Genomic DNA, 114,022 nt, shown 5'->3' with positions numbered 1-114,022 from the left:
GCCGATGGTCGCCGTGGCACTGCCGGAATTAGCGGGATTGAAGAGCGAATTGACCGTGGTGTCGTAATAGTCGCCGCGCCAGCCGATATTGGTGCGCAGCCAGTCAGTCCAGAACGTCGTGTTCTGCACGAACACGCCGACGCTGCCTTCCTTCACGCCATCGCTGCGCGTGGTGGAGAGATATTGCCGCTTGATGGTGTTGCCGAGGCTGACATTGATATCGTCGTAGCGGCTCTGGATGCCGACTTCGGTTTCGTTGCGGAAGCCCGCGATATTGTACTTGAATGTATGCGAGGCGTTGATGCCGCCGAGCACGCGGTCGTCATATTGGTGAAACTGATCGCCATTGACCGGATCGCTCAGGAAGAACGTGAAGTTGTTCCACAGATTGAGCTTGCTCTTGACGACGTAGAAATCGAGTTTGGTTGCGCTGTCGAGATCGGTTTGCCGGAGACGGCCGGACAGCGAGAAACGCTCCGAATTGCCGCCATCGCTGGGATCGAGCGCGCCATAGCGGCCGATCTCGCCGGAAGTGATCGCGCGCAGCGGCACCTGATCGGTGGAATTCCACTTGTTGCCATAGGCCATGCCGGTCAGCGACAAACCGTTGTCGGCCGTCCCCTGGCTGTAGCGGATCACGCCGTTGAGCTTCTGGAGCTTGTCGGGATTGTCCCACGGGCCGTTATAGATATTGGCCTCGGCGGCCACCAGTAGCGTGCCTTCGCCGACTTTGCCCGACGTCACGCCGAAGGCCCGGTTGTAACCGAAGCTTCCTGATGTGATCGACGCCATGGTGCGCGCGACGCTGTCGATCAGGCTGACATGGATGGCGCCGACCGAGGAGAAGTCGCCTTCGTCGGCGAAATACGGTCCCTTGCGGACGTTGACTGAATTGATCAGCTCGGGGATCAGAAAATTTGTATCGGCATAGCCCTGGCCGTGACCATGGGTGCGCATGTTCACCGGCATGCCGTCGATGGAGATGGCGAGATCCGTGCCGTGATCGAGATTCACGCCGCGGAGGAAATACTGGTTGGCTTTGCCCTCGCCCGAATGCTGGGTGACGATCAGGCCGGGCGCGACTTCGAGCGCTTCGGCCGGGCGCGACAGCGGCCGCGCATTGAGCTCGGCGCCGCTGATCGTCTTTTCGCTTGCGGAGGCGGGCGGTGCTGGCGCTGCGCTGGACCCGGGCGTGACGCCTACGCCGCCGGCCGCTGCCGTCGGCGTAGCGGCGCGGCGCGCGACCGGACGACTCGTCTCGGTCCCGCTGCGCGGCACGCGTGGCTTGGCTGTATGCCGCGGCGGGGCCTCGACTTCGACAGGGGACAGCGCTGTCGCCGGCTGCGCAGGTGACGGCGTGACGGCTGCGAGCGAAGCCAGGGCGATTCCGGCCGATGAAAAGAGAGAGCGATGCATCGGTCAGTCGGCCGGGCTATGCTGGGTTCAACCGGAACACACTGACATGCCAAGTATGACAAAGTCAAAGATTCGTCATACTTCTTGAGAGGACCGATGCAGCGCATTACGATCACGCTCGACGACGACTTGATGGAAGAGCTGGATGCGATGATCGCCGAACACGGCTATCAGAACCGCTCCGAAGCGATTCGCGATTTCGCCAGGGCCGGCATGCAGCAGGCGACACAAGAGAAGGGCAAGACCGGCGAATGCGTTGCCGCCCTGGTCTATGTCTATGATCACGCCCAGCGCGATCTCTCACGCCGGCTGGTCGACACCTATCATCATCACCACGACCTCTCGCTGGCGACGCTGCATGTGCATCTGGACGGCGACAACTGCATGGAAGTGACCGCGCTGCGCGGCTCCGGCAGCGAGGTACAGCATTTTGCCGATCACATCATTGCGGAGCGCGGCGTGAAATATGGGCGCGTGGTAATGATGCCGACGGGGAAGAAGGTGGATGGGAAGAAGCCCCATTCGCACAAGTAGCCCGTGCGCATCTTCCCCTCTCCCCCGCGAAGCGCAGCTTCGCGGGGGAGAGGGGAAGACAGATCAATCCCAATCCGGCGCAAAACCCGGATTCACCAGTCGCTGCGTCTTCGGCAGTGCTGCGATCGCCTTGCGGTCGTCGTCGTCCAGCGTCAGCTTCAGCGCATCAAGGTTGGCCTGCTGACTTTCCTTGCGCGACGCCTTGGGGATCGCCGCGACGCCATCCTGATCGAGCAGCCATTTCAATGCGACCTGCGCCGCTGACACGCCGTGCTTGGCGGCGATCTTTTTCATCACATCGTTGTCCGCAAGCCGGCCCTGACCGAGCGGGCAATAGGCCACCAGCGGGATCGACTTCGACCGCAGGTACGTCAGCAGCTTCGTCTGGTCGAGCACCGCGTGATATTCGACCTGGTTGCAGGCAACCGGGGCGCCGATCTCCTCCACGGCCTGCTTCATCAGCTTGACCGGAAAATTCGCCACGCCGATGGCGCGGACGCGGCCCTCGTCCTTCAGCTTCAGCAGCGTCTCGAAGATCGTCGGGAGATTCATGCCCTTCGAGGGCCAGTGCACCAGATAGAGATCGATGACATCGAGTCCGAGCTTCTTCAGGCTGGTGTCGAAGGCGCGCCTGATGGCATCCGGCGCGAGATTCTCATGCCAGACCTTGGTGGTGACATGCAGATCCCTCCGCGCGATACCCGAAGCCTTGATGCCGGCGCCGACTTCGGCCTCGTTGCCATACATTTCGGCGGTGTCGATGTGGCGATAACCGAGGCCGATGGCGCTTTCCACGCCGGCGACGCAGCCGTCGCCCATGAGCTTGAATGTGCCGAGGCCGAGTTTCGGCACTGAAATGCCCTGCGTGTTCAGATTGTCCATGTCACTTCCTCAAGCATGTCAATTCTTCAATATGGCGAAACCGTCCGAGACGACGGCGCCTGAAGTGTTTGATACGGTGCCAGCCTGCAACGATAAACTCAAATCACCGGGAGAGTTTCAGCACCATGGAAAAGGCATTACGCGGATGGCTCGACTCCCACGGCCTGCTGGCCATCACTGCGGCCGTGCTCGGGGTCATCAGCCTGCTGGCCATGATCCTGGTGGTGGGCGGCTTCTGGCTGGCGCGCTAAAACGGCATCATCTCACGATGTCGCTGATGGGCTTCTGAATGTCGTCCATGGACTGGTATCGCTTCCCGAAATACGCGACACTCCGGGCCTGATCGCCACCCGGATTTTCCATGCGCTATTCGCTGACGTCGCTGCTCAGGCAAACCCTCACCGGCCACAAAGGCTGGACGCCGCAATGGCGCGATGCTGCGCCGAAGCCCGAATACGACATCATCATCGTCGGCGGCGGCGGCCATGGGCTGGCGACCGCCTATTATCTGGCCAAGGAATACGGCCTCACGAACATCGCCGTCCTCGAGAAGAGCTGGATCGGGTCAGGCAATATCGGCCGCAACACCACCATCATCCGGTCCAACTATCTGCTCTCGGAAAACATCTCGCTCTATGAGCTGTCGCTGAAACTGTGGGAAGGCCTCGAGCAGGACTTCAACTACAACGCCATGGTCAGCCAGCGCGGCGTATTGAACCTCTATCACTCCGACGGCCAGCGCGACGCCTATGCCCGGCGCGGCAACATGATGCGGCTGAACGGCGCCGATTCCGAGCTGCTGGACCGTGAGGGCGTGCGCAAACTCTATCCGTTCCTGAATTTCGACGCCGCGCGGTTTCCGATCCAGGGCGGCCTCTTGCAGAAGCGCGGCGGCACCGTGCGCCATGATGCCGTCGCCTGGGGCTATGCCCGCGGCGCCAGCGATCGCGGCGTCGACGTGATCCAGAATTGCGAGGTCACGGGGATCGACATCGTCGACGGTCGCGTGGTGGGCGTGCAGACCTCGCGCGGCGCGATCAAGGCCAAGAAGATCGGCCTCGCCGTCGCCGGCTCGTCATCACGCGTCGCTGCGATGGCCGGGATGCGACTGCCGATCGAGAGCCATGTGCTGCAGGCCTTCGTCTCCGAAGGATTGAAGCCTGTCATTCCCGGGGTCATCACCTTCGGGGCCGGGCATTTTTATATCAGCCAGTCCGACAAGGGCGGACTCGTGTTCGGCGGCGATATCGACGGCTACAACTCCTATGCCCAGCGCGGCAATCTGCCTGTGGTCGAGGATGTCTGCGAAGGCGGCATGGCCCTGATGCCGGCGATCGGCCGCGCACGCATGCTGCGCAACTGGGGCGGCCTCGTCGACATGTCCATGGACGGTTCGCCGATCATCGACCGCACCCATATCAATGGGCTCTACCTCAATGCCGGCTGGTGCTATGGCGGCTTCAAAGCCACGCCGGGCTCCGGCTTCGTCTTCGCGCATCTGCTGGCGAAGGACGAACCGCACGCTGCCGCCAATCGCCTGCTGCTGGACCGGTTTCGCTCAGGCCGTGTCGTCGATGAAAAGGGCCAGGGCGCCCAACCGAACCTGCACTGAGGCCCCATGCGCATCCCCTGCCCCTATTGCGGATCTCGCGACGCTTCGGAATTTTCCTATTCCGGCGACGCGACGCTGACGCGGCCCGCGCCCGAGAACACGGACGCGATGTTCGACTATGTCTATCTGCGCGACAATCCAGTCGGCGTTCACAGGGAATATTGGTATCACGCCGCCGGCTGCCACGCCTGGCTGAAGGTGACGCGCAACGTCTCGACGCATGAGGTAATCGACGCCGTGCTGGCCCATGATGAGGCTGCGTCATGAGCATCTCGCGTCGTCTCGCATCCGGTGGTCTGATCGACCGGTCCAAGCCGGTCAGCTTCAGTTTCGATGGCAAATCCTATGGCGGCTATGCCGGCGATACGCTGGCTTCGGCGCTGCTCGCCAATGACATCATGCTGGTCGGCCGCTCGTTCAAATATCACCGGCCGCGCGGCATCTTCTCCGCCGGACCGGAAGAACCGAATGCGCTGGTGACGCTGCGCTCGGGCGCGCGCGCCGAACCAAACACCAAGGCAACCACAGTCGAGCTGTTTGATGGCCTCGCCGCATCGAGCCAGAATTGCTGGCCGTCGCCGAACTTCGACCTGCGCGCCGTGCATCAGCTCGCCGGGCCGCTGCTCAATGCAGGCTTCTACTACAAGACCTTCATGTGGCCGGCGGCGTTCTGGGAGAAATTCTACGAGCCCGCCATCCGTGCCTCGGCAGGTCTGGGCGCGCTCAGCGGTCTCGACGATCCCGACACTTATGAGAAGTCTCACGCTTTCTGCGATCTGCTGGTGATCGGCGCCGGCCCGGCAGGCCTCGCCGCTGCGCTTGCGGCCGGGCGCGCCGGTGCGCGCGTGATCCTCGCCGAAGAAGACTTCGTTCTGGGAGGTCGTCTGCTCAGCGACACCGCACAGATCGACGGCGTCTCAGCGGTCTCATGGGCGGCGCTGGCGGAGGCCGAACTCGGCACCCTGCCGAATGTCCGCATCCTCAAGCGCACCGCCGTGTTCGGTGCCTATGACGGCGAATATGGCGCCATCGAGCGCGTCAGCGATCACCTGCCGGTGCCCCCGCCGTTCATGCCGCGGCAGCGGCTGTGGAAGATCGTTGCGAAACAATGCGTGCTCGCCGCTGGCGCGCAGGAACGACCGCTTGTATTTCCCGGCAATGACAGGCCCGGCATCTTGCTGGCTTCGGCATTGCGCACTTATGCCAACCGCTTCGGCGTGGTGCCGGGCCAACGCGTTGCGATCTTCACGACATGGGACGATGGCTGGCGCAGTGCGTTCGACTTGCAAGCGGCCGGCGCCGAGATCGCTGTTGTGGTCGATGCACGGACGGAGGTTTCGCCTGAGGTGCGCAAACTCGCAGGCAATGCACCGCAGTTTCTCGGCGCGCATGTCTCCGACACGTCAGGCTATCGCAGGCTGACGACGATCGAGATCACCGACAGTACCGGCAAGACACGTAGCGTCACTGTGGACACGCTTGGCGTCTCCGGCGGCTGGTCGCCGAGCATCGGCATCGCCACGCATCTCGGCGGCAAGGGCAGTTGGTCGGAGGAGCGATCGGCATTTCTCTGCAGCGACACGCCACCGGGCATGCAGATCGCAGGCGCCGCAGCCGCGCAATGGTCGCTGGCGCAGGCATTGGAGAACGGCGCGCTGGCCGGCGCAAAAGCTGCTTCGCATGTCGGCGTCGGGTTGCAGACGCAGAAGCCCATCACCGCCAGCGACAAGGCTTCCGGCAACAATCCGGTCTGGCTGTTTAAGGGATCGCGCCGCAAGGCGTTCGTTGACCTGCAGAACGATGTCACCGCGACCGATGTTGCTCTCGCTGCGCAGGAGGGCTTCCGTTCGGTCGAGCAGCTCAAGCGCTACACGACTTTGGGCATGGCGACCGATCAAGGCAAGACATCCAATGTCAATGGGCTCGCGATCCTGGCCGGCGAAATCAAAAAGACCATCGCCGAGACCGGCGCGACGCGGGCACGCCCGCCGCATGTGCCGGTCGCCATCGGTGCCTTTGCGGGCCTGCACAGTGGCAAGCATTTCAAGCCGACGCGGCTGACGGCGAGCCACGCCGCTTCCGCCGCGGCGGGCGCCACCTTCGTCGAAGCCGGCCAATGGATGCGCGCGCAATGGTTCAACGCGCCCGGTGAGAGCGACTGGTTGCAGAGCGTCACCCGCGAGGTGAAGGCGGTGCGCTCCAGCGTCGGCATCTGCGATGTCTCGACGCTCGGCAAGATCGCGCTGTGCGGATCGGATGTCGGCACGTTCCTCGACCGCGTCTATATCAACACCTTCTCGACGCTGCCCATCGGCAAGGTGCGCTACGGCGTGATGCTGCGCGAGGACGGCTTCGTGATGGACGACGGCACCACCGCGCGGCTCTCCGCCGATCATTATGTAATGACGACCACCACCGTGAATGCCGGCAAGGTGATGCAGCATCTGGAATACTGCCATCAGGTGCTGTGGCCCGAATTCGACGTGCAGATGGTCTCGGTCACCGAACAATGGGCGCAGGTTGCCCTCGCCGGGCCGAAGTCGCGCGACCTGCTGCAGGCGCTGCTCGGCGACACCTTCGATGTCTCGAACGAGGCCTTTCCGTACATGGCCTGTGCTGAATTCCACGTCGGCAACATTCCGCTGCGACTGTTCCGCGTCTCGTTCTCCGGCGAACTCGCTTATGAGATTGCCGCGCCCGCGGGTTATGGCGAGGCGCTGTTCAACGCATTGATGCAAGCCGGCAAGCCCTTCGACGTCACGCCCTATGGCACCGAGGCGCTCAGCGTGATGCGGATCGAAAAGGGCCATGTCGCCGGCTCCGAACTCAACGGCCAGACCGTGGCGCGCGATCTCGGGCTCGGACGCATGATGTCGGTGAAGAAGGACTATATCGGCCGCACCATGGCGGCGCGCGAGGCGCTGATCGATTCCAACCGGCCGACGCTGGTCGGCCTGCGGCCGGTCGATCGCAGCCATCGCCTGCGCAACGGCGCGCTGCTGTTCGCGCGCGGCGTGACGCCTGCATCGGATAACAATGCCGGCTTCATCACCTCAACGGCGTTTAGCCCAAGTAGCAATCACTGGATCGGGCTGGGCCTGCTCGCGCGCGGGCCAGAACGGCATGGTGAGATCATCCGCGCCTGGGATCCGGTGCGGTCAGGCGACTATGAGCTCGAAGTCGTCGATCCCGTCTTTATCGATGCAGAAGGAGCGCGGCTGCGTGCTTGATCTCGCTCACATCTCCGCCTTCGCTGAGTTGCGATCCATCGGCGATGGCCGCGGGGTCATCGCACGCGAGCGTCGCGGCATCGCCATTGCCACCGTCATGGCGCGCAAGGGCCAGAGTGCCGCGCTCGCTGCTGCCGTGAAGGAACAGTTCGATATCAACCTGCCACTGGGACCGCACGGCTCCGGCAACGACTCGACCTCGTTTCTCGGCACCGGTCCCGGCCGCTGGCTGGTGACTCACGATGCGGGCACACCGCGTTTCGTGGACAGTCTCGCGCAGCAGCTCGATGGCCTCGCCTCGGTGGTCGATCAGTCCGACAGCATTGGCCTGCTCCGGCTGTCGGGTCCGGCCCTGCTCGACGTGCTGGCCAAGGGCGTCGCCATCGATCTCAGCGCCGCGGCGTTTCCAGCCGGCAGCGTTGCCGTCACGCAAATCGCGCATATGGGTGTGACGCTGTGGAAGGTGGATGAAGCGCCGACGATTCACATCGCGGTTGCGCGCAGCATGGCTGGGAGTTTCCTGCATTGGCTGGAAGCGTCGGCGGGCATGACGGGATTGGCGGCGGAGTAAGGGGCCTAGCGCCATTCTCTCGGTCGTCATGCCCGGCCTTGTGCCGGGCATCCACGCCTTTCTTGACTCGTCCAAAGACGTGGATGGCCGGGACAAGCCCGGCCATGACGGAGTGTTAGTAACCTCTCCCGCGATTTACCGAATCCTTCGGCTGCACGCCCAGCTTCACCGCCTCTGCCGTCGCCAAAATCGTATCGCCGATCGCGGTCATGGTGACCTCGCAGGCGTCATGCGGCGTCAGCACGATCTGCGGATGCGACCAGAACGGATGGTCCTTGGGCAGCGGTTCGGTGTGGAAGACATCGAGTGTCGCGCCGGAGAGCTGCCCACTGGCGAGCGCATCGAGGATATCCTGCTCAACCGAATGCTCGCCGCGGCCGACCTGGATGAGATAGCTACCACGCGGCAGCTTGGCGAACAGGCTTGCATTGAGAATGCCGCGGGTTTCCTCGGTCAGCGGTAGCAGGTTCACCAGCACCTCGGAGCCCGCGAGCATCGCGTCGAGTCCGTCGCTGCCGTGGAAGCCGGTCACACCCGGCGTCGTCGGCTTGGCCGAGCGGCTCCACACCCGGACGGGAAAGCCGAGCATCGCCAGATCGGACGCGACACGCGCACCGATGGCGCCGTAGCCGAGAATGCCGATCGCAACCTCGGACGGCCGGCGTCCGCCGCCGAGGCGCTTCCACACGCGATCACGCTGGTTCTGCAGATAGGTCCCGAACTGGCGCTGGTGATAGATCACGTTCCAGATCACGAAGCCGGACATCATCTGCGCCTGTGCCGGTTCGACCACGCGCACCACGTCGATGCCGTCGCGCAGGCTCGGACAGTTCAGGATGCTGTCGGCGCCGGCGCCGATGGAACACGCCGCCTTGAGGTTCGGATAGTGATCGAACGCATCCGCATGCGGATGCCAGCTCACCGCCATGTCAATTTTAGCGGGATCGGTGCCGTCGAGATGATCGACAAAACTCACCTTGCCGTCGAGCCGGGCGATTTCGTTGGTCAGGTATTTGCGCAGGTTGATGGTCCTGCTCAGGAAAACGCAAGTCACGGGAGACGTCGGCATAAGGTCAGGCGGCCTGGGATGGCGAACTCTGGCCGGGGACGGCGCCGAGCAATTCGCGGGTGTAGGGATGTTCCGGCGCCGCAAACAGTTGCGCCGTCGGCTTCAGCTCGACGATCACACCGCGCTGCATCACCGCGATGCGATCGCAGATCTGTGCGGCGACACGAAGGTCGTGGGTGATGAACAGCATCGAGAGACCAAGGCGGGCCTTGAGGTCTTCCAGCAGCTTCAGCACCTGCGCCTGCACGGAGACGTCGAGCGCGGAGACGGCTTCGTCGGCGACGATGATCTCGGGATCCATCGCAAGCGCGCGGGCGATGCCGAGACGCTGGCGCTGGCCGCCGGAGAACTCATGCGGATAACGATCGAGCGAGCCGGCATCGAGTCCGACCATCCCGAGCAGATCACGCGCACGCTGCATCGCGACTTTGGGATCGGTGCCGCGAGCGATCGGGCCATCGGTGATGATCTGGCCAACCCGGCGACGCGGATTGAGCGAGGCGAACGGGTCCTGAAAGATCATCTGGATGCGGTGGCGCTGCGCGCGCAGCGCCTTGCCTTCGAGGGCCGTGAGATCGATATCCCCGATGCGCACGGTGCCGCGGTCGGCCTCGATCAGACGCATCACCAGACGCGCCACTGACGATTTGCCCGAACCGGACTCGCCGACCAGGCCGACGGTCTCGCCCTGCATGATGGAGAACGTGACTTCGTTCGCCGCCTGCACGCGGCGATCCGGCTTGAACCAGCCGCCCGAGGTCACATAGGTCTTGTCGAGGCCGATGACCTCGACAGCCTTCGCATTTTCATCCAGCGACGCGCGCACCGGCGGATGCATCGACGGCACGGCAGCGAGAAGCGCCTTGGTGTAATCGTGCTGCGGATTCCTGAAGACGGCGTCGATCGAGCCTTCTTCCACGATCTTGCCATGGCGCAACACCACGACACGATCGGCGATATCGGCAACGACGCCGAAATCGTGGGTGATGAACATCACCGCCATGTTGCGGCTGCGCTGCAGATTGCGGATCAGCTTGAGGATCTGAGCCTGGGTAGTGACGTCGAGTGCCGTGGTCGGCTCGTCGGCGACGAGCACCGATGGTTCGAGCGCAAGTGCCATGGCGATCATCGCACGCTGGCGCTGACCACCGGAGAGCTGGTGCGGATAGGCGCGGATGATGCGCTCTGGATCGGGCAGACCGACTTCCTTGGCGAGGCTGAGGGCCTTGGCGCGGCGCTCCTTCGGCGTCAAAAGATTATGCGCCTCGAACATTTCCATCATCTGCTCGCCAATCCGCATCAGCGGATTGAGCGCGGTCATCGGCTCCTGGAACACCATGGCGATGCCGCGGCCGCGCACTTCGCGCCAGCCGCTTTCGTCCAGCTTCAAGAGATTCTGCCCCTCGAACAGAACTTCGCCGGTCTCGGTCTTCACCGTATCCGGCAACAGGCCCATCAGCGCGTGCGCGCACATGGATTTGCCGGAACCGGATTCGCCGACGACGCAGACGATCTCACCGGGAATGAGATCGATGGAGACGCCATCGACCGCATAAGGGCGTTCGGCGCTCTTCGGCAAAGCAATCTTCAGGTTCTTGATGGAAACGGCGGGGGTAGCGGTCATCAGCGGCTATCCTTCGCCAGGCGCGGATTGAGCGCATCGTTGAGGCCTTCGCCGATCAGGTTCATGCCGAGCACCGAAATCAGGATGGCGACGCCGGGGAAGACCGTGATCCACCAGGCTTGACGGATCACCGTCCGGCCCGCGCCGACCATGTAGCCCCAGGACATCAGGTTGGGATCGCCGAGGCCGAGGAACGACAGCGAGGATTCCAGCAGGATCGCATTGGCCACCATCAGCGACGCCAGCACGATCACCGGCGACAGCGCATTCGGCAAAATCTCGCGCGAGATGATCCAGGTATTGCTCTGGCCGGTCACGATGGCCGCCTGGACATATTCGCGCGTGCGCAGCGACAGCACCTCGCCGCGTACCAGACGCGCCACCGGCGGCCACGAGACGATGGCGATGGAACCAACGATGGAATAGATCGACGGCTGCAGGATCGCCACGAGCACAATGGCCAGCGGGAAGCTCGGAATGGTCTGGAAGAACTCGGTGAAGCGCATCAGGGCGTCGTCGACCTTGCCGCCGAAATAACCGGCGATGGCGCCGAGCGGCACGCCGATGGTCAGCGCCACCGTGGTCGAGACGAGACCGACGAGCAACGACACGCGTGCGCCGTAGATCAGGCCGGCGAACACGTCGCGGCCCAGCGCATCGGTGCCGAGGGTCACCATGGGATTGGTGAAGGGCGGCAGGAACGGCCGCTGCACCATGCGCCAGGGCGAGGTCGGGAAGATCATCTGCCCGAACAGCGCGACGAAAATCGCAAGCGTGATGATGACCAGACCGATAACGCCGCCGGGATTGCGCAGCATCAATTTCCAGAACTTCTTCATGATGCAAACTCGATGCGTGGATCGACCAGTCGATAAACGAGGTCGGTGACGAGGTTGAAGATCAGGACCATCGCCGAGCAGACCACGAAGACGCCGAGCAGAAGGTTATAATCGCGTTGCAAGAGTGCCTCATAGAGCAGCCGGCCGATGCCGGGCCATGCAAACACCGTCTCGGTGAGCACGGCGCCGCCGACCAGCGTACCGGAATGGACGCCGGCCAGTGTCACCACCGGCAGCAGCGCGTTGCGCAGTACGTGGCGGCGCTGGATGATGTTGTCGCGCAGGCCCTTGGCGCGGGCGGTCTTGACGAAATCCAGCCGCTTGACCTCAAGCATCGAGGCGCGCGTCATCCGCGTATAGGTCGCCATGAAGAACAGGCCGATGGTCATGGCCGGCATCACCAGATGCAGAGCCACGTCTTTCACATGTGCCCATCCGGTAAAGTTTCCACCGACGGTCTCGTAGCCGAAGCTCGGCAGCCAGCCGAGATAGACCGAAAACAGCAGGATCGACATCAGCGCGACCCAGAAGATCGGCGTGGCATAGAACAGCAGCGCCGAGACAGTGATGGCAGTGTCCGCCCATGTCCCCGCAAATCTCGCGGCCAGCGTACCGAATGTGATGCCCAGTAACAGCGATATGCCGAACGCCGTCAGCGTCAGCAGCAGCGTCGCCGGCAGACGCTCGGCGATCAGCTTCGCGACCGGCATCTGCTGGCGGAACGAGAAACCGAGGTCGAGGGTGACGACACCCTTCACGTAAATGAACAGCTGCTCCGGCAGCGGTTTGTCCAGTGAGAACTTTTCGCGCAGCTGCTGGACGAATTGCTCATCGCTGGCGCCGGCCTCACCGGCCATCACCGCTGCGGGATCGCCGGGCGCAAGGCGGATCAGGAAGAAGTTCATCACGATGATCGCAAGCAGGACGAACACGCCCTTCACGATCCTCTGGGCAACGAATGACAGCATCAGAGGTCCATCGCATTCAGGTCAGAGTACACAAAGAAAACCCGTGACGATCACAGAGATCGTCACGGGCATCAGGCTGAAAGCTTACTTGTCGATCCAGGCGTCGCGGAAGCCGTCATTGACGCCGATACCGGTCGTGATCAGGTTCTTGATCTTGCAGTTGGTGATGGTCGGGAACTGCAGTTCAAGCTGCCAGGCAACAGGCACATCCTCGACGAGAATCTTCTGGACCTTCTCGTAGATTTCCTTGCGCTTCGAATCCGGCGTGGCGACGGCGCCCTCTTCGAACAGCTTGTCGACCTCAGGATTGGAATAGCCCTCGAGGTTGTTGAAGAGCTGGCCCTTGGCGATTGCGCTCGTCACGTAGTTGCGGCCAACGCCGAGCGCCGGATCGCCGTACTGATAGAGATAGGTGAAGGAGATATCGTAATCCCACTCCATGTTCTTCTGGTTCGAACCAGGCACGTCGGTGGCGATGGTCTCGATATTCATGCCGACGTCGACGAGGTTCTGCTTCACAGCTTCACCCCAACGAGACCAGGTTTCGCCGTAAGGCAGCGGCATCAGGCGGACCTTCTCGCCCTTGTAGCCGGCTTCCTTCAGCAGCGCCTTGGCCTTGGCCGGATCGTACGGGTACTTGTGCACGTTGTCGGTGTAGAACTTGATCGCCGACGAGGACGGGCCGGTAGCCACCTTGCCGAGGCCGTTCCAGATCACGTCCCTGGCGAATTCGCGGTCCACCGCATACATGATCGCCTGACGAACCTTCTTGTTGGCGAGCACTGGGGTGCGGTTGTTGAGCCACATCCAGGCCATCGGCGAGAAGAACTCCCAGCCGTCGCCGGTGACGCAGGTGTTCGGCAGCTTGCTGACGCGCGGTACGTCAAAGTTCTCGATCGAACCGCCGGGCAGCACATCAACCTTGCCGGTCTCGTAGGCCACCGAACGCGCAGCGGCGTCCGGAATGATCTGCCAGTAGATGCCGTCGATATAGGGCTTGCCCTTGACGTGGTAGTTCGGGTTCTTCACCAGCTGGATGAATGAGCCCTTCTTCCATTCCTTGAACATGAACGGGCCAGTACCGATCGGCGTATTGTTCGCCGGATTGGTCTTGACGTCGGAGCCTTCATAGATGTGCTTCGGGATGATCGGCATCGAGCCGACTTCGAAGATGCCGATGAAGGGGCCAAAGGGCTGTTTCAGCGTGAAGACGACGGTGTAATCGTCCGGCGCTTCGACCTTGTCGAGCTGCACGAGGTTGTTGCGCGCACGCGCGTGGGTCACCTTCAGCGTCTCGATGGAGAACAGCACGTCGGCAGCGGTGAACGGCTTGCCGTCATGCCAGGTCACGCCCTGCTTGAGCTTGAACGTGTAGGTTTTCGCATCCGGGCTGATGGTCCAGCTCTCGGCGAGACCAGGCTGTGGCTCCAGTGTCTTGCTGTAGCGCAGCAGGCCTTCATAGATGTTGCCCGAGACCATCTGCGTCGGGCCGTTCTGGACGAGTGCGAGCATCAGGCCCGGCGGCTCAGGCTGGATCACCGCATTGATGGTGCCGCCCATCTTCGGTTCCTGCGCGAGCGCCATTGTACTCACGGTGCTCAGGGCCAAAGCCAGTACAAATTTCTTCAACATATCTTTCCCCTTAGTGCCGGCTGGCACGTAACCCAGATCAGTTGACGATGTGTAGCGGAAGTCGGATCAATTCTTGTAATCGGCGTCCGTGCGATCGAGCATGCGCTTGAACGCTTCCCACTCGCTGTCCGGCTTGCCGCCTTCGGTGCCATGCACCTTGTCGTAACCGCGGTCATACTGGCCGGCGGTGTGTGCGGCAATGGCGTGGGACGGGCGAATGACTTCTGCGCCGGTTGAAAGAATCGCGAGCTGCGCGCGGCAGGAGCGCTCCATATTGAACATCAGCTTGAAGGCCTCACCGACCGAGCGGCCGCAGGTGAGCAGGCCGTGATTGCGCAGGATGAGAACCATCTTGTCGCCGAGATCGGCGACCAGGCGCTCACGCTCGGACAGGTCCAGCGCGATGCCTTCGAAGTCATGATAGGCGATGCGATCGGTGAACTGCATCGACCACTGGTTCAGCGGCTGCAGACCGTCCTTCAGGCATGACACGGCAACACCGGCAACGGTATGCGTATGCAGCACGCACTGCGCATCGTGGCGCGCAGCGTGAACGGCGCTGTGAATGGTGAAGCCGGCCGGATTGATGCCGAGGCCGAGCGGATCGTCGACAACTTTACCGTCGACGTCGACGGTGACGAGGTTGCCGGCCGTCACTTCCTCGAAGCGCATGCCATAGGGATTAATCAGGAAGCGGTCCTGGGTGCCGGGGACGCGCACCGAAATATGCGTGTAAATGCTGTCATCGAGGCCGAGGCGATGGATCAGACGATAGGCCGCAGCAAGATCGATACGAACCTGCTTGGCGGCATCGAGGGTCGGCGTAATGTTTGCATGCATATTCACAGGCGCGGTTCCCGGCTTTTTTTAAGGTGCGGGCAGGAAACACAATCGCATGGCAGCTCGCAAGATTAAACTGTCGACAATCGACGATTAATTCTTGTACAGGGGAAGAAACGGGTCCCCCGCATGCGTTTGATGTCTCCTCCAGTTGGTCTGACCGCCCTCGCCGACACCGATCTTGTCGGGCAGGTCACACGCATCCTGACCCAGGCCATCATCAAGGGGCAGCTGCTGCCTGGCGCCAAAGTCGTCGAAGCCGGCATTGCCCGCGAGCTCGGCGTCAGCCGCGCTCCTGTCCGCGAGGCTGCACGGCTGCTCGAGCAACAGGGCCTGCTGGTCTCGCATCCGCGCCGTGGCTTCTTTGTCCGCAAGCTCGAAGCGACGGATATCGACGAGGTCTACGACCTGCGCATTTGCGTCGAATGTCATGCCGGCGTGCTGGCCTCCAAGAACATGACGCCTGCCAATCGCGACATGCTGCGCCGGCAGATCGACGTCATGCATGAGACTGCCGCGATCGACGATCATGCGCGACAGATCGAGGAAGACTACAAATTTCACCGCATGATCTGCGAAATCGCCGGCAGCAAGCGCCTGTTGCGATTGTTCGACGATCTCTCTTCGGAACTGCGCATGACGATCGGCCTGATCGGCCGGCTCTATGACGATCCGCACCGTATTGCGCAGACCCATGAGGCACTGCTGGAAGTGCTCGAACAGGGTCATCCCGACATCATCACCGCGCGGATCGACTATCACATCGGCGCTGCCTGGCGCGAAGTCGGCAAGCTGGTCCGCGAACTTCCCTCCTCAACGAATGGAGCCGCCACGTGAAGGCAGTGTATTCCGACAAGCACAAGAGCCATGATCCGCAGTTCTTTCTGGTGCGCGGTCAGGTCCGTAAAACCACCGAGCAGCCGGAGCGCGCCGAGCGCTTGCTGAAGGGTCTCGCCGACGGAAAGCATACGATCGTCGCGCCGACCGAATTCGGCCAGGGCCCACGTGCCCGCGTGCACTCGCCGGAATATCTGCGCTTCCTCGAAGGCGCATGGGAGGAATGGATCAAGTTGCCGGACTACGGCCCGGAGATGATCGCCAATATCCATCCGAACCGCGTGGCAGGCAGCTATCCCACCCACATCACCGGCAAGCTCGGCTGGCACACCGCGGATACCGCAGCGCCGATCGGTCCTGGCACCTGGCTTGGTGCCTGCGCTTCCACCGATGTCGCCGTTACCGCGGCGCAGATGGTGATGGACGGTGAGGACGCCGTCTATGCACTCTGCCGCCCACCCGGCCACCACGCCTATCGCGACATGGCCGGCGGCTTCTGCTTCATGAATAATTCGGCGATCGCCGCCGAGCATCTGCGCACCAAGCATGAGCGCGTCGCCATCCTCGATGTCGACGTGCATCACGGCAACGGCACGCAGGGCATCTTCTATGCGCGTCCGGACGTGCTGACGGTGTCGATCCATGCCGATCCCGTCGGTTACTACCCCTTCGTCTGGGGCTATGCCCATGAGAAGGGCGAAGGCAACGGCCTCGGCACCAATCTCAACATCCCGCTCGCGCTCGGCACCGGCGATGACGGCTTCATCGACGCGCTTACTGTCGCCGAGAAGACCATCAAGTCGTTTGCACCAACAGCTCTGGTTCTCGCCCTCGGCCTCGACGCCTCCGAACACGATCCGCTGGCGGCCCTGAAAGTCACCACCCCGGGCTTCAAGCGCATCGGCGAAGCCGTTGCGCGCATGGGCCTGCCCACTGTCCTCGTTCAGGAAGGCGGATATCTCTCCGACATCCTGGGCGCCAACCTCACCTCGACCCTCGCCGGTTTCGAAGCCGCGCGGTGATGAATGTGAGCACAATCACCTCGTCATTCGTAGGATGGGTAGAGCGTCTTCGCGAAACCCATCATTCGCATTCACAGAGGTGATGGGTTTCGCTGCGCTCTACCCATCCTACGGCATACCCACACTCACTCACCAACAACACCCAAGAAAACTCGAAGGACAAACTCGAATGTCGACCAATGCAGAAATCTTCGCGCGCCGCGAAGCCGCCGTTCCACGCGGCATCGGCCATTCCACTCCGATCTCGGCGCAGCGCGCGCTGAATGCCGAAGTCTGGGACGTCGAAGGCAAGCGCTATGTCGACTTCGCCGGCGGCATCGCCGTGCTCAACACCGGCCACTGCCACCCGACCATCATGGCCGCCGTGCGTGCGCAGATGGAGAACTTCACCCACACCTGCTTCCAGGTGTTGCTGTATGAATCCTACGTGACCCTCGCCGAGCGCCTGAACAAGCTGGCGCCGATCGACGGCGCCGCCAAGACCGCATTCTTCACCACCGGCGCCGAAGCGACCGAGAACGCCATCAAGATGGCCCGCGCCGCTACCGGCCGCGCCGGCGTGATCGCCTTCACCGGCGGTTTCCATGGTCGCACCCACATGACCATGACCATGACCGGCAAGGTGTTCCCCTACAAGAAGGGCTTTGGCGGCGCCATGCCGGAAGTCTGGCACGTGCCGTTCCCGGCCGCGCCGCTAGATGTCACCGTTGAGGAATCGCTGAAGTATCTCAGCTTCCTGTTCAAGGCCGACATCGATCCGGCCCGCGTCGCGGCCATCATCATCGAGCCCGTGCAGGGCGAAGGCGGCTTCCATCAGGCCCCGCCGGAACTGATGCGCGCGCTGCGCAAGATCTGCGACGAGAATGGAATCGTCTTCATCGCCGACGAAGTGCAGACCGGTTACGGCCGCACCGGCAAGATGTTCGCGATGGAACATTACGACGTGAAGCCCGACCTCATCACCGTGGCGAAGAGCCTCGCCGGCGGCTTCCCGCTGTCGGGCGTGATCGGCAAGGCGAAGATCATGGACGCTGCCGATCCGGGCGGCCTCGGCGGCACCTATGCCGGCAACCCGCTGGCGATTGCCGCAGCGATGGCCGTGCTCGACGTGTTCGAGAAAGAGAAGTTGGTCGACCGCGCCAACCATATCGGCGAGCGCATCACCACGCGCCTGAAGAAGATGCAGCAGCGTAACGATCTCGTGCCGATCGCCAGCATCCGCAATGTCGGCGCCATGATCGCCTTCGACATCGTCAAGGAACGCGGCTCGGACACGCCGGACGCGGAACTGACCAAGAAGGTGACGCAGAAGGCCACCGAAGAAGGTCTGATCCTGCTGTCCTGCGGCGTTAACTTCAACACCATCCGCGTGCTCGTTCCGCTGACCGCCCAGGACGAAATCCTCGACGAAGGCATGGACAAGCTCGAACGCGCGCTGACTGCCTGAGCCCTCTCACAAGAAAAGGAAAAACAAATGGCTCTCGATCCCGCACTTCGCGACAAGATCATCGCTGCCGTCGACAAGGGCTTCGATGCCCAGGTGAAGTTCACCCAGGACATGGTGCGCCACGTCTCGACCCGCGGCAACGAACACACGATGCAGGACTTCATGTTCCGCGCCATGAAAACGCGCGGCTACAAGATGGAGCGCTTCGAGATGGATCGCGCCGCGCTCGGCCATCATCCCGGCGCCGGCGCCTGGGACGACCTGCATTCGACTGCGCCGATCGTGGTCGGCACGCATTATCCGCGCGAGGAGAAAGGCCGCTCGCTGATCATGCAGGGCCATGTCGACGTGGTGCCGGAAGGTCCCCACGACATGTGGACCACGCCGCCTTACGACCCCGTGATCCAGGGCGACTGGATGCAGGGCCGCGGCGCCGGCGACATGAAGGCCGGCTGCGCCTCCAACATCTTCGCGCTCGATGCACTCAAGAGCCTCGGCCTGCAGCCAGCGGCAACGGTCTATCTGCAGTCGGTGGTGGAAGAGGAGTCCACCGGCGACGGCGCGCTGATGACGCATCTGCGCGGCTACAAGGCCGACGCCGTGGTGGTGTCGGAGCCGTCGCATGAGACGATCACGCGCGCCAATATCGGCGTCGTCTGGTTCCAGGTCGAAGTCCGCGGCGTGCCGGTGCATGTGCAGCGCATGGGCACCGGGGCCAACGCCATCGACGGCGCCTATCGCATCATCGGCGAATTGCGCAAGCTGGAAGCCAAGTGGAATGCGACCAAGGACCAGCACGAGCACTTCAAGAACATCGAGAAGCCGGTCAACCTGAACATCGGCAAGATCGCCGGCGGCGACTGGGCGTCATCGGTCCCGGCCTGGTGCAAGGTGGACTTCCGCATCTCGTTGCTGCCCGGCAAGACAGCCGAAGCAGCGAAGAAGGAGATCACCGACTGCGTCGCCGCCTTCGCACATCAGGATCCGTTCCTGTCGAACATCCCGCCGACCGTGACCTTCAACGGCTTCCAGGCCGAAGGCTACGAACTCAAGCCGGGATCTGATGCAGAAGCCACGCTGGCCGCGGCGCATGAAGCGGTGTTCGGCCAGAAGCCCAAGCCGGAAATCTCGCTCGCCTATCTCGACAGCCGCGTCTACGCGCTGTTCGACAATGTGCCGACGCTGAACTACGGCTGCATTTCGCGCGGCGTCCACGGCTTCGACGAAGGCGTCAACCTGCCCTCGCTGAAGAAGACGACGACGGCGCTGGCGCTGTTCATCGCCGAATGGTGCGGCGTGGAAGAGATCAAGGCCTGATCATTCAGGCCTCAGCCTGAAGACCGAATGGGCGGCGGAGCAATCCGCCGCCTTTTCATTTCTGCCAGCTACAGATGCCGCCTGTGCGGCACGGCCAGACCTGCACCCGCGTGTCCGCCGCATTGGAATCCAACGGATTGCCGCGACGAACGACCTTCTTCTGCGCAGCGCGCTGCGCCACTGGCTTCACAGCCTGCGTACGCGCAACGCGCGGCGCTGCCTTCGCCGGGTCGGCTTTCACATTCGCCTTCGCATCGGCCTTGGCCTGGATCTGCACCTGCTCGAATGACGCGGGCGGGCCCAGCAGTTTCGGCGATAGCACAGCCTTCTGCAGGTCGAGCAGCAAGAACTCGCCGGGCTTGTATGTGTCCGCTTGCGCAGCACTGACGCACGCCAGAAGACTGACGCCGGCCGCAATCATACTCAAACGCTTGCAACGCATTTACGCCTCCTGAGGCCGGTTCCCGGCTTCTGGACTAACAATGTCTCTAAGTTAAGCATGGATAACGTTGAATCCAGCCTCGAGTTTCCCGGAAAGCGCCTGCGGCGCAGGCATTTCTGGCGGTAAGACTAACCGTCCATGGCGCACCCGCCGATTGATCCAGCGCAATGCGACTCCGCGCCGCTGCGCCGACCCTCCGCTCAATCATTTCAGCAGCGGAGACCGCCATGACATCCGTCCAGCCCTATCCCGTCATCAGCAATCTCATCGAACGCATTGGCGACTGGTTGATCCAGCGCCGCCAGCTCAACGAACTCGGCGCGCTCGACAGCAGCGAGTTCAGACGCATGGCCCATGAGCTTGGCCTCGCGCCAAGCGATCTCGATACGATCGTGCGCAGAGGCGTGAACGGTGCGGAGGAATTGCCGCAGATGCTCCGTGCGCTCGGTTTTGAGGAGGCCGCCATTGCCAAGATCCGGCCGCCTGACATGATGGAGATGCGCCACGCCTGCGCCAGTTGCGCGCACAAGCGGGCCTGCGGTGCCGACCTCGCAGCCAAGACGGCGGCCGCGAATTACGAGAACTATTGCGCCAATGCCAACGACATCACGCTACTGGCCCGGGCTGCGGAGTAGATTATTCTCCACCTTTACTAAAAATGTTCGAAAAGCCGGCCAGGTAAGCCTAATCGGTTAGGTTAAGATTTGGTTTAAGTTGCGACAAAACCCGACTGGGATAGCGTCGATCGCGTCGCGCAGTGGGGTGCGGAAGTCGCTTTCCAACCCCGAATTTCAATGCACGGCACGGGACCGCCGTTATTACCTGCGTCGGCGGTCCCACCCCTTGGCAATCCCGGCTGTACCCAACGCCACCTCCCAACTCGGCCACTTGAGAATGCGCATGTTGCACCTGCTCGCAACTTGCAATGTGCCACTCGCGCCGCAGCATCGTTACATGTCATGCAAGCAGTCATCGCGTCGCAACAAGAAGCGCTTTGTGAATGCTCGCAATTAATCCGCGACACGGTGTTGCTGCGCGCAATCTTCCTTGACTTGCTCTCGCCGCACTTGGCAGTCTGAGATCACACAAAAAAGCATCGGGCAACGACCCAGATGCCTCTAGGGAGAGACACCATGGACTCATTTCTGAGGCCGCTTGCGGCTGCGAGTATGATTGTTGCTGGCGCCCTTGCTTCCACTGCTCCAACATCTGCCCAGCAAGCGCCGATCAAGATCGGTATTCCGACTTCGGTCCAGCTGCAGGTCGGCCGCGACACCCAGAACGCCGCCAAGCTGGCCATCGAAGAGATCAATGCCAAGGGGGGATTGCTCGGACGCAAGCTCGAAATGGTCGTCGCCGACGAGACCGAGAATCCCGAACAGGGCATTGCTGCGATCAAGAAGCTCACGGCGGACGACAAGGTCAACGTGCTGATCGGCGGCTATACGTCAGGCGTGACGCTGGCTCAGCTGCCGCATATTTCCAATGCCAAGACGATCTATATCGGCGTCGGCGCCGCCTCCCCGGCCATCACCGCAAAGGTGAAGACCGACTATGAGAACTACAAATATATCTTCCGCGCCTTCCCCATCAACGCGGCGCATCAGGCGCGCGCGCTGGTCGACTTCATCAACGGCAAGCTGAAAGGCGAGATGGGCCTGAAGAAGATCGCCATCGTCGGCGAAAACGCCAAATGGGTGCAGGATCTCGTGCCGATCCTGAAGAAGGGCGCGACCGACGGCGGCACCGACGTGACGCTTGCCGAGTTCTTCGACACCTCGACCTCCGACTTCTCGCCGCTGTTCGCCAAGGTGAAAAATTCAGGCGCGCAGTATCTGATCGTCGTGCTCTCGCACGCCTCCTCGGACATCTTCGTCAAGCAGTGGCATGACGCTCAGGTGCCGATTCCGATCGGCGGCATCGACGTGAAGAGCCAGGATGCCGACTTCTTCACGCGCGTCAGCGGCAAGGCCAATGCCGAAACCGTCGGCATGTTCGCCATTCGCGCGCCGCTTACCCCGAAGACCATTCCGTTCTGGGATGAATTCGTGAAGCGCTTCGGCACCGCCCCCGTCTATACCGGCATCGGCGCCTATGACGCGGTCTATGTCTATGCCGATGCCGTGAAGCGCGCCAATTCCATCGAACCCGACGCTGTCATCAAGGAGCTGGAGAAGACCGACCATGTCGGCATCGCCGGCAAGCTGGTGTTCGACGAAGTACACGACGTGAAGACCGGCCCTGGACTGCAGAACCTGCTGTTCGTGCAGTGGCAGAAGGACGGCGCCCGCGTCGTGGTCTGGCCCAAGGAAGCCGCAACCGGCCCGATGATCGCGCCGCCCTGGATGAGCAACTGATTTGTTGATGGCGGTCATCTGACCGCAGCGTAACCGCGCGGCCGGCGATCCCTCGCCGGCCGGAAAACGGGAGAAGCGAGCCCGAAGAAGTTCGCCCTCCGCCGTCCGGTCTTCAACAGCGGGTTCTCATGCTTCAGATTCTGATCTACGGCGCGGTCTCCAGCGCCATCTATGCGATGCTGGCCGTTGGTTTCACCCTGATCTTCGGCGTCGCCCGCATCCTCAATCTCGCCCATGGCTCGTTCTACGCACTCGGTGCCTATGCGGCCTATGTCCTCACCTCGCTGCTCGGCGTTCCGCTCTTTATCGCAGCCCCGCTGGCGGTATTGATCGTCGCCGGCTTCGGCGTGGTGATGGAGCGTTTTCTGGTGCGTCCGCTGCGCTCGTCTCAGCTTGCAGTACTAATGATTACCCTCGCGGTCTCACTCGCGGTCGAACAGGCGCTGTTCATCACCTTCGGCTCCGAATATCGCAACGTCCCCTCATTCGTTGCTGACAAGCTATCAATCGGCGGCGTCGATATTTCCGGCCAGCGCTTGCTCGCCCTTGTCGCCGGTGTCCTCGTGCTGCTCGGCCTCTGGCTGTTCATCCAGCGCACGCGTCTCGGCGCGGCCATCCTCGCGGTATCGCAGGATCCGGAAGCCGCGCAATATATGGGCATCCCGACCAACCGCATTTTCTCCATCGTGATGGCGATCTCCGCCGGCACCGCGGCGCTCGCCGGCGTGCTGGTGTCGCCCTTCCTCACGGTGCAGCCCACCATGGGCCTGCTGCCGATGGTGAAGGCCTTCGCCATCGTCATCGTCGGCGGGCTTGGCTCGATCCCCGGCAGCATCATCGCCTCGCTGATCCTCGGCTATTCCGAGACCATCGTCGCCTATCTGATTTCAACATCATGGACGGAGCTGGTGTCGCTGGTCGCGGTCGTCGTCACGCTGATGATACGCCCGTCAGGACTCCTTGGGCGACGGGCGGCATTCTGACATGAAACGCATCGCCCCCATCGACATCGCAGGCGGCATCCTCGTCGTCGCCTTCCTCGCGCTGCTGCCCATGTTCGCCGCCAGCAACTATCTCACCGGCGTGCTCACCGTCTGCGTGATCTACGGCATCTGGGCCTCAAGCTGGGATTTCATGTCCGGCCTCACCGGGCGCGAGAATTTCGGCCACTCACTGTTCATCGGCGCCGGCGCCTATACCGCGGGCTTCCTGTCCTCGATCTGGTCGACAAATCCCTGGGTCAGCCTGCCGCTCGGCGTCGTGATCGCCATCGCCTTCAGCCTGCTGGTCGGCTTCCCGACGCTGCGGCTGCGTGGGCCTTATTTCGCGCTGGCGATGCTGTCCGCCTCGGCGATCCTGCAGCGGCTGTGTCTGATCTTCTGGGAATATACCGGCGGCGAGGAAGGCATCTACGGCCTCGATCCCCTGATGAAAAATCCGCTGCATTACTACTGGTTCGTGCTGGCGATTCTCGCGGTCACCGTGATCGCGCTGACGCTGCTGGCGCGGTCGCATTGGGGCCTGCTGCTGCGCGCCATTCGCGGAGATGAGGCGACCTGTCAGGCCGCGGGCATCAATGTCACCTTCTACAAGATCGTGTCGCTGATGATCTCGGCCGGCTTTGCCGGTCTGGGGGGCGCGCTCTATGCACACTACCAGCTTCAGGTGTCCCCGCCGCTGTTCTCGGTGGTCGTGTCGATCACGGTCATCATCATGGTCTATGTCGGCGGCATCGGCTCTATCTATGGCGCCGCAGTGGCCGCGATCCTCCTGACGTTGCTCACCGAGATGCTGCGCGGCTTCGGCGAATACCGGCTGTGGATCTACACACTGACCCTGATGCTGATCCTGTTCTTCCTGCCCAATGGACTGATCGCGCCGCTCTGGCGCCGGCTGACGGAGCGCCTGCGATGACTGACCTTCTCGAAGTCAACGGCGTGACCAAGCGCTTCGGCGGCCTCACCGCCGTCAAGAACGCCAGCTTTACGCTGAAGAAAGGCGAATTCACCGGGATTCTTGGTCCCAACGGTGCCGGCAAGACGACACTGTTCAACATCCTCACCGGCTTCATGCAGCCGACATCAGGCACGATCCATTTCAACGGCGATCTCGTCCGAGAACTCGCGCCTTACAAGGTGGTCAATCGCGGCATGGCCCGCACCTTCCAGCTCACCCGGCCATTCGTCGGCATGAACCTGCTGGAGAACGTGCTGGTGGCCTGCATGTCGCCGCGCGCCAGTGAGGACAAGGACAAGGAGGCGCGCGCCAGCTATCTGCTGGGACAGGTCGGCCTTGGCGGCCGTGACAAGGAGCCGGTGGAGACGCTGCCTTACGGCGACCTGCGGCGGCTCGAAATCGCCCGCGCGCTGGCGACCCGGCCGGACCTGCTGCTGCTCGACGAGCCCTTCGCAGGGCTTGGCAGCAGCGAGATCGAACAACTGGCACAGCTGATCCGTCGACTGCATCGCGAGGAGAACCTCACTATTTTGCTGATCGAACACAAGCTGCGCGAATTCATGGCGCTGGTGTCGCGCGTGATCGCGATGAATTTCGGCGAGATCATCGCCGTCGGTCCACCAGAAGAAATCGTGAAGAACGAGAAGGTGATCGAAGCCTATATCGGCAAGACGGAGGACGCCCATGCCTCTGCTTGAAGTCGCCGATCTCAAGGTCAGCTACGGCAAGGCCCTGGCCATCGAATCCGTCTCGATCAGGGTCGAGAAGGGCGAACTCATTGGCGTGCTCGGCCCCAACGGCGCCGGCAAGACCACACTGCTGAAGGCCATCTCGCGCAGCATCGCCTCGCAGGGCACGTTGAACTTCAAGGATGCGTCGCTGCATCCGATCGAGCCATATAACGTCGTCGCCAAGGGCATTTGCCACTGTCCCGAGGGGCGAAAACTGTTCTCGGAATTGTCGGTGCTAAAGAACCTGCAACTCGGCGCCTACCTCCGCAAGAACAACGCCGACGTCGAGAAGGACCTGGAGCGCGTCTTCACGCTATTCCCGGTACTGCGCGAACGGCAATGGCAGCAGTCCAGCACATTGTCCGGCGGAGAACAGCAGATGGTGGCCATCGGCCGCGCGCTGATGGGCCGGCCGGAATTGCTGCTGCTGGATGAACCATCCGTCGGCATCGCGCCGCGGCTGAAGGGGCTGATCTTCGACTCGATCCAGCAGATCAGGAAAGACGGCACCGCCATCCTGATCGTCGAACAGGACGCGACATCGACGCTGCGGATTGCGGATCGAATTTATGTGCTGGAGCATGGACGGACGATCCGTGAGGGAACGTCCGCGGAGATCGCTGGCGACAAGTATATCCAGCAGATTTATCTGGGGGTGTAGTCAAGTACTCTCATGTCGTCCCCGCGAAGGCGGGGATCCATAATCACGGTTGGCTTCGTTTAGGCGGCAGAGCTACGACTATCTTACTCAATCCAAGTCTCAAGCGTGTATGGGTCCCCGCTTTCGCGGGGACGACGGGCTGAGATTTCCGCGAGTAACGCGCTTACGCCTTCCGCGTATACAGATGAAACCCGCCATAGATGCCCGAACGATCCGCAGCCAGACCTTGGGCGCTGCGCGCCTCATCGCGCTGCCACGTCTCGCGCAGCGATGCATGTTCCGGATCGTCCAGCGGCGACTCGGCGCCGGCGGTGCGGAAGATCACCCGGATGCCGTCCTTGCCGGCGCGGTCGATCGCATCCCACAGCGCACGGATTTCATCCGGCGCCATCCAGTCCTGCGAATCCAAGAGCACAACCGCGTCGATCTGGCGAGCCGGAAGGCTCTCCAGGAACACACGCAGATTGGCATGCACCGGCGTGACCAGAGCGGCGCGGCTGGCGGTGTCCGCGTAACGGCTCTGCTGCAGGTACAACGGCAGGCATTTATCGCCAGGGCCGACATAGCTGCGGCTCAGCGCCTGCCAGGCAAAATAGTTGTTGGCGTTCGGATGCACGTCGACCAGGGCGAGCAAGCGTTGATGCAGCACTTCGTTCAGCGGCTGGTTGCCGCCCAGCAGCGTGCGCTGCTGCGGCGGGATGCCGAGGCTGAATAGCAGAGCGGGCGTTTTCGTCATCAAGCGCGCGAGCCGTGAATGGAATAGCCAGTGCAGGCGTTCCAGCGCGCGCTTGCGTGCCGGCGACTGCTTGTCCTCGTGCAACAACGCCTTGAGATCGATGCGGGCAAGTTTCGCCAGGGTGTGCGCAAAGCCGATGAAGCGGCCGAGCGCGCCGTGGCGGTAGAAGCCGTCGCTGAAGTAACCGTAACGCGGGCGGCCCTGAATATCGCGCTCGTCCCAATAGCCGCGCGCTTCGGCATCGAGCAGCGGCCGCAGCCGCTCGCGATAGAGGCCCACATTGCTATCGGATGCGCCTTCGCCGAAGAATTTCCAGAAATCCTGATAGTTCGGCAGTGCGCGCAGGCCTGCGAGCTTCAGCTTCAGCAGCGACAGATGCGCTTCATTCAGATCGACCGCATAGACATGCTCGGGCTTCGCCGAGAGATAGGACAGCGCATTACAGCCGCCGCTGGAGATGGTGACAATCGTCGAACCGGGCACCAGCTTCAGCGCCGCCATGTCGGCTTCGGGATCTTCCCAGATCTGGGTATAGACCAGCCGGCGGAACCAGAAGGCGAACAGCCTGTCCCAGATCGTCGTTTCTTCGCGACCACGGCTATTGCGAACGGCGTCGGCGATCAGATGCGTATTCATCGGCTTCTTGGACCCTTCGAATCGACAATCTGAAATTTTTATCAAGCGCAGACTGCGGTTTTGCGACAGTCATTCTAAATTTCGGCGGCTTCCCGCGACAAAACCACTGTCACACCGTTGTCTTGTTGCGATGAAATGGATCGCTCATCCGGATGCGATGAGGTGCGCCATGACGATTGTCTCCGAATACGAAGACGGCGGTCAGCCCGCGTGGTCGAACGAAGCCACGCATCGCATGAACCGGATGTATCGCTGGCAGCGCTTCATCTATGACGCGACGCGCCGGTACTATCTTCTCGGCCGCGATCAGCTCATCGCAGAACTCGTGCCTGCGCCGGGCGCGACGGTGCTGGAGATCGGCTGCGGTACCGGCCGCAATCTCGTTCAGGCTGCCCGCAGATATCCGCAAGCGGTATTCTACGGCATCGATATTTCGACCGAGATGCTGACCACGGCCATCGCGTCCATTGCACGCAACGACCTCACGGATACCGTCCGCGTCGCCCACGGCGATGCAACGAATTTCGATCCGTCGCGCATTTTCGCCGTTCCGTCATTCGATCACGTCATGATTTCCTACAGCCTCTCGATGATCCCGAGCTGGCAGGATGTGCTCGACCACGCCGTATCGCAGCTCAAGCCTGGCGGGCGACTACACATCGTCGATTTCGGCCATCAGGAGCGGTTACCGAAGATCGCGAGCAAGCTGCTGTTGCACTGGCTGACACTGTTCGACGTGACGCCGCGCCGCGAGCTTCTCGATGTGCTGAAGGCGCTCGCCGAGCGTCATCACGCCAATCTCGATTTCAATCGCCCGTTCCGCGGCTACGCGCAGTCTGCGGTGTTGACGCTGCCGACGTAATTCAGGCCAGCTTGCGTCTGTTGACATTCCGGTAGGCTTCAACGGCGCCGAACAGCGTCAGCGACAGCACGAACGGAATCAGGTGATAGAACAGCCGGAACAGCAGCAGCACAGCCAGCAGCTGCTCGGTATGTTCGCCGCCAAGCCCGACCAAGATCGTTGCATCGAACACGCCGATGCCGGCGGGTGCATGACTGGCGAATCCCAATAGCGTCGCGGCGATGAAGACGACGATCACCTGCGCGACGCCAACATCCATCGTCTCCGGGATCAGCACATACATCGCCAGTGCCGCCGCGCCGAGATCGACGAGCCCGATGCCGATCTGAAAGAACACGTTGCGCCCGCTCGGCACCGGCACCGACCAGGTGCGACCGCCGAGTGTCCGCATACCGTTCCACGTCCAGCCGACATAAGCGATGATACCCACGAGAATTGCCACCGCGATGAAACGGTTGATTTCGGGCGAAAGCTGATCGATCCGGCTGATGGCGCCCGGCTCGTGCAGGGTGCTGAGCGCCAGCGCGGTGAGATTGCCGAGCCAGAAGGTCAGGCCGGTGAGAAAGCAGATGCGGGCGACGCCGGCGGGGCCGATGCCGTGCGGTGCATAGATCCGGTAGCGCACGGCCGATGACACCAGCAGCACTGCGCCGGTTCCGTGCGAAATCGGATAGCTGGTGAAATTGGCCAGCGCTGCAATCCTGAAGGGAATGTCCCCCCGCCCGATCATCTGCAGCGCCAGCCAGTCATACAGCGTCAGGCTGCCATAGGAGATCGCCACCAACACCAGCGAGAGTGCGATGCTGCTTGGCGGTACCATGTGCATGGCAGACAGCACGTGGGCGAAATCCACGCCCTTGAGCGCCTTGGTCAGCGCCATAAACGCAATCGTAGCAATTGCTATGCTAAGGAGCGCGCCAAGCCACCTCCAGCTGAGGCGCGTACGCATCAGCTGCATGATATTTTTCAATGCGGGTGGCACATTGTTCTACTTTTCATTAGGTCTGAGCACGCCGTGATTCGCGCATGTGTTCGCGCGTTCTGTTGCACGTCCATGTGACAGCTGCGCAAAAGCAGCGTTTTGGCGCCGCCCAACAATCCGGTGATTTCCAGATTTCGCCCCCGCGATGTCGCATCAAGGTCATGCGGGTTCCGTAAGCCATACGCACTGAATGCACTGATTCATCCAAGCAGGACACCATGTCGACCGAGACCGAATATCAGCTCACCGAAAACCAGTGGGACACATTGCGGAGGCTTCGCCCCGCGATCCTGCCACCGGCCAAGCTGAACCGTTACGTTCTCGATCAGCTGGTTGCGATGGGACTGGTTGCGCTATCGGACACCGATCCGGCGCTGACACCCACGGGCCGCGCCGTGGTTCTGCGCGGCTGTCCGCGACTGTGGGATCTGGCAGCCTGAGCCGAGGCTTGCGCCGTCAGGGCGCATCCACCCGCTGAAGCAGAAATGCGAGCGCGTCCTCGCAGCGATCTTCGACCTTGAAGCTGAGAAACTCGTCGGCGCGCGTGCGGCCGAGATTAACCGCGGCGATGGGAATCTCCGCGCGCACCGCCGCTTGCACGAAGCGAAAGCCGGAATAGACCATCAAAGACGAACCGGCGATCAGCATGGCATCGGCCTTCTGCACGTGGCCGAGCGCGGCATCGACGAAGTCGCGCGGCACGTTCTCGCCGAAGAACACGACATCCGGCTTGAGGATGCCGCCGCAGATCTCGCAAGCCGGCACGACAAAGGATGCGAAATCGACGCCCTCCAGATCGGCATCGCCATCGGGCGCAACGGCCGCATCGAGGTCCAGCCATCCCGCGTTCAAGCGACCCATCCCGTGCTGAAACTCGTCTCGCCGAATCCGGCGTTCGCAGCCCATGCAGCGCACGAGGTCGAGCCGGCCGTGGAGGTCGATGACCTTCTTGCTGCCAGCGGCCTGATGCAACCGGTCGACATTCTGGGTCAGCAGAACTTCGCATTTGCCGATCTGTTCAAGACACGCCAATGCGTGATGCGCATCGTTTGGTCGCGCCTGGCCAAACCGACGCCAGCCAATGAGACTGCGCGCCCAATAACGCTGCCGCGTCAATTCCTCGCCCATGAAGGCCTGAAAGGTCACAGGCTGTGTGCGTTTCCAGTTGCCGTCGGTGTCGCGATAATCGGGAATGCCCGAATTGGTGCTGCACCCGGCACCGGTCAGGACAAACAGACGTTGATGGCGATCGACGAAGTCGCGGAGGACATTGGGTGGGGTCATAGGGGAACGTTTATCTCTCGGCAGCAAATCATGCCAAGCTACCACGGATGCGGCACCTGGCACTGCATATGTGGGGACGGAATTCGGCGAGTCCACCACGCGAGATCACGCCGCGGCGTCGAATATCGCTGGCGAGCGGATGAACCGGTTTGTTCATGAGTGGAGACAAGGTGCTTGCGACAGTCGGAATGACTCATTTTATCTGGCAGAAAACATTTCCTGAAGCGCCGCTGCGCTTAGGTAAATGAACCGCAACAGAAACGATCGAGATTTCTGGGTCGGCAGCTCGAGGCTACGCGCCTAGACCCGATAGTCCCGGGCGGCTGACACACGCGGCTCCTTGCCGAAACGAAATCAATGGATGCTCCGCTTGGCCCAACCATAGGCGACCATTGCATCGTGAAACGCATTCCTAGCGTCAACAGTGCTGGCCGAATCTTCGCTCGCCGCAGTTAGCCTGCTGACGACGTCAACCCATTGAGGGGACGCGCGGGTTTCAGCTTCGACATAGCGCCGAATCCATCTCAGCGCCGAAACAACCGACAACAGCTTCCGATCACCGGTCGGAGTCTGGCCAGGCGCATCAGCGGTTAAAGTGATCGGCGCGAAGATGATCTGCACCGTTACCCCGTCGGTTAGTTGATGAAGTTCCAAGCCGATGTGGCGCAAAGTACAAGGTATCCGCAAAGTCACGAAATTCAATTTGGAAACAGACGCCCATAGGACCGCGCTGATGCCCATGAACCAATATGCTAACGAGAGCCCAACCGGCTGCTCGTCATCGGACGGTTCAACGTTCCATACATCTGCACGCCTCGAACGGCAGGTTCAAGATCGCGACAAAAGTCGATGCCGGTTACTAGGTCCGGCTCCATGCTTCGGCAGGTGGTCCCTGTCCGCCTTGCGCCATGAGCCAACCCTGGCGATGACCAAGCACGCGCAGCCTCAAATATGAATTTACTTGTCGAGCTTGAACACCATCTGTGTCGGGCGCACGAACCGCAATGCGATCAGAAGCAGCGTCATGACCATCACCATGTAGATCACGGCCATGGCATCGATAGAATAGACGGGGCGGACACCACCGGCAAACATGTTGTAGAATAACGCGACGACGAGCGTCTGCGATCCACCGCCGCCGAGAAGAAATGCGAGCTCGAAATTCGATATCGTATTGACCAGCACAAGGACGCCGGCGGTCAGTATTCCCGGTACCATCAGGGGAAACAGAATCCGCCTGAAAATCTGAGCCCGGCTTGCGCCAAGCATTGACCCACTCCATTCCAGATTGACGCTGATCTGCTCGAAAAATGGCATCAACACGAAGACGGCCAACGGGACCATCGGCACCAAGACCGCCAGAATCACGCCGACGACGGATCCGCCGACCCCATATCGGTAGAGAGTGGTTGCCAGCGGGATCCCGTAGGTCATCTGCGGGATCACCAGCGGCAGAAAATACAGCAGCAGAATGACCGATTTGAATCGGAAATTTCGTCGCGCAAGAATGTAAGCGGCCGGAAATCCAATGGCCAATGCAAGGAAGACAACGACGACCACGATCAGCAGCGTGACGCCCAACACCTGCCCCAGATCGAAATTCTTCCACGCATAAGCAAACCAGTCCGTCGTATAGGCCGGCGGCAGCAGGCCGCCGAACCAACGCTTGGCGAACGAGCTCACGACAACGTGCGACACGATCCCGAGCATGTTGAGGATAAAACCCACAATGAACAGATAGAGCGAGAGCTTCCACATTCTGCTTCGCATTGTGCGGCCCTATCTCTTTCCGACGCCCATGGTCGCTGCCGGCGACAACCGGCGACGGAACAGGATGATGACCAGCAGTGCTGCCAGCTGACACAGGCCCATAACCACCGCGATCGCGGAAGCAGCCGACATGTCATATTGTTCGAAGGCCTTCTGATAGGCCGCAATAGAGATCGTGCGCGTGGTACCCGCCGGCTGCCCGAGCATGATGGCGGACGGAAAGACCGCGAAGCTCATGACGAACACCAGCGCGAATGCGATGGCAAGACCGGGCGCGATGAGCGGCAGCATCACACGCCGGAAGACGATCGAAGGTGTCGCACCCAGCATCCGCGCCGAGCGTTCAAGGCTGGGATCGATGCCGGATATGTATCCCAGCAGCATCAGGAAGCAGAACGGGAACTGCTGCATGAACAACGCCAGCATGACGCCTGCATAGTTATGAGTCAGAATGAACGGCTCTTTGATAAGCCCTAATCCGAGAAGGACCTGATTGAACCAACCCTGCGAACCATAGAAACCCAAGATACCTTCCGACAGCAGGATCACGCCAAGCGAAATAGGCATGATCAAGATCGTGGTCACGGTCCGTTCCATGAAAATGCCCCGGCGCATGCCGTAAGCCAGCCAAAGAGCGAGCAGAAGGACAACGATCGTAGTGGGAATCGCCAGACTGAAGGTGATCCAGATCGTACCATACTGATAGGGATCACTGAAGAAGGTGAGATAGTTCGCGAGGCTGAAGCCGCCAACCTTTTGCGGCTGAAGGCTGAGATAGACACCATACAGAAACGGATAGACGAACATGCAGAGAACGTAGAGCAAGGACGGCAGCAAACAGAAGAATGCCAGCGCGTCGAATTCGCTCTTCTCATCGTTGGCTACGGCGCGCATTATTTTCTCGCCTATTCCGCAGGAAGCAAGACGACCTTGTCGATCGGAAACTGAAGGCCAATCGTGTCGGCGGTTCGTATCGCCTCGGCGGTGCGTAACCAGACTCGCGTATTGTCATTGATGCGTATGGCGGCTTCCTGTTCCCGACCGAGATACTCGACCACTTCGACACGGCCACTAACATCTTCGGCACCGGAAACCACCTCACCGCCGGCCCGGATATCGTCTGGACGTATCGCCATCACCATGTCGGTATTCACGCGCACATCGGCCCCCGCCCGCGCCCGAATGCAGATTCCGTCACCGACGCCCTCGGCGATTCCGTTGGACACTGACGCGATCCTGACCTTGAAGAAATTCCGGAAACCCATGAAGTCCGCCACGAAGACATTCTTGGGCCGGTCGTGGATTTCCTGTGGGGTACCCGACTGCATCAGGACGCCATTGCGCAATACAACGATCCTGTCCGACAGTGACAGTGCTTCGGCCTGGTCGTGGGTCACGTAGATCGACGTCAGCCCCAGCGCGGCGTGGATCTGCTTGATCTCCGCCCGCATCTCGACTCTCAGCTTGGCATCGAGATTTGATAGCGGCTCGTCGAACAGCATCAGGCGCGGATGCAACACGAGGGCCCGCGCAATCGCAACGCGTTGCTGCTGACCACCGGAGAGCTGGCCCGGATAGCGCTCCTCATAGCCCGTCAATTGCACCAGCATGAGCATCGCATCGGTACGCTTCTTGATCTCCTCCTTCGACAATGGCTTCAAGGTGAGCCCGAACGAAACGTTGTCGAAGACCGTCATGTGAGGAAACAGCGCGTAGTTTTGAAACACCATTCCGAACGCACGCTTCTCGGGCGGCAGATGATCGACCCGCGCTCCATTGAGCCTGATCTCGCCCTCGGTCGCCGCAATCAGGCCAGCGACGATCGACAAGGCCGTCGACTTTCCGCATCCACTCGGTCCGAGGAAGGTGACGAACTCGCCCTTTCGGATATCGAGTTCAAGGTTGTCCAGTACGGTCTTGTTGCCATAGCGCTTGGTGATTCCAAGCTTCAGCGAGTCCAACGTATCTCCCGGCCCGTTCATGTCGTCCCGTTTCTGAGTAAGAAGCAACACAGCCACCGGCGGGTCCGTGCATGCGGACCCACACGCTCATCGAATTGATTACTTCTTGACCTGGTTTGCGCCCACTTCCCGGTCCCAACGATCCATCGCGTAGCTCAATTCCTTCACGCCGAGCGGCGGGGATACTTTCCACTTGGTGCCGACTTCGTCGTATTCGGGCCGCCAAAACTCCTTCACCAGTTCCTGAATCTCCTTGGGCGCCTTTTCCATGGTGGCCGCGGTGATCGTCGGCCCAATGAAGCCCGGCCAGGAAAGCACCTGCTGCTCCGGTCGGCGCATGAACTTCATGAGATCGAGAATGACGTCGACCTGTTCTTTCGGCACGCCTGTGGGGATGCACCAGTAATGTCCGTCGACCACGAAGGTCGTGTTCTGAAGGATGGTGATCTTGGAGTCCGGCGGGATGACGCTCTGGGCACGCGGCTTCATGTCCCATTCCATGATGCCGGCGATGATCCAGCGTTGCCCCTGGGCGAATTCCTTCAATGTGATCGCGGTGCCCGTCGGATAGTATTCGACGTACTGCCCAAGCTCCTTCAGATAGGCCCAGGTCTTGTCCCACCCCTTGTCGGGATCGAGTGGCTTCGAGTCATTTAGAATGTGCGCCATGCCCAGTACGATCGACCGACCCGGTCCGCTATTCGCCGGACGCGCATACATCAGCCGGCCCGGATTTGCCTTTGCCCAGGCCAACAATTCTTCGGCGGTTTTCGGCGGGTTGGGCACCTTGCTGGGATTGTAGACGAACACCGGCCCGCCGGCGTTGCCCACCGACGGCACCATATAATCGCGGCCTTCGTCGTATAGCGCCTTGCCGGCAGGCGTCATCTCATCGCGCGGAAACAGCTTCTCAAAATCAGGAATCTTGATCAACTGGTTGTTGGCCGCGAGAAACGCACCACCGTCCTGTCCAGTCAGCACAAGGTTGATGTCCAGCCGTCCGGCATCCTGCTGAGCTTTGATCTTGGCCGGCAACTCCGGCGCCGGCGCGCGCTGAATCCTGATCTCCTTGATCTTGTCGGGATTGGCCTTTTTGTAGTTCTCGATGATGACCTGGGTAGATGCCAGATCTCCCCCGGTATCGATGATCGAGAGAACGATGGGCTCGGCGGCCTTCAGAGGTTCACCAGCGAAGGCCGTCACGGCGAGGACAGCCACAGCGCCGGCGCGCAATAATGCATTCGGACAGATGCGCATTTCCGATTCCTCCCTGGCATATGCACCCGCGTCGCGCGCGGTTGTCATTTATTTGTAAACATAGCATCGACGAGTTAGGCGACATCTGTCAAGCATTGGGAGATCGCAATCGGCCGATCATGAGCAGGACTTGCTGATGTCGCGATGTCGCACCTTGCCCGTCTTGCTCGCTCGCATATCAATCTGTGACGTCATACCCGCCCCTAAGAGCCGACAAGTCGGCGCCTTGAGAAGGTCGGCCATCGGGAGAAACGCATGCCAATTGGAGTCGGCCTGATTGGGCTCGGAATGGCGGTGAAGCCGCATATTCTTTCGTTGCTTGAATTGCAGGCGCAGGGACGGATTACGATCGTCGGCGGATTTGCGCCGTCAGCGGACCGCCGGTCAGCGTTTTCACAGCAGTGGGGCGTTCCGATTTTCGATAGCCAAGAGGATTTGCTGTCGCGCTCCGATCTCGATCTCGTCCTGATACTGACGCCCCCTGGAACGCATCTGGCGACCGTGCAGGCTGCAGCCGCAGCAGGAAAGCACATTCTGGTGGAGAAGCCCGTCGAGATATCGGTTGCCAGGGGTGAGGAACTAGCGGCCGTCACGGAGGCTGCCGGCGTGCGGTGCGGCGTGTGCCTGCAACATCGCTTTCGTCCCGCAGCACTACGCCTGAAGGCGGCGCTGGATCAGGGAGATCTGGGCGATATCCTGTCGGCGAGTGCATCGATCCGCTGGTGGCGTGATGACGCCTATTTCCGTCAACCGGGCCGCGGCATGAAGGCTCGCGATGGCGGCGGCGTATTGCTCACACAGGCCATCCATACGCTCGATCTGCTTCTGCATTTCGTGGGACCGCACAAGGACGTTGCCGGCTTTGCATCGACCTCACCGCTCCGAACGATCGATACGGAAGACGTGACCGCGGCGGCGGTCCGTTTCCAAAGCGGTGCCATCGGCGTACTCGATGCCACCAGTGTTGCGCGGCCCGGCTATCCGGAGCGTATCGAAATCGCTGGCACACGCGGCTCGGCCTATCTCGAGACGTTCCAGTTGGCCATCCATCGCCACGAAGGCCCGCCAGAGACGGTCGGGACTGCGCAATCGGGCGGAGGTGGCGCCGATCCGATGGCATTCGATCATGGCCCGCATCGGAGCGTGATCACCGAGATGCTGGATGCCATCGAACAACGACGCGAGCCGTCCAATAGCGTGCGCTCCGCTCTTCACGTGCAGCGGCTGATCGAGGCCTGGCTGTCAGACGCCGCCGCCCACGCTTGACCGACGCTCTCACGACCGCTTGCGCCCAAGCAGTTTGGCCAGCGCTGCAATCCCGGATTGTCAGCGGCAGTGCACCGACTTGTCAAAAAGATGTAATGTTGCCAAAGACTGGAGCATGTTCGGAGCAAGGACGGGGTGAACATGGGCTCAACGGTCAAACGGGACGACATTTCGGAGCGCCCGGCTGTGACGGGAAAGCTTAGCGACCGCGTCTACGATCATGTCCTCAGCCAGATCACGGTCGGAATTTACCCGGTCAATTCGCGGCTTCCTCCAGAGACACGCCTGGCAGATCAGCTTGGCGTTTCACGCCCGGTCGTCCGTGAAGCGCTGATGCGGCTGCGCGATGACGGCGTCGTCGCATCGCGGCAGGGCGCCGGTTCGTTCGTGATGCGACGTCCCGCGGCAGACGTTTACAACTACGCTCCCGTGGGAAGCATTGCCGACATACAGCGCTGTTTCGTATTTCGGATCGGCATCGAAGGAGAAGCCGCCGCGCTTGCCGCGCGCGATCACGATCCGGAAGGTCTGCGCCGGATCCGCGACGCTATCGCGGCACTGGATCAAGTGATCGCGGATGCCGCGCTCGGCGTGGAGGAAGACATTGCGTTCCACCGTTCGGTCGCAGAGGCCACCGGCAACCGCTTCTTCGCCGCGACTCTCGCCGCGATCCAGTCTCAGGTGAGCGTGGGTATCACGCTCAATCGAAATCTCTCCTTGATCCAGCCTCGCGACCGACTTCTGCGTGGGCAAGAGGAGCACCGGGCCGTGCTCGATGCGATCGCCTCCAGAGATGAAGCCGGAGCTCGCGAAGCCATGCGATCGCATATCGAAAACGCCCGCAAGCGCGTTTTTGAGGGCGGATAGCTGCGCGCAGCAGCAGCTCGCGCGCCCGAGTGGTTGTACTCAGATGAAAATCGGGAGATTCTTGACAGATGGCGGCGCCGCGAAAGGACGCTAAGTCATTGAAATCATGGTCGGAGTGGCAGGATTCGAACCTGCGACCCCTGCGTCCCGAACGCAGTGCTCTACCGGGCTGAGCCACACTCCGACTAAGAGCGCGGCTTATAGCCTTGGGTTTCGCATCCTGCAAGAACCCCGGTAAAGAAGCCTGACCAATTTTCGAGACCAAGGATCTGCCCCGCATGGCCGTTGGCCTGACCACCCGGATGAGCCCCGCCGACCCCGCCCATATTGCGGAGGCGGCGCGCTGCCTGCGCGCGGGCGGGCTGCTGGCGTTCCCGACGGAGACGGTCTACGGGCTCGGCGCCGATGCGGCCAATCCACGGGCTGTGGCGGGAATCTATGAGGCCAAGGGCCGGCCGTCATTCAATCCGCTGATCGCCCATGTGGCCGATCTCGCCGCTGCCCGGCGCATTGCCCGATTCGATGCGCGCGCGCTGGCGCTTGCCGAGGCGTTCTGGCCGGGGCCGCTGACGCTGGTGCTGCCCAAGGCGGCGGACTGCCCGGTGGCCGATCTGGCCACCGCCGGCCTCGATACCATTGCCATGCGTGTGCCGGCCCATCCCGTGGCCCACGCGCTCCTGCAGGCCTTTGGCGGCGCCGTGGTGGCGCCGTCGGCCAATATCTCCGGGCATGTCTCGCCGACCACCGCAGCCCATGTGCTGAGCGATCTGGATGGCCGGATCGACATGATTCTCGATGGCGGACCGGTTGAAGTGGGCGTTGAATCCACCATCGTCGGTTGTTTCGACACGCCGATGCTGCTCCGCCCCGGTGGCCTGCCGCGCGAAGCGATCGAACGGGTGCTGGGCCAGCCGCTGGCGAGCCCGCCGGACGACCCCGCAAGCGATACAAATCAGCCGCTGGCGCCGGGCATGCTCGCCTCGCATTATGCGCCGCGGACACGGGTGCGGCTGCTGGCCGAGGCTGTGAATCCCGGCGAGGCGCTACTGGCTTTCGGATCGGCCCCGCTGCCGGGCATCGAGGCCGCCGCCGCTGTCCTGAATTTGTCCGAACAGGGCGATCTCGGGGAAGCCGCCACCAATCTTTTCGGCTATCTTCGCGCGCTCGACGCCGCTGCTATAGCTTCGGGCGCCAGCGGCATCGCGGTGATGCCGGTGCCGAACCACGGGCTCGGCGAAGCCATCAATGACCGGCTGCGCCGCGCCGCCGTGTAACTCGAACGCAAGACCAAGAAACGCGCCAAGAAAATATCCAAGGGAATAGTTATGAATATCGTCCAGCCGAAGCCGCCCACGCTTTCCCCCGAAACCATCGCGCGCTTCCGGGCCATCGTCGGCGACAAATACGCCATCACCGATCAGGCCGACGTGCATCAATACGTCACCGAGGATCGCAACCTGTTCTTCGGCACCTCGCCGCTGGTGCTGCGCCCGGGCTCGACCGCCGAAGTCGCCGCGATCTGCAAACTCGCCACCGAGACCCGCACCGCACTGGTGCCGCAAGGCGGCAATACCGGCCTCGTCGGCGGCCAGACCCCCTATGGCGGCGAGGTCGTGCTGTCGATGCGCCGGATGGACAAGGTGCGCGATCTGGACACGTCGTCCAACACCATGACGGTGGAAGCCGGCCTCGTGCTGCAGGTTGCGCAGCAGCGCGCTGCGGAAGCCGACCGGCTGTTTCCGCTGTCACTGGGCTCCGAAGGCAGCTGCACCATCGGCGGCAATCTCTCCAGCAATGCTGGCGGTACGACCGCCCTCGCCTATGGCGTCGCGCGGGAAATGGCCCTCGGCCTCGAAGTCGTGCTCGCCGATGGCCGCATTCTCAATGGCCTGTCCAAGCTGAAGAAGGACAATACCGGTTACGACCTGCGCAATATCTTCATCGGTGCCGAAGGCTCGCTCGGCATCATCACTGCGGCAACGCTGAAGCTGTTTCCGAAGCCGCGCGCGGTCGAGACCGCCTTTGTCGGCCTGAAGTCGCCAGACGATGCGCTGAAGCTGCTCGGCATCTCCCGCTCCGAGGCCGCCGGCAATCTCACCAGTTTCGAACTGATCGCCGATATCGCCGTCGATTTCAGCGTCCGCCACGGCATCGGCATTCGCGATCCGCTCACCAGCAAGCACGCCTGGTATGTCTTGATGGAATTGTCGTCGGGACGCGACGATGCCCGCGCGACACTGGAAGCGATCCTCGAACGCGGCTTTGAAGACGGCATCGTGGATGACGCCGTGATCGCCGAAAATATCGCCCACCGTCAGGCGTTCTGGAAACTGCGTGAGGAAATCTCGCCAGCGCAGAAGCCGGAAGGCGGATCGATCAAGCACGATATCTCGGTGCCAGTCGCTTCCGTGCCCGCCTTCATCGCCGAAGCCAATGCTGCCGTCGTGAAGCTGATGCCCGGCGCACGTCCGGTGCCATTCGGCCATCTCGGCGACGGCAACATCCACTACAATGTCACACAGCCCAAGGAAACGCTCGGCGACAGCGACGGCCGCGAGAAATTCCTGGCGCGCTGGCACGACGTCAACGAAGTCGTCTTCGACGTCGTGTTGCGCATGGGCGGCTCGATCTCCGCCGAACATGGCATCGGCCAGATGAAGGCGGCTGAGCTGCCCTCGGTGAAGGACCCCGTCGCCATCGAGCTGATGCGCAGCTTGAAGGCGATGCTGGATCCGCTGAACATCCTCAATCCGGGCAAGGTGCTGCTGCCGGTGCAACATTGAAAGTTGCCCGGCTCGTCGACACCGACATTCAAGCGGTCGTTCAGCTCTGGCTGCGCTGCGGACTGGTCCGGCCCTGGAACGATCCGGAGGCCGATATCAGGCTGGCGCGCGCAGGCACCAATGCCGATGTCCTGGTCGGTCGCAAGGGAAGGACCATCGTCGCCTCCGTGTTGGTCGGCCATGATGGCCATCGCGGCTGGGTCTATTACGTCTCGGTCGATCCCGAGCACCAGCGCCAGGATTTCGGCCGTGGCATCATGAGTGCAGCCGAAGACTGGCTGCGCGAGCGCGGCATCGAGAAGATGCAGCTCATGGTGCGCTCGGATAACACCAAGGTGCAGGCATTCTATGAGTCGCTCGGCTATGGCGAACAGAAGCGCGTGATCTATGCCAAGTGGCTCGACGGACGGCCGTTGACGCCGTGAACTAGAACAATGATCCCTGTCCGTCGTCCTCGACCACCGCGACCTTGCGCGGCGCCCTCGTCGGCTTCAGCTGCTCCACGGCAGCTTCTTCCGCCGAGATCGGCAGGATCAGTTGCGCATCGTCATTGGCCACCTTGTTGACGGCCATCGCCACCGGATGCCAGGCGAAAATGCCGTCTGCGGGCGCAGCGAGCATGGTCATCACGTCGGATGCGCTATCCGAACTGCAATCGAGCCACTGGCCGAAATGATCGGGTGCGATCGTCACCGGTACGCGATGGTGCAGTACCGACATGCCCGTGCTGGCTTCTGCAGTGATAAGCGCAACCGTGTCGACCTCTTCGCCGTTCGGTCCCATCCAGGTCTCGGCCAGGCCCGCAAAGCCCATCGGCCCGCCTGCGCTTGGGTGGATAAAATACGGCTGTTTGCGTTCACCGCGATTTTGCCATTCGTAGTAACCATCGGCCGGAATCAGGCAGCGGCGTCGGCGAATCGCGTTTTTGAAGGCCGGCTTTTCTTGCACCGTCTCGGCGCGTGCATTAATCAGAAGCATAAACTTCCGCGGGTCCTTGACCCAGGAGGGCAAAAGGCCCCATCGCATCAGACGGAAATGCCGGGATCCGTTTTCAACGATGACAACAGGAACCGGCTGCGTCGGCGCAATATTGTACCTCGCAGGAAAATTCGGTTGCTCGATATAACTGAATACCTGCCGTAACGCTTCCGGCGCTGATGTAATGACAAACCGCCCGCACATTCTCGATCCGCAATCCTGCCTCTTCAGGCGGTTTTAACCCAAAACACCAACAGTGCGACATATGACCCTGACGGCCATACAACCGGCGCAGCATGACCATCACGATCTGGCCAGTGCCGGTGCCGGCCCCGTCGCGTCCGCTGCCGAGCTGATGGCCGCCAATATCAATCCACGCACGGGTCTGGCGACCGACTATCTCAATCACTTCAATGAAGCCATCATGTTGCTCGAGCTGATCCCGGACATGCCGGACTGCTATGAGCTGTTCCTGGAATGGCAGCCGCTCAGCTATGCCGAGCACTTCATCAAATCCAACTTCAAGGCACGCGATCTCGCCATCGCATCCTATGAGGCTGCACGCCCGGCCATCCGTGCAGAATTCGATGCGCTGGTGGCGAACATGACGCAAATCCTGACGACTGTCGGCGAAGCCATGCGCACCGTGCAGCAGGACCGGACCCGTGCCATGCTGGCCGAACAGGCCGCCGGCTGGGTCAAGCCCATGGTCGGAACGGCCGGCGGCATCATCAACGGCCGCGATCAGGAATCCGACGTCGACAGCATCATGGCGCAATGACCTCGTGACTGACGCACCTCCTACCCATCCGCAGCTCGCCACCAGCGCCGCCATCTTCCGGGATGGCAAGGTGCTGCTGGTCCGCCGCGCCCGTTCGCCGGGAAAGGGCTTCTATTCACTGCCCGGCGGACGCGTGGAATTCGGCGAATCCCTCGCCGTCGCTCTCGCGCGCGAGGTGATGGAGGAAACCGGACTGACCATCGACATTGTCGGCCTGTCCGGCTTTCGCGAAGTGCTGCCAAACGACAAGGTGGCCGGCCACTACCTGATCATGGCCTTTGCCGCGCGCTGGGTGGCTGGCGAGCCCGAGCTGAATGACGAACTTGACGATTTCCAGTGGGTCGCGCCGGACGATCTCGGCGCCTTCAAAACCACCGATGGCCTCGGCCCGATCCTCGCTATGGCGGAAGATCTGGTCGGACCATAGATAGCTCCTTGCCGCACCAGCAGCGTTGCCTTGCTTCAGACGCCTTGAAAAGGCATATCAGCCGGGTTCCGGGACCATTCATGTTGAAGCATCTGCTCATCATTCTGACCATTGCGATGACCTGCGCTGGCTCTGCCCGGGCACAGGACACGGCTGCGCCGTTCGACAATGACCTGCAGCGGATGTCCGAGATTCTCGGCGCGCTGCATTATCTGCGCGGCATCTGCGGCAACAACGAAGGCAACAAATGGCGCAACGAAATGCAGGCGCTGGTCGATGCCGAGACGCCGTCGGGCGAGCGCCGCGCCCGCATGATCGCCGGTTTCAACCGCGGCTATAACGGCTTCCAGCAGACCTACCGGACCTGCACGCCTGCTGCCAGTATCGCGATCCGCCGCTATATCGACGAAGGCTCGCGGATCTCGCGCGATCTCACCGCAAGGTATGCGAACTAGATGAAGCCACATGCCATCGACACTGTCTTTTTCGATCTCGACGGGACGCTGACCGATCCCAAGATCGGCATCACGGGCTCGATCCAGTATGCGCTCGGCAAGCTCGGGCTTCCCGTCCCGACACAGGACGAACTGACCTGGTGCATCGGCCCACCGCTGCGCGCCAGCTTCGTGGCACTGCTCGGCAGCGAGAAAGATGCCGATCGCGGCGTCGAACTCTATCGCGAACGCTTCGGCACCATCGGCCTGTTCGAGAACACGCTTTATGATGGCATCACCGCGACGCTCGATACGTTGCACACAACAGGCCGCCGGCTGTTTGTCGCCACCAGCAAGCCGCATGTCTTTGCGGACCGTATCGTCGACCACTTCGGCCTGCGCAAGTATTTCACGCGTGTGTTCGGCTCGGAACTCGACGGCACCCGTGTCGACAAGAGCGACCTGCTGCGTTATGCGCTCGACGAAAGCTCGACCGATCCCGCACATACGATCATGATCGGCGACCGCAAGCACGACATCATCGGCGCCGCGAATAACGGCATTCCGGCGATCGGCGTGCTCTATGGCTATGGCGGCCGCGAGGAACTGACGAGCGCCGGGGCGAAGCATCTGGTGGCTTCGCCTGCGGAGATCCCGGGGGTTATCGACTGAGCTATCAACGTCATTGCGAGCGAAGCGAAGCAATCCAGTCTTCGCTTGTGACCTCTGGATTGCCGCGTCGCTTCGCTCCTCGCAATGACGACGGAAAGGGCGGCGTGTCGAAACTAGTTCAGTGCTTCCCCGCGCCCATATAGCCGAACAGGAATCCCGCGACCTTGCGCTTCTGGATTTCCTCGCTGCCTTCGGTGATGCGGTAACGGCGGTGATGGCGATAAATGTGCTCGAACGGCTTGTGGCGTGAATAGCCCATGCCGCCATGCACCTGCATCGCTCGGTCGGCGGATTCACAGCACAACCGGTTGGCCCAGTAGTTACACATCGACACCTTGTCGGACAGCCTATGCTCGACCTGCGCCTGGGTGAGCTGGTCCATCTCCCATGCGGTCTTGCGGATCAGGAGCCGCAGCATCTCCGCCTGCGTCGCGAGCTCGACCAGCGGAAACTGGATGCCCTGATTGCGCGCCAGCTCCTCGCCGAACGGTTTTCGCTCGCGCGCATATTTCACGCTTTCATTGATGCAATAGACTGCGGCGCCGAGTGAGCTCGCCGCCTGACGGATGCGGTTCTCATGCACGAAGCACTGCGCCAGTGACAAACCGCGACCGATCTCGCCGAACAGTGCATCATCCGGCACGAACACATCGGTGAATGACACGCGCGGATGGTCCGTGGGCATGTTGAAGGTCCACATATACTCTTCAATCTTCACGCCCGCAGCCTTCGCCGGCACCAGGAAACAGGTGATACCGCGCGCATCGCCATCGTTCCCCGACGTGCGCGCGAACAGCGCGCAATGGGTGGCCACGTGCATGCCCGTGGTCCACATCTTCTCGCCGTTGATGACCCAGCCCTTAACGCCATCACGCGTCGCCTCGACGGCCGTCGTCTCCATATGCGTGGCATCAGAACCATGCTCGGGTTCGGTGAGGCCGAAGGTGATGCGATATTTTCCGGTGATTGATCCTTCGATCATTTCCTTCTGGTCATCGCGACCATAGCGATCCAGCATCGTCACCAGCGGCAGATTGCCGACAATGGAATGTTCGTTCTGCAGATCGTTGTGCAGGCCGAGGCCTTTGGCGGCGAAATGTTCGCGGATGACAGCCATCCAGAGATTGCTGCCATCTTTGCCGCCATAGCGCTTCGGGATTGCAAAGCGCAGATGGCCGGCGCCGTCGGCGAGATTCTTCGCCTGACGCAGCAACTGCTCCCATTCATGTCGCGGCAGCCCGCCATTGTCGAAATCGGTGCGCGCCCATTCGCGGCGATGATCGAAGAAGCGGATATTGTCATCCCGCTCTTCGAGCGGCTTGATCTCGCGCAGGATGAATGAATCGAGTTCAGCGAGATAGGCGACCAGGTCGGCCGGCAGGGAAAAATCCAAGGCGCTCTCCCGATTGTTTTCCGAGCTTTGTTGCTCTTGTTAATCAAGCGATTAAGATGGCATCGTCCGATCAAGTCAAGCGCGGCAAGTCAAGTACGCTTTGGCGTCATAAATTCTGCGTAACGAAAAACAAAAGGGAGGCCGCGATGGCTCTGCAATTCTCAACCGTGACCCGCAAGGGACCGATCACAATCGTGACGCTGTCGCGTCCGGAAGTTTACAACGCACTGCACACCGATGCGCATAACGAGTTGCACGAGGTGTTCAACGACTTCGCTAGCGATCCCGAACAGTGGGTGGCGATCGTCACCGGCGCCGGCGACAAAGCGTTCTGCGCTGGTAATGACCTCAAATGGCAGGCCGCCGGCGGCAAGCGCGGCTGGAACACGTCGGGCTTCGCCGGCCTCACCGCGCGCTTCGATTGTGACAAGCCGATCATCGCTGCGGTGAACGGCGTCGCCATGGGCGGCGGCTTCGAGATTGCGCTGGCCTGCGACCTCATCATCGCTGCGGAAAATGCGACCTTTGCCCTGCCCGAGCCCCGCGTCGGCCTCGCCGCGCTCGCCGGCGGCCTGCAGCGGCTGCCGCGCCAGATCGGCATGAAGCGCGCGATGGGCATGATCCTCACCGCGCGCCATGTGAAGCCGCAGGAAGGTTATGAACTCGGCTTCGTCAATGAAGTGGTGCCGCAGGGCGAGGCGCTGAATGCCGCGCTGCGCTGGGCCGAGACCATCTGCCAGAATTCGCCGATGTCCATCCGCGCCTCCAAGCAGGCGATCCAGAAGGGCATGGCGGTGTCGCTGGAACAGGCGATTACCGAGCAGCGCGAATATCCCGCGGTGAAGGCCATGGCAGCGTCGGAGGATTATGTGGAAGGGCCGAAGGCGTTTTCGGAGAAGCGCAAGCCGAACTGGAAGGGGAAGTAGCGCCGCGGCGCTTACTTCGGTTCCAGCTCGCGTTTGTACGCCGCGTAATTCGGCTGATCGACGGCGAGCTTCGCCAGTGTCGTCTGCCACAGATGCTCTTTCACACCGGGCGTCGTGACATCGATGTCGCCTTGCGCGATGCGGTCGGCAAGGTCCTGGTTCAACCCGTCGAGCGTGCCATGCACGCCGAGCAGCATCGTCAATCCATGCAGCTCGGCGGCATCGCTGTCGCCGGCAAGCGTGAGCTGCCGGGTCACCAGATCGAGCGCGTTGATCGCGACACGCAGCTTGAACGCGGCATGACCTGAGATTTGAGGTGCAATGTCGTTGCGGAGAAAATCCGCGACGGCCTTCACCAGTTCGTCGGGTCTCGGTTCGTCCTGCATGTCTTCACCTTGTTTTTGCGCATGATCTGATCCGAAAACCGGTCGCCACTTTTCGGGATCATGCGCGCGGCGCCAATAGCCGTAACAGATCGATCTCCGTCTCCGACGAGCGCCGTCCGATCATCGCGCGCTCCATCGAATGATCCGGGCCGAGACGAAACCGCTGCATCATCCCGACGCACATCACGCCCCAACGTAGCGTACCCATCACTTCCCAGAATTTCACGCGGTTAGCGTCGACGTTGATGCCGCTGGCCGTCTCGTAGCCGGCGAACAAATCTTTATAGGTGCCGAAACCGCCGACCGGCTTGTCGATGACGCCGAAGCGCCAGGAATTGACGCAGATCCAGCCGAGATCTTCCATGGGATCGCCGAGATGCGCGAGCTCCCAGTCCAGCACCGCGCGGACGCCATCGGGCCCGATCATCAGATTGCCGTGGCGGAAATCACCATGCACCAAAGTGACGCGCTCTGACGGGCCGGGATCGTGATCGCGCAGCCAGCGCAGCGCCAGCTGGAACACCGGGCGCGGCCAGTCGAAGCCGTCGATCTCGCGCTGTAATTCGGCGATTTCTGCTGCGGCAGTCATGCGGCGAAGCTGCGGCAGGCTTGCAGCGGACAGCCCGTGGATCCCGGCGAGGATCTCGCCGCATTGCCGGGCGAGTTTGGGCCGCGCGTCCGCGAATTCATCGTCACGCAGGATCTTGCGCGGGATAGTTTCACCAGCGACTCGCTGCATGATGAAGCCCGTTCCCAGATCGTCATCCGGTCTGAGAACGTGCAGCACCTTCGGTGACGGTACGCTGGCGTCATGTGCGAGTTGCATGAGTACCGCTTCCGCATCGAGCCCTGCGGCTCGGCCGGGCGCAGCGCCATAACCCGACGGTGCGCGGCGCAGGATCGCCCCCATGGCGCCATCGGGATGCGTGATGTCGAACGACCACGTCTCCTGGCTGGCGCCACCAGACAAACGCTTTGCATCCGTCACGCCGGTGGCGCCATTGCACCACGACGTGACGCTGCGTGCGAGCAGCTCCGCGACGGAAGCTGAGCTCAAGGCCTATTTGCCCGTGAACTTGGCCGGACGTTTTTCCAGGAACGCCGCGACGCCTTCCTTGAAGTCCGGCGACGCACCGGCGGCGCGCTGCGATTTGACCTCGAGATTGATCTGGTCTTCGAAGGAATTCTCCGGGCTTTCCCAGTAGAGCTTGCGGATCAGCGACAGTGCGATGGTCGGGCCGTTGGCGAGTTCATGGGCGAGCTTCATGGCTTCATCCATCAGCGCCGCATCGTCATAGACGCGGTTGACGAGGCCCCATTCCAGCGCCTTCTCGGCCGGCAGCTTTTCGCCAAGCAATGACAGTTCGACCGAACGTGCCTTGCCGATCAGGCGGGGCAAGATCCAGGTCGAGCCGCAATCCGGCACCAGGCCGATACGGCGGAACGCCTGCAGGAAATAGGACGAGCGTGCACACAAAATGAGATCGCCCATCAGCGCGAAGCTCATGCCGGCGCCAGCGGCGGGGCCATTCACCGCAGTAACGATCGGGCAATGCAGGTTCTGCAGCCGGCGCAGGAACGGATGGAAGGCGGTCTCCAGCGTCGCGCCGGCGTTGCTGCGCGCCTTGGTGAGCTGATTGTTGCGCCCCTGAAGATTGGCGCCCGTGCAGAAGGCACGGCCGGCACCGGTGAGGACCACGCAGCGCACGTCGGCCTTGCGATCATCGATCTCGTCCAGCGCCTCGCCAAGGCCGCCAAGCATGTCGACCGAGACCGCGTTCATCACCTCCTGATGATCGAGCTTCAGGATGGCGACATTGCCGTCGAAATCGAGCGTGACGTGTTTGAACTGCATGGTTTCCTCACGGGATGATCCGCGTGTTTATTCCGCGGTGTGGAAGCTTTGTCTGGGCATGATCTGATCCGAAAACCGGCATCCACTTTTCGGGATCATGCGATTGTATGTCAGGCGGCATATTTGATTTTTCGGACGCGCTTGTCCATGCTTCCTGGGGAACATCAGCCCACCGACGGACGCACGGCATAACGTGCGCCAAATATGGAAACGCTGACATGGCAACGCCTACACAGATATTCGACCTCAGCGGCCGCGTGGCCGTCATCACCGGCGGCAACGGCGGTATCGGCCTCGGCATCGCGCAGGCGCTGGCCACCGCCGGTTGCAACGTCTCGATCTGGGGCCGCAACGCCGAGAAGAACAAGGCCGCGGCTGCCACCATGGCGGACTGCACCGGCAAGGTCGACACGCTGATCTGCGACGTCACCGACACCGCCTCGGTGAAATCGGCGATGGATGCCACGCTCAGGACATTCGGACGCGTCGATGGCTGCTTCGCCAATGCCGGCATCGGCGGCGGCGGCCGGCACAATTTCATCGACCGCACCGAAGAGCAGTGGCGCACCATGTTCGCGACCAATCTGGACGGCGTCTTTCATGCCTTCCAGGTTGCCGCGCGCCACATGACCGAACGCGCCGAAGCCGGTGACAAGTTCGGCCGGCTGGTCGCGACCTCGAGCCTTGCCTCGATCTTCGGCACTGCCCGTAACGAACACTATGCGGCGACCAAGGCGGCGATCAATGCGCTGGTGCGCGCGCTGGCCGTCGAATTGGCCCGTCAGGGCGTGACAGCCAATGCGATCCTGCCCGGCTGGATCAAGAGCGACATGACCGCCGGGATCATGGGCAACGAGAAATTCGTCGCCAATGTCATGCCGCGCATTCCGGTGCGCCGTTTCGGCGAACCATCGGATTTCGGCGGCATCGCTGTCTATCTGATGAGCAAGGCGTCATCGTATCACACGGCGGATACGTTCGTGATCGATGGCGGGTATACGGCGTTTTGATTTCTTCCCTCTCCCCTTGCGGGAGAGGGTGCCTGAGCGAAGCGAAGGCGGGAGAGGGGTGCTGGACTCGGAGCTTGCGGCTGCCCCTCTCCCGTCTCGAACGCGCTTTGCGCGTTCGATCCACCCTCTCCCACTGCGCGCAGCTTCGCTGCGCTGGAGGAGAGGGAAAGAAAGTCGCCCACCTCTACGACGCCACCGCCTCCTTTGGCCGCGCGCCCACCGTCATCGCAAATCCCTCATAGTCCTTTGCTGCGACATCATTGCAGATCTGCCGGTAGACACCGACGCCGCCGATATAAGGCATGAATATCTGCGGCTTGCCGGGGATATTCGCACCCATGTACCAGGAATTGGCTTGGGGATAGAGCGTGCCAGCCGCCACCTCGTTGACATGAGCGACCCATTTGTCCTCGGCGGGACGCGTTGCCTCCATCACCTCGGCGCCGCGGTCGCGCATATAGCTCAGGCAATCGGTAATCCAGTCGACATGCTGCTCGATGGACACGATCATGTTCGACAGCACAGACGGTGAGCCGGGGCCGGTGACGATAAAGAGGTTCGGGAAGCCGGCGCTCATCAAGCCGAGATAGGTTCGCGGACCTTCCGCCCATTTGTCATTCAGCGTCTGGCCGCCGCGACCACGAATGTCGATCTTGGCAACCGAGCCGGTCATCGCGTCGAAGCCGGTGGCGAGCACCAGTGCGTCGACCTCGTAATCCTTGCCACCGGTGCGCACGGCGTGCGGCAGAATCTGCTCGATCGGATGAGCCTTGATATCGACCAGCGTCACATGCGGGCGATTGAAGGTCGCATAGTAATCTGTGTCGACGCAGATACGCTTGGATCCGACTGGATGATCCTTCGGCTGCAGAAGTTTCGCTGTGACCGGATCGCTGACGATCTCTGAAATTCTCTCGCGGATAAAATCGGCAGCGGTATCGTTGGCGCGCTGATCCAGGACCAGGTTATTGTAGACGCCCATGAAGGTAAGCCCGCCCGATGTCCATCGCGCATGATACTTCTCACGCCTTTCATGTTCCGGATCGTCGAGCGCGCCGCGATCCGGAATCGGCTGCACGATGCCGTTCTTGAAATCCTCACGCGCCTGCCGGCGAATTTCCGGATAATTGTCGCGAAACGATTTGCGCTCATCATCGGTGAGCGGCGCGTTGCGCGCCGGCACGCTGAAATTTGCGGTGCGCTGGAACACAGTGAGCTGGCTCGCCTGCTCGGCGATCAGCGGGATCGACTGGATTGCTGACGATCCGGTGCCGATGACGCCGACGCGCAGGCCGGTGAAATCGACTGTCTCATGCGGCCAGTTGCCGGTGTGATAGACCTTGCCCTTGAAATCCTTCATGCCCCTGAATTCGGGCGTGCGGGCGTTCGACAGGCAACCCGTCGCGAGTACGACATGCTGCGCGATGGTGGCCTGACCATCGGAAGTCGTTACCGTCCATCGATTGGCGCGCTCATCGAATACCGCGGATTTCACCGTCGTATTGAACTGGATGTCCTTCCGCAGATCGTAGCGATCGGCGACATGGCCGGCATAGCGCAGGATTTCCGGTTGCGGCGCATAGCGCTCGCTCCAGTCCCATTCCTGCTGCAACTTGTTATCGAACGAGAACGAATACTGCATGCTCTCGACGTCGCAGCGCGCGCCGGGGTAGCGGTTCCAGTACCAGGTCCCGCCGACATCGCCGCCCTGTTCGAAAACTTTCACGTGGAGACCGAGGCCGCGCAGCTTGTGCAGCAGATAAAGCCCCGCGAATCCGGCGCCGACGACCACGACATCGATACGCGCGTTCTGATGCGAGACAGGTTGCGGCTGAGCAGCGGCCATGCGTTCACTCCCGTATTTTTTGCTTTGCTTGTTACAGGTAGCATTTCCCGCATAACGCGAAAGCGCAAGCAGGAAATCGGGCGTCGTTGCCCCGGTATTTTGCCAGGCGGAATGCCCCTCGTCCGCTTGGCATCGCCCTTCCCCATACGCTAGCGTTCATCACGAACTCGCCACATGAAGCGGGTCACAAGAGATTCAGGGAGACACGCCGATGAAGTCGCCGATCTGCGAGATGCTGGGCATCGCGTTTCCGCTACTCGCCTTCAGCCATTGCCGCGACGTGGTTGCTGCCGTCAGCCGTGCCGGCGGCTTCGGTGTGCTCGGCGCCACCGCGCATTCTCCGGAGACGCTGGAGCAGGAACTGAAGTGGATCGACGATCACGTCGACGGCAAGCCCTACGGCATCGACGTGCTGATCCCGGAGAATATCTCCACATCAGGCGAAAAGGACGTCACCTGGAAATCGCTTGAGCGCCGCATCACGCCGGAACATCGCGCTTTCACCAAGAGCCTGCTGAAGAAATACGGCGTCGATCTCAGGATCACCGAAGTGTCCGCCGACCAGCCGCAGCCATTCGATGGCGAGACTGCACTGCGGCTGCTCGACGTTTCCTTCAATCATCCGATCCGGCTGATCGCCAATGCACTCGGCGTGCCACCGAAGGCGATGATCGAGATGGGCAAAGCCCATGGCGTCCCGGTGGCGGCACTCGTCGGTGCTAAGGAACATGCGATCCGGCAGGTTGCGGCCGGCGTCGATATTCTCGTGGCGCAGGGTACCGAGGCCGGCGGCCATTGCGGCGAGGTCTCGACCATGGTGCTGGTGCCGGAGGTGATCAAGGCCGTCAAGCCGATGCGCGAGGTCCCGGTGCTCGCCGCCGGCGGCATCATGACCGGGCGGCAGATGGCCGGCTGCATGGCGATGGGCGCGGCAGGCGTCTGGACCGGTTCGGTGTGGCTCACAACCACGGAATCTGAAACCTCCGAAATCTTTCGCGAGAAGATGATTGCCGCCTCGTCGCGCGATGCGATCCGCTCCAGGGGCCGTACCGGCAAGCCCGCACGGCAATTGCGCTCGGTCTGGACCGATGCCTGGGATCGCGGCGAAGACAGCCCAGGCGCACTGCCGATGCCACTGCAGAGCCTGATCAGCCGCGACGCCTTCGCCTCGATTGATCGTTCCGCAGCCGCAGGCAATGCGCAGGCGCGAGATCTGGTCAGCTATTTCGTCGGCCAGGGCGTCGGCCTGATTGACAGCGTCAAGTCGGCAGGCGCAGTTGTGCAGGAGTTCAAGGAGGACTTTGCCGAAGCGGCGGAGCACCTCACCATGCTGGTTTCCGAATAGAGGCAAGAGCAAGAACAATGGCAGTGTCGAACCAAGCTGAAGACCGCATCCCCGTCATCGTCGGCGTCGGCGAATTCTCGGATCATCCGAAGGAGCTCACGGAGGGTCTCGAGCCGCTCGCGCTGATGATCGAGGCGCTGAAGCGCGCGGAGCAGGACTCTGGCGGGAAGCTGCTTGGGGATATCGACTCGCTCGACATCGTGAACTTCCTGAGCTGGCGCTACACCGCACCGGAGAAGCAACTCAGCGAGAAGCTCGGCATCGCGCCGAAGCACGCCTATTACGGCCCGGTCGGCGGCGAGAGCCCGATCCGTTACATTCATGAAGCAGCCAAGCGTATCGCGCGCGGCGAATCTCAGGTCGCAGCGATCACCGGCGCGGAATCGCAGGGCACGGCCACCAAGGCCGAACGCGCCAAGGTGGATCTGCCCTGGACGCCATTCGCCAAGGATGCGCCGGAGCCGCTGCGCGGTGCCAACTACCAGAAGCCGATGGCGACCAAGCTCGGCGTGGCCAAACCGGTCACGGTCTACCCGTTCTATGAAGCCGCCTCCGCCGCGCATTGGGGCCAGACGCCGCGCGAGGCCCATCGCGAATCCGGCGAGCTGTGGTCGCGCTATGCAGGCGTCGCGGCGACCAATCCGGAAGCGTGGAACAAGAAGGCCTTCACGCCCGACGAGATCACAACGCCGACGCCTGACAACCGGCTGATCGCCTGGCCCTATACCAAGCTGATGGTCGCCAATCCGATGGTGAACCAGTCGGCCGCCATCCTCGTCACCAGCCTTGCCAAGGCGCGCGCTGCCGGCGTGCCCGAGGATCGCATCGTGCATATCTGGGGCGGCGCTTCGGCCGAGGAGCCGCGCGACTATCTCGACCGCGACCAGTATGTGGAAAGCCACGCGCAGAATGCGGTGCTGAAAGTCGCGATGGATCTGGTCGGCGGCTCCGGCAAGAATTTCGGCGCCATCGAGCTCTATAGCTGCTTCCCCTGCGTGCCGAAGATGGCCCGCCGCACCCTCGGCCTTGGCAGCGATGTACAACCAACCGTGACCGGCGGTCTCACCTTCTTTGGCGCGCCGCTGAACGACTACATGGCGCATGCCGCCTGCGCGATGGTCCGCAAAATCCGCGCGGGGACCAAGACTGGATTGCTCTACGCGCAAGGCGGCTTCGTCACCAAGCACCACGCGCTGGTGGTGTCGAAGGAGATACCCAAGGCACCGATCGCACAGGATACAAACGTGCAGGCAGACGCTGATCGCAACCGCAAGCCCGTTCCGACATATGTCACCGAGGCCTCGGGCAACGGCACTGTCGAAAGCTTCACGGTGATCTACGGCCGCAGCGGCGAGATCGAGCACGGCGTGGTGATCCTGCGCACTGCTGCCAATGAACGCGCGCTGGCGCGTGTGCCGGTGCAGGACCAGGCGACGCTGGCGTTTCTGATGGATCAGGACAAGACGCCGGTGGGAGCGTCAGGGCCGATCAGCACGGCAGGTGACGGCGTGCTGGAGTGGCGAAAGGCGCGATAAAGCGAAATGACCAAATTCATTCCAAAGGACGCAAACTTCGAGGCCCGCGTGCAGGCGAGCTTCGCCCGCCAAACGGCGATGGCGACACTGGGTATCGAAGTTGCGCGTCAGGCAGCCGGCGAAGTCGAGCTCAAAATGCCGTACAACACCGCCTTTACGCAGCAGCACGGGTTCATTCATGCCGGCATCATCACGACAGCGCTGGATACAGCCTGCGGGTATGCCGCCTTCTCGCTGATGCCCGACAATGCCGCGGTTCTGACCGTCGAATTCAAGACCAATTTTCTGGCCCCGGCCCGCGGCGAGCATTTCCTGTTTCGGGCCCGCGTTCTCAAGCCCGGAAGAACCATAACGGTCTGTGAGGGCCAGGCCTTTGCGGTGGAGCGGAGCGAGGAGAAGCTGATTGCAACGATGAGCTGCACCTTGATGGCGCTGTTCGATCGCGAAGGCATCACGCACTAGATAATCGTAAACGGAGGGGGCGCTATGCCGGGCATACGAGCCCGGCATAGCGCGCCGTCAACGCCCTACCCCTTCACTTCCTTCTTGTCCGTCTCGGCCGTCGGCTTGCCGCTTTTCGGAGTACCGCTGCCGCCAGTGATACGGACCTTGTCGCCGTCGTTGAGGCCGTCCGGCGGGGCAATGACGATGCGGTCGTCGGCGGCGATGCCGGATGCGAGCTCGATGTCGCGGCCGAGATCCCTGGCGATGGTCACGGTCTTGAACAGTATCTTGTCGTCCGGGCCAACGGTCGCGACGCGTAGACCGCTCTTGTTGAAGATCAGCGCCGAAGCCGGCACATGCAGCGGCGCGGAATCACGCGCGAGGCTCATCTTCACATTGGCATAACCACCCGGCAGCAATTCGCCGTTGGGGTTGTCGAGCACGAGCTGCATGCGCGTGGTGCCCGAAGCTACATCGACCGATTGCGACGAAGCTTCCACCGTGGCCGGGAACGTCTTGTTCGGATGATCGGGCACGCTGATGATCGCCTTGGCACCTAACCTGATCGCCGGCACATAGCTCTGCGGCACGTCGACATAAACGCGCAGCTTCTTGATATCAGATACCACGAACATCGCGGCACCGGTGCCGGTGCCGCCCGAGATCAGCGCGCCGACGTCGGTGTTGCGCTGGGTCACAACGCCATCGAACGGCGCGGTGATCTTCTTGTAACCGGCCAGCGCTTCCAGACGCTCGACATTGGCCTGGCCGGAATTCACGGCGGCGCGCTTGTTGTTCAGATCGGCTGTGCGCTCGTCGATTTCCTGCGCCGAGACGAAATTCGACGCCACCAGCGTCTTGCGGCGGTTCAGCGTCGCTTCCGACAGTTTAGCGCTGGACTGCTGACTGACGAGATCGGCACGGGCCTGCAGCAACTGCTGATCGAGGTCCGGGGCTTCGATCTCGGCGATCACCTGGCCGGATTTGACCTGTGCACCGATATCGGCGCTCCAGCTCTTCAGATAGCCCGAAACGCGGGCAAAAATCGGCGCGCGGTAATAGGCTTCGAGCCGGCCGGGCAGATCGAGCGACGCGTTGAGGACGCGGGCATCCGGCGGAGCGACAGCGACCGTCGGGATCGCCTGATCGTCGGTCCAGGCCTTCAGGTCGGTCTCGGTCTTGGCGCGGGCCATGATGCCGGTGACGACGATGGCGCCGGCGGCGCACAGGCCAATCACTCCGACCAGGCCGAGCTTGCGGCGTGACACCGGGGGGGTCTGCTCAGTGGGCATGCAAAGTCTCCGAGGTGGCCGCGTCCGGCGCAGGCTGCTGTTTCTTGTGAACCATGCTGAACACCACCGGCACGAACATCAACGTGGCGATGGTAGCAAAAATCAGGCCGCCGATGACAGCGCGGCCAAGTGGCGCATTCTGCTCGCCGCCTTCGCCCAGCCCGAGCGCCATCGGCGCCATGCCGATGATCATGGCCAGAGCCGTCATCAACACCGGGCGGAAGCGGACGAAACCGGCTTCCGAGGCGGCCTTGATGGGGTCGCCGAGGATCGCGTAACGCTCGCGGGCGAAGGAAATCACCAGCACCGAGTTGGCCGTCGCGACACCCATACACATGATGGCGCCGGTTAGCGCTGGTACCGACAAAGTCGTCTGCGTCGTGAACAGCATCCAGACGATACCGGCCAGTGCCGCCGGCAGCGCGGTGATGATCACGAACGGATCGGACCAGGACTGGAAGTTCACGACGATCAAGAGATAGATCAGCACGATAGCGCCGAGCAGGCCGAACAACAGGCCGGCAAAGGCGCTGTTCATGGTCTGCACCTGACCGAGCAGCGCCACATTGCTGCCCTTCGGCACATCCGCCTTGGTTTCTTCGAGCACCTTGTAGATATCGTTGGACACGGAGCCGAGATCGCGGCCCTGCGTGGTGGCATAGATCTGCACCATCGACTGGATGTCATATTGCGACACCACGGCATTCGAGGTCGAGCGATTGATGCTGGCAATGCCGCCGAGCATCGGGGAGTTGTTGCTGGCATTCACGGCGGTGATCGGCAGCGTCTCCAGCGCACCCAGCGAATCCAGTTTATATTGCGGCGTCTGCATCACGATGGAATAAGACACGCCGTTATCAGGACTGAGATAATAGGTCGGCGCGACTTGCGACGAACCTGCGAGGTTGACCACGAGGCTGTTGGTGACATCGCGCTCGGTCAGGCCGACATACTGCGCACGGGTGCGGTCGACATCGATGTTGAAGCCGGGATTGTTCGGCGACTGCTGGAGCCGTGCATCGGCAATGCCGGGAATGCGACGGATCTTGCCGAGCAGCTTGTTGGCATATTCGAAGTTCGCCGCGAGATTCGCCCCGCGGATCTGCAGGTCGATCGGGGCCGGAGCGCCGAAGTTCAGGATCTGGCTGACGATGTCGGCAGGCAGGAAGGCGAAGCTGACACCCGGGAACTGCCGCGGCAGTTGCTCGCGCAATTGCCGCACATATTCCTTGGTCGGCCTGTGGCCTTCCTTCAGCTTGATCTGGAAGTCACCATCCTGCGGGCCGATCACGCCGGTGTTGTTATAGGTGAGATTGATGCCGGAGACGGGCATGCCGATATTGTCGGTCATGGTCTCGATCTGATCCGGCGGGATGATCTTGCGCACCGCCTTGGTGATATCGGCGAACTGGTTCGCGGTTTCCTCGATGCGGGTGCCGACCTGGGCGCGGACATGCATCAGGATGGCGCCGCCATCGACCGATGGGAAGAAGTTGCGGCCAAGGAACGGCACCAGCAGAAACGACACGCCGACGACGCCGAGGAAGCCGATCACAAAAACGGGGCGCCGCGCCAGCGCCATATCCAGCAGGCCGTGATAGCCGCCGCGGATCCGCTCGAAGCCGGCTTCGAAGCCACGCTGGAAGCGCACCAGCGGATTGCGGGTCGGCGGCTTCTCGCCGTCATGATGGACATGCGGCTGCAGCAGATACTTGGCCATGGTCGGCACCAGCGTGCGCGACAGCAGGAACGACCAGACCATCGCAAACATCACCGCTTCGGCCATCGGCACGAACAGGAATCGCGCGATGCCGTTGAGGAAGAACATCGGCACGAACACGATACAGATACACAGCAGCGACACGAAAGCCGGCGTCACGATCTGCGCCGCACCGTCCATGATCGAGGTCTCGACGTCCTTGCCCTGCTCCAGATGGTAATTGATGTTCTCGATAGTCACCGTGGCGTCGTCGACAAGAATGCCGACTGCGAGCGCCAGACCGCCCAGCGTCATGATGTTCAGCGTTTCGCCGATCATCGACAGCATGATGATGGCACCGAGCACCGCCAGCGGGATCGACACCGCGATGATGACGGTGGAACGCCAGCTGCCAAGGAACAACAGGATCATCACCGACGTCAGCAAGGCCGCGATGACGCCTTCCACGGCCACACCCTCGATGGCACCGCGCACGAAGCCGGACTGGTCGCCGATATAGCTGATCTTCAACGCATCCGGCAGCGCAGAGCGATAATCGATCACCTTCTGCTTGATGCCGGATATGATATCGAGCGTGGAAACCGAGCCAGCCTTCAGTACCTGCATCAGCACCGAGCGATTGCCGTCCACATGCACGATATTGGTTTGCGGCGGATTGCCGTCGCGCACGGTGGCAACGTCATCCACATAGACCATAGCGCCGTTGACGCTCTTGATCGGGAGCCGGCCGAGCTCTTCGATTTTCAACGGCGAGTTGTTGAGGTTGATCGTGTATTCGAACTCGCCGATCTTCTGCGTGCCGACCGGCGTGATCAGGTTCTGCGCCGCCAATGCATTGGCGACGTCCTGACCCGAGAGACCACGCGCCTGTAGCGCGCCCGGATTGAGATCGATCTGAATCTGACGCTGCTTGCCGCCGAACGGATATGGGATCGCGGCACCTGGCACGGTGACCAACGGCGTGCGGAGCTGGTTGATGCCGATATCCGCGAGGTTCTGTTCTGTGAGGCCGTCGCCTGACAGAGCAACATTGATGATTGGAACCGTCGAGGCCGAGTAATTCAGAATCAGCGGGGGCGTGGCGCCGGGCGGCAACTGCTTGATCAGCGTCTGCGAGATCGCGGTGACCTGCGCATTGGCGGTGCGGATGTCGACATTGGGCTGGAAGAAGATCTTGATGATGCCGAAGCCGGCATAGGAATTGGCAGTGATATGCTCGATGTCATTGACCGTGGTGGTCAGTGCGCGCTGGAACGGCGTGGTGATACGGCCGGACATTTGATCCGGAGGGAGGCCGGTATACTGCCAGACCACCCCGATGACCGGGATGCGAATGTCAGGGAAAATATCGGTAGGTGTGCGAAGCGCGGCCAGCGGCCCGACGATCAGCAACAGCAAGGCCAACACCACGAAAGTGTAAGGCCGGGTCAGAGCAATGCGCACCAACGAAATCATGAACGGGTAGTCCTCGATACATTGACGAGAGGGGCACTGCGGAAACCCGCCTGCCCACGATCGAATTCACCTGTTTAGAGAGATCGCCTGCATCCGATTAGTGAGCCGGGCCGGCATAAGCCTATCGGCTCGATTCATGAATGAACGGGCAATCCTCTTTGCATGAGGGGTTGCGAACCGGCGGTCCTCGCGCCTGCTCACGCCAGCAGATTTACCCGACCTGCGACAAAATAGCTAACGCCCGAAGCCTCACGGCAATTCACTTCAGCGGTATTGTTAATTGTTTCCGGGCCGCCGTGGCGTCTGCACAACAGTTTTAGGCTTAAAAAGACGCGGCTGCGGCTCGCGACACCCAAGGTGTCACGGGCCGGTCAAGATGAACTATCTGTAATGCGCGCGGCGCAAGCAGCGCCCTGCCTATTCGGGCAGCCTGTCGCCCCGGGATTGGGCGACATCCATCAGGTCATCAGGCTAAGCGCATCTTCAAAAAAAGCCGGTCCACCGAAATTGCCCGACTTCAGCGCCAGCAACATCTGGCGCTCCGCCGCACCGACCGCGCGCAACACCGGCACGCCGGCGGCGATTTCCGCACCGACCAGAAAACCCGGAATGGCCAAACGATCCACGACAGCGCCGGATGTCTCGCCACCAGCCACGACGAGCCGTTGTACGCCGGCGCGGACGAGACCTTCAGCGAGATCGGCCATCGCCTGCTCGATGGCATGCCCCGCGGGATCGCGGCCATGGCGCTTTTGCAGGGCCGTCACCTGATCCGGCGTCGAACTGCTGGCGATCAGGACCGGGCCTTTGCCGAGCCGCTCCTTCGCCCAGCCGAGCGCGCGCTGGACTTCCGCGCCGCCGGCAATCACCTGTTCGGGATCGAGATGCAACACCGGCATCACCAGTTCGGCGCGCGCGATCTGCTGCAGCGTCGCCTGCGAGCAACTGCCGGCCAGACAGGCTGCAGCGCCGCCCACAGGCGTATCCTTGATCGAGGTCGCCGCATTCGCCTTGACGCGGCCGGACGCAACCAGCGCACGCGCGAGACCAAGCCCCATACCGGACGCACCGACCGAGACGCGATGACCTAAGGCGACCGCACCGATGGTTTCCAGATCGCTGGCAAACACCGCGTCGATGATCGCCGCGCCAAAGCCATTCTCCGACAGTCCATCGAGATGCGTCCGCACCACGTCGGCGCCGCAGGCGACAACTCCGAGATCGACCAACCCGATATTTGTCGCGCTCTGCCGCGCCAGCACACGGACGAGATTGGAGTCGTGCATCGGATTGAGCGGGTGATCCTTCAGCGGACTCTCGTTCAGCGGCACAGAGCCAACGAACAGATTGCCCTGATAGACCGTGCGGCCGGTCTCGGGGAATGCCGGCGTCACCAGCACGATATTGTCACCGGAATCGAGCCGCAACGCGTCCATCACCGGGCCGATATTGCCGGCATCGGTGGAATCGAATGTCGAACAGATCTTGAACAGCACATGATCCGCGCCGCGGCTGCGCATCCATTTTTCGGCGGCGCGCGATTTCTCGACCGCCTTGCTGGCCGCGATCGAGCGACTCTTCAGCGATACTACAACGGCATCGACGTCCGGCAGCTGCAGATCATCAGCAGGAATGCCGATGGTCTGCACCGTGCGCAGACCGCAGCGGGTCAGCGTGTTGGCCAGGTCGGACGCACCCGTGTAGTCGTCAGCGATGCAGCCCAGCGCCAGCGTCATGCTTTCACTCCGGCATAGGGCTTGAACCAGCCAAGTCCTGCGACCGTGTCGCCGGCCGGGCGATATTCGCAACCGACATAATTGTCGTAGCCGATCCGGTCGAGTTCATCGAACAGGAAAGGATAGTTCAGTTCCTCGCCGGACGGCTCGTTGCGCGATGGCACGCTCGCGATCTGGATATGCCCGATCCACGGCAGCATCTCGCGCAGCCGCATCGTGACGTCACCGTGCATGATCTGGCAGTGATAGATATCGAACTGCAGCCCGAGATTGGGAATCTTCATGTCGGCGATGATGTCGCGTGCGAACATGAAGTCGTTGAGAAAGTAACCAGGCACGTCGCGCGGGTTGATCGGCTCGATCACCACGTCGACGCCATGTTCGCCGAGAAAGTTCGCGGCCCATTCAACGGATTTGCGGAAGGCCGCCACGGCCTTCGGATCACGGCGATCGGCGAGACCGGCCATCATGTGCAGCCGGCGGACATTGGTGGCCAGGGCATAGGGCAGTGCCGTGTGAATGCTCTGCCTGAGCTCATCGAACTTGTCGGGACGTGCGGCAAAACCCTTCTCACCGGCATTCCAGTCGCCCGGCGGCAGATTGAACAGCACCTGCTTCAGGCCATTGCGCTCCAGCCGCTCGGCAATCGCCTCCGGCGGATGCTCATAGGGAAACAGGAATTCCACCGCCGTGAAGCCAGCCTTGGCCGCGGCATCGAAGCGATCGAGGAACGCGTGTTCGTTGAACATCATGCTGAGATTGGCGGCGAAGCGGGGCATCGATCGTCCTCGTGTTCTTAGTTCGGCTCGCCCGGCAGCTTGGTGCCGGTGACCTTGGCATACATCCGCGCCACCGACGCATCATCATCGCGGCCCATGCCGGAGGCCGAGGTCATCAGAAACATCTGCAGTGCCGCAGCGGAGACCGGCACGGGGAATTTCGCTGTACGCGCCATGTCCTGGATGATGCCAAGATCCTTGACGAAGATGTCGACCGCGCTACGCGGCGTGTAATCGCCATCGAGCACATGCGGCATGCGGTTCTCGAACATCCAGGAGTTGCCGGCGGAGGCGGTGATCACCTCGTAGACCTTGCGGATATCAAGACCCTGCTTGGCGGCAAACGCGATGGCTTCCGAGGCGGCGGCGATATGTACGCCTGCGAGGAGCTGGTTGATCATCTTGAAAGCGGCGCCCTGCCCGGCGGCATCACCGAGTTCGTAGAGCTTGGCGGCCATCGCATCGAGCGCCGGCCGCGCCTTGGCAAAGGCAGCCTCGCTGCCGGATGCAAGAATGGTGAGTTCGCCCTGCGCCGCGCGCTGTGCACCGCCGGAGATCGGGGCATCGAGGTAATGTCGGCCGGTGGCTTCGAGATCCCCAGCGAGACGGCGGGCGACATCGGGATCCATCGTCGCGGACGATACGAATACCGCACCTTTCGGCAGCGTTTCGGCAACGCCATCCGTCCCGAACAGGATGCTCGCCGTCTGCGCGGCATTGACGACGACGCTGATGACGATATCCGCGCCCTGCGCAGCGCCGGCCGGGGTATCCGCGCCCTGCCCTCCGTCGGCCACGAAGCGCTTCACCGCATCCGCCGAGACGTCACAGCCGGTCACCATGAAGCCGGCCTTCTTGAGCGACAAGGCCATGCCATAGCCCATCGATCCCAGACCAATAACGACGACGCGTGGTTTTTCAGATGCAGGTGACATGCGGCAATTCCCTAGGGGTCCTCGATGGCCAGCTTGAGGCGGCCTTGCCTCTCGGTAACACGGCTTGGCCATCATGCCAAAGCGTGGGAAAAAGCATCACGAGGAAATGCCAAGAAAAGACCGAGGACATCCGGTGACTGACACAAAGCTGCGTGAAGAGATCTGCCGGCTCGGCCGCTCGCTGTTCGACCGCGGGCTGACGCCGGGCTCATCAGGCAATATCAGTGTGCGCTGCGATGATGGCGGCTGGCTCGTGAGCCCGACCAATGCGTCACTGGGCTCACTCGATCCGGCCCGGCTATCGCGCCTCGACAGCAACGGCCGCCTCATGTCTGGCGATGCGCCGACCAAAGAGGTTCCGCTGCATACGGCGCTGTATGAGACCCGCAGCGCCGCCCGCGCCGTGGTGCATCTGCATTCGACCCATTCGGTCGCGGTCTCGATGCTGCCGGAGATCGACCCACGCGCGGTGCTGCCGCCGATGACGCCCTATTACCTGATGAAATGCGGCGCGACGGCCCTGGTGCCGTATTATCGGCCGGGCGATCCGGCGGTCGCCGATGCCATCAAGGGCCTCGCCGGCAAATATTCATCGGTGCTGCTGGCCAATCACGGCCCGGTGGTGTCCGGCGACACGCTGGAAGCAGCGGTCTATGCCATCGAGGAACTCGAAGAGACCGCGAAACTCTATCTGCTGCTGCGCGGGCTCAACCCGCGGCACCTGACGCCGGCACAAGTGAAGGACCTGGTGGCGACGTTCGGGCTGGTTCTGCCCGATCATGACGCGCATGGGCACTAGTCGCCCACGTCCCGCAACAACTTACAGCCCCAGATACGCCTTGCGCACATCCGGATTGGTCGCAATCTCCGAGGCCTTGCCCTGCATCTGGACGCGGCCGGTCTGCAGGATGTAGGCGCGGTCGGCGATCTCCAGCACTTCGGCCATGCGCTGCTCGACGATCAGCACAGTCATGCCCGCGTCGCGGATCTTGATGACCGCCTGAAAGATCTCGTCCACCAGCTTCGGCATGATGCCCTGCGACGGCTCGTCGAGCATCAACAGGCGCGGACGGGTCATCAGTGCGCGGCTGATGGCCAGCATCTGCTGCTCGCCGCCGGACAGGGTTTCGGCGCGCTGCTCGAGACGTTCGGAAAGGCGCGGGAACAGGTCGAACACCAGCTTCAACGGCTCGTCGCGATCGGGCTTGCCGCGATACATGTAGCTGCCGAGGCGGAGGTTGTCTTCCACCGACAACCGCGGAAACAGCCGGCGGTTTTCCGGCACATAGGCGATGCCGCGCGCGGTGATGAGATGCTGCGGCACGCCGTTGATCTGCTCGCCATCGAAGGTGACGGTGCCCGAACGCGGACGCTCGGCGCCGGCGATGGTCTTGATCAGCGTCGACTTGCCGGCGCCGTTGGAGCCGCAGACGGCGACGATCTCGCCCTTGGCGACGTCGATGGTGACGTCCGAAATGGCGACCAGCCCCTGATAGGCGGTGGTGGCCTCACGCACCGACAGCATGGCGATCCCCGAGATATGCACTGATGACTTCAGGATGCCGCACGACATCCGCGGGTTTGCCCTCGACGAGCTTCTTGCCGAGATTGAGCACGATGGCGCGGTCGACCAGCGGCATGACGATTTCCATGACGTGTTCGACCATCAGCACGGTGACGCCGGTCTCGCGGACCTTGCGGACCAGGGCCACGCCCGACTGCGCCTCGAGCGGCGTGAGGCCGGTAAGACACTCGTCGAGCATCAGGAGTTTGGGCTCGGTGGCCAGCGCACGCGCCACTTCGAGGCGGCGCTTCTCCGACGGAATGAGATCCCTAGCAAGCTTGTCGGCGCGCGGGGCAAGACCGCAGAACTCAAGCACCTCATGTGCCTTGCGCCGCGCATCGCGCATCTTTTCGTTGCGGATCAGCGCGCCGACGATGACGTTGTCGATCACGGTCATGGTCTCGAAGCTCTTCACCACCTGGAAGGTGCGCGCGATACCGCGCTGGCAGCGTTCCGCCGCCGGCATCTGCGTGACGTTCTCGCCGTTGAACCAGATCGTGCCCTGCGTCGGCGGCAGCACGCCGGCGATCAGGTTGAACAGTGTCGACTTGCCGGCGCCGTTCGGCCCGATCAGGCCGACGATTTCGCCAGCGCCGACGGAGATCGAGACGTCGCTATTGGCGATCAGGCCGCCGAAGCGCTGCCAGACGCCACGGGTTTCGAGAAGAGGTGTCGTCATTGCGGCACTCCTTTCGAAGCCGGACGTCGCGAGAACAGGCCGATCAAACCATCGGGCCGCGCCAGCGAGATCACGACGATCACTGCGCCATAGAGGATGAGATCGACGCCGCGGCCGGAGCCGCCGATGAAGGAGCGCGTCAGTTCGGTCATCGGGATCAGGATGACCGCGCCGAGCACGGGTCCCCATAGCGTACCGATACCGCCCAGCACCGCCGGCAGTGCCATCAGCAGCGAGAACTGGAAGGTCATGACGCTTTCAGGATCGATATAGGAGACGAACTGCGCATAGAAAGCGCCGCCGATCGCGGTGAGGAAAGCGGAGACGGCAGCGGCGCCCATCTTGGAATTGAACACCACGACGCCGAGGCTTTCGGCCGCATCGGGATTATCCTTCACCGCGCGCCACCAGAAGCCCCATTTGGAGTCTTCCAACCACCAGGTGATGAACCAGGCGACGCAGCAGAACACGAGGGCGAAGTAGTAGAACGGCAGCTTGCTGCGCGTGAACTGGAACTTGGCCCAGCTATCGCCGCGCACGGGAATGTCGATGCCGAGCGCCGCACCGGCATAGTCCCAGTTGTGGAACAGCAGGAAGCCAATTTCGGCGATGACGATGGTGGCGATGACGAAATAGTGGCCGCGCAGGCGGAAGGTCGGATAGCCCAATGCGAGCGCGATCAGCGCGGAGATGATGCCACCGCCGAGCATGCCGAACCACGGCAGCACGCCGAATTTGGTGAACAGCAGCGCCGTCGTATAGGCGCCGAGGCCGAAATATAGCGCGTGGCCGAGCGAGATCTGGCCGCAGTAGCCGCCAAGGATGTTCCAGGCCTGCGACAGCGCCGCATACATCAGGGTCAGCACCATGATGTTCTGGACATAGACGTCCTTGACGAAGAACGGCACGCAGGCGGCGATGGCCGCAAGCGCGGCGGCGAGGATGAGGTCGCGGCGGCGACGCTGTGTGAAGCTGTCCATCAGATCGATCCGAACAGGCCGCGCGGCCGGACAAAGACAACGAGAAGATAGACGGCATAGATGCCGACCGATTTGAGCGACGGCGGCAGGATCATCGCCGTGGTCGCCTCGACCAGACCGACGATGATGCCGCCCGCGAACGCGCCGAACACGCTGCCAAAGCCGCCGAGCGCCACGGTGACGTAAGCGATTAGCGCAAAGGACGCGCCAACGTCGGGATAGATGTAGAAGAAGATCGCCATCACGCCGCCGGCGAGACCGATCAGCGCCGAGCCTAGGCCCCAGCCGAGGGCGAACACCTTGTTCTTGTCGATGCCGACCAGCGCCACGGCACCGGCATCCTCACGGGTCGCTTCGAGCGCGCGACCGAAGTCGGTCTTCTTCATGAAGAAGTAGAGCGCGCCGAAGGCAGCAATGGAAATCAGCGCGCCGACCAGCTGTGGCACCGGCAGAAATACGCCGAAGATCGAGATCGTCTTGCCGCCGAGTATCGAGGCCGGGATGCTGCGATAATCCGGGGTGAAGAAGAACTGGGCGAGGCCGCGCATCAGAATGGCGAGGCCGAAGGTTGCGAAGATCTGCACCATGCCGATATTGGCCTTGGCCCGCATCGCGAAGCGTATGATCACGAGATAGATCACCGCGCCGAACACGAACATGCCGGCCGCCACCAGCGGGATCGACAGCAGTGGGTCGACCGCCCAGAACATGAACAGGAAGAAGGTGAGGTACATCGCCAACATCAGGAATTCGCCATGGGCGAAGTTGGTGACGTCCATCAACCCGAAGATCAGCGCGAGGCCGACCGCGAGCAGGCCGTAGAGCAGCCCCATCAGCAATCCGCTGGCAAGGCTCTGGATGATGGTCGCGGCGGTCACGAAGTAATCCTCTCTGTCTGTCGTCCCCGCGAAAGCGGGAACCCATAACCACCGACATCACAACTGGGCGATGCCGGTCAGACCAGGTGCAAACCAATCCTTCGGAGGATATGGATCCCCGCCCCCCGCACGCCTTTGGCGTGCTAGGCGGGGATGACACCGGAGTGTGTGGTGACGTCGTCGAGTCCGACGACGACGCCACATGCGTTTAGAGAACGCGCCTTACGGCATCGGCCAGATCGCATCCGCCACGGCGGCCTGCGGCGGGAAGATGGTAACGAACTTGCCACCATTATACTGCAGCAGTACCGGATCGGCGTTGTTGTTCTGGCCCAACTCGTCGAACTTGACCTTGGCCCACGGCATGATCGTGCTTTCGCCCGGCATGTCGGTGGCGACCAGCGCTTCGCGGATTTTCTCACCATCGGTGGACTTGGCACGATTGATGGCGTCGGCCATCACGATCAGGCCCATGAACTGGCGCGAGGAGTAGTCGTTGAAGTCCTTGCCGGACTTCTCCTTGAACATGTCGTTGATCTTGCCGACCATCGGACGCTTGGCGGCGAGATCGAGCGAGAAAGAACCGCGCGAGATCACGCCCGGAATCTTATCACCGACCGCGTCATACAGCGCCTTCTCGGAGAAGCCGGCGTCCTGTGCGACGATGTTCTTGGCCTTGTAGCCGAGTTCGCCCATGGTCTTGATGAGCAGGATGCCATCGGTGGTGTAGCTCGACGGCATCAGCACGTCGGCATTGGCAGCTTTGAGCTGCTGCACTTCGGCAGTGAGCGACGGCGAATTGGCGCGATACTTGATGTCCGCGACGATCTTGTAACCGCGGTCGGCAGCGAGCTTGAGCTGCGCATTCGCCGAGTCCGTACCGAAAATCGTGTCTTCATGGAACAGAGCCAGCGTCTCGATCTTCTGCCCCCTTTTCTTCAGCGCATCGAAGAAATCGAACATCGCCGTCGAGAACATTTCGTCATGCGGAGCGGCGCGGAAGTAATATTTCAAACCGCGGCGATGCAAGCTTGGCGACGAGTTGTCGGCCGACAGGAACGGGATCTGGTAGCGCTCGCAGATCTGGCTGACGGTGACGGCTACGGCGCTCTGGTAGGTGCCGACGATGGCCGAGACCTTTTCCTGGGTGATGAGGCGTTCGGCTTCAGCGCGGCCCTTCTGCGGATCGGCCTGGTGATCGGCAAATACGAGACGCACCTTGGCGCCGCCAAGACCGGTGAAGCCTTCACCCTTCGCCATCGGCAACGCGAAATCGTAATCCTTGTTGATGATATCGGCAGCCGTTTCGAAAGCCTTCTGCGCGTCGACGCCGATCTGCGCGCTGGCGCCAGACAGCGGATAAATCACGCCGATCACGACTTCCTTGACCTGCGCGCGCGCAGGCTTGGCGAGAGGCAGCAGCGCGGCGGAAGCGGCGCCTCCAAGCAATACGTTTCGGCGAGAAATCGTCATGTCTTTGTCCTTTGTGACCGGCGGCTATCGATGAAACTAATCAAGGTTACGGTAAAGCCCGAAAGATCGGCAAGCTGCTTCTTATAAAACAGCCAAATGCTTATTCTTCAGGTCCGTGACGAGCATGACACCCGGCGCATGCGTAATCGCAAACGGTACGCGCGCTGCAGCAATGACGGCTTGCGGCGTCACGCCACAGGCCCAGAACACTGGGATCTCGTCATCATTGATGCGCACCGCATCGCCGTAATCAGGCTTGTTGATATCCTTGATGCCGATCGACTGCGGCAGACCCAGATGTACCGGCGCACCATGCACTGCGGGAAAACGCGAGGTGATCTGGACGGCGCGGATCGCATCAGCCGGCTTCAGCGGTCGCATCGACACCACCATCGGCCCGGCGAACGGGCCTGCGGATTTGCAGGCGATGTTGGTGCGATACATCGGCACCAGCACATCCTGCTCGATATGACGGATCGGCAGATCGTCGGCCATCATGGCTTCCTCGAACGAATACGAACATCCGATGACAAAAGACACGAGATCGTCGCGCCAGTACTTCGTCACCTCGTAAGGGCGATCAATCGCCTCGCCATCCTTCCAGACGACATATTGCGGAATGTCAGTCCGGATATCGAGATCAAGACCGAGCGCGGGAATGCTTGGATTGCCGACATCCGACATGCCGATGATCGGGCACGGCTTCGGATTGAGCTGGCAGAAGCGATGAAAGGCTGCGGCCTGGGCTTCCGGCAAAATCACGAGATTGCCCTGGACATAACCCGGGGCTACTCCGGCGGTGCTGCCATATTTGCCCGCGCGATATTCGCGGCGAGCAACCGCGCTGGGCAAATCCGAGGATCGATCGTCGCTTTGCTGCGCTGCCGAAGAAATAGCCATCTTAGTGTCCTGCCTAATTCTGCCTCGACACGCACTGAAACTCAGGGCTAGTATAATGTCTAATCGTTGTTTTTAATCGACATCCATAAATCCTACTTATCGATAGCCGGATCGCATCCATGGCGGACTTCAAGGCGCTGGAGACTTTTCTCTGGGTGGTCAATCTCGGCAGCTTCCGCGGCGCGGCCCAGAAGCTCAACACGACCCAGCCGGCAATCTCCCAGCGTATCGCGCAACTGGAACACGAGATGGGCGTGCGGCTTCTGCAGCGTGACCGCCGTATGGCCTCGCCGACGCCGGCCGGACGGCAGATGCTGGTCTATGCCGAAAAGCTGATCGGCCTGCGCTCCGAGATGATGGCGGCGGTTGGCGATCGCTCGGCAATGCGCGGCGTGCTGCGGCTCGGCGTCGCCGAGACCATCGTCCACACTTTGCTGACGCGGCTGATCAAGCACGTCAACATCTCGTATCCGAACCTGTCCCTCGAAATCGAGGTTGATATCACGCCGAACCTGAACGCGCGGTTGCAGGCACAGGAGATCGATCTGGCTTTCGTGCTCGGGCCGCTTTCGACATCCAACATTCGCAACCGTGTGCTGTGCGACTACCCCGTCGGCTTTCTCGCCAGCCCTTCGCTCAAGCTCGGCGACGGTCCACTCTCGATCCACGACCTCGCGAAATTTCCCATCATCACCTTCTCGCGCAAGACCCGGCCCTACGAGATCGCGCGCTCGCTGTTCAACCGGCCCGACCTGCCACCGATCCGGCTGCACGCCAGCGCGTCGCTATCTACCGTGATGCACATGGCGATCGAAGGCTTAGGCATCGCACTGATCCCGACAGCCATCATCGAGAACGAACTCGCGGACGGACGGCTGCAATTGCTTAATACCAACCTGCAGCTCCAGCCGCTGACATTTTCGGCAAGCTGGCTCGCGTCACCCGACACGGCCGCAATCGAACTCGTCGCAGGCATTGCTGCGCAACTGGCGCAGAACAGCCCATTGGTTGACGAGCCGGCAGCGTCGGGTCATTGAAAAGCAGGCCTCTTCAACACAAACTTCTCGGGACAGACCGCATGACCAAGCTTGGCGACAACCTCAAAATCGATTCCGCACGGCTGTGGGACACGATCAACGAGACAGCGAAATTCGGCGGCACCCCAAAAGGCGGCGTGCGACGCCTGACGCTCGGGCCTGAAGATAAATTGGTGCGCAATTGGTTCCGCAAGGCGTGCGAAGATGCCGGCCTGGAGGTGCATGTCGATGCCCTCGGCTCGATGTTCGCGCTGCGTAAGGGCCGCGACATGTCGAAGGCCCCGATCGGCGTCGGCTCGCATCTCGACACCCAGCCGACCGGCGGCAAGTTCGACGGCATTCTGGGCGTGCTCGGCGCACTCGAAGTCGTGCGCACGCTCAACGATGCCGGCATCGAGACCGAGATGCCGATCTGCATCGCCAACTGGACCAATGAAGAAGGCTCGCGCTTTGCGCCGGCGATGATGGCCTCCGCTGCCTATGTCGGCGACTTCACCACCGACGACATTCTGTCGCGCAAGGACATTGCAGGTGTCACCGTCGGCGAAGCGCTCGACGAGATTGGCTATCGCGGCGACGTTGCGGTCGGCACGCAGAAATTCTCGGGCTTCGTCGAACTGCATATCGAGCAAGGCCCGATCCTGGAGGCCGAAAGCAAGACCATCGGCGTGGTCGATTCTGGCCAGGGCGTGCTGTGGTTCGACGGCAAGATCACCGGCTTCGAGAGCCATGCCGGCTCGACCCCGATGCCGCTGCGCAAGGATGCGCTGGCGACACTGTCCGAGATCGTGCTGGCCACCGAGCGTGTCGTCAGCAATATCGGCGCGCTCGGCACTATCGGCGAAGCCGTGATCGCAAATCCGTCGCGCAACGTGATCCCCGGCGAGATCGCCTTCACCATGGATCTGCGCAGCGCCGACGCCGGCAAGCTGGACGCCATCGAGAAAGGCGTGCGCGATGCCATCAAGGAGATCGCCGCGCATCGCAAGGTTGACGTCGCCTTCGACAAGGTCTGGCACAAGCCGCCGACGCACTTCAACAAGGACTTCGTCAATGCGGTTGAGACGGCCGCGACGTCGCTCGGCTACTCGCATCGCCGTATCACCTCAGGCGCCGGCCACGACGCCTGCAACCTCAACAACATCATGCCGACAGCGATGGTGTTCATTCCGAGCAAGGATGGTATCAGCCACAACGAGCTCGAAAGCTCGACGCAGGAAGATTGCGCCGCCGGCGCCAATGTATTGATGCATACGGTGCTGGCGCTTGCCGGCGTCGCATCGAAGTAACGAAGACAGACAGGGGATAGTGATGCGGGGTGTATTCGTCGATGCCAGCGAAGAGCTGGCGAAGATTCTGGAACGGCTGACGCAGCCGGGCGACATCGCAATCAAGATCAATCGGGATGAGGACATCAAGTCGGCCGATTTGCCTGAGGTGCTGGACGGCGCCGAGATCGCCATCGTCGATCACACCTATCTGCCGACCGATGTGGCCAAGCAGTGCGCCGGCCTGAAGCATGTGGTGTTTCTCGGCACCGGTGCGCGCAGCTATATGCATATCGAGGAGCTCGCCGAGCTGGGGATCGAAGTCCACCTGATCCGCGGCTATGGCGATACGGCCGTTGCCGAATGCGCCATCGCGCATATGTGGGCTGCTGCGCGCGGCCTTGCCCAGCAAGACCGTGAAATGCGGGCCGGCAACTGGCTGCGCGATGAAGGCATGGAGCTGACTGGCAAAACGGTTGGTCTGATCGGCTTCGGCGGCATCGCTGCGGAAGTCGCGCGTATTGCGCTCGGTTCGGGCATGAAGGTGATTGCCTGGAACCGGTCGCCGAAGACCCATCCCGGTGTCGAGTTCACTGACATGGAAACCGTGCTGTCGCAGAGCGACGTCGTTTCAATTCATCTTCTGCTGAACGACGAAACCCGCGGCATGATCACCCGCGAACGTATCGGCCAGATGAAAAAGAGAGCCGTTCTCGTCAACACAGCGCGCGGAGCCGTGGTCGATGAAGCGGCGATGATCGATGCGCTCCGGTCCGGTCATCTGCGCCATGCCGGCCTCGACGTGTTCGACATCGAGCCGCTGCCGGCTGGCCATGTGCTGACAACACTGCCGAACGTGACGCTATCGGCGCATTCGGCTTTCCGCACGCCGGAAGCGAGCGTGAATTTGATCGCGGCGGCGTGGAAGCATTGCCGGCGGATCGCCGCCTAACCTTCGAGCTATCCTGAAACGAAAATGCCCGGCATGACGCCGGGCATTTTTTTGCGCATCAGTAGCAGGAGATTACTCGATCATCTCAGCGACGGCCTTGCCGCAAGCGCCGGTATCGGCCTGACCGCCGAGATCGCGCGTCCGCAGTGTACGCTCTTCGAGTGTGCGTTCGATCGCCTTGACGATGGAATCCGCAGCAGCCTTTTCGCCGAGATGCTCCAGCATCATCGCGCCGGACCAGATCATACCGATCGGATTCGCGATGCCCTGCCCGGCAATATCCGGCGCCGAGCCATGCACCGGCTCGAACACCGACGGGAAATCGCCAGTCGGATTGATATTGCCGGATGGCGCGATGCCGATGGTGCCGGTGCAGGCCGGGCCCAAATCGGACAGGATGTCGCCAAACAAGTTGGATGCAACCACGACGTCGAACCAGTCCGGATGCATTACGAAATTCGCGGTGAGGATGTCGATATGATACTGGTCCCACTTCACATCGGGATAGTTCGCGCCCATCGCCTTCACACGTTCGTCCCAATAGGGCATCGTAATCGCGATGCCGTTGGACTTGGTCGCCGAGGTCAGGTGCTTCTTCGGCCGCGACTGCGCGAGATCGAACGCGAATTTCAGGATGCGGTCGACACCGGTGCGGGTCATCACCGTCTGCTGGGTAACGAATTCACGGTCGGTGTCCGGGAACATGCGACCGCCTACCGATGAGTATTCACCCTCGGTATTCTCGCGCACCACCCAGAAGTCGATGTCGCCGGGCTTGCGGCCGACCAGCGGACAGGGCACGCCGGGCATCAGGCGCACCGGGCGCAGATTGACGTATTGGTCGAATTCGCGCCGGAACTTGATCAGCGAGCCCCACAACGAAATGTGATCCGGAATCTTTGCCGGGAGGCCGACGGCGCCGAAATAGATCGCATCATGCTTGCCGATCTGCGCTTTCCAGTCGTCCGGCATCATCTGGCCATGCTTCTCGTAATAGTCATAGGACGAGAAGTCGTAATGATCGAAATGCACCTTCACACGATGCTTTTTCGCTGCCGCTTCAAGGACACGCAGGCCTTCCGGCATGACTTCCTTGCCGATGCCGTCACCGGGAATGACCGCGATCCGATATTCTTTTTGTGCGCTCACGTGGGGTTTCCTTCGCCAGTAATTCTGCCTGCAGATGTGGACCAAAGCCGGCCTGCGATCAACGCTGCACTGCAATGTTGACCGGTTTTGCCGCAGGGGCCTAACTCTGTCGCAGACACTCCCTTCTGCAATCCAGAGGCATTCCATGGATCTTCATTTGCGCGGCAAGCGCGTCCTGATCACGGGCGCATCCAAGGGTATCGGCGCGGCGGCCGCGGAAGCGTTTGCCGAAGAAGGCTGCGATCTCCGCCTCGCGGCCCGCAATGTGGAGCAGATGCAAGCGCTGGCAGACCGGCTGCGATCCAACCACCAGATCGACGTCGCCGTGCATGGCGTCGATCTGCGCAAGCCGGACGATCTGGCGTCGCTGGCGGCTGCCGCCGGCGATATCGACATCCTCGTGAACAATGCCGGCGATATTCCCGGCGGATCGCTCGACAGGATCGACGAGCCGACCTGGCGCCATGCCTGGGATCTCAAAGTGTTCGGCTTCATCAATCTGACGCGCCTCGTCTATGCGCAGATGAAGGCCCGCGGCCACGGCGTGATCGTCAACGATATCGGCGCAGCCGGCGAGAAGTTCGACGCCAATTACATCTGTGGCAGCGCCGGCAATGCCGCGCTGATGGCGTTTACGCGGGCGCTCGGCGGCAAGAGCCTGAAGGACAATATTCGCGTGGTCGGTATCAATCCGGGCCCAGTGGAGACGGAGCGCCACATCACGCTGATGAAGACCCGCGCCAAGGCGCAATTCGGGGACGAGAACCGTTTCCGGGAATTGCAGCAGGGCTTGCCACTCGGCCGCGCTGCGAAACCGCGCGAGATCGCCGACATGATGACGTTTCTGGCGTCAGATCGCGCGGGCTATACGACCGGCGTGATCTACACGGTGGATGGTGGCTACAGCGCAGGCTGGGGCAGTTAGTCGCTTTTCTTAACCTCGCCCCGCTTGCGGGGAGAGGTCGGAGCACGAGCGGCAGCGAGTGATCCGGGTGAGGGGGAGCCAGTGTTTCACTCGCTGGCTCCCCCTCACCCGTCGCGGACTTCGTCCGCGCCACCCTCTCCCCGCAGGCGGGGCGAGGGAAAAAGCGCGCTAGCTCAGTGCGCCGGCATGCACCCACCACAGCGGGTGGGCGAGTTGAATGGCACCGGCCGCGCGCTGCGCGTCGGTGTCATTGCCGAACAGCGCAAAACAGGTCGCGCCCGAACCCGACATGCGGGCCAAGCGAACGCCTTCGGCACCGCGCAAGGCCGACAGCACGGTGTCAATCACGGGCTCGACCTTCAATGCGGGCGCTTCAAGATCATTGGTTCCGGCATTGAGCGCGTCGATCCAGGCATCGAGTGAGCCGCCTTCATTCGGCCAGGTGGCCCGTTTCAGGACGTCTTTGACGCCGACACGCAGCTCGCCATTCTTCAGGCCGAGCTCCTTGAACACATCCTTGGTCGCTACCGGCACGCGCGGATTGACCATCACGCAGGGTAAACGCGGAATGCTGAGCGGCAGCAGGTTTTCGCCCACACCCGTCATCACGCAGGCGTGCGACGGCACGCAAACCGGCACATCGGCGCCGGTCAGGCGCGCCACTTCGAGCACGCGGGGATCGTCCATTTCGAGATTGTTGGCGCGCACCAAGAGGCGGAGCGCTGCGGCAGCATCCGCCGACCCGCCGCCAATGCCGGCGGCAACCGGCAAGTGCTTGTCGAGTGCAAAGCGCCCGAATGTGAGACCCTCGACGCGCTCGCCGAGCAGCCGAGCGGCCTTGATCACGAGATTATCGGCGGTGTCGCCGCATTCCTGCGCGCGCGGGCCGGTCGCGGTCAGCGACAGATCGCCGCCCGCATCCAGCGTCAATCTATCGGCGCAATCGGCAAAGGCCACGACGCTTTCGAGATCGTGATAGCCGTCAACTCGACGGCCGATGACGCGCAGGGTCAGATTGACCTTGGCGCGCGCATCTTCTTCGAGAACCGGGCTCGTTGAACCGGTCGTGCCCCCAACCATGGAATTAGCCGCCTTTGCCGTCTTCTTTTTTCTTGTCGTTGGATGCGGCCGACGACGATGGCTCGTCCGACAGACCGTTTTCCATCTTGGCTTCGATCTTCGGAATCTCTTCGGCTTCCGGCTTCAGATCCTTGGCGTGCTGCCACTGGAACTTGGCTTCCAGCTTGCGCCCGACGCGCCAATAGGCGTCGCCGAGATGGTCGTTGATGGTCGGATCTTCCGGCTTCAGGTCGATGGCGCGCTCAAGTTGCTTCACGGCATCGTCGAAATTGCCAATGCGGTAATAGGCCCAGCCAAGGGAGTCGACGATGTAGCCATCGTCCGGACGCTGATCGACGGCACGCTTGATCATCTTCATGGCGTCGTCGAGGTTGATGCCTTGATCGATCCAGGAATAGCCGAGATAGTTCAGAACATGCGGCTGTTCGGGCTGCAATTCGAGCGCCTTGCGCATATCGACTTCAGCCTTGGCCCACTGCTTCGAACGCTCCAGGCAGATGCCGCGGAAGTAGAAATACACCCAGTTCGGCTTGTCCTGGTTGGCGGCGATGACGTCGATGCCCTTGGTGTAGGTCTCGGAGCAATCGGCGAATTTCTTGCGACCACGCTCGATATTGCCGAGCGCCATGATGGCTTCGAGATCCCGGGGATCGTCGGCGACAACGCCCTTGAGAATCTTGATGCCTTCATCGCTGCGATCGGCCGCATCGAGATCGGTGGCCTGTTGGATCTGCGCGTTGCGCTTCAGCGCCGAATTGGCGGGCACGCGCTCATAGACCTTGATGGCCATCTGCGGCTTCTTCACCGACTCATAGAGGTCGGCGAGCGACAGCAGCGCCAGCGAGTGATCCGGCTTGAGGTAAAGCGAGAGCTGCAGATAGACCAGCGCGAGATCCTCACCGCCGCGGCGTGTCAGCGACGCGCCGATGCCATAGAGCGCTTCAGCAGCGCCAGCCTGCGGGCTGTCGACCAGCGGCGCCAGCTTCTTGCCGGCCTTGGTCTCGCGGATACCTTCCAGCACCAGCGGGTGACGGGCGAGCTTCTTGTTGAAGGTCTCATAGATGCCGAGCGCTGCGGCATCGTCCTTGTTGCGCGAGGTCCAGCGGCCATAGGCGTCGACCACGCGCAACGCGGAGTCGTCGAGCTTGTAGGCACGCTCGAAACGGGCGCCCGCATCCTTCTGCTTGTTGGCAAGATCGAGGATCAGGCCGGCATGCAGATCCTTGAAGATCGGATACCATTCCGGACCGGCCAGCTTGTCGATATTGGCAATCGCCGTCTTGCTCTCACCGGCGCCGTAGCCGGCCCAGGCCGACAGCAGCGTCGCAACGAGGTCGGTGATCGGGCCGCGGACCGACTGGTTGATATTGGTCTGCGCGGCAGCGTATTTCTTCAGCTTGAGATCGCGCACACCCACAACGAGACGGGCGACGCGGTTCGACTTGTCGATGGTCAGGATGCGATCGGCGAGCTTGACGGCCTCTTCGATATCGCCGTCAGCGAGCGAGGAGATGAACGCGCGATCGAGCAGCTCGTTGTTCTTCGGATCGGTGCGCAGAGCAGAGCGGTAAAACGCCGCAGCCGAGGTGGCGTCGCGCTCGACGCTGGCGTGGCGGGCGGCCAGATAGCTGCCGGCGGTGGTGAGCGACTTCAGGTCACGGGAGGTGGGAAACTGGGCAGCCGAGCTATCGCCGGTATGATCCGGGGTTTGCGCCAGCAGCTGACCGGGCATCGCGAGGACGGCGACCGTCGCGGCAGCGAGCGTCAAACGATTGAAACGGATGGACAACATAGGGTTCGCCTAGCTCCAGGATTTACGGGCAGGATATCGAGCAAAATGCGAGCAAGACTGCAAGACAGGCTCGGATGCGCAGCCGACCCGGCAATAGTGCGCATGCCAACAATGCCGCGTTTGGCGGTCAATCGCAAGGATCGGAGGCGCGATCGCACCAGTGGCACCTTGAAGCCTGTCAGCAATTGGGCCGCCGGATTGCGCCACTGCCCCTGAGAACGCTCGCACTGTGGCGTTATCGTGACATCCGGCCGGTGTAGCGGCCCGCCTACGGGCGCCGCCGCTCACACAATCGTAATCAGCGAACCGGTTACATCGCCTCGTAGTTCGGGCCGCCGCCACCTTCCGGCGGAACCCAGGTGATGTTCCCGTTGGGATCCTTCACGTCGCAGGTTTTGCAGTGGACGCAATTCTGCGCATTGATCTGGAATCGCGCACCGCTCGACTCTTCCACCCACTCATAGACGCCTGCCGGGCAATAGCGATTCGACGGGCCGGCAAAGACGTCGTGCTCCGACGACTTCTGCAGCGCCATGTCGGCAACCTTGAGATGGATCGGCTGGTCTTCCTCGTGATTGGTGTTCGACAGGAACACCGAGGACAGGCGATCGAATGTGATCTTGCCGTCCGGCTTCGGATAGACGATCGGCTGATACTGCTTGGCGGGCTTGAGCGCCTTGCGATCAGGCTTCTCATGCTTCTGCGTGCCGAACAGCGAGAAGCCGAACGTGTTGCACCACATGTCGAAGCCGCCGAGCGCGTTGCCGAGGAGGGTCCCGAACTTGGACCACAGCGGCTTGGCGTTGCGGACCGGATAGAGATCCTTGCCGATCGAGGACAACCGCCAGCCGGCCTCGTATTCCATCAACTCGTCATTGGCGCGACCTGCAGCCAGCGCAGCGGAGACGTGCTCGGCAGCCTGCATGCCTGACGCCATGGCGTTGTGAACACCCTTGATACGCGGCACGTTGACGAAGCCTGCGGCGCAGCCGATCAGCGCCCCGCCCGGGAAGACCAGCTTCGGCACCGACTGGTAGCCGCCCTCGGTGATCGCACGCGAACCGTAGGCGAGGCGCTTGCCGCCTTCGAATGTGTCGCGGATCAGCGGATGGGTCTTGAAGCGCTGGAATTCCTCGAACGGATAGAGATAGGGGTTTTCGTAGTTCAGGTGCAGCACGAAGCCGACAGCCACGAGGTTATCGTCGTAGTGGTACAGGAACGTGCCGCCGCCCACGTCATTGTCGAGCGGCCAGCCGAACGAGTGCTTCACCGTGCCCTTCTGGTGCTTGGCCGGATCGATCTGCCAGACTTCCTTGATGCCGATGCCGAACTTGCCGGGCTCGCAATCCTTGTCGAGGGCGAATTTGGCGATGATCTGCTTGGTCAGCGAACCACGCGCGCCTTCGGCGAACAGCGTGTATTTGCCGAGCAGTTCCATGCCTCGGGTGAACGAATCCTTCGGCTTGCCGTCGCGGCCTATACCCATGTCGCCAGTGGCGATGCCGCGCACGGCGCCATTGTCGTCATACAGCGTCTCGGCAGCCGCGAAGCCGGGATAGATTTCGACGCCAAGCGCTTCCGCCTTCGCACCCAGCCAACGGCACACCATGCCAAGCGAGGTGATGTAGCAGTGACGATTGTTCATCAGCGGCGGCATCAAGAAGTTCGGTAGCTTGAAGCCGCCGGTCTTGGTCATGAAATAGAACTGGTCGTCCTTGACCTGGGTCTTGAGCGGGCAGTCCGCATCCTCGCGCCAATCCGGGATCAGCTTGTCGAGATTGACGGGATCGATCACCGCGCCGGACAGGATGTGCGCACCGACTTCGGAACCCTTTTCCACGACAACGATGGACAGGTCCGCATTGAGCTGTTTCAGCCGGATCGCGGCCGACAGACCCGAGGGCCCGGCACCGACGATAACGACGTCGAATTCCATGGACTCGCGCGGCGGAAGTTCTTCAGTGCTCATAATCTCGTCTCAGACCCGTTTCCAACCCGTTCAGAACGCTTCTAAGGGCTGTTGTTTCCGATTTTTCACGGAAGAACAACCACCTAAATGCACAGGGGGCGTTTCGCTGGGCGGCGATCCGGCCTAGATTGCTGGCATGCCTGTGACCCCCCTCTCATGACGCCTGAACCCCACCCCAGCGTTGCGCAACTGCTCGCCTTTTATCTGGAGGCCGGGGTCGATTGCGCATTGATGGATGAGCCGGTGAACCGGCTGTCGGACGACCTCCCGCCGCCTGCCCGGGAGCTGTCCGACAGCGCGCCGAAGCGACCACCGCTGAATGGCATGCCGCCTCCACCGCCGCGCCCGCCTGCCCGCGTCGAGGTCGCCCCGGACGTGGCGATTGCCGCCGCCCGGGACGCCGCGCGCACCGCGCCCTCGCTCGAGGTGCTGCGTGGCATGCTGGATACATTCGACGGCTGCGCCCTGAAATCGACCGCGACCCAACTGGTGTTTGCCGACGGCAATCCACAGGCACGGATCATGTTCGTCGGCGAGGCGCCGGGCCGTGACGAGGATATCGAGGGCCTGCCCTTCGTCGGCCGCTCCGGCAAACTGCTCGATCTGATGATGCGCGCCATCGGCCTGAAGCGCACCGACGTCTATATCGCCAATGTGATTCCATGGCGGCCGCCGGGCAACCGCACGCCGACGCCGCAGGAGACGCAGATCTGCCTGCCGTTCATCCAGCGCCAGATCGAGCTGGTGAATCCGGACATCCTCGTGACGCTGGGCAATCCCTCGACACAGACACTGCTGCAGACCCGCGACGGCATCATGAAGTCCAGGGGACGCTGGGTCGACTACGACACCGGCACCCGCAAGATCAAAGCACTGGCGACGTTCCACCCCGCCTATCTGCTGCGCTCGCCGTCTTATAAACGGATGACCTGGATGGATCTGCGATCGATCGCCAAGGCACTGGAAGCGCCATCGGGCAGGACGAGCTAGGGCGCCTTTGGCCGCACGATCGCCCAGCCGATCCGCAGCAAGGGTTGCCGGCCATTCACCAGACGTTCGAAGGCGCGCGGCACTTCCGGCACGAGGTTGGGAAAGCGCTGCGCAATGTCTACAGGCGGCGTGCCGACTGTATCCGCTGCGCGCCACACAACGACGCCGCCGGTCTCGGCGAACTTCGCTGGCGTGATCCACGGCGTACGGGAAGGCACTGCATCGTTCAGCAGATGCGGCCGTGACGCGCTCATCCCGATCAATGCTGCGAGTTGCGCATCGCCGGCCACCGCCGGCAATGGCTTATTGGTCCGGCGCTCGAAGCTCTCGCCGAAGAAGCGCCCGATCTCGCGTGCAGGCAGCGCCGTCACATCTTCGGGGCCGTCGACCCAAGGCAGAATCACAAGACTGGCGAAGGCTGCGAGTGCAGGCGCGATGATGGCAAAGGCCCAGACCTTGCGCAGCACGCGCTGGCGCCGCAGCGCGATCAGGTCGCCCGACGCCACGACGACGGCGAGACCCGACATCACCAGCGCGATACCGGCACCGCCGACCACGCGATCGAGGCCGTAGAGGGCAGCGAACAGGCTGCCGAGCAGCCCCGGCACCAGCGCGAAGAAAAATAGATAGTCACGTGCCAGCGGATCGACCGGCGGGCGGAAGATGATCGGAGCTTCCTCGGTCTTAGGAACGATGCGGCCCCAATTCATCACCGTGAGCACGATCACGCCCGTGATGGCCGCAAGCAGCCAGGCGATCAGGATACCCCACTGCCGCGCCTTTCCGACGAGATCATCCAGTTGCGGCAGCGCCGGCAGAACGGGCGCGCCGGCCCGGATCACCCACATCACCCATGGCAATGTCAGCACGGCGATCACCAGCAGCGCATAGAGCGGATCGAACGAAGCAAGGTTACGCCGGCCGCGCGATGTCGCGAGACCGAAGACGAGTGGCAGCGGCAGTAGCCACATGGCATGAGGCGTGGTCAGCAGCAGCAGGCCGGCCTCGATGGACAGCGCGAACCAGGCATTGCGACGGCCCTGCCCGATCGCGAGCCAGGCATGCAGCAGGAACATCGCCCAGAGCGGACGCGCCAGGATCAGCGGGCCGAATTCGATGCCGGGCGTGCTAAAGGCCGTAACCGTCATGGTGAGCAGCACGGCGATGACAGCCTGCGGGCCGCCGACGATGGCACTGCCCAGCTGATAGACCGCGCGGAAGGTGAGGACGGCGCAGATCTGCGCCAGCAGATAGACACCGAAAACATGATTGCCGGCGGCCCGAAAGGCGATGTCGGCCAGCCAGAACGCCAGCGGCGGTCCCATATGGGTACCGACTTGATATTCCCGGCCATAGGCCAACACGGTGGCGAGATCGCCCGGCGGCCCGCTATACAGCAGCAGGGGGACGACGAGCCAGATCGCGGCCTGACACAGCACGACGATCCAGAACACCAGCCGTGGCCGGGCGCGGATCAGTTCGACGATCAGGGAGGTAAAACGCATTGAACGTCTGAACCGGCCAGCAGGGAATGAAGCGTGCTCAGGTGATACGGCGCAGAGCCGGGAGAGGCAACCGCCTGAGCGCTCAGGCGGATATCTCGATATCGATGGTGGTGTGGACTTCGATCAGACCTGCCGCACGGACGCCAGCCTGATGACGCGCACGCGCCGCAGCAACCGGCGCGAACAGGCTGCGATGATGAATGCTGGGCCCCAGTTCATTCAGCGCGGCCATATGCTGCGGCACGCCGTAACCCTTGTGCACCTCGAAGCCGTAGCCCGGGCAATCCTCGGCCAGCCGGCACATCAGCCGGTCGCGCGACACCTTGGCGACGATCGAGGCTGCCGCGATGGACAACACCAACGCGTCGCCGCCAATGACGGCTTCGCAATCGGCCGTCGTATCGATCTTGTCGCGGCCGTCGACAAACACATGTTTCGGCGCGTCCGGGAGCGACGCGACCGCACGCGCCAGCGCCCAGAGCGACGCCCGCAGGATATTGTCGCGGTCGATCCGGGCGGGTGATGCGTAGGCGACGGCAAATGACGACGTCGCGCAGATTTCCTCAAACAGCGCCTCGCGCTTGCTCTCTGTCAGCTTCTTGGAATCGTCGAGGCCTTTTGGAATGTTGTTCGGGTCCAACACAACCGCGGCGGCAACCACTGGTCCTGCCAGCGGACCACGCCCGGCCTCGTCGCAACCAGCCACCGGCCAGATACCTCTCTCCAGCAGCGCGAATTCGCGCGTAAAGCATGGCGCGACAACGATCTTGCTCTTGCGCGGCTTGGCAGGGGGCTTCTTTTTCGCATCTCGAATCATCCGGCGATCCTGCTGAAGCAGGCCAACACGCGCAACCGGGAACTCGGGATCGTGCCCGCTATTCAGATTGCCGCTTTAATCGTCCAGATGCACTCGCCGGTCGTCACCGACCTCGATCCCCGGTGCCGTCACCACGTCCCAGGCGTGCCCGTCCGGGTCCGCAAAGTAGCCGGAATAGCCACCGTAATCGGTCTTTCGCGCTGGCTTCAGAAGCGATCCACCACAATCGACAGCGAAAGCGAGGACCGCATCGACCTCGCCTTCGGAGCGGCAATTCCACGCCAGCGTGCTGCCGCGAAACGCCTGCGGCCTTGGATGGTCAGGCAATGTCGCATCCTGCGCCAGTTGATCCCATGGAAACAGCGCGAGAACGCTGGCGCCGGTGTCAAAAAAGGCGATGGCCTCGCCAGAGGCACGGGCCTTTCGCATAAATCCCAGCGCTTCGTAGAAGGCAATGCTCCTGCGCATATCCGCGACGCCCAGCGTGATCACCGTCATGCGCGCGATTGGCGCGGGTGGTTTCTTCGTCGTCATGCGCGTCACTCCTGTACTCACTCTATAGATCGAAAAGAGGGACGTTGGCAGGCTCTGGTTTCCTGCCAACGTCCCCTCTCCACCACTCCGTACGCTGCGAGACCTGCGGAGTTAGAACAGATTCAATTGCTGACCGGCACCCGCCGGCTTCTCGAAATGATCGAGGGTGAGCTTCGAACGACGTTTGTTGAGACCGAGCTTCGTGCAGGCGATCTCGAAGCGGCGACCGATCATCCAGGCCATCGGCCCGGTGCCCTTCATGCGGGTACCCCATTGCGAGTCGTAATCGCGGCCGCCGCGCATTTCGCGGATCAGCGTGAAGACGTGGCGATAGCGGTCCGGATAATTCGCGATCAGCCACTCGCGAAACAGATCGCGTACTTCCATCGGCAGCCGCAACAAAACGTAGCTGGCCTCCTTGACGCCGGCATGCGCGGCGGCATCGAGAATCCGTTCGATCTCGCTGTCATTCAGCGCAGGGATCACGGGCGCCACCATCACCGTGGTCGGAATGCCAGCCTCAGATAGCTGCCGCAAAGCTTCCAGCCGCTTCGACGGCGTCGACGCGCGCGGCTCCATGGTGCGCGCGAGCTTCGGATCGAGCGACGTCACCGACAACGCCACTTTGACCAGATTGCGCTTCGCCATCCGCGCCAGGATATCGATATCGCGCGTCACCAAGGCAGACTTCGTGACGATGCCGACGGGATGGCCGGTCTTCTCCAGCACTTCGAGAATGCCGCGCATCACCTGCCGCTCGCGCTCGATCGGCTGATACGGATCGGTATTGGTACCGATCGCGATCATCTTCGGCTCGTATTCGGCGGCGGCTAGCTCCTTCTCAAGCAGCGCCGGCGCATCGGGCTTCACGAACAGTTTGGATTCGAAATCGAGCCCAGGCGAGAGACCGAGATAGGCGTGGGTCGGCCGCGCGAAACAATAGACGCAGCCATGCTCGCAGCCACGATAGGGATTGATCGAACGGTCGAAGCCGATATCCGGCGACTCGTTGCGCGTGATGACCTTGCGCGCAGTGTCCGTCGCAATTGTCGTCTTGAACGGCGGCAATTCATCGAGGCTCTGCCAGCCGTCATCAAAGGCGACCCGGGCCTCCGCCTCGTAGCGCCCGCTGTCGTTGGACTGGGCACCGCGGCCGCGTCGCCGCTGCTTGTCGATCGCCACCGCGATCTCGGGAAAAGGGGAAAGCGCACCCGCCGGCTTATCGGAGGGCGCCGGGACCGGCGGGTGCTTGAGGGCAGCGATCTGGCGACTCATGAAGCCACGATAGCGTACACATGGAACAAAGCAAGAACATAAATACCGTGGCACACGGCCGGGGCACTGTGCATTCTCCCGCCGCCTTGCAGGGGCGGCCGAAAGTCGAACCGCCCCGAAATTGCAGCAGCCGCCGGTGCCGCATAGACTATGACGAAATGATAACGCGGCCACCCCGTTGTTGAAAGGTATTATCCGACACCCATGCTGAGCGTGATCATCCCCACCGAAGGCGTCGAACAGCCCGCTGTTGCCACACTGGCAGCGCTGGTGCCGGGCGCTGCTGCCGGTGTGATCCGCGAAGTGCTGCTGGTCGATCGCGCTGGCACCGATGTTATCGAACGTGTCGCCGATGTCGCGGGCTGCGGCTTCCTGACCTCGCAGGGATCGCGCGCCGCGGCGATGGCCGCCGGCGCCAAGCAGGCGCGCTCGCCCTGGCTAATGTTTCTCCATGCCGGCGCCGTGCTCGATGCCGGCTGGATCGAGGAGACCCAACAATTCATCCAGCGCGTATCGACCAGCAACCGCCCCCGCGCAGGCATTTTCCGCTATGCGCGCTCGCCCTATGACGAGACCAATTTTCGCGATGGCCTGAAGCACCTCGTCCGGATGATCACGGGCCCCAAGGCCGATCAGGGCCTGCTGATCGCCCGCGAACATTACGATCGTCTCGGCGGCTACGCACCTGATGCCCGGCGCTCCGAGGCGCGGTTGCTACGCCAGCTCGGCCGCTCCTCACGCACATTGCTGCGCAGCCGGATCATCGTTGCCTGATCATGGCCGCCCAAGCCCCCGATGCTGTTCAGCTTGCAGTGCTACGCGATCTCCAGCCTGGCGATATCGACTGGGTCATCCGCAGTCACGGCGAGCTCTATGCGGCCGAATACGGATTCGATGCATCCTTTAAGGCGCTGGTAGCCGACATCGCCGCAGAATTCCTTGCATCATGCGATGCCACGCGCGAACGCTGCTGGATCGCCGCGATGGATGGCGCGCCCGTCGGCTCGCTGTTTCTCGTAAAGGCATCCGACGACGTCGCCAAATTTCGGCTCTTGCTGATCGATCCCAAGGCGCGCGGACAAAAGCTCGGCCAGCGCATGGTGACGGAATCCATCGCCTTTGCGCGGCAATGCGGTTATCGCAGGATCACGCTGTGGACCCAGAGCAATCTCGGCGCTGCGCGAAAAGTCTATCAGGATGCAGGTTTCGCGCTGGTCGCCACCGAGCCGCATCGCAGTTTCGGGCAGGATTTGATCGGCGAGACCTGGGAACTCGTGCTCTAGACCGACGCGCCCTTCGCCTTCGGGCGTCGCAGATGCTCATCCAGCCGCGGCATGATCTCCACGAAATTGCAGGGCCGCGTGCGGTAATCCAGTTGCGTGGCAAGGATGCCGTCCCAGCCATCGCGGCAGGCGCCGGGCGAACCCGGCAGGCAGAAGATAAATGTCGCGCCGGCGGTGCCAGCAGTCGCGCGGCTCTGGATCGTCGAGGTACCGATCTTGGCGTGGCTCAGCATGTGAAACGCAATCGAGAAACCATCCATCCGCTTCTCGAACAGCGGCTCGATGGCTTCCGGCGTGACATCGCGGCCGGTGAACCCCGTGCCGCCGGTCGTGATGATCGCGTCCACGCCGGGATCGGCAATCCATGCGCGCACGATCTTGCGGATCGCTTCGACATCGTCCGTGACGATCTCGCGCTTCGCCAACACGTGACCAGCCGATGTCAGCCGATCGGCCAGCGTCGCGCCGGACTTGTCGTCGTCAAGCGAGCGCGTGTCGGAAATCGTCAGTACCGCAATGTTGAGCGGTACGAAGGCTTTGGTCGTGTCGGGCTCCATCGTCGTTACAGTCGATCCGTCGCGAATGTATTGCAGGCCTGCACGGTGCCTTGCTGATAGCCGGTCATGAACCAGCGCTTGCGCTGTTCGGCAGAACCGTGCGTGAAGGAATCCGGCACGACGCGACCCTGTGCCTGACGTTGCAGCGTATCGTCGCCGATGGCGGACGCGGTCTGTAACGCGGCATCGATGTCACCGGCTTCGAGGAAACCGGGCCGCTTCTTCGATTCGCGATTGACCCAGACGCCGGAGAGGCAATCGGCCTGCAGTTCAACGCGAACCTGCAGCAGATTGGCCTCAGCCTTGCTGCCCGCCTGCTGCTGCAGCCGTGTCACGCGCGGAATGATCCCGAGCAGGTTCTGAATGTGATGGCCGGCTTCATGCGCAATGATATAGGCCGCGGTAAATTTACAGGCATTGCCCGAGCAACCGCGGAATTTGGTTTCGACCTGACGGAAGAAGCCGGTGTCGAGATAGATCTTCTTGTCGGGCGGACAGTAGAACGGCCCCATCGCCGACTGCGCATTGCCGCAGCGCCCGCCATTGGTGGCATTACGAAACAGCACGATCTGCGGCCCGGTATATTTCTGCCCGCTCTCCTTGAAGATTTCGTCCCAGCGATCGTCGATCTCGCCGAGCACGCCGGAGATCATGCTGCCCATCTCGTCGGTGGGTGCGCCTGATTTCGTCGGCGTCGAGCGCCGATCGGTCTGATAGGTCGGCGCCTGCTGGCCGCCGGTGAGAATTTCTGCACCGCCGATAAGAATGCGCGGATCGATGCCGAACGCCCAGCCAACGAGGCCAAGCACAATCACCGTGCCGATGCCGAGACCACCGCCACCGCCCGGAATTCCGAAACCACCGCCACCTCCGCCGCCATATCCGCCGCCGCTATCGTCACGACGGTCGTCGATATTGTCGCTGCGACGGAAGTCATCGTAACGCATGAGGTAATTCCTTCATTTCAAGTCGCAGCATTTTAGACCGGTTTGACGCGATCCGAACACCATAACGCAATTGCAGCGCAAAATTTCCATTCCATTAAGCATTAACCTGCCCGGCAAAACTTGCCTAGTTCGAACTCGTTACCAATTAAGTCGATTTTTACTTTGCCCGGTCAATGTCTGCCTGTCGGTTGTTTAGTCCCGCGTCGCCGACAGCGTCGCCTGAGTCAGAGTAATTGAGTCATGGTTGTTTCGCGTCGCGGGGCGTCTGCAAGGGCGCCCCGCTCTCACTTCGAAACCTCTCCGAGCAGCAGCATCGTCATTGGTGATTGCGTCGCAGAGATGTCAAAACTCCCGGCAGGGTCGGTCGATCTGGTGTTCGCAGATCCGCCGTACAATCTGCAGCTGAAGGGCGATCTCAAGCGCCCCGATGAATCCCATGTCGATGCCGTGAATAATGACTGGGACAAGTTCTCGTCATTCGCCGCATATGACGACTTCACGCGCGCGTGGCTCCTGGCCGCACGCCGTATCATGAAGCCGTCGGCGACCTTGTGGGTCATTGGCTCCTACCACAACATTTTCCGCGTCGGCGCGATCATGCAGGACCTCGGCTTCTGGGTCCTCAACGATATCGTGTGGCGCAAATCGAATCCGATGCCGAATTTCCGCGGCCGTCGCTTCACCAATGCGCATGAGACCATGATCTGGGCCGCGCGCGATGAGAACGCCAAGGGCTATACGTTCAATTACGAAGCCCTCAAGGCCGCCAATGAAGACGTGCAGGCGCGTTCCGACTGGCTGATCCCGCTTTGCACCGGCGACGAGCGCCTGAAGGGCTCGGACGGCAAGAAGGTTCACCCGACCCAGAAGCCTGAAGGCCTGCTGGCCCGCGTGCTGCTGTCATCGTCGAAACCCGGCGATCTCGTCATCGATCCGTTCAACGGCACCGGCACCACAGGCGCCGTCGCCAAGCGCCTCGGCCGCAATTACATCGGCTTCGAGCGAGACCGCGAATACGCCGCCGCTGCCGAAGCGCGCATCGCCGCGATCGAGCCACTGCCCGAGGCAACACTGGCGCCGTTCATGACCGCCCGCAGCGCGCCCCGCGTGGCGTTCTCGGAACTGGTCGAGCGCGGCATGATCTCGCCCGGTACCAAGCTGGTCGATCTCAAGAAGCGTCATGGTGCATTGGTGCGCGCCGACGGCGCCATCATGTTCGGCGACAAGGTCGGTTCGATCCATCGCATGGGCGCGATGGCCCAGGGCTCGGCTTCCTGCAATGGCTGGACGTTCTGGCACGTCGAGACCAAGAAGGGCCTGCGCCTGATCGACGAACTCCGCGCCGAAATTCGTAGCGAGATGGGCGCGGTCTAGACGCCCCGCTCATGCCACCGGCCAGACGCATGCGCCCGGCCATCGTCAAAACATCGCTTGCACTCCCCCTGAATTCCAAGCACGAGACGACGGTCCGCATCAACGGCCCGCCTCGTGCTTTGACGTACAAAATCCAGGGAGATTTGAGATGCTGAAGTTTTACTTCAACGGGTCGCCAAACCCGACCAAGGTCGCGCTGTTTCTGGAAGAAGCCGGCCTGGCCTATGAGCCGATCGCCATCGACACCCGCACGGGCGCGCAATTCAACCAGGACTTCCTGAAGGTCAATCCGAACGGCAAAGTGCCGGCGATCGACGACGACGGCGTCAAGGTATTCGATAGCAACGCCATCCTGCTCTACCTCGCCGAGAAGACCGGCAAATTCCTGCCCGCCAACACCCCGGCCAATCGCGGCGAGATGCTGTCCTGGCTGATGTTCGTCGCCACCGGCGTCGGCCCGTTCTTCGGCCAGGCCGTGCACTTCAAGCATTTCGCGCCGGAGAAGATCGACTACGCGCATAACCGCTATCAGTTCGAGGCAAAACGCCATCTCGGCGTGCTCAATGAACGCCTGGCCGGACGGCAATATATGGTCGGCGACAGCTACACGATCGTCGACATGGATGTCTGGGGCTGGGTGCGGATGACCAACTTCATCCTGGGCGACGAGGGCTTCGCCCAATTCCCCAATGTGAAGCGCCTGCATGACGAGATCTCGGCACGCCCCGCCGCGGCGAAGGCTGTCGCCCTGAAGGACACATTCAAGTTCAAGGCCGAGATGGACGACGAAGCCCGCGCCGCCATGTTCAAGCATCTCGCCACCAGCGCAGCCTGATCACGAACCATTCGACGAATGCCGGGCGCAACACAGCGCCCGGCATTTTTGTGTCAGGCAGGCACGCGTGCCATCTCTTCCGGGAACGGACCCAGCACCCGCTCGACCAGTGCCGTATCGCAATATTCCTTGATCATGGTGATCTTGCCGTTCTCAACACGCCACACCATGCAATAATCGTTGTCGTAACGATCGCCAGTCTTAGTGACATTGTCGCCCTTGGCCTCGACCACCACCAGATTGCCTTCCGCAATGAAATTGGACGCGACCGTGCGCGGCCGGATGTCAAATAGCGACCTGAAATGCCCCATGAGGCCGTTGAGGATCGCATCCTTCCCCTTGAAGGTGCGTCCCCAGGAATACTGACCGACCACGATCCAGCATGCATCATCGGCGAGATGATCGGCGAAGGTCGTGCCGCTGCGGTTGGCTGAATCGCTATAGACCTGCTGAATAAGCTTCTTGTTGTCTGCCGTGCTCATTGTTCTGCTCCATCGCTTGAACGATGACGCAGTATGGGTTGGACAATCCCCATTCTTCCAATCGATAGTCTATATGATATATATTCGGCCCATGAATTTGGCCGCGCTCGATCTCAATCTGCTTGTCGCGCTCGATGCATTGCTGCTGGAAGGCAATGTCGGCCGAGCCGCGATGCGGATCGGCCTGTCGCAACCGGCGGCGAGCCACGCGCTGCGCCGGCTCCGTGACGTTCTCGGCGATCCCCTGCTCGTCCGCGTCGGCGCCCGCATGGAGCTGACGCCGCGCGCGCAGGCCCTGCGCGGTCCACTTGCCCAGACACTGGAGCAAGTCCGCGGACTGTTCATCCCGGATGTCTTCGATGCCCGCCAAAGCGACCGCCACTTTCGGCTGATGATGCCGGATCTGGCTGTCGAACTGCTGATGCCGCCATTGATGAAGAAGCTCGACAGCGTCGCGCCGGGCGTCCAGATCAACATCGTGCCATGGCGCGGCCCGTCGATCATGACGGCGGAATTCGCCCGCAGCCTCGACATGGTGATCAGCATCGGCAACGCCTTCAACGGCTTCCATCGTCAGTTGCTCTATGTCGATTCCGATGCCCTCGCCGTCCGCAGGGGCCATCCGGCGGCATCGCGCCTGAAAACGACCGAGGGGTTTCTCAAAGCCCGTCATATCGCCGTGGTGCTCCGAGGCCAAAGCGAAGACCTCATCGACGACTGGCTGCTCAGCAAGAAACTGGAGCGGCAGATTGCCCTCGTCGTCCCGAGCTATATCGAGGCGCTGCATGTTGCGGCGCGCACCGATCTCGTGGCCTTTGTGCCGCGACGCCTGATCGCCGCATTGGCTCAGCCGCTATCGCTCACAATCATTGCCCCACCGCTCGATCCCGGCATCGACGAACAATTCATGTTCACGCCGACACGCGCGCAATTCGATTCCGGATCGATCTGGCTCCGCAAGATCATGCTGGAGACCGGCCGCGAACTCGACCCGCCAAAGCGCCGCACGGCCTGACGCAGCGCGCCTCGGTCAATTTTGCCGGCAAAGCTTGCCGGCAGGCAACGCCTGATAGCAACTAGAAATACCTAACCGCTTATGATTTCTGAATATTTCTGATGGCCTGATTTTTGCGTAGTGGGTCGCGAACATCTCACAGCAAGAGAAATTCAGATGTCGAACTCCATTATCTCCAGCATGCAGTCCTTCAAGCTTCCGACCAGACTGCAGCCATCCGACAAGGCCGAGAGCGGCCTCGGCAATGCAACAGCGATAGCAAAATCGCCGGAAGAGAAATTCCTCGACTACGCGAAAAAGACGCCAGCAGAAAAAATGCGCGATGCGCTGCTGTCGAGCATCGGCGTAACGGAAGAAGAATTGAACAACATGTCGCCGGAGCAACGCCGGGAGGTCGAGCAGAAGATTGCCGACAAGATCAAGGAGGCCGTGAACAAGAAGACGGAGAATGGCGGCAGCGCCAGCGGCTTCTTCACGGATATCAGCGCCTAACAGGCGCGCCTTTCACCACAAACGGAATTGGCGCCGCAACGGCGCCAATTCCAGATCATTCGAAATGAGCCGACGCGATCAGCGCGCGGCAGCTTGGCGTACCAGATTTTGCCGGGCCTCGCCGAGATAGCCGCGGATTTCCTTGGTCAGCAATCCCGACTGCGACGACAGATCGCCCGATGCCACCATGGTCGATGTGGCGAGTTGTTCGGTGTCCTTGGCGGTGGTTGCCAGCGACTGGATGTTGGTTGAAATCTCGCGCACCACGGCGAAGGCCTCGTCGATGTTGCGCGCGATATCGGCCGTTGCCGCGGACTGCGCTTCCGAGGCACTCGCGACCTTGCCGGTGATCTCGTTCACTTCCGCAATCACGGTGCCAATCTCGGTGATCGACGAGCTGACTTTGTCGGTCGCTGACTGAACCTGGCCGATTTCCTTTTCGATCTCGGCGGTGAAGTTGGCGGTCTGTGTCGCCAGTGCCTTCACTTCATGCGCCACCACTGCGAAACCACGACCGGCATCGCCTGCGCGAGCCGCTTCGATCGTTGCGTTCAGCGCCAGCAGATTGGTCTGGCTGGCGATCACGTTGATTGAGGTCACGACTTCACTGATGCGTACGGCGACAGCGCGAAGCACGTCGACATTGCTGGCTGCATCGGCGACGCGTTCGACGGCGCGGCCGGCAATCGCCGCCGAGCGATTGACGTCGGCGCCCACTTCGCTGGCGCTGGACGACAGTCGCGCCGTGGCCGAAGCCACTGACTGCATGTTGGCGGACGCCTGTTCGGATGCCGCTGCCACCGAGGTGACGCGGGTCAATGTCGAGGATGCACCGGTCCGCAGATTGCCTGCGGTGCTGCTCATCTCGACCGCACCGCTGTCGAGTGCTGAAACGATGCCGCCCACGGTGGATTCGAGCTGGCTGGTCTGGCGCTCGAAATTCCGGATGCGGTCGGCGATGTTGTCGGTCGCCGCGTTCATCGCTTTCGCCCCGTACAGCAGGCCGCCATGCAATCCGCCCGGCAGGATGCGCCGATAATACTTGTTGTCGTTCAGCGCTGCCATCGCCGCGGTGGATTCGCGCACGAAAGCATCGCAGCCGTCGATCATGTCATTAACGCTGTGCAGCAACTCGCCGGTCACGCCGCGCACCGGGATGCCAAGGATACGGGCCTCGAAGTCACCTTGCGCGATGCGCTGGCAGGCGATACGCGCCTTCTCGATCAGGCGCGCCGTCTTGCCCATCAGGACAAGCGCGACAACGGCGGCAGCGATCGCAACAGCCTGACAGACCACGGCCGCGAGCGGAAGACCGAAGAACTGAAGCACCAGAGCAAGCGCAGAGCCGGCAATGACGACGAGCGTGCTAAGCTGCGCTCTTGAGAGAAAACATAAGTTCGTCATAGCTGACTTTCTGGGATGCAACGAAATCGGTTAGGGCCTTGTAGCCGGCGGCGAGGGATTCCTTGCCGTTCACGTGCCGCTTCTCGATTGCCAGCACGTCGGCATATACAGGCGCGATCGTCTTCTTGATGAGATCCGGCGGCGGGACACGGCGATTGGAATGATAGCCAGCGATCTTGCCGTCGAGACCATAGGACGGCGTGACATGGGCGAAGACCCAGTAGTGATCGCCATTGCTCGCCATGTTTTTCACAAAAGCGAAAATCTCGCGGCGTTCCTCGACGGTGTCCCAGAGCAGCTTGAAGACACTGCGCGGCATATCGGGATGACGGATCAGGCTGTGCGGCTGGCCGAGCAACTCGGCTTCGGTATAACCGGCCATCTTGCAGAACAGACGGTTCACATAAGTCATGCGACCCTTGAGATCCGTCTTGGATACGATGAGCTCCGATGCCGGAAAGAAAGTCTCGCGGCCGCTCGGCTTAATCTGGTTGGACATCATTGACCTGTTGGTGACCGATTCACCCAAAAACTAGTGCCACCGGTATTAGGGAACGCGGCTGAATTTTGCGTTAAGGTTCTGTCCACCATGAATTCGCTGCCGGCGGACGATCCGGACGCGTTTTTCCGTCGCGATCGTCCCAGTTGCCGCGATCGCCTTTCCCGTGCCATGACCTCGATCAAATCGAGGGGGAGGCAACAAAAATGACCGTTCTCATTGCAGGCGGCGGAATTGGCGGACTGACGCTCGCGCTCAGCCTGCACCAGATCGGCGTGCCATGCCGCGTGTTCGAAAGCGTGCCGGCACTCAGGCCGCTTGGCGTCGGCATCAATGTGCTGCCGCATGCGGTGCGCGAGCTGATCGAGCTCGGCCTGCACGACCAGCTCGACGCGTCGGGCGTGCGCACCCGCGAACTCGCCTTCTTCTCCAAGCACGGCAAGCCGATCTGGAGCGAACCGCGCGGCATCGAGGCCGGCTACAAATGGCCGCAGTTCTCGATCCATCGTGGCAGGCTACAGCAGATCCTGCTCGACACCGCCATCGAACGCCTTGGCGCCGAGAACATCCTCACCAGCCATCACCTGAGCGGCTGGACGGAAACGCCGGACGGCGTCCGCGCCGACTTCATCGACAAGGCCACCGGCAAATCCGCTGGCAGCTATGACGGCACGCTGTTGATCGCCGCCGATGGCATCCATTCGGCGATCCGCCAGAAGATCTATCCGGAGGAAGGCGCGCCGCTATGGAACGGCCGCATCCTGTGGCGCGGTATCACCAAGGGCGATGCGTTTTTGACCGGCCGCACCATGATCATGGCCGGCCACGAGATCCTGAAATTCGTCTGCTACCCGATCTCGCAGGAGCCGGACGCCGACGGCAAATACGACATCAACTGGGTGGCCGAACGGCACATGCCACCGACCTATCAGTGGCGCCGCGAGGATTACAACCGCGCGGCGCGGCTCGAGGAATTCCTGCCCTGGTTCAAGGACTGGAGATTCGACTGGCTCGATGTGCCCGGCCTGATCAGCAACTGCCCGCACGCTTACGAATATCCGCTGGTCGATCGCGATCCGGTCGATCGCTGGACCTTCGGCCGCGTGACGCTGATGGGCGACGCCGCGCATCCGATGTATCCGATTGGCTCCAACGGCGCGTCGCAGGCCATCCTCGATGCGCGCGTACTGACGCGGGAGATTCTTGCGCTTGGCGAAGTGCCGGCCGCGCTCGAAGCCTATGAGGCCGAGCGACGCCCCGCGACCACCGACCTCGTGATGCTGAACCGCCGCAACGGACCGGAACAGGTCATGCAGATCGTCGAGGAACGCGCGCCTGAGGGATTCAATGTCGTCACCGACGTGCTCTCGCAGCAGGAACTCGAAGACATCGCCGCCAATTACAAGCGCGTCGCCGGTTTTCAGGTCGAGGGCCTGAATGCAAAACCGCCGATCGTGACGATGCCGCAATAATCGCAACTTTCCAGCGCGAACTGATGCAGCTCGCGCGCCGGCGCGCATTCAAGCTTCTGGATTCAGACTTCAATCCAGCCCGTGCGCAATGACTTTGCGCATGACGTTCGGCAAGGCTTCGTCATCCAATGTTGCGATTGGCACCCAGCGCATCCCCTCCGGGGGGCGGGTGCGGGGGGGCACATGCGCCGTATAGACGGTGAGCTCCAGCGGGAAGTGAGTGAAGATATGGGTGACCGCGCCGGTTTTGCGATGCCACGCTGTCAGATTTTTTAGCGTCGGCGCCTGCTTCAGGGCGTCCTTGTCATCGTGACCGGCGAGCCACTCCGATGACGGCACTTCGGTCATATTCCCCAGCAATCCCTTTTCAGGGCGGGTGCGCACCAGGAGTTCGTTGCCCCGCGTGACCACGAACGCCGCGCCGCGCCGCAGCGTGCCGGCCTTCTTCGGCGCCTTTCGCGGAAACGTCTCCTGATCGCCGCGGGTCTTGGCCGCGCAATCGTCGTCGATCGGGCACAGCGCGCAGGCCGGCTTCTTGGGCGTGCAGATGGTGGAGCCGAGATCCATCAGAGCCTGGGCACTGTCGCCCGCCCGCGAGGGACCGAGCAGCGTCGCGGCCAGCGCCACGATCACGGGCTTGGATTTCGGCAGCGGTTCTTCCACCGCATAGAGCCGCGATGTCACGCGCTCGATATTGCCATCCACTGGCATGCATTGGCGGCCGAAGGCAATCGCGGCAATGGCCGACGCCGTATAGGGCCCGATGCCCGGCAACGCGCGCAACCCGTCCTCGGTATCCGGGAAGGCCCCGCCGTAGTCGCGCAGCACGGTGACGGCGCAGGCGTGGAGATTGCGCGCGCGGGAGTAATAGCCGAGCCCCGCCCACATCCTGAGCACATCGTCCTGCGAGGCGCTGCCGAGATCGCTCACCGTGGGCCAGCGCGCCAGGAACTTGGCGAAATACGGCCCGACCGCCTGAACCGTGGTCTGCTGCAGCATGATTTCCGACAGCCAGACCCGATAGGGATCGATGCCCTCGCCCGGCAACGGCCGCCACGGCAATCTGCGGCGATGCTTGTCATACCAGGCGAGCAGTTGGGCCGGACGCTTGGCGGCGGCGCTTTCCCCGCTATCCTGCGTAGGAGGTTTCTTTCGTCTGGCGGCGGCGGCTGATAGACTCATGCCGACATGTATCCAAAAGCCTCGTTCATGAACAAGCCCGGCCCGATCTCCGCCAAGCCGCTCTCCGTCCTGCTCGGCGGGGTGTTTGCCGATGCCTATGCCAAACAGGGCTTCGCCTCGCGCGAGCTGGTGACACGCTGGGCGGAAATCGCCGGTCAGCAGGTAGCGAATTTCTCCGAGCCCTTGAAGATCCAGTGGCCGCGCCCCGTCGAAGGCCAGCCGCAGGAGCCGGCGACATTGATCCTGCGCGTCGAGGGGCCGATGGCGCTGGAGATCCAGCATTCGTCGGATGCGATCCTGCAGCGGGTGAATCGCTTTTTCGGCTGGAATGCGGTCGGCAAGATCGCGCTGCGCCAGGCGCCGCTGTCACGGCCGCAGCCTCGCCGCACCGTGAAGCCGCCGGATGCCAAGGCCATCGCCCAGGTCGCGGAAACGCTGCCCGAGGTCGAGGACGAGGCGTTACGCGAGGCACTGGCGCGGCTCGGCGCCTCGATCAAGCGAAGTTGAGGCTTTCCAGCTCGCCCGGAACCGGCGCGTGCTTGCCACATTTGTGGTTTCAAGTTAGCGAAGCGAACCTTTTCCCGGCGTCCGCCGCCGCTTTGGAGCATTCCTTTGATCATCACGCGCCGTGACTTCACCGCCGCCCTTGCCCTGACCGGCGCCGCAGCAGCCATCGGCCTGTCGCCGCTGCAACTGATCTCCGAGGCATTCGCGCAGAACGCCGTCGACGTCGCCAAGCCGGTGTCGCTGCCCGACATGGCGCTCGGCCCGAAGGATGCCGCCGTCACCGTCACCGAATATGCCTCGATGACCTGCCCGCATTGCGCGGCCTTCACCGAGCAGGTGTTCCCGAAGATCAAGGAAGCCTTCATCGACACCAACAAGATCCGCTTCGTGTTTCGCGAATTCCCGCTCGACATCAAGGCCGCCGCCGGCTCGATGCTGGCGCGCTGCATCGCCAAGGAGGATTCGGGCAAGTACTTCGCCGTCATCGACATGCTGTTCAAGCAGCAGAACGACTGGGTGATGAAGGACACCGCCGCGACCCTGACTCGCATCGGCAAGCAGGCCGGCCTCAGCCAGCAGGCCGTGGAAGAATGCCTGAAGGACCAGGCGCTGCTCGACAAGATCGCCGCCGACCAGAAATATGCCAATGAAGTGCTGAAGGTGAACTCGACGCCGACCTTCTTCATCAATGGCGAAATGCTGAAGGGCGAACAGTCGTTCGAGGAATTCTCCAAGAAGATCACCCCCCTGCTGAAGAGCTGAGGTCTTCTTGTCCCTCCCCCGTTTTAGCGCGGGGAGGGATACCTGAACGCCCGAGCCCTTTCATGACCCCGACCTTCCTCAACTACGCCGCGCTCGGCTGCGCCATCGTGCTGGAGACCATCGGCACGGCGCTGCTGGCGCAGTCGCAGCAGTTCACGAAGCTCTGGCCGACGTTCGGCATGGCCGTCTGCTACATCCTGTCGCTCTATTTCCTGTCCCATGCGCTGAAAGTGATGCCGGTCGGCATCGCCTATGCGATCTGGAGCGGGCTCGGCATCGTGCTGATTTCTGCGGTGAGCTATTTCGCGTTCCGGCAGGCGCTCGATCTCGCCGCCATCATCGGCATCGGCTTCATCCTGACCGGCGTGGTCATCGTCAACGCGTTCTCCGCCAGCGCGTCGCATTAGCGCGCTGCCGCGCCATCGTGTTCTCTGATTCTTCTTCGCTTCAAACAGCCAAGCTCTCGCAGTCTCGCGGCGCCCATGGCGTCCGAGGTGTGAGCAGTGCCCCTCCTGAAACATGAGGGGCGGCGGCGCGCCATCAGGCGCAAAGGGTGGTGTGTGTCGCGATCCGCTCCACCGGAACGCCGGCAAGCTGCAACCGCGCAACGCCTTGAGGGCGCGCCACCGCGACGTCTTTTTAGCTGAGGGACCGTTCTTCCGGGTAAAGGGCAGAGCTCCGCACTCCGCTTATCCCGACGATTTCGCGCCGTTCACCAATACCACGTCCAGCCAGCATGAGTGGCAGAGCCCCGTAGTGGGCCCGGACGGTGACCCCAAGCCTCCCGAGTGTGCGGGGTACGTCACCCCACACCCGCAGGCGCCGCATCCTGTCCCACCTCAAGACGCCTCATGAAGCGCCCCTCGCGAACCGGATAAGATTTGATTATAATCTTATAGGAAAACTGTCAAGTGCCCGCCGGGCATTTTTTCGATGCCGGATGCAACTGAAGCCGCGCTCATGCGTTCACGTAGTTCACCCAAAAGAATAGTTCAGTCCCCCTCGTCCAACCCGATGAGACTTGCCCCATGCCGACACGCGCCAGCCACCTGCCGCATTATGTCGAGCGCACCGCGCTTCAGAAATTGCGCGATACGCCGGGCCTGCTTGCGCCGCATTTGATGCCTGCCGGGCCGAAGACCCTGTCCAAGATGGTCGCCAAGACCTGGATCGCGCTCCAGGCCGGCTCGCTGGTGCGCTATTGCATCACGCCCGAAGGCGAAGCCGCGCTGAAGGCCAAAATCCCGATGCCGCACAGCGCACAGACTCACGCCCGCTGACACCCTGCGATAGCACCCCTGCGATAGCACCCCTGCGACAGCAGACCTGCGGTAGCAGCCCGGCAGCAGCCGCGAAGCGATAGCCGCGCCACGCGTCTGCCGGATCTGAACGGATGACGCGCCCCCGGATTAACCCTGATTCCAGGTGTAAACGCGCGTTAAGGAACGCTTAAGCGCCATCTCCGCATTCTCGTCCCATTAGCGTGAGGGGCGTATCATGTTTGAAAATTTCATCTGCGAGATCATCGGCCTGGCATTTCTCGGCCTCTGCATCGCCGTGCTCGGCGCGCCGCAGCAGCGCCGTCCGAATGGATATGCGCGGGACGTCTGAGACGTGCGGCGGCTGCGGCGTGGCACATAGCGCCCTGTAATTCGCTCGAAAATTTCTTCGCCGGACAAGTCCCTGCGCCGCCATATCTGCGTAAGAAGCTACTCTAGAGAGCCATATTGTCCGAAAGGACTTAGTGACAGATTGCGCTCGTCTCCATCTTGGTTACGCTCGATCATCGCTGCGGACTTGGCATGGTTACGTTGAAGGCAAACAAAGCTATCATCGCAATAGAAACGATCGTCGTTTGTATAGTGACCTATGCAGCGCTTGAATTGACGCGCCACTACCTCGGCAGAGAGGCACTATGGCTCCTTGGTCTTGCGGGACTTGGTCTTAGCCTTTTTGGCCTTCTTAGGCTGCGCAAATAAGTCTTCCGTTTCTGGCTCCCTATGCACCCGAACCACCTTGATAATATCGCGGTGTCTTGGCACCCAAACTCCTCCTTCAAATTCCTCCTTTGTTTCAATTTTTGCGGTGATCTGGATCCCTTGCTTCATCCCTAGATGGCGCCGCCCTCGAAGCAAATCGTCCAAGAACTTTTCGTCTTTCATGACATAACCAAACTCGCCGATTGGCGAACGAAATCGCCAAGTTCTCTCGGTGACTAACAACACTGGACTTATTAGCGTTAGACGTTCGGTTGAAGGTGCAGTGCGAGTTCTGACGGAGGTTTCGACTGGCGGGACTAGACCAGCCCTCTCTGAAAATTCTGAACGAGGCACCGGCTGACTAGGCTTGTCGTCAGGTTTGGTTATTGCTCCAACACTCTCGATATTGGCATCTCGCTCCAGTTGCTTGTACATCTGCTGCACTGGCGCTTTGGCAATTTTTCCCTTCCGAATATCAATCACAGCTCGAGCAATCCGAGCTACGTCATCATCTGTTAGTTCCTTGCGCTGATCCGTCGCAAGGAAAGCATCTATCAGCTTCCCAGTGCCGTACCCGCGCACATCATTCACAAGCATAATGCCAACTGTTCCGACAACGGAGATCAGAGCCGCTTTTCGGCCGTCGGCGCTGTTTAGCGACTTTAATAGCGCCTTGAGCTTAAGGCTGCCTTCGGTGCCGCTGTCGAATTCGAGGCGAACTTCTAGGCTAGGCTCTAGAATGTAGGAAATCTCTTTAACCGCCTCCGCAAAGGCCGCAGCTGCTCGACCAACGATCTCAAAGTCGGCTTTCTCGCCCTCCTTCAGACCGAGATACAACGTAATCGTTTCTTCCACTTCCCCCCCTCCACCCTCAGAGGTAGCGTAGCTATAAAAAAACAATCACACTAGGCAGGTATCTAACAAGACCGGGAGACACTCCCGGTTAGCTAACCTGGGTTGCTTCAACTGCGTCGAGGTCACTCAAGCGACGGCCTTCCTCCCGCATCCCTCTTAAAACAAGCCCTTTTTCACGCCCTCCCCCACCTATCCCCCGCAAAACCCTTGGGAAAAGCGGGTTCCGCGGTTGCGCGACTGCCCTCGTCTCGCCATTGTCCGGGCCAATGAGAGCCGCGACTAGCGAGTCTCCACCCGCGCGGCAGCTGCATTTATGCTATTGTTCGTGCTGGGGGATTCGCGCTCTGCCGGGGCTTTTTGAATAAAGTGGCCTGTCGGCTAACCAGAGTACCGTATCCATGAAACTCACGCGCCTGCGCCTGCACGGATTCAAGTCGTTCGTCGAACCGACCGACTTCATGATCGAGCCCGGTCTGACCGGCGTTGTCGGCCCCAATGGCTGCGGCAAGTCCAATCTGGTAGAAGCGCTGCGCTGGGCGATGGGCGAAACCTCGCACAAGTCGCTGCGCGCCGCCGACATGGACGCGGTGATCTTCGCCGGCTCCGGCAACCGCGCCTCGCGCAACCACGCCGAAGTGGTGATGACGATCGACAATACCGATCGCACCGCGCCGGCCATGGTCAATGACGCCGAAATCCTCGAAATCTCCCGCCGCATCGAGCGCGAAGCCGGGTCGCAATACCGCATCAACGGCCGCGACGTGCGCGCCCGCGACGTGCAGATCCTGTTTGCCGACGCCGCCACCGGCGCGCGTTCGCCCGCCCTCGTCCACCAGGGCAAGATCGGCGAAATCATCCAGGCGAAGCCCGAGCAGCGCCGCCGCGTGCTGGAAGACGCTGCCGGCGTCGCCGGCCTGCATGCGCGCCGCCACGAGGCCGAGCTGCGCCTGAAGGCCGCCGAAACCAACCTCACCCGCGTCGAGGACGTCATCGGCCAGCTCTCGGGCCAGATGGAAGGCCTGAAGAAGCAGGCCCGCCAGGCGATCCGCTACCGCGAAGTCGCCGGCAAGGTGCGCAAGGCCGAGGCCATGCTGTTCCACCTGCGCTGGCTGCAGGCGCATCAGGACAATGCCGAAGCCGCAACGCTGCACGACCAGTATGTCCGCGATCTCGCCGAACGCACCCGCGAACAGGGCGAAGCCGCGCGCATCCAGGCGATCCGCGCCAGTGAATTGCCCGCGCTGCGCGAGGCGGAAGCCGCCGCTGCCGCCGGCCTGCAGCGCCTGACCAATGCCCGCGACATGCTCGACCGCGAGGAAGAGCGCGCCAAGGAGCGCGCCGCCGAGCTCGACCGTCGCCTGACGCAGTTCGAGAGCGACGTCGCGCGCGAGATGAAGCAGTCGGAAGACGCCGAATTCGCGCTGCTGCGTCTCGACGAAGAAGACGCGATGCTCAAGGAAGAGATCATGCAGCGCGTCGAGCTGCGTGGCGGCGTCGATGACCGCGTCTCCGAGGCCGAAGCCGTGCTGGCCGCCGCCGAGCGCACCTTCACCGAACTCACCACCGCGCATGCGGACATGACCGCCAAGCGCAACCAGCTGCAGTCCAACGTGCGCAGCCAGGCCGATCGGCTTGCGCGTCTGGGCCAGGAAATCGCCAGCGTCGAGGCCGAGATCGAGGCGTTGACGGCGCAGACATCGGGCTTCGGCGATCTGGACGAACTCGCAGCCCTGATGGAGACCTCGCAGGAAATCCTGCTGCAGGCCGAAGGCAACGTGGCCGACAACGAGGCCGCCCATATCGCGGCCCGGCAGACGCTGGAAGCCTCGCGCGCGCCGCTCAACGACGCCGACCGCAAGGTGCAGCGGCTCGAGACCGAAGCCCGCACGATTTCGAAGATCCTCAATGGCGAAACCAAGAACCTGTGGCCGCCGATCATCGATGGCGTCAGCGTCACCAAGGGCTATGAAAAGGCGCTCGGCGCCGTGCTCGGCGACGATCTCGACGCGCCGGTCGATCCCTCGGCGCCGATGCGCTGGACCAATGCCGGCGATCACGCCAACGATCCCGCGCTGCCTGCGGGCGTCGAGTCGCTGGCCTCGCATGTCAATGCGCCGGCCGAACTCGCACGCCGCCTGAAGCAGATCGGCGTCGTCTCCAAGGATCAGGGCGCAGCCCTCGTCTCGCAGTTGCAGACCGGCCAGCGGCTGGTGTCGCTGGAAGGCGACGTCTGGCGCTGGGACGGTTTCGTGGCCGGTGCGCATGCGCCGACCGGCGCTGCCCGCCGTCTCGCCGAGCGCGCCCGCCTGACCGATATCGAAGCCGATCTGGAAAACGCCAAGATCGACGCCATTGCCAAGCGCGAAGCGCTGGAAAGCGCCGAACAGGCACTGAAGTCCGCGGCCTCGGCCGAGGGCGCATCGCGCGACGCGCTGCGCAATGCCCGCCGCGACGTCGACCAGGCCCGCGAGCGCCATGCCAATGCCGAGCGCGAGATCAACCGCCATGCGGCCCGCCGCGCGACGCTGACCGAAGCGCAGTCACGCCTCTCCAACGATCGCATGGAAGCGGAAGCCGCCCATGAGAGCGCGCATGCCGCGCTGGAATATCTGCCGGAGAGCTCCGACGCCGAAGCCCAGCTCGCCAGTGTGCGCGGCGAGATCGAAGGCCATCGCCGCGGCGCAGCTCAAGTGCGCGCCGAAGCGCAGGCATTGGCCCGCGAGGCTGAACTCGCCGACCGCCGCCTGCAGGCGATCATCGCCGAGCGTACCGACTGGGCAAACCGCAAGACCTCCGCCGCCTCGCAGATCGAGACGGTTGCCGCGCGCGTCGCCGAAGTGACCCGCGAACGCGCCGAACTCGAAGACGCCCCGGCGCTCTATCTGCAGAAGCGCCGCGCGCTGATCTCGGAAGTCGAAAGCGCCGAACAGGCCCGTCAGCTTGCCGCCAACGCCCTCGCCTCGGCCGAAAACGCCATGCGTGAGACCGACCGCGATGCCCGCGGCTCGCTGGAAGCGCTCTCCGCCGCCCGCGAAGCCTGCGCCCGCACAGAAGAGCGCATGGAAAGCGGCAAGCGCCGCCTCGAGGACATCGAGCGCGAAATCCGCGACATGCTCGAAGTCGAGCCGGAAGGCGTCGCGGCCCTCGCTGAAGTCCGTCAGGACGATACGCTGCCTGATCTGGCCGATATCGAAGCGGACCTGGAAAAGCTGCGCCGCGACCGCGAGCGTCTCGGCGCCGTCAATCTTAGGGCCGAGGAAGAGCTCAACGAAGTCGAGGGCACGCATAACGGCCTCGCCACCGAGCGCGACGACCTCGTCGAAGCCATCAAGAAGCTGCGCACCGGCATCCAGAGCCTGAACAAGGAGGCCCGCGAACGGCTGATGACCTCATTCGACATCGTCAACGGCCACTTCAAGCGCATGTTCGTCGAACTGTTCGGCGGCGGCGAAGCCGAGCTGAAGCTGATCGAGAGCGACGATCCCTTGGAAGCCGGTCTCGAAATCGTCGCCAAGCCGCCTGGCAAGAAGCCGCAGACCCTGTCGCTGCTGTCAGGTGGTGAGCAGGCGCTGACGGCGCTGGCGCTGATCTTCGCGGTGTTCTTGACCAACCCGTCGCCGATCTGCGTGCTGGACGAAGTCGACGCGCCGCTCGACGACCACAACGTGGAGCGCTTCTGCAGCCTGCTGCATGAAATGTGCGCCTCGACCGAAACGCGCTTCATCACCATCACGCACAACCCGATCACCATGGCGCGCATGCACCGCCTGTACGGCGTGACCATGGCAGAACGTGGTGTGTCACAGCTGGTGTCGGTGGATCTCGAAAACGCGGTGAAGATCCTCGATCAGGAAGTGGCGTAAGCTTCTTCGTTTTTAAAACGCTGACGGCCGCGTAATCCCTCCCCCCGTGCGAAGCGAAGCTTCGCTAGACGGGGAGGGTCGGCCGAACGAAGTGGAGGCCGGGGTGGGGGTGCCCCACGCGCCGCTGAGTATGTGGCACCCCCACCCGACCGCGCTACGCGCGGCCACCCTCCCCGCAAGGGGGAGGGATAAGAAAGGGCGCGCTTGAGTTATGACCGCACCCGACCTCCCGGCCGAACTCACCGCCGCCCTCAACGCCCGCCTGCACGGCTTCTCGCGCAACGACGCGGCTGCGCGCTCCGATGCAATCTCGCAGACCTATCGCTCGGGCGGCGGCTCCACGACCATCCGCAACGAGAGTGACGCGCTGGCCTATGCGCTCGCCCGCATGCCCGCGACCTATGCGGCGGTCATCGCCAGTCTCAATGCGCTGCAGGAGACACGACCGGACTTCGCACCGACCACGCTGCTCGATTGCGGCGCCGGGCCGGGAACAGCGACATGGGCCTGCGCGGAGACATTTCCGTCGCTCAATGCGTTCACGCTGCTCGATGCCAATCCCGCTCTGCGCACGCTGGCGCTCGGTTTGGCGCAGGACAGCCACCGCATCCCCGCGATGAACTACACGCTCGGCGACGCTGCCGCGACAATCGCCAATGCCCCATCCGCCGATCTCGTCATTGCGAGCTATGTCATTAATGAGCTCAACGATGCCGCACGGACAAAACTCGTCGCGGCGATGTGGACGAAGACCAGTGATACGCTTGTTATCGTCGAGCCGGGCACACCGTCGGGCTATCAACGCATTCTCGATGCGCGTGCACAGCTCATCAAGAACGGCGCGCATGTGATCGCGCCCTGCCCACATGACGATGCATGTCCGCTGGTGAAGCCGGACTGGTGCCACTTCAGCCAGCGGCTGCAGCGCTCCCGTGTGCATAAACAACTCAAATCTGCAGAACTTCCCTATGAGGATGAGAAATTTATTTACGTCGCGCTGTCGCGTACGCCTGTCACACAGCGGCCGTCGCGCGTGCTCGCGCAGCCGCTCACCACCAAGATCGCGATCGCAGCAAAACTCTGCACAAATGCAGGCGTTATCGCCGCAAACGCACCACGCCGCGACAAGGCGAAGTATGCAAAGTTCCGCAAGCTCGACTGGGGCGATGCGGTTTTCGATTCACCGACATCATCCGCGGAATAATTCTCTACGGCGGGCGTTTGTTCTCCTGACGCGACTGCGTCGCAATTCATCAGGAGTAACGCTGCAATGACCAAATCATTCGCCGCTCTCGCGGCTCTGACTCTCATGCTCGCCTCAAGCGCCGCCTCGGCGCAGATGCTGAAGACCGCCGACACCGCCAAGGGAAAGACCTTCGTCGATGCCAAGGGCATGACGCTCTACACCTTCGACAAGGACGCCGGTGGCAAGTCAGCCTGCAACGGCCCCTGCGCCGAAAACTGGCCGCCGCTGTTCGCGGTGGACGATGCCAAGCCAAGCGCCGACATGACCATCGTGGTGCGCGACGACGGCAAGAAGATGTGGGCCTATAAAGGCAAGCCGCTCTACACCTTCAAGAAGGACACCGCAGCCGGCGACACCAATGGCGACGGATTTTTGAACGGTGCGTGGCATATGGCGAAGCCGTAAGCGGCTTCTGCGCTGGAACGACCCGCTAGTCGCGAGATTGCGGCTAGCTCACTGCAAGGCCCCTCACCCGACCGGCTTCGCTGCGCGCTTCGCCGGTCGACCTCTCCCCGCAAAGAGCGGGGCGAGGTTAAGGAAGGTGGCGCCGTGCTTACCTCTCCCCGCTCTGCGCGGGGAGAGGTCGACATGCGCGCGTAGCGCGGATGTCGGGTGAGGGGCATGGCACCGCCCTCCCCTACATTCGGTATTTGCGAATCTCGTTTTTCCTGCGGATAGCCCGCTCTCAGAACGAATGCCGGATGCGGCCCATCACCTGATGCGCGACGGCATCGTTGCTGCCGACGATCGCATCATAGTTCACCGACAGCACCGTGAGCGGTGCAAGCTTGCCGGACAGGCCCGCACCGATCACACCGCGGTCACGCAGCGCGCTGCCGGTCGAAGTGATGAACGAGCCCGGCAGCGTGGTATCGGCGAAGCTCGCATTGATGCCGCGCACGCCGTCGCTGAATTCATGCAGCCAGGCCAGCCGCAATTCCGGCGTCAGCACGCCGCCATTCAGCGCGTAGTCGTAAGCGAAGCGTGCGCCGACGCTCGAGCGCAGCGATTCCGAACTATCCGAGCCGACCACGAGGGCCGCCGCACCGCCGCGTTCGGCGAAGCCATCGGTCATCACCCGCGTATATTGCAGGCCGATCTCCGGCGTGACAACCCAGCCGCTGACGCGCAGGTCGGTGCCGACCGTGCCGCGGATCGCATAGTGATCGCCGCTGAACGCCGCGGTGTTCGCCGTGCCGACTGCCACGCGCGTGGTGTCGTAATCGCTGAAGCCATAGAGGCCCATGGCGGTCGCGAACCAGCCGGGCGCCTGATAGGTGCCGTAGCCGCCGATGGTCCCGGTCGAAATCTTGGTGTGGCTGCCAACGTTGTCGATATCGCCGCGGGTCAGCGCATAGCCGCCGAACACGCCGGCGACGATGATGTCCGTGATGCGCCGGTCGTAGCCGGCGAGCACGTTGACCGTGTTCGACTTGAAGCCCGGTGCGTCAGTGCGTGCGCCTTCGCGGGCGAAGCTCGCGCCCGACGTGATGAACAGGCCCTGTTCGGCAGCGACGGCGACCGGGCGCAGACCCGGCAGAGCCTTGGTCACCGGCGCATAGGCCATCGCATCGGCGGCATTAGCGCCCCAGCCGGCATCGGCCAGCGCAGAACTTGCGCTGCCAGGGAATCCCGTCACCGCGGCCAGCGCACGATCCGCACTGAAATTCTTGTCGAACATGCCGCCGTCGAACATCGCCAGCGCATTGCCGACACCGGACATGTCGGTGCCGAGGCCGCCGAGGCGGTTCTGCGTCAGGTGTTGGCCGACCAGCGAGGTCGTCTGGAACGCGTCATTCATGGTCATGCGGCCGAGGCCCTGATAGGCCGCGGGCGTGAGCTGCGCCAGCGCCGCGCCGACATCTGCCGAGCTGGCAACGCTGTCGAGCAGATTGACCACCGAACTGCTGGTGGCGGTGGCCGGCAGATTGTCGAACAGCGAGGCGACGCCCAACGAGCCCGCGCTGGCAAAGGACGCGAACGAAGACGACGTTCCGGTGATCACCTCGAACGACGTATAGAGCGTACCGCCGATATTCACGGTCTGACCGGCCTGCAACGCGGCGCGCTTGGCGTCGGTGAGGCCCGCCTTGTTGTAGTTCAGCGTATCGGTGCCGACGCCGCCATCGACGATGCCGACGATGCGCGAGCCCTTCATGATGTTGACGGTGTCGTTGCCGCCTTCCATGTTCACGGCGCGGCCGTTATTGCCTATGATGGTGCCGTAATTGGTCAGCACGTCGGCGCCTTCGCCCATCTGGATCGCCGAACCGTCGCCGCGAATGAAGCGGGCGGAGCCGGCAGCATAGGTCACGCCGTTCAGTGTACCGTTGGCAGGATCGGGCGTACCGGTATCGGTCAGAACCGTAGCGTTCGGGTTCGGGATTGCGCCGTTGCCGATGATCGTTCCATAGTTCGTAATCGTATCGTTGTCCGCTGCGGTGCCAAGCTTGTTCTCCATGCGGATCGCATAGCTCTTCTGGCCAACGATGGTTCCGTAGTTGGTCAACGTGGTTGCGGCGAGGCCGCTGCGGTTGAGATTGCCGTCGTTATTCACGACGATGCCAGCATCGGCACCGGAGATCGTTCCATAGTTGAGAATCGTTCCGCCACCGATGGAGAGACCTTCGCTCGCGTTGGCGAGGCCATTTTTGTAACCGGCAGCGCCCGTCCCCTCGATAATCCCATAATTAGTTACGCTGGCAATGTTATCGACATCGACGCCATCGCCGTCACCAACGCCGCTGCCATCATAAGCGCCGGTGATGCGGCCATAGTTCACTACGGTGCCCGCGCCGTCGGATCCCACGCCGGATCCGTTGCGGCCGATGATTGTCGCTCCGACCTCATTGGTAACTTTCACATCGACATCGGTGGTGATGCCGTGGCGTAGGCCGGAGATGATGCCACCGGTCTTGTTGATAACAGTGCCGGAATGACCCTGCCAGTCGATGCCGTCATTGCTGGCACCAACTACTCCTTCCGAATAGATCAAACCGTAGTTCGTCACCACCGCGCCCTGCCCAGGACGGATCGCGTCATTGGCAGTGCTCTTGATCACGCCGGTCGCAAAGTTGACGATGTTCACCGTCCCCGTCGTCGAGGAGATGGCATCAAAATCGAGCGCCTGACCGCCGTTCGAAAGGATTGTGCCGTAGTTATAGAGGTTGACCGTGCCGTTTCCGATATCATTGCCGATTTGGAAAGCGTCGTTGCCAATGCCCGTGATCGTACCACCCGCACGATTCCACAGGGTCAGATTACGCGGCGTTCCGGAGCCAGATGTGCCGATAGCGCGCGTGGTACCAGTGATCGTGCCAGAATTATCGATGGTCACGCCGGGTGCAGGTGAAGGAAGAGGGCCGGTCACACCCCATGTAATTGCGGTTGCTCCGGTCAGCAGGCCACCGGCCTCCACGGTTCCAGTTTCCGTACCGTTTAGCGTTTTGGACGCGTCGCTCGCACCGTTTGCCACCGTGAACGATGCCGCCTCCGCCGTCATCGGCGCGACCAGCGCCGCCACAACCACGCCCATCGCAAGCCGGCTCGCGCCGTTACGCCATTCCAACATCACAGTTCATTCCCCAGCCCAAAGGTTAGGGTTTCATTAGGTTTTGCGCATGACGGCTGGATGACGGATAGCGCACCGACGCTAACCCGCAGGCGATCTGCTGACGTCTCCTGTCGACTGATGCAACATCGCAACGGTGCAGACCGACAACATCTCCTTTCAAAGTTGTAGCAGAGGAGCGCACATGACAGGGCGCGATGGAGGAGCGTCTTTGAACGTATTCCACGCTCAACGCGACCAATCTGTGCCGCGACGTGCCTGCGGCCCCTGCTCTGCGGCCGCATGATCGGCTAGGCTTTGGGTTTGATGGTTTCTTTTGGGGGTTCTTACATGTCGACCGGCTGGATCGTTCTTGGCGTCATCGTTGTCCTGATTGTCCTGGCATTTGCTGCCTATAACCGGCTGGTGGCGCTGAGCCAGCGGGTCAACCAGTCCTTTGCCGATATCGACGTGCAGCTCAAGCAGCGCCACGACCTGATCCCGAACCTGATCGAGACCGTAAAGGGCTATGCGGCGCATGAGCGCGGCACGCTGGACGACGTCGTCAAGGCGCGCAATTCGGCGATGAATGCACAAGGCCCGGCGCAGGTCGGCGCCGCGGAAAACCAGCTCTCCGGCGCGCTCGGCCGGCTGATCGCATTGTCCGAGGCCTATCCGGACCTCAAGGCCAATGCGAATTTCCAGCAGTTGCAGAGCGAGCTCTCGGACATCGAGAACAAGATCGCGGCGTCTCGCCGCTTCTTCAACAATGCCGTGTCCGAATACAACACCGGCATCCAGCAGATGCCCGCGGCTCTGTTCGCCGGCACCTTCGGCTTCCATTCGAAGGAGTTCTTCGACCTCGGCGAGACCCGCAAGGAGGTCGAAGCCGTGCCGCAGGTCAAGTTCTGATCGCGGCCTGAACCGAGCAGCGCATCATGGCCGCCTATGGTCTCTATACGCATATCGCCTCGAACAAGACGCGTTCGATGCTGCTGCTCGCGGGATTGTTCCTGCTGATCTACGTGATGGTGTTCGCCGGCGCCCTGATCGGCGAGGTGGCGGTCAACAGCAACGGCTCGGTTGCGTATTATATCAACGCCGCAACGCGCGACCTGATCAAGGCGCTTCCTTTCGCCACCATCGGCGCGGTGCTGTGGATCGTCATCGCCTATTTCGGGCATCAAAAGATGATCGACAGCATCACCGGCAGCGAAAGCGTGACGCGGCAGGAGCAACCACGGCTCTATAATCTCCTTGAGAACCTCTGCATCTCGCGCGGCATACCGATGCCGAAGCTCAAGGTGATGGACTCTGATGCGCTGAACGCCTTCGCCACCGGCCTCAACCCCCGGCAATATTCCGTCACGGTCACGACGGGCCTCCTGCGCGCGCTCAACGATGACGAGATGGAAGCGGTGCTCGGCCACGAGCTGACGCATATTCGCAACGGCGACGTGCAGCTGATGGTGGTCGCCGTCATCATCGCCGGCGTGGTCGGCTTTGCGGCTGAACTGTTCTTCCGGATATTCATCAATTCCGGTTTCCGCTTCGGCGGCAGCCGATCGTCGCGATCGTCTTCCTCGTCTGACAGCGACAACAAAGGCTCCGGCGGCGGCGCTGTCGTTGTCATCATCATCGCCGTGGCGCTGATCGCGCTGGCCTGGGCGCTGTCGCTGGTGGTGCGCTTCGCGCTCTCGCGCTCCCGCGAATTGCTGGCGGATGCAGGTTCGGTGGAACTGACCAAGAATCCCGACGCCATGATCTCGGCGCTGCGCAAGATCGAGAATCGCGGCGAACTGCCCGGCGCGACTTCGGCCGTCATGGAGATGTGCATCGACAATCCCCGCGAGGGTTTTGCCGACTTGTTCGCGACACATCCATCGGTGGATTCGCGGGTGGCTGCATTGGTGAAATTCGCCGGAGGACACGACCCCGGCCGGATGGCGCTGCCGTCCGATACGGATGCGCCCGGAGAGGCCGACGACACGCCGCCGCTGCCGCCGCGCTCCGGCCCATGGAGCAACGGCAAATCGCCTACAGGCAGCGCGCAGGAGCCGCTACAGGGCCCTTGGGGTCGCCACGCCTAGCTTGCTTAGTTGGTGGATTTGCGCAGCTCGAGCGCTTCGGTCTTTTCCGGCTCCGGCGTCTTGGCAATTTCCTTGGCCGGCTCGGACTTGATCGATCCGACGGCGTCGATCTTGCTGCTCTCGACGCGCGGGGTCGAGACGCGGGTCACCGTATTGTCGGCACCGGCAGAGGCGTCGGCCGAACGGGTCGTCGACGGCGCGCGCAGCGAGCGCGGGGCCGACAGCGAGCGGGCCATCAGCATCTGGCCACGGCCGCCCTGGTGGCGGAAATCGCAATAAGCGAAGCCCATGCCGGAGACCGAGCCACGGAAGCTGCGCTCGTCATTCTTGTTGAGATTGAAGCACGGCTCGAACGGGATGCCCTTGATCGAGGCGCAAATGGCCTCGCCGCGGACCTGCAGTGTATTGCCCGGCAGGCGCATATTGCGCGCCGGACCCGAGCCCGAGAACTGGACAGCGCCCGCCGCACCGCCATCGTCGAACACGCGGCCTGCGCCGCGGGTGCCATCGAAACAGGTAAAGGCAAAGACCTTGCCGGCAACAAACTTGCGGGCCTCTTCGGCCGTCATCGACCCAGCCAGCGCGGGGGTCGCCACCGTGGCGGCAAGCACCGCTCCCAACACATAACGCGCAACCATAGGATACTCCGAACAACCGAGCGCGGATGACCGCCTGATGTCTTTACCCGCTGCTTACCATACCAACCGTGGCAACAATGGAGCAGGTTGGTTGGTAAAGTCTGAACGTCGTTAGCCGATCTTTACCACGATTCGCCCGCGCACCTGCCCGGCCAGCACCTTGGCGCCGGCCTCGATCACCTGGTCCAGCGGAATTTCCTGAGTAATTTCAGCAAGTTTTGTGTGATCCAGATCCGTCGCCAGCCGCGCCCAGGCCTGCTGCCGCAGCTCGATCGGGCACATGACAGAATCGATGCCGAGAAGACACACGCCGCGTAAAATGAAGGGTGCAACCGAAGATGGCAGGTCCATGCCGGCGGCGAGACCGCAGGCGGCGATGGCGCCGCGATATTTCGTCATCGACAGGAGATTCGCCAGGGTGGTCGAACCGACGCTGTCGATGCCGCCTGCCCAGCGCTCCTTGGCCAGCGGCTTGGCGGGGCCTGAGAGTTCGTTGCGGTCGATGATCTCGCTGGCGCCGAGGCCCTTGAGATAGCCCTCCTCCGAGGTCCGGCCGGTCGAGGCGATGACCTGATAGCCGAGCTTCGACAGCACCGCGATCGCCACCGAACCGACGCCGCCGGCCGCACCCGTCACGACGATCGGCCCATCGGCCGGCTTCAGCCCGTGCTTCTCCAGCGCCAGCACGCTGAGCATTGCCGTGTAGCCGGCGGTGCCGACCGCCATGGCGTCGCGGGTGGTCATGCCGTCCGGCAGCCGTACCAGCCAGTCGCCCTTCACGCGGGTTTTTTCGGCATAGGCGCCGAGATGGGTTTCGCCCATGCCCCAGCCATTGCCGATCACCTTGTCGCCGGGCTTCCAGTTCGGATTTTCTGAGGCTTCCACCGTGCCGGCGAAATCGATCCCGGCGATCATCGGAAAGCGGCGCACCACCGGCGCCTTACCGGTGACGGCGAGGCCGTCCTTGTAATTCACGGTGGACCATTCGACCCGCACGGTGACATCGCCATCCATCAATTCGGATTCGTCGAACTGCGTCAGCGCAACCGTGGTGCCTTTATCAGCCTTGTCGATGCGGACAGCCTTGAACGTTCCCAACACGCGTCTCCCGAATTTTGCTTGTGATTTCTGCTGCCGAATTATGCCGTGCCGTGGCGGGAAACGCCACCCGCACCAGCCGGTCAGGAGCCTTGCAGCCCTGCCCGGCCGTAACGGCATAACGCGGTGTTGCGGCGATCAGGCGGCCAGTTGCCGGGTCGCCGCGATATTGGCGACGGTCGCTGCACAGGCCGTCGCCGCCTCGGTGCCCTTCACGACGAAATGCTCGCGGAAGAACCTGACGTGTTCAGCATGTTCGTGGAAATGCTGCGGCGTCAGCACCGCCGAGATCACCGGCACTTCGCTGTCGAGCTGCACCCGCATCAGGCCATTGATGACAGCCTCGCAGACGAATTCATGGCGGTAGATGCCGCTATCGACAATGAGACCGGTGGCGACGATCGCCACATAGCGCCCGGTGCGCGCCAGCAATTTCGCCTGCAACGGAATTTCGAAGGCGCCGGGCACTTCGAATAAATCGATCTGACTGTCAGGCACACCACGCCGTGCAAGTTCGGCGATAAAACCGACACGGCATTGATCGACGATATCCTTGTGCCAGCACGACTGGATGAAGGCGATCCGCCCGGTCGATGGTGCAAGATTTACGGAAGTGGAAGTTTTGAAGTTCATCACAGGCTGATTCATGGATGCTCTCGCGGTTTGAGACCAGAATCAGGACGTACGGTCACACGCCGAGCATCCGCCAAGGCGGACTCCCTGCGCATACCCGTTCTCTTTCATCCGGACTATGACCGTCGGCTCCGGCATCGCACCGGATCTGCTGACCCTGACGGTATGACCCGTCAGGCGCTCGCGGGCTTCCGGGCTTGCGCCCGATTACCGCCGGTGGGGATTTTCACCCCGCCCTGAGAACGAAGGCCGCCCCGATCAGGGCGGCCGATGTCAATTTTCATCGCTGGAGGCCAGCGAGTCAACGCCGGGAAATGCAGATCACGCCGGCTGTGCGATCGGACGCTTCACCGGCTCTTCCACGATCGGCAGGTTGATCAGTGCCGACAGCACACCGAACAGCACCGACAGCCACCACACCGGCGTGTAGGAGCCGAACTTGTCGAACACGACACCGCCCAACCACGCGCCGAGGAAGCCACCGACCTGATGGCTGAAGAAGGCAAAGCCATACAGCGTGGCCAGCCAGCGCGTGCCGAACATCAGCGACACCAGGCTCGATGTCGGTGGCACGGTGGAGAGCCAGGCAAGCCCGCTGATGGCGCCGAACACCAGTGCCGAGGTGGTCGTCAGCGGCAGCATGATGAAGGCCACCGTCGCCAGCGCGCGGGTGAAATAGATGAAGGAGAGGATGTAGCGCTTCGGCAGCTTGCCCTGCACATAACCGACCGTCAGCGAGCCGATGATGTTGAACAGGCCGATGATGGCAATCACCCAGCCGCCCACAGCCGCCGGCAAGCCGCGATCGACCAGATAGGCCGGCAGATGCATGGTGATGAAGGCGAGCTGGAAGCCACAGGTGAAGAAGCCCAGCACCAGGAGCACATAGGAGCGATGGCCGAAGGCTTCCGTGAGTGCGCTCTTGAACGACTGCTTCTGCGCCACCGGCGCGTCGGCGGACGCGGCACTCGCGGTCGGAGTCGCCAAGGCAAGCGACAACGGGATCACCAGCAACATCAGCACCGCGAACACGGTGAGCGTCGCCTGCCACCCGGTGTTGTCGATCATCGCCACTGTGAAAGGCGCGAAAATGAACTGGCCGAACGAGCCTGCGGCGGTGCCGGCGCCGAGCGCGATGCCGCGCCATTCCGG

107 protein-coding genes, 1 tRNA gene, 1 pseudogene and 1 riboswitch (2 of these 110 only partly in view) are annotated in these 114,022 nt (G+C 62.1%); of the genes and pseudogenes, 54 read left to right on the top strand and 55 right to left on the bottom strand.

What is annotated here, in order from left to right:
* Window positions 1–1,416, bottom strand: partial view of a TonB-dependent receptor gene (locus AB7813_RS25045; protein ID WP_441228655.1) — the 5' portion only. It extends 879 nt beyond the left edge of the window; the window shows 1,416 of its 2,295 coding nt (coding positions 1–1,416); the start codon lies at window positions 1,414–1,416; the stop codon falls past the left edge of the window.
* A gap of 96 nt (window positions 1,417–1,512) precedes the next feature.
* On the opposite strand from AB7813_RS25045, the gene nikR reads away from it, so the two are divergent.
* Window positions 1,513–1,950 carry a nickel-responsive transcriptional regulator NikR gene (gene nikR, locus AB7813_RS25040; RefSeq protein WP_441228654.1) on the top strand — a complete coding sequence of 146 codons (438 nt, stop codon included), beginning with the start codon at window positions 1,513–1,515 and terminating at the stop codon, window positions 1,948–1,950.
* A 63-nt stretch (window positions 1,951–2,013) separates the two neighbouring features.
* Here the strand turns inward: nikR and AB7813_RS25035 are convergent, their stop codons facing one another.
* Window positions 2,014–2,832: an aldo/keto reductase gene (locus tag AB7813_RS25035; RefSeq protein WP_441228653.1), complete on the bottom strand. Its 819-nt coding sequence runs from the start codon at window positions 2,830–2,832 to the stop codon at window positions 2,014–2,016.
* Window positions 2,833–2,957: 125 nt separating this feature from the next.
* Between AB7813_RS25035 and AB7813_RS25030 the strand changes: the two genes are divergently transcribed.
* The 5 genes from AB7813_RS25030 (at window position 2,958) to AB7813_RS25010 (ending at window position 8,245) form a co-directional block, all read left to right on the top strand.
* Window positions 2,958–3,083 carry a hypothetical protein gene (locus AB7813_RS25030; protein WP_256461202.1) on the top strand — a complete coding sequence of 42 codons (126 nt, stop codon included), beginning with the start codon at window positions 2,958–2,960 and terminating at the stop codon, window positions 3,081–3,083.
* 110 nt (window positions 3,084–3,193) lie between these two features.
* Entirely contained in the window at window positions 3,194–4,444 is a 1,251-nt protein-coding gene (locus AB7813_RS25025; protein ID WP_439057207.1) for a sarcosine oxidase subunit beta family protein, read from the top strand.
* A 6-nt stretch (window positions 4,445–4,450) separates the two neighbouring features.
* Window positions 4,451–4,711, top strand: a complete 261-nt coding sequence (locus tag AB7813_RS25020) for a sarcosine oxidase subunit delta (protein ID WP_441228652.1) — start codon at window positions 4,451–4,453, stop codon at window positions 4,709–4,711.
* Window positions 4,708–7,674 carry a sarcosine oxidase subunit alpha family protein gene (locus AB7813_RS25015; RefSeq protein ID WP_441228651.1) on the top strand — a complete coding sequence of 989 codons (2,967 nt, stop codon included), beginning with the start codon at window positions 4,708–4,710 and terminating at the stop codon, window positions 7,672–7,674. The genes AB7813_RS25020 and AB7813_RS25015 overlap by 4 nt, the downstream gene beginning before the upstream one ends.
* On the top strand, window positions 7,667–8,245 hold the full coding sequence (locus tag AB7813_RS25010; protein ID WP_441228650.1) for a sarcosine oxidase subunit gamma: 579 nt from the start codon (window positions 7,667–7,669) through the stop codon (window positions 8,243–8,245). Before AB7813_RS25015 ends, AB7813_RS25010 begins: the two co-directional genes overlap by 8 nt.
* 115 nt (window positions 8,246–8,360) lie before the next feature.
* Here AB7813_RS25010 and AB7813_RS25005 read toward each other — a convergent pair whose 3' ends face one another.
* The 6 genes from AB7813_RS25005 to AB7813_RS24980 all read right to left on the bottom strand — a co-directional run bounded on the left by AB7813_RS25005 (window position 8,361) and on the right by AB7813_RS24980 (window position 15,217).
* On the bottom strand, window positions 8,361–9,299 hold the full coding sequence (locus AB7813_RS25005) for a 2-hydroxyacid dehydrogenase (RefSeq protein WP_441228649.1): 939 nt from the start codon (window positions 9,297–9,299) through the stop codon (window positions 8,361–8,363).
* A 19-nt stretch (window positions 9,300–9,318) separates the two neighbouring features.
* On the bottom strand, window positions 9,319–10,938 hold the full coding sequence (locus AB7813_RS25000) for an ABC transporter ATP-binding protein (protein WP_441228648.1): 1,620 nt from the start codon (window positions 10,936–10,938) through the stop codon (window positions 9,319–9,321).
* Window positions 10,938–11,777, bottom strand: a complete 840-nt coding sequence (locus AB7813_RS24995) for an ABC transporter permease (RefSeq protein WP_093759485.1) — start codon at window positions 11,775–11,777, stop codon at window positions 10,938–10,940. The genes AB7813_RS25000 and AB7813_RS24995 overlap by 1 nt, the downstream gene beginning before the upstream one ends.
* Complete coding sequence (locus AB7813_RS24990) at window positions 11,774–12,745, bottom strand: ABC transporter permease (protein ID WP_120288470.1); 972 nt, start codon at window positions 12,743–12,745, stop codon at window positions 11,774–11,776. Before AB7813_RS24990 ends, AB7813_RS24995 begins: the two co-directional genes overlap by 4 nt.
* 84 nt (window positions 12,746–12,829) lie before the next feature.
* Window positions 12,830–14,377 carry an ABC transporter substrate-binding protein gene (locus AB7813_RS24985; RefSeq protein WP_441228647.1) on the bottom strand — a complete coding sequence of 516 codons (1,548 nt, stop codon included), beginning with the start codon at window positions 14,375–14,377 and terminating at the stop codon, window positions 12,830–12,832.
* A gap of 66 nt (window positions 14,378–14,443) precedes the next feature.
* Window positions 14,444–15,217: a class II aldolase/adducin family protein gene (locus AB7813_RS24980; RefSeq protein WP_439062705.1), complete on the bottom strand. Its 774-nt coding sequence runs from the start codon at window positions 15,215–15,217 to the stop codon at window positions 14,444–14,446.
* 138 nt (window positions 15,218–15,355) lie between these two features.
* On the opposite strand from AB7813_RS24980, the gene AB7813_RS24975 reads away from it, so the two are divergent.
* The 4 genes from AB7813_RS24975 (at window position 15,356) to AB7813_RS24960 (ending at window position 19,840) form a co-directional block, all read left to right on the top strand.
* Entirely contained in the window at window positions 15,356–16,054 is a 699-nt protein-coding gene (locus tag AB7813_RS24975) for a GntR family transcriptional regulator (RefSeq protein ID WP_441228646.1), read from the top strand.
* Window positions 16,051–17,076 carry a histone deacetylase family protein gene (locus tag AB7813_RS24970; RefSeq protein ID WP_441228645.1) on the top strand — a complete coding sequence of 342 codons (1,026 nt, stop codon included), beginning with the start codon at window positions 16,051–16,053 and terminating at the stop codon, window positions 17,074–17,076. Before AB7813_RS24975 ends, AB7813_RS24970 begins: the two co-directional genes overlap by 4 nt.
* A gap of 169 nt (window positions 17,077–17,245) precedes the next feature.
* Window positions 17,246–18,523, top strand: coding sequence for a 4-aminobutyrate--2-oxoglutarate transaminase (gene gabT / locus AB7813_RS24965; protein ID WP_441228644.1), 1,278 nt, complete (start codon window positions 17,246–17,248; stop codon window positions 18,521–18,523).
* Window positions 18,524–18,550: 27 nt separating this feature from the next.
* Entirely contained in the window at window positions 18,551–19,840 is a 1,290-nt protein-coding gene (locus AB7813_RS24960; RefSeq protein ID WP_175368797.1) for an ArgE/DapE family deacylase, read from the top strand.
* A gap of 55 nt (window positions 19,841–19,895) precedes the next feature.
* Here AB7813_RS24960 and AB7813_RS24955 read toward each other — a convergent pair whose 3' ends face one another.
* Window positions 19,896–20,282 (bottom strand): hypothetical protein, encoded by a 387-nt coding sequence (locus tag AB7813_RS24955; RefSeq protein ID WP_441228643.1) that lies wholly within the window; start codon window positions 20,280–20,282, stop codon window positions 19,896–19,898.
* A gap of 227 nt (window positions 20,283–20,509) precedes the next feature.
* Here AB7813_RS24955 and AB7813_RS24950 point away from each other — a divergent pair, with 227 nt between their 5' ends.
* The 6 genes from AB7813_RS24950 to AB7813_RS24925 all read left to right on the top strand — a co-directional run bounded on the left by AB7813_RS24950 (window position 20,510) and on the right by AB7813_RS24925 (window position 25,987).
* A complete protein-coding gene (locus AB7813_RS24950; protein ID WP_441228642.1) occupies window positions 20,510–20,917 on the top strand; it encodes a hypothetical protein in 408 nt (135 codons plus the stop codon).
* Between the two features lie 498 nt (window positions 20,918–21,415).
* Entirely contained in the window at window positions 21,416–22,639 is a 1,224-nt protein-coding gene (locus tag AB7813_RS24945) for an ABC transporter substrate-binding protein (RefSeq protein ID WP_441228641.1), read from the top strand.
* 128 nt (window positions 22,640–22,767) lie between these two features.
* Window positions 22,768–23,622 (top strand): branched-chain amino acid ABC transporter permease, encoded by an 855-nt coding sequence (locus tag AB7813_RS24940; protein WP_068733337.1) that lies wholly within the window; start codon window positions 22,768–22,770, stop codon window positions 23,620–23,622.
* Between the two features lies 1 nt (window position 23,623).
* Entirely contained in the window at window positions 23,624–24,553 is a 930-nt protein-coding gene (locus tag AB7813_RS24935) for a branched-chain amino acid ABC transporter permease (protein WP_441228640.1), read from the top strand.
* The gene (locus AB7813_RS24930) at window positions 24,550–25,293 is read left to right on the top strand and encodes an ABC transporter ATP-binding protein (protein ID WP_439086428.1); all 744 of its coding nucleotides are present in this window, start codon (window positions 24,550–24,552) and stop codon (window positions 25,291–25,293) included. The genes AB7813_RS24935 and AB7813_RS24930 overlap by 4 nt, the downstream gene beginning before the upstream one ends.
* On the top strand, window positions 25,280–25,987 hold the full coding sequence (locus AB7813_RS24925; RefSeq protein WP_441228639.1) for an ABC transporter ATP-binding protein: 708 nt from the start codon (window positions 25,280–25,282) through the stop codon (window positions 25,985–25,987). Before AB7813_RS24930 ends, AB7813_RS24925 begins: the two co-directional genes overlap by 14 nt.
* Window positions 25,988–26,150: 163 nt before the next feature.
* Here AB7813_RS24925 and AB7813_RS24920 read toward each other — a convergent pair whose 3' ends face one another.
* A complete protein-coding gene (locus AB7813_RS24920; RefSeq protein ID WP_441228638.1) occupies window positions 26,151–27,359 on the bottom strand; it encodes a DUF3419 family protein in 1,209 nt (402 codons plus the stop codon).
* A gap of 169 nt (window positions 27,360–27,528) precedes the next feature.
* On the opposite strand from AB7813_RS24920, the gene AB7813_RS24915 reads away from it, so the two are divergent.
* Window positions 27,529–28,221, top strand: a complete 693-nt coding sequence (locus AB7813_RS24915; protein ID WP_441228637.1) for a class I SAM-dependent methyltransferase — start codon at window positions 27,529–27,531, stop codon at window positions 28,219–28,221.
* Between the two features lies 1 nt (window position 28,222).
* Here the strand turns inward: AB7813_RS24915 and AB7813_RS24910 are convergent, their stop codons facing one another.
* Window positions 28,223–29,101 (bottom strand): UPF0104 family protein, encoded by an 879-nt coding sequence (locus AB7813_RS24910; RefSeq protein ID WP_175368793.1) that lies wholly within the window; start codon window positions 29,099–29,101, stop codon window positions 28,223–28,225.
* Window positions 29,102–29,421: 320 nt separating this feature from the next.
* Here AB7813_RS24910 and AB7813_RS24905 point away from each other — a divergent pair, with 320 nt between their 5' ends.
* Window positions 29,422–29,643, top strand: coding sequence for a hypothetical protein (locus AB7813_RS24905; protein WP_175368792.1), 222 nt, complete (start codon window positions 29,422–29,424; stop codon window positions 29,641–29,643).
* 16 nt (window positions 29,644–29,659) lie between these two features.
* Here the strand turns inward: AB7813_RS24905 and AB7813_RS24900 are convergent, their stop codons facing one another.
* The 6 genes from AB7813_RS24900 to AB7813_RS24875 form a co-directional block, all read right to left on the bottom strand.
* The gene (locus AB7813_RS24900) at window positions 29,660–30,487 is read right to left on the bottom strand and encodes an NAD-dependent protein deacetylase (RefSeq protein ID WP_441228636.1); all 828 of its coding nucleotides are present in this window, start codon (window positions 30,485–30,487) and stop codon (window positions 29,660–29,662) included.
* 354 nt (window positions 30,488–30,841) lie between these two features.
* The gene (locus tag AB7813_RS24895; RefSeq protein ID WP_441228635.1) at window positions 30,842–31,228 is read right to left on the bottom strand and encodes a hypothetical protein; all 387 of its coding nucleotides are present in this window, start codon (window positions 31,226–31,228) and stop codon (window positions 30,842–30,844) included.
* Between the two features lie 216 nt (window positions 31,229–31,444).
* Entirely contained in the window at window positions 31,445–32,245 is an 801-nt protein-coding gene (locus AB7813_RS24890; RefSeq protein ID WP_244628390.1) for an ABC transporter permease, read from the bottom strand.
* A 21-nt stretch (window positions 32,246–32,266) separates the two neighbouring features.
* Window positions 32,267–33,151, bottom strand: coding sequence for an ABC transporter permease (locus tag AB7813_RS24885; protein WP_093759510.1), 885 nt, complete (start codon window positions 33,149–33,151; stop codon window positions 32,267–32,269).
* A gap of 11 nt (window positions 33,152–33,162) precedes the next feature.
* On the bottom strand, window positions 33,163–34,218 hold the full coding sequence (locus AB7813_RS24880) for an ABC transporter ATP-binding protein (RefSeq protein ID WP_439057190.1): 1,056 nt from the start codon (window positions 34,216–34,218) through the stop codon (window positions 33,163–33,165).
* 99 nt (window positions 34,219–34,317) lie between these two features.
* On the bottom strand, window positions 34,318–35,475 hold the full coding sequence (locus AB7813_RS24875) for an ABC transporter substrate-binding protein (protein WP_441228634.1): 1,158 nt from the start codon (window positions 35,473–35,475) through the stop codon (window positions 34,318–34,320).
* 255 nt (window positions 35,476–35,730) lie between these two features.
* On the opposite strand from AB7813_RS24875, the gene AB7813_RS24870 reads away from it, so the two are divergent.
* Both AB7813_RS24870 and AB7813_RS24865 read left to right on the top strand, forming a co-directional pair.
* A complete protein-coding gene (locus AB7813_RS24870) occupies window positions 35,731–36,741 on the top strand; it encodes a Gfo/Idh/MocA family protein (protein WP_175368787.1) in 1,011 nt (336 codons plus the stop codon).
* A gap of 141 nt (window positions 36,742–36,882) precedes the next feature.
* Entirely contained in the window at window positions 36,883–37,608 is a 726-nt protein-coding gene (locus AB7813_RS24865; protein ID WP_175368786.1) for a FadR/GntR family transcriptional regulator, read from the top strand.
* A gap of 107 nt (window positions 37,609–37,715) precedes the next feature.
* Here the strand turns inward: AB7813_RS24865 and AB7813_RS24860 are convergent.
* Window positions 37,716–37,792 (bottom strand) — tRNA-Pro (locus AB7813_RS24860).
* Between the two features lie 94 nt (window positions 37,793–37,886).
* Between AB7813_RS24860 and AB7813_RS24855 the strand changes: the two genes are divergently transcribed.
* The 3 genes from AB7813_RS24855 to AB7813_RS24845 are packed head-to-tail and all read left to right on the top strand — an operon-like array spanning window position 37,887 to window position 40,816.
* A complete protein-coding gene (locus AB7813_RS24855) occupies window positions 37,887–38,882 on the top strand; it encodes an L-threonylcarbamoyladenylate synthase (protein ID WP_175368785.1) in 996 nt (331 codons plus the stop codon).
* Window positions 38,883–38,933: 51 nt separating this feature from the next.
* Entirely contained in the window at window positions 38,934–40,391 is a 1,458-nt protein-coding gene (locus tag AB7813_RS24850; protein ID WP_175368784.1) for an FAD-binding oxidoreductase, read from the top strand.
* Window positions 40,388–40,816: a GNAT family acetyltransferase gene (locus tag AB7813_RS24845; RefSeq protein ID WP_175368783.1), complete on the top strand. Its 429-nt coding sequence runs from the start codon at window positions 40,388–40,390 to the stop codon at window positions 40,814–40,816. The genes AB7813_RS24850 and AB7813_RS24845 overlap by 4 nt, the downstream gene beginning before the upstream one ends.
* Window position 40,817: 1 nt before the next feature.
* Here the strand turns inward: AB7813_RS24845 and AB7813_RS24840 are convergent, their stop codons facing one another.
* Window positions 40,818–41,573 (bottom strand): SOS response-associated peptidase, encoded by a 756-nt coding sequence (locus tag AB7813_RS24840; protein ID WP_441228633.1) that lies wholly within the window; start codon window positions 41,571–41,573, stop codon window positions 40,818–40,820.
* Between the two features lie 61 nt (window positions 41,574–41,634).
* On the opposite strand from AB7813_RS24840, the gene AB7813_RS24835 reads away from it, so the two are divergent.
* From AB7813_RS24835 to AB7813_RS24820, 4 genes are all read left to right on the top strand, one after another.
* Complete coding sequence (locus AB7813_RS24835; RefSeq protein ID WP_068733299.1) at window positions 41,635–42,150, top strand: hypothetical protein; 516 nt, start codon at window positions 41,635–41,637, stop codon at window positions 42,148–42,150.
* Between the two features lie 4 nt (window positions 42,151–42,154).
* Entirely contained in the window at window positions 42,155–42,577 is a 423-nt protein-coding gene (locus tag AB7813_RS24830; RefSeq protein WP_441228632.1) for an NUDIX hydrolase, read from the top strand.
* A gap of 80 nt (window positions 42,578–42,657) precedes the next feature.
* Window positions 42,658–43,032 carry a TIGR02301 family protein gene (locus AB7813_RS24825; RefSeq protein WP_120288444.1) on the top strand — a complete coding sequence of 125 codons (375 nt, stop codon included), beginning with the start codon at window positions 42,658–42,660 and terminating at the stop codon, window positions 43,030–43,032.
* A 15-nt stretch (window positions 43,033–43,047) separates the two neighbouring features.
* Window positions 43,048–43,683 carry an HAD family hydrolase gene (locus AB7813_RS24820; RefSeq protein ID WP_441228996.1) on the top strand — a complete coding sequence of 212 codons (636 nt, stop codon included), beginning with the start codon at window positions 43,048–43,050 and terminating at the stop codon, window positions 43,681–43,683.
* Window positions 43,684–43,801: 118 nt separating this feature from the next.
* Here AB7813_RS24820 and AB7813_RS24815 read toward each other — a convergent pair whose 3' ends face one another.
* Window positions 43,802–45,076, bottom strand: coding sequence for an acyl-CoA dehydrogenase family protein (locus AB7813_RS24815; RefSeq protein ID WP_441228631.1), 1,275 nt, complete (start codon window positions 45,074–45,076; stop codon window positions 43,802–43,804).
* Between the two features lie 146 nt (window positions 45,077–45,222).
* Here AB7813_RS24815 and AB7813_RS24810 point away from each other — a divergent pair, with 146 nt between their 5' ends.
* Window positions 45,223–46,002, top strand: a complete 780-nt coding sequence (locus AB7813_RS24810; RefSeq protein WP_175368777.1) for an enoyl-CoA hydratase-related protein — start codon at window positions 45,223–45,225, stop codon at window positions 46,000–46,002.
* Window positions 46,003–46,013: 11 nt separating this feature from the next.
* Here the strand turns inward: AB7813_RS24810 and AB7813_RS24805 are convergent, their stop codons facing one another.
* Genes AB7813_RS24805 through AB7813_RS24795 form a run of 3 tightly spaced genes read right to left on the bottom strand, consistent with a single transcriptional unit; the run spans window position 46,014 to window position 48,243 of the window.
* Window positions 46,014–46,388: a DUF6285 domain-containing protein gene (locus AB7813_RS24805; RefSeq protein WP_441228630.1), complete on the bottom strand. Its 375-nt coding sequence runs from the start codon at window positions 46,386–46,388 to the stop codon at window positions 46,014–46,016.
* A 58-nt stretch (window positions 46,389–46,446) separates the two neighbouring features.
* Window positions 46,447–47,445, bottom strand: a complete 999-nt coding sequence (locus AB7813_RS24800) for a phosphotransferase family protein (protein ID WP_441228629.1) — start codon at window positions 47,443–47,445, stop codon at window positions 46,447–46,449.
* Window positions 47,446–47,448: 3 nt separating this feature from the next.
* Window positions 47,449–48,243 (bottom strand): enoyl-CoA hydratase/isomerase, encoded by a 795-nt coding sequence (locus AB7813_RS24795; RefSeq protein WP_231078070.1) that lies wholly within the window; start codon window positions 48,241–48,243, stop codon window positions 47,449–47,451.
* A 218-nt stretch (window positions 48,244–48,461) separates the two neighbouring features.
* Here AB7813_RS24795 and AB7813_RS24790 point away from each other — a divergent pair, with 218 nt between their 5' ends.
* Window positions 48,462–49,253, top strand: a complete 792-nt coding sequence (locus tag AB7813_RS24790) for an SDR family NAD(P)-dependent oxidoreductase (protein ID WP_441228628.1) — start codon at window positions 48,462–48,464, stop codon at window positions 49,251–49,253.
* Between the two features lie 184 nt (window positions 49,254–49,437).
* Here AB7813_RS24790 and AB7813_RS24785 read toward each other — a convergent pair whose 3' ends face one another.
* Window positions 49,438–51,099: a flavin-containing monooxygenase gene (locus AB7813_RS24785; RefSeq protein ID WP_441228627.1), complete on the bottom strand. Its 1,662-nt coding sequence runs from the start codon at window positions 51,097–51,099 to the stop codon at window positions 49,438–49,440.
* A gap of 211 nt (window positions 51,100–51,310) precedes the next feature.
* Between AB7813_RS24785 and AB7813_RS24780 the strand changes: the two genes are divergently transcribed.
* From AB7813_RS24780 to AB7813_RS24770, 3 genes are read left to right on the top strand one after another with little or no spacing between them, the layout of a single operon-like run.
* Window positions 51,311–52,444, top strand: a complete 1,134-nt coding sequence (locus tag AB7813_RS24780) for a nitronate monooxygenase (RefSeq protein ID WP_441228626.1) — start codon at window positions 51,311–51,313, stop codon at window positions 52,442–52,444.
* 17 nt (window positions 52,445–52,461) lie between these two features.
* Window positions 52,462–53,979 (top strand): acetyl-CoA acetyltransferase, encoded by a 1,518-nt coding sequence (locus AB7813_RS24775; RefSeq protein WP_175368770.1) that lies wholly within the window; start codon window positions 52,462–52,464, stop codon window positions 53,977–53,979.
* A gap of 6 nt (window positions 53,980–53,985) precedes the next feature.
* A complete protein-coding gene (locus AB7813_RS24770) occupies window positions 53,986–54,441 on the top strand; it encodes a PaaI family thioesterase (RefSeq protein ID WP_175368769.1) in 456 nt (151 codons plus the stop codon).
* Between the two features lie 65 nt (window positions 54,442–54,506).
* Here the strand turns inward: AB7813_RS24770 and AB7813_RS24765 are convergent, their stop codons facing one another.
* The 5 genes from AB7813_RS24765 to ltnD all read right to left on the bottom strand — a co-directional run bounded on the left by AB7813_RS24765 (window position 54,507) and on the right by ltnD (window position 62,340).
* Entirely contained in the window at window positions 54,507–55,715 is a 1,209-nt protein-coding gene (locus AB7813_RS24765; RefSeq protein ID WP_441228625.1) for an efflux RND transporter periplasmic adaptor subunit, read from the bottom strand.
* Window positions 55,705–58,890 (bottom strand): efflux RND transporter permease subunit, encoded by a 3,186-nt coding sequence (locus AB7813_RS24760; protein WP_441228624.1) that lies wholly within the window; start codon window positions 58,888–58,890, stop codon window positions 55,705–55,707. The genes AB7813_RS24765 and AB7813_RS24760 overlap by 11 nt, the downstream gene beginning before the upstream one ends.
* Window positions 58,891–59,348: 458 nt before the next feature.
* On the bottom strand, window positions 59,349–60,626 hold the full coding sequence (gene otnK, locus AB7813_RS24755) for a 3-oxo-tetronate kinase (RefSeq protein ID WP_441228623.1): 1,278 nt from the start codon (window positions 60,624–60,626) through the stop codon (window positions 59,349–59,351).
* Window positions 60,623–61,405: a 2-oxo-tetronate isomerase gene (gene otnI / locus AB7813_RS24750; protein WP_116661265.1), complete on the bottom strand. Its 783-nt coding sequence runs from the start codon at window positions 61,403–61,405 to the stop codon at window positions 60,623–60,625. Before otnI ends, otnK begins: the two co-directional genes overlap by 4 nt.
* A 17-nt stretch (window positions 61,406–61,422) precedes the next feature.
* Complete coding sequence (gene ltnD / locus AB7813_RS24745; protein WP_441228622.1) at window positions 61,423–62,340, bottom strand: L-threonate dehydrogenase; 918 nt, start codon at window positions 62,338–62,340, stop codon at window positions 61,423–61,425.
* 133 nt (window positions 62,341–62,473) lie between these two features.
* On the opposite strand from ltnD, the gene otnC reads away from it, so the two are divergent.
* A complete protein-coding gene (gene otnC / locus AB7813_RS24740) occupies window positions 62,474–63,139 on the top strand; it encodes a 3-oxo-tetronate 4-phosphate decarboxylase (RefSeq protein ID WP_441228621.1) in 666 nt (221 codons plus the stop codon).
* Between the two features lie 21 nt (window positions 63,140–63,160).
* Here the strand turns inward: otnC and AB7813_RS24735 are convergent, their stop codons facing one another.
* The 6 genes from AB7813_RS24735 to AB7813_RS24710 form a co-directional block, all read right to left on the bottom strand.
* Window positions 63,161–63,865 (bottom strand): ABC transporter ATP-binding protein, encoded by a 705-nt coding sequence (locus tag AB7813_RS24735; protein WP_068733264.1) that lies wholly within the window; start codon window positions 63,863–63,865, stop codon window positions 63,161–63,163.
* Window positions 63,849–64,583: an ABC transporter ATP-binding protein gene (locus AB7813_RS24730; RefSeq protein WP_068733262.1), complete on the bottom strand. Its 735-nt coding sequence runs from the start codon at window positions 64,581–64,583 to the stop codon at window positions 63,849–63,851. The genes AB7813_RS24735 and AB7813_RS24730 overlap by 17 nt, the downstream gene beginning before the upstream one ends.
* Window positions 64,580–65,563 (bottom strand): branched-chain amino acid ABC transporter permease, encoded by a 984-nt coding sequence (locus tag AB7813_RS24725; protein WP_170849756.1) that lies wholly within the window; start codon window positions 65,561–65,563, stop codon window positions 64,580–64,582. Before AB7813_RS24725 ends, AB7813_RS24730 begins: the two co-directional genes overlap by 4 nt.
* Window positions 65,563–66,396: a branched-chain amino acid ABC transporter permease gene (locus tag AB7813_RS24720; RefSeq protein WP_441228995.1), complete on the bottom strand. Its 834-nt coding sequence runs from the start codon at window positions 66,394–66,396 to the stop codon at window positions 65,563–65,565. The genes AB7813_RS24725 and AB7813_RS24720 overlap by 1 nt, the downstream gene beginning before the upstream one ends.
* A 267-nt stretch (window positions 66,397–66,663) precedes the next feature.
* Complete coding sequence (locus tag AB7813_RS24715; protein ID WP_120288427.1) at window positions 66,664–67,914, bottom strand: ABC transporter substrate-binding protein; 1,251 nt, start codon at window positions 67,912–67,914, stop codon at window positions 66,664–66,666.
* A gap of 81 nt (window positions 67,915–67,995) precedes the next feature.
* On the bottom strand, window positions 67,996–68,814 hold the full coding sequence (locus tag AB7813_RS24710) for a putative hydro-lyase (RefSeq protein WP_120288426.1): 819 nt from the start codon (window positions 68,812–68,814) through the stop codon (window positions 67,996–67,998).
* A 119-nt stretch (window positions 68,815–68,933) separates the two neighbouring features.
* On the opposite strand from AB7813_RS24710, the gene AB7813_RS24705 reads away from it, so the two are divergent.
* From AB7813_RS24705 to AB7813_RS24695, 3 genes are read left to right on the top strand one after another with little or no spacing between them, the layout of a single operon-like run.
* Entirely contained in the window at window positions 68,934–69,851 is a 918-nt protein-coding gene (locus AB7813_RS24705) for a LysR family transcriptional regulator (RefSeq protein WP_309947612.1), read from the top strand.
* Between the two features lie 41 nt (window positions 69,852–69,892).
* The gene (locus AB7813_RS24700) at window positions 69,893–71,140 is read left to right on the top strand and encodes a Zn-dependent hydrolase (protein ID WP_231078085.1); all 1,248 of its coding nucleotides are present in this window, start codon (window positions 69,893–69,895) and stop codon (window positions 71,138–71,140) included.
* A 22-nt stretch (window positions 71,141–71,162) separates the two neighbouring features.
* The gene (locus AB7813_RS24695; RefSeq protein WP_439057168.1) at window positions 71,163–72,071 is read left to right on the top strand and encodes an NAD(P)-dependent oxidoreductase; all 909 of its coding nucleotides are present in this window, start codon (window positions 71,163–71,165) and stop codon (window positions 72,069–72,071) included.
* A 72-nt stretch (window positions 72,072–72,143) separates the two neighbouring features.
* On the opposite strand, the gene AB7813_RS24690 is transcribed toward AB7813_RS24695, so the two are convergent.
* Window positions 72,144–73,220, bottom strand: a complete 1,077-nt coding sequence (locus AB7813_RS24690) for a tartrate dehydrogenase (protein WP_439057167.1) — start codon at window positions 73,218–73,220, stop codon at window positions 72,144–72,146.
* A 145-nt stretch (window positions 73,221–73,365) separates the two neighbouring features.
* Here AB7813_RS24690 and AB7813_RS24685 point away from each other — a divergent pair, with 145 nt between their 5' ends.
* Window positions 73,366–74,145 (top strand): SDR family oxidoreductase, encoded by a 780-nt coding sequence (locus tag AB7813_RS24685; RefSeq protein ID WP_441228620.1) that lies wholly within the window; start codon window positions 73,366–73,368, stop codon window positions 74,143–74,145.
* A 168-nt stretch (window positions 74,146–74,313) separates the two neighbouring features.
* Here the strand turns inward: AB7813_RS24685 and AB7813_RS24680 are convergent, their stop codons facing one another.
* The 3 genes from AB7813_RS24680 to AB7813_RS24670 form a co-directional block, all read right to left on the bottom strand.
* The gene (locus AB7813_RS24680) at window positions 74,314–75,225 is read right to left on the bottom strand and encodes a 4-(cytidine 5'-diphospho)-2-C-methyl-D-erythritol kinase (protein WP_093759544.1); all 912 of its coding nucleotides are present in this window, start codon (window positions 75,223–75,225) and stop codon (window positions 74,314–74,316) included.
* Between the two features lie 4 nt (window positions 75,226–75,229).
* Window positions 75,230–77,017: a tetratricopeptide repeat protein gene (locus tag AB7813_RS24675; protein ID WP_231078089.1), complete on the bottom strand. Its 1,788-nt coding sequence runs from the start codon at window positions 77,015–77,017 to the stop codon at window positions 75,230–75,232.
* A 310-nt stretch (window positions 77,018–77,327) separates the two neighbouring features.
* The gene (locus AB7813_RS24670; RefSeq protein ID WP_441228619.1) at window positions 77,328–78,986 is read right to left on the bottom strand and encodes an electron transfer flavoprotein-ubiquinone oxidoreductase; all 1,659 of its coding nucleotides are present in this window, start codon (window positions 78,984–78,986) and stop codon (window positions 77,328–77,330) included.
* Between the two features lie 156 nt (window positions 78,987–79,142).
* On the opposite strand from AB7813_RS24670, the gene AB7813_RS24665 reads away from it, so the two are divergent.
* Window positions 79,143–79,976, top strand: a complete 834-nt coding sequence (locus AB7813_RS24665) for a uracil-DNA glycosylase (protein WP_175368751.1) — start codon at window positions 79,143–79,145, stop codon at window positions 79,974–79,976.
* Here AB7813_RS24665 and AB7813_RS24660 read toward each other — a convergent pair.
* The 4 genes from AB7813_RS24660 to AB7813_RS24645 all read right to left on the bottom strand — a co-directional run bounded on the left by AB7813_RS24660 (window position 79,973) and on the right by AB7813_RS24645 (window position 84,107).
* Window positions 79,973–81,481 (bottom strand): glycosyltransferase family 39 protein, encoded by a 1,509-nt coding sequence (locus AB7813_RS24660; RefSeq protein WP_309947623.1) that lies wholly within the window; start codon window positions 81,479–81,481, stop codon window positions 79,973–79,975. The genes AB7813_RS24665 and AB7813_RS24660 overlap by 4 nt on opposite strands.
* A gap of 82 nt (window positions 81,482–81,563) precedes the next feature.
* The gene (locus tag AB7813_RS24655) at window positions 81,564–82,298 is read right to left on the bottom strand and encodes a ribonuclease HII (RefSeq protein ID WP_309947625.1); all 735 of its coding nucleotides are present in this window, start codon (window positions 82,296–82,298) and stop codon (window positions 81,564–81,566) included.
* Between the two features lie 75 nt (window positions 82,299–82,373).
* Entirely contained in the window at window positions 82,374–82,832 is a 459-nt protein-coding gene (locus tag AB7813_RS24650; protein WP_184513475.1) for a VOC family protein, read from the bottom strand.
* A 111-nt stretch (window positions 82,833–82,943) separates the two neighbouring features.
* A complete protein-coding gene (locus AB7813_RS24645) occupies window positions 82,944–84,107 on the bottom strand; it encodes a PA0069 family radical SAM protein (protein ID WP_184513473.1) in 1,164 nt (387 codons plus the stop codon).
* Between the two features lie 204 nt (window positions 84,108–84,311).
* Here AB7813_RS24645 and AB7813_RS24640 point away from each other — a divergent pair, with 204 nt between their 5' ends.
* Together AB7813_RS24640 and AB7813_RS24635 are read left to right on the top strand one after the other, a co-directional pair.
* The gene (locus AB7813_RS24640) at window positions 84,312–84,881 is read left to right on the top strand and encodes a glycosyltransferase (RefSeq protein ID WP_089262399.1); all 570 of its coding nucleotides are present in this window, start codon (window positions 84,312–84,314) and stop codon (window positions 84,879–84,881) included.
* A 35-nt stretch (window positions 84,882–84,916) separates the two neighbouring features.
* Window positions 84,917–85,390: pseudogene (locus AB7813_RS24635) on the top strand (GNAT family N-acetyltransferase); the annotation flags it as partial.
* On the opposite strand, the gene moaB reads toward AB7813_RS24635, so the two are convergent.
* Together moaB and ypfJ are read right to left on the bottom strand one after the other, a co-directional pair.
* A complete protein-coding gene (gene moaB / locus AB7813_RS24630; protein ID WP_309947628.1) occupies window positions 85,387–85,947 on the bottom strand; it encodes a molybdenum cofactor biosynthesis protein B in 561 nt (186 codons plus the stop codon). The pseudogene AB7813_RS24635 and the gene moaB sit on opposite strands and share 4 nt — an antisense overlap.
* 5 nt (window positions 85,948–85,952) lie before the next feature.
* Window positions 85,953–86,894, bottom strand: a complete 942-nt coding sequence (gene ypfJ, locus AB7813_RS24625; protein WP_089262405.1) for a KPN_02809 family neutral zinc metallopeptidase — start codon at window positions 86,892–86,894, stop codon at window positions 85,953–85,955.
* Window positions 86,895–87,134: 240 nt separating this feature from the next.
* Between ypfJ and AB7813_RS24620 the strand changes: the two genes are divergently transcribed.
* On the top strand, window positions 87,135–88,268 hold the full coding sequence (locus AB7813_RS24620; protein WP_309947630.1) for a site-specific DNA-methyltransferase: 1,134 nt from the start codon (window positions 87,135–87,137) through the stop codon (window positions 88,266–88,268).
* Between the two features lie 148 nt (window positions 88,269–88,416).
* Window positions 88,417–89,103 carry a glutathione S-transferase family protein gene (locus AB7813_RS24615; protein WP_175368743.1) on the top strand — a complete coding sequence of 229 codons (687 nt, stop codon included), beginning with the start codon at window positions 88,417–88,419 and terminating at the stop codon, window positions 89,101–89,103.
* 53 nt (window positions 89,104–89,156) lie between these two features.
* Here AB7813_RS24615 and AB7813_RS24610 read toward each other — a convergent pair whose 3' ends face one another.
* Window positions 89,157–89,585, bottom strand: a complete 429-nt coding sequence (locus AB7813_RS24610) for a nuclear transport factor 2 family protein (RefSeq protein ID WP_089262411.1) — start codon at window positions 89,583–89,585, stop codon at window positions 89,157–89,159.
* A gap of 91 nt (window positions 89,586–89,676) precedes the next feature.
* Here AB7813_RS24610 and AB7813_RS24605 point away from each other — a divergent pair, with 91 nt between their 5' ends.
* Window positions 89,677–90,600: a LysR family transcriptional regulator gene (locus tag AB7813_RS24605; protein WP_441228618.1), complete on the top strand. Its 924-nt coding sequence runs from the start codon at window positions 89,677–89,679 to the stop codon at window positions 90,598–90,600.
* Window positions 90,601–90,756: 156 nt separating this feature from the next.
* Entirely contained in the window at window positions 90,757–91,092 is a 336-nt protein-coding gene (locus tag AB7813_RS24600; protein WP_089262415.1) for a hypothetical protein, read from the top strand.
* Window positions 91,093–91,170: 78 nt separating this feature from the next.
* Here AB7813_RS24600 and AB7813_RS24595 read toward each other — a convergent pair whose 3' ends face one another.
* Both AB7813_RS24595 and AB7813_RS24590 read right to left on the bottom strand, forming a co-directional pair.
* Complete coding sequence (locus tag AB7813_RS24595) at window positions 91,171–92,496, bottom strand: methyl-accepting chemotaxis protein (protein ID WP_441228617.1); 1,326 nt, start codon at window positions 92,494–92,496, stop codon at window positions 91,171–91,173.
* Window positions 92,459–92,995 (bottom strand): PAS domain-containing protein, encoded by a 537-nt coding sequence (locus AB7813_RS24590; protein ID WP_089263626.1) that lies wholly within the window; start codon window positions 92,993–92,995, stop codon window positions 92,459–92,461. The genes AB7813_RS24595 and AB7813_RS24590 overlap by 38 nt, the downstream gene beginning before the upstream one ends.
* A 206-nt stretch (window positions 92,996–93,201) precedes the next feature.
* On the opposite strand from AB7813_RS24590, the gene AB7813_RS24585 reads away from it, so the two are divergent.
* On the top strand, window positions 93,202–94,467 hold the full coding sequence (locus AB7813_RS24585) for a flavin-dependent oxidoreductase (protein WP_441228616.1): 1,266 nt from the start codon (window positions 93,202–93,204) through the stop codon (window positions 94,465–94,467).
* Window positions 94,468–94,536: 69 nt separating this feature from the next.
* Here AB7813_RS24585 and mutY read toward each other — a convergent pair whose 3' ends face one another.
* Window positions 94,537–95,649, bottom strand: coding sequence for an A/G-specific adenine glycosylase (mutY, locus tag AB7813_RS24580; protein WP_441228615.1), 1,113 nt, complete (start codon window positions 95,647–95,649; stop codon window positions 94,537–94,539).
* 27 nt (window positions 95,650–95,676) lie between these two features.
* On the opposite strand from mutY, the gene AB7813_RS24575 reads away from it, so the two are divergent.
* The 4 genes from AB7813_RS24575 (at window position 95,677) to AB7813_RS24560 (ending at window position 98,198) form a co-directional block, all read left to right on the top strand.
* Window positions 95,677–96,156 carry a DUF721 domain-containing protein gene (locus tag AB7813_RS24575; RefSeq protein WP_089262421.1) on the top strand — a complete coding sequence of 160 codons (480 nt, stop codon included), beginning with the start codon at window positions 95,677–95,679 and terminating at the stop codon, window positions 96,154–96,156.
* 105 nt (window positions 96,157–96,261) lie between these two features.
* Window positions 96,262–96,918: a DsbA family protein gene (locus AB7813_RS24570; RefSeq protein WP_089262423.1), complete on the top strand. Its 657-nt coding sequence runs from the start codon at window positions 96,262–96,264 to the stop codon at window positions 96,916–96,918.
* Between the two features lie 62 nt (window positions 96,919–96,980).
* A complete protein-coding gene (locus AB7813_RS24565; RefSeq protein WP_068733204.1) occupies window positions 96,981–97,325 on the top strand; it encodes a DMT family transporter in 345 nt (114 codons plus the stop codon).
* 621 nt (window positions 97,326–97,946) lie between these two features.
* Window positions 97,947–98,198, top strand: a complete 252-nt coding sequence (locus AB7813_RS24560; RefSeq protein ID WP_441228614.1) for a hypothetical protein — start codon at window positions 97,947–97,949, stop codon at window positions 98,196–98,198.
* Between the two features lie 633 nt (window positions 98,199–98,831).
* On the opposite strand, the gene AB7813_RS24555 is transcribed toward AB7813_RS24560, so the two are convergent.
* On the bottom strand, window positions 98,832–99,752 hold the full coding sequence (locus AB7813_RS24555) for a hypothetical protein (protein ID WP_441228613.1): 921 nt from the start codon (window positions 99,750–99,752) through the stop codon (window positions 98,832–98,834).
* 398 nt (window positions 99,753–100,150) lie between these two features.
* On the opposite strand from AB7813_RS24555, the gene smc reads away from it, so the two are divergent.
* The 3 genes from smc (at window position 100,151) to AB7813_RS24540 (ending at window position 105,266) form a co-directional block, all read left to right on the top strand.
* Window positions 100,151–103,615: a chromosome segregation protein SMC gene (gene smc, locus AB7813_RS24550; protein WP_441228612.1), complete on the top strand. Its 3,465-nt coding sequence runs from the start codon at window positions 100,151–100,153 to the stop codon at window positions 103,613–103,615.
* Between the two features lie 211 nt (window positions 103,616–103,826).
* The gene (locus AB7813_RS24545) at window positions 103,827–104,819 is read left to right on the top strand and encodes a small ribosomal subunit Rsm22 family protein (RefSeq protein ID WP_441228611.1); all 993 of its coding nucleotides are present in this window, start codon (window positions 103,827–103,829) and stop codon (window positions 104,817–104,819) included.
* Window positions 104,820–104,885: 66 nt separating this feature from the next.
* Window positions 104,886–105,266 carry a COG4315 family predicted lipoprotein gene (locus AB7813_RS24540; RefSeq protein ID WP_089262437.1) on the top strand — a complete coding sequence of 127 codons (381 nt, stop codon included), beginning with the start codon at window positions 104,886–104,888 and terminating at the stop codon, window positions 105,264–105,266.
* 280 nt (window positions 105,267–105,546) lie between these two features.
* On the opposite strand, the gene AB7813_RS24535 is transcribed toward AB7813_RS24540, so the two are convergent.
* Window positions 105,547–108,432, bottom strand: a complete 2,886-nt coding sequence (locus AB7813_RS24535) for an autotransporter domain-containing protein (protein WP_441228610.1) — start codon at window positions 108,430–108,432, stop codon at window positions 105,547–105,549.
* 330 nt (window positions 108,433–108,762) lie between these two features.
* Between AB7813_RS24535 and AB7813_RS24530 the strand changes: the two genes are divergently transcribed.
* Window positions 108,763–109,323, top strand: a complete 561-nt coding sequence (locus AB7813_RS24530) for a LemA family protein (protein ID WP_439057149.1) — start codon at window positions 108,763–108,765, stop codon at window positions 109,321–109,323.
* Window positions 109,324–109,349: 26 nt separating this feature from the next.
* The gene (locus AB7813_RS24525; protein WP_441228609.1) at window positions 109,350–110,501 is read left to right on the top strand and encodes a M48 family metallopeptidase; all 1,152 of its coding nucleotides are present in this window, start codon (window positions 109,350–109,352) and stop codon (window positions 110,499–110,501) included.
* Between the two features lie 5 nt (window positions 110,502–110,506).
* Here the strand turns inward: AB7813_RS24525 and AB7813_RS24520 are convergent, their stop codons facing one another.
* The 4 genes from AB7813_RS24520 to AB7813_RS24505 form a co-directional block, all read right to left on the bottom strand.
* A complete protein-coding gene (locus AB7813_RS24520) occupies window positions 110,507–111,139 on the bottom strand; it encodes a hypothetical protein (protein WP_089262445.1) in 633 nt (210 codons plus the stop codon).
* Window positions 111,140–111,250: 111 nt separating this feature from the next.
* On the bottom strand, window positions 111,251–112,237 hold the full coding sequence (gene acuI / locus AB7813_RS24515; RefSeq protein ID WP_120288397.1) for an acrylyl-CoA reductase (NADPH): 987 nt from the start codon (window positions 112,235–112,237) through the stop codon (window positions 111,251–111,253).
* A gap of 138 nt (window positions 112,238–112,375) precedes the next feature.
* Window positions 112,376–112,885, bottom strand: coding sequence for a 6,7-dimethyl-8-ribityllumazine synthase (locus tag AB7813_RS24510; protein ID WP_441228608.1), 510 nt, complete (start codon window positions 112,883–112,885; stop codon window positions 112,376–112,378).
* An 80-nt stretch (window positions 112,886–112,965) separates the two neighbouring features.
* Window positions 112,966–113,118, bottom strand: a riboswitch (FMN riboswitch).
* Between the two features lie 73 nt (window positions 113,119–113,191).
* Window positions 113,192–114,022: the 3' portion of an MFS transporter gene (locus AB7813_RS24505; RefSeq protein WP_441228607.1), read on the bottom strand. The gene runs 423 nt beyond the window's last position; 831 of the gene's 1,254 nt are visible here — the last part of the coding sequence; its start codon lies off the right edge, out of view — the gene reads right to left on this strand; its stop codon occupies window positions 113,192–113,194.

Source organism: Tardiphaga sp. 20_F10_N6_6 (assembly GCF_052076045.1).
Taxonomy (GTDB): Bacteria; Pseudomonadota; Alphaproteobacteria; order Rhizobiales; family Xanthobacteraceae; genus Tardiphaga; species Tardiphaga robiniae.
Note: the sequence above shows the minus strand (reverse complement) of the source record. Positions and strands in the feature narration are given on the sequence as shown.

Bases quoted from the DNA above. Each gene is read 5' to 3' on its own strand.
- AB7813_RS24850 (WP_175368784.1), top strand. From the start codon at position 38,934: ATGAATATCGTCCAGCCGAAGCCGCCCACGCTTTCCCCCGAAACCATC.
- AB7813_RS24805 (WP_441228630.1), bottom strand. From the start codon at position 46,388: ATGCAGGACGAACCGAGACCCGACGAACTGGTGAAGGCCGTCGCGGAT.
- AB7813_RS24865 (WP_175368786.1), top strand. From the start codon at position 36,883: ATGGGCTCAACGGTCAAACGGGACGACATTTCGGAGCGCCCGGCTGTG.
- AB7813_RS24540 (WP_089262437.1), top strand. From the start codon at position 104,886: ATGACCAAATCATTCGCCGCTCTCGCGGCTCTGACTCTCATGCTCGCC.
- AB7813_RS24960 (WP_175368797.1), top strand. From the start codon at position 18,551: ATGGCTCTCGATCCCGCACTTCGCGACAAGATCATCGCTGCCGTCGAC.
- AB7813_RS24615 (WP_175368743.1), top strand. From the start codon at position 88,417: ATGCTGAAGTTTTACTTCAACGGGTCGCCAAACCCGACCAAGGTCGCG.
- AB7813_RS24640 (WP_089262399.1), top strand. From the start codon at position 84,312: ATGCTGAGCGTGATCATCCCCACCGAAGGCGTCGAACAGCCCGCTGTT.
- otnK (WP_441228623.1), bottom strand. From the start codon at position 60,626: ATGACGCTGGCGCTGGGCTGCATCGCTGACGACTACACGGGTGCGTCC.
- AB7813_RS24705 (WP_309947612.1), top strand. From the start codon at position 68,934: ATGGCGGACTTCAAGGCGCTGGAGACTTTTCTCTGGGTGGTCAATCTC.
- AB7813_RS24955 (WP_441228643.1), bottom strand. From the start codon at position 20,282: ATGCGTTGCAAGCGTTTGAGTATGATTGCGGCCGGCGTCAGTCTTCTG.
- AB7813_RS24710 (WP_120288426.1), bottom strand. From the start codon at position 68,814: ATGGCTATTTCTTCGGCAGCGCAGCAAAGCGACGATCGATCCTCGGAT.
- AB7813_RS24975 (WP_441228646.1), top strand. From the start codon at position 15,356: ATGTCTCCTCCAGTTGGTCTGACCGCCCTCGCCGACACCGATCTTGTC.
- AB7813_RS25015 (WP_441228651.1), top strand. From the start codon at position 4,708: ATGAGCATCTCGCGTCGTCTCGCATCCGGTGGTCTGATCGACCGGTCC.
- AB7813_RS24945 (WP_441228641.1), top strand. From the start codon at position 21,416: ATGGACTCATTTCTGAGGCCGCTTGCGGCTGCGAGTATGATTGTTGCT.
- AB7813_RS24900 (WP_441228636.1), bottom strand. From the start codon at position 30,487: ATGACCCCACCCAATGTCCTCCGCGACTTCGTCGATCGCCATCAACGT.
- AB7813_RS24870 (WP_175368787.1), top strand. From the start codon at position 35,731: ATGCCAATTGGAGTCGGCCTGATTGGGCTCGGAATGGCGGTGAAGCCG.
- AB7813_RS24525 (WP_441228609.1), top strand. From the start codon at position 109,350: ATGGCCGCCTATGGTCTCTATACGCATATCGCCTCGAACAAGACGCGT.
- otnI (WP_116661265.1), bottom strand. From the start codon at position 61,405: ATGCCCCGCTTCGCCGCCAATCTCAGCATGATGTTCAACGAACACGCG.
- gabT (WP_441228644.1), top strand. From the start codon at position 17,246: ATGTCGACCAATGCAGAAATCTTCGCGCGCCGCGAAGCCGCCGTTCCA.
- AB7813_RS24855 (WP_175368785.1), top strand. From the start codon at position 37,887: ATGGCCGTTGGCCTGACCACCCGGATGAGCCCCGCCGACCCCGCCCAT.
- AB7813_RS24790 (WP_441228628.1), top strand. From the start codon at position 48,462: ATGGCAACGCCTACACAGATATTCGACCTCAGCGGCCGCGTGGCCGTC.
- AB7813_RS25020 (WP_441228652.1), top strand. From the start codon at position 4,451: ATGCGCATCCCCTGCCCCTATTGCGGATCTCGCGACGCTTCGGAATTT.
- AB7813_RS24590 (WP_089263626.1), bottom strand. From the start codon at position 92,995: ATGTCCAACCAGATTAAGCCGAGCGGCCGCGAGACTTTCTTTCCGGCA.
- AB7813_RS24530 (WP_439057149.1), top strand. From the start codon at position 108,763: ATGTCGACCGGCTGGATCGTTCTTGGCGTCATCGTTGTCCTGATTGTC.
- AB7813_RS24680 (WP_093759544.1), bottom strand. From the start codon at position 75,225: ATGGTTGGGGGCACGACCGGTTCAACGAGCCCGGTTCTCGAAGAAGAT.
- AB7813_RS24715 (WP_120288427.1), bottom strand. From the start codon at position 67,914: ATGACGATTTCTCGCCGAAACGTATTGCTTGGAGGCGCCGCTTCCGCC.
- AB7813_RS24695 (WP_439057168.1), top strand. From the start codon at position 71,163: ATGCGGGGTGTATTCGTCGATGCCAGCGAAGAGCTGGCGAAGATTCTG.
- AB7813_RS25000 (WP_441228648.1), bottom strand. From the start codon at position 10,938: ATGACCGCTACCCCCGCCGTTTCCATCAAGAACCTGAAGATTGCTTTG.
- AB7813_RS24925 (WP_441228639.1), top strand. From the start codon at position 25,280: ATGCCTCTGCTTGAAGTCGCCGATCTCAAGGTCAGCTACGGCAAGGCC.
- AB7813_RS24730 (WP_068733262.1), bottom strand. From the start codon at position 64,583: ATGACGACACCTCTTCTCGAAACCCGTGGCGTCTGGCAGCGCTTCGGC.
- AB7813_RS24595 (WP_441228617.1), bottom strand. From the start codon at position 92,496: ATGACGAACTTATGTTTTCTCTCAAGAGCGCAGCTTAGCACGCTCGTC.
- AB7813_RS24770 (WP_175368769.1), top strand. From the start codon at position 53,986: ATGACCAAATTCATTCCAAAGGACGCAAACTTCGAGGCCCGCGTGCAG.
- smc (WP_441228612.1), top strand. From the start codon at position 100,151: ATGAAACTCACGCGCCTGCGCCTGCACGGATTCAAGTCGTTCGTCGAA.
- AB7813_RS24785 (WP_441228627.1), bottom strand. From the start codon at position 51,099: ATGGCCGCTGCTCAGCCGCAACCTGTCTCGCATCAGAACGCGCGTATC.
- AB7813_RS24725 (WP_170849756.1), bottom strand. From the start codon at position 65,563: ATGGACAGCTTCACACAGCGTCGCCGCCGCGACCTCATCCTCGCCGCC.
- nikR (WP_441228654.1), top strand. From the start codon at position 1,513: ATGCAGCGCATTACGATCACGCTCGACGACGACTTGATGGAAGAGCTG.
- ypfJ (WP_089262405.1), bottom strand. From the start codon at position 86,894: ATGCGTTACGATGACTTCCGTCGCAGCGACAATATCGACGACCGTCGT.
- AB7813_RS24775 (WP_175368770.1), top strand. From the start codon at position 52,462: ATGGCAGTGTCGAACCAAGCTGAAGACCGCATCCCCGTCATCGTCGGC.
- AB7813_RS24685 (WP_441228620.1), top strand. From the start codon at position 73,366: ATGGATCTTCATTTGCGCGGCAAGCGCGTCCTGATCACGGGCGCATCC.
- AB7813_RS24585 (WP_441228616.1), top strand. From the start codon at position 93,202: ATGACCGTTCTCATTGCAGGCGGCGGAATTGGCGGACTGACGCTCGCG.
- AB7813_RS24795 (WP_231078070.1), bottom strand. From the start codon at position 48,243: ATGCAGTTCAAACACGTCACGCTCGATTTCGACGGCAATGTCGCCATC.
- AB7813_RS24760 (WP_441228624.1), bottom strand. From the start codon at position 58,890: ATGATTTCGTTGGTGCGCATTGCTCTGACCCGGCCTTACACTTTCGTG.
- AB7813_RS24665 (WP_175368751.1), top strand. From the start codon at position 79,143: ATGACGCCTGAACCCCACCCCAGCGTTGCGCAACTGCTCGCCTTTTAT.
- mutY (WP_441228615.1), bottom strand. From the start codon at position 95,649: ATGAGTCTATCAGCCGCCGCCGCCAGACGAAAGAAACCTCCTACGCAG.
- AB7813_RS24875 (WP_441228634.1), bottom strand. From the start codon at position 35,475: ATGCGCATCTGTCCGAATGCATTATTGCGCGCCGGCGCTGTGGCTGTC.
- AB7813_RS24545 (WP_441228611.1), top strand. From the start codon at position 103,827: ATGACCGCACCCGACCTCCCGGCCGAACTCACCGCCGCCCTCAACGCC.
- AB7813_RS25035 (WP_441228653.1), bottom strand. From the start codon at position 2,832: ATGGACAATCTGAACACGCAGGGCATTTCAGTGCCGAAACTCGGCCTC.
- AB7813_RS24605 (WP_441228618.1), top strand. From the start codon at position 89,677: ATGAATTTGGCCGCGCTCGATCTCAATCTGCTTGTCGCGCTCGATGCA.
- AB7813_RS24560 (WP_441228614.1), top strand. From the start codon at position 97,947: ATGCCGACACGCGCCAGCCACCTGCCGCATTATGTCGAGCGCACCGCG.
- AB7813_RS24575 (WP_089262421.1), top strand. From the start codon at position 95,677: ATGAACAAGCCCGGCCCGATCTCCGCCAAGCCGCTCTCCGTCCTGCTC.
- AB7813_RS24610 (WP_089262411.1), bottom strand. From the start codon at position 89,585: ATGAGCACGGCAGACAACAAGAAGCTTATTCAGCAGGTCTATAGCGAT.
- AB7813_RS24990 (WP_120288470.1), bottom strand. From the start codon at position 12,745: ATGCTGTCATTCGTTGCCCAGAGGATCGTGAAGGGCGTGTTCGTCCTG.
- AB7813_RS24645 (WP_184513473.1), bottom strand. From the start codon at position 84,107: ATGAGTCGCCAGATCGCTGCCCTCAAGCACCCGCCGGTCCCGGCGCCC.
- AB7813_RS24890 (WP_244628390.1), bottom strand. From the start codon at position 32,245: ATGTGGAAGCTCTCGCTCTATCTGTTCATTGTGGGTTTTATCCTCAAC.
- AB7813_RS24915 (WP_441228637.1), top strand. From the start codon at position 27,529: ATGACGATTGTCTCCGAATACGAAGACGGCGGTCAGCCCGCGTGGTCG.
- AB7813_RS24920 (WP_441228638.1), bottom strand. From the start codon at position 27,359: ATGAATACGCATCTGATCGCCGACGCCGTTCGCAATAGCCGTGGTCGC.
- AB7813_RS24930 (WP_439086428.1), top strand. From the start codon at position 24,550: ATGACTGACCTTCTCGAAGTCAACGGCGTGACCAAGCGCTTCGGCGGC.
- AB7813_RS24675 (WP_231078089.1), bottom strand. From the start codon at position 77,017: ATGTTGTCCATCCGTTTCAATCGTTTGACGCTCGCTGCCGCGACGGTC.
- AB7813_RS24620 (WP_309947630.1), top strand. From the start codon at position 87,135: ATGGTTGTTTCGCGTCGCGGGGCGTCTGCAAGGGCGCCCCGCTCTCAC.
- AB7813_RS24565 (WP_068733204.1), top strand. From the start codon at position 96,981: ATGACCCCGACCTTCCTCAACTACGCCGCGCTCGGCTGCGCCATCGTG.
- AB7813_RS24780 (WP_441228626.1), top strand. From the start codon at position 51,311: ATGAAGTCGCCGATCTGCGAGATGCTGGGCATCGCGTTTCCGCTACTC.
- AB7813_RS25030 (WP_256461202.1), top strand. From the start codon at position 2,958: ATGGAAAAGGCATTACGCGGATGGCTCGACTCCCACGGCCTGCTGGCC.
- AB7813_RS25025 (WP_439057207.1), top strand. From the start codon at position 3,194: ATGCGCTATTCGCTGACGTCGCTGCTCAGGCAAACCCTCACCGGCCAC.
- AB7813_RS24810 (WP_175368777.1), top strand. From the start codon at position 45,223: ATGGCTCTGCAATTCTCAACCGTGACCCGCAAGGGACCGATCACAATC.
- ltnD (WP_441228622.1), bottom strand. From the start codon at position 62,340: ATGTCACCTGCATCTGAAAAACCACGCGTCGTCGTTATTGGTCTGGGA.
- AB7813_RS24520 (WP_089262445.1), bottom strand. From the start codon at position 111,139: ATGGTTGCGCGTTATGTGTTGGGAGCGGTGCTTGCCGCCACGGTGGCG.
- AB7813_RS24650 (WP_184513475.1), bottom strand. From the start codon at position 82,832: ATGACGACGAAGAAACCACCCGCGCCAATCGCGCGCATGACGGTGATC.
- AB7813_RS24670 (WP_441228619.1), bottom strand. From the start codon at position 78,986: ATGAGCACTGAAGAACTTCCGCCGCGCGAGTCCATGGAATTCGACGTC.
- AB7813_RS24765 (WP_441228625.1), bottom strand. From the start codon at position 55,715: ATGCCCACTGAGCAGACCCCCCCGGTGTCACGCCGCAAGCTCGGCCTG.
- AB7813_RS24935 (WP_441228640.1), top strand. From the start codon at position 23,624: ATGAAACGCATCGCCCCCATCGACATCGCAGGCGGCATCCTCGTCGTC.
- AB7813_RS24980 (WP_439062705.1), bottom strand. From the start codon at position 15,217: ATGCATGCAAACATTACGCCGACCCTCGATGCCGCCAAGCAGGTTCGT.
- AB7813_RS24600 (WP_089262415.1), top strand. From the start codon at position 90,757: ATGTCGAACTCCATTATCTCCAGCATGCAGTCCTTCAAGCTTCCGACC.
- AB7813_RS24885 (WP_093759510.1), bottom strand. From the start codon at position 33,151: ATGCGCGCCGTAGCCAACGATGAGAAGAGCGAATTCGACGCGCTGGCA.
- AB7813_RS24720 (WP_441228995.1), bottom strand. From the start codon at position 66,396: ATGGGGCTGCTCTACGGCCTGCTCGCGGTCGGCCTCGCGCTGATCTTC.
- AB7813_RS24910 (WP_175368793.1), bottom strand. From the start codon at position 29,101: ATGGCGCTGACCAAGGCGCTCAAGGGCGTGGATTTCGCCCACGTGCTG.
- AB7813_RS24995 (WP_093759485.1), bottom strand. From the start codon at position 11,777: ATGAAGAAGTTCTGGAAATTGATGCTGCGCAATCCCGGCGGCGTTATC.
- AB7813_RS24660 (WP_309947623.1), bottom strand. From the start codon at position 81,481: ATGCGTTTTACCTCCCTGATCGTCGAACTGATCCGCGCCCGGCCACGG.
- AB7813_RS24905 (WP_175368792.1), top strand. From the start codon at position 29,422: ATGTCGACCGAGACCGAATATCAGCTCACCGAAAACCAGTGGGACACA.
- AB7813_RS24655 (WP_309947625.1), bottom strand. From the start codon at position 82,298: ATGATTCGAGATGCGAAAAAGAAGCCCCCTGCCAAGCCGCGCAAGAGC.
- moaB (WP_309947628.1), bottom strand. From the start codon at position 85,947: ATGGAGCCCGACACGACCAAAGCCTTCGTACCGCTCAACATTGCGGTA.
- AB7813_RS24510 (WP_441228608.1), bottom strand. From the start codon at position 112,885: ATGAATCAGCCTGTGATGAACTTCAAAACTTCCACTTCCGTAAATCTT.
- AB7813_RS24950 (WP_441228642.1), top strand. From the start codon at position 20,510: ATGACATCCGTCCAGCCCTATCCCGTCATCAGCAATCTCATCGAACGC.
- AB7813_RS24735 (WP_068733264.1), bottom strand. From the start codon at position 63,865: ATGCTGTCGGTGCGTGAGGCCACCACCGCCTATCAGGGGCTGGTCGCC.
- AB7813_RS24840 (WP_441228633.1), bottom strand. From the start codon at position 41,573: ATGTGCGGGCGGTTTGTCATTACATCAGCGCCGGAAGCGTTACGGCAG.
- AB7813_RS24825 (WP_120288444.1), top strand. From the start codon at position 42,658: ATGTTGAAGCATCTGCTCATCATTCTGACCATTGCGATGACCTGCGCT.
- AB7813_RS24700 (WP_231078085.1), top strand. From the start codon at position 69,893: ATGACCAAGCTTGGCGACAACCTCAAAATCGATTCCGCACGGCTGTGG.
- AB7813_RS24835 (WP_068733299.1), top strand. From the start codon at position 41,635: ATGACCCTGACGGCCATACAACCGGCGCAGCATGACCATCACGATCTG.
- AB7813_RS24985 (WP_441228647.1), bottom strand. From the start codon at position 14,377: ATGTTGAAGAAATTTGTACTGGCTTTGGCCCTGAGCACCGTGAGTACA.
- AB7813_RS24940 (WP_068733337.1), top strand. From the start codon at position 22,768: ATGCTTCAGATTCTGATCTACGGCGCGGTCTCCAGCGCCATCTATGCG.
- AB7813_RS24535 (WP_441228610.1), bottom strand. From the start codon at position 108,432: ATGTTGGAATGGCGTAACGGCGCGAGCCGGCTTGCGATGGGCGTGGTT.
- AB7813_RS24895 (WP_441228635.1), bottom strand. From the start codon at position 31,228: ATGGGCATCAGCGCGGTCCTATGGGCGTCTGTTTCCAAATTGAATTTC.